We start from the raw sequence: 114173 nt of genomic DNA on the forward strand, positions 1-114173 counted from the left end.
GTCGCCAAACGCTCGAACACAAGTAGAATCAACACCGTGCGCCTTGTCTACAAAATTTAAACCGGACAGTAGTGGGCTTGACCCGAGGATCCACTCGAGTGTGAGGGAAGCTCCGCGCGCGCAATATGCGTCACAACGCAGATGCTCTAAAACACAATCAGCCCTTCGGCTTCAAAAACGCACCGGCGCAGAGCACCAGCCATCCGGCAATCATGCCGAGGCCGCCTGCGGGTGCGGCGAAGGGAAACAGGCTGTGGCCGGAAAAATGCCTGACGACGAGGTCGCCGACGAAAATCGCCGTGCCGAGACCGAGGATTAGGCCCGCCGGAATGGCGGTTCTGATGCGGTCCGTGCCGATATGGAGCGCCACCAGCACCGGCGCGTGCGCAAGCGCCATGGCTGAGGCATTGCCGAGCATATAGGTTTCGCCGGTATGGGTGGCGGCGGCGGCAAGCATGACGCCGGAAGCACCCAAAAGGCCGCCCAACAGAAGAATGAAGGCGCGCAATCTTTCGTGGGTCATGAATTATCCGCTTCCTGGTTCTGCATGTGAAAGGCCAGCCGCTCCACCGGACCCCAGATGATGTCCCGCAACTTCGGATTTTCGATGGTCTCGTCCATCGCGCGGCGGAAGCATAGCAGCCATTCATCCCGTTCGGCAGGGCGGATCGGGGCCGCGAAATGACGCCTGCGCAACATCGGGTGGCCATATTTTTCGACGTAAACCGGCGGTCCGCCGAGATATCCCGTCAGATAATCGTAGAACTTGCTCTCGCTGCCGGAAAGATCGGCGGGATGGACGGCGCGGCAATGCGCCGCCTCGGGCAGGGTGTCCATCAATTCGTAGAAGCGCCGGGTGAGGGCCCGCACAGTCGCATCGCCGCCGATCGCTTCATAAAGGGTAATGGTCTCGCCGCTCACATCCCGCCTCCTTGAACCCTGTGGCCCTTATCGCTTTCCAAAGCGCCAAGAGCAACAGGTAAAGGCGGGATGCGACATTTGCGACAGCGTGCTGGAAAAGTCTTCAGGTCTCGTTTCCGACGGACCGTTGGATAATCTCAACGGCGATTTTTAGTGGTGCTACATGTTCGGTAACAACCGCCCAAACCACGTCGTCCGCGATTTTGTGATATTCATGACGCAGAATATTGCCGATACCGCGAATCTGTTTCCATGGTACATCCGGCGCAAGGCTCAGCAATTCTTCGGGTATGTGACGCGATGCCTCGGAAACGATTTCCAAAGCGCGCTGCACTGCAAGTTTGAGGAGCCAATTTTGCTGGAAATCAGCAAGCGACAGGCCGGCAGTGTGGGTCTCGATGCCGTCAATCGCCTCCAGAATTTCGCCCAGCACCGGTCCGACCTTGCGCTTGATCATCAGAATATTCGCACTGCGGATTGCTCGATGTCAGTTCGAAGCATTGGGTGAAGGCTGTTGCGCGTCGTGACGTCCACCTCCACCGCCAACTCTTCTTCCAGAAGCTGCTTGATGCCGATCAGATTGAGCAACGAGAAACGGCTGCCCGGATCGTAGTCGATGAAGACGTCCAGATCGCTTGAGACCAAGGCTTCATCTCGGGCGGTTGATCCAAAAAGGTAAAGCGAAGTCGCACCCATGCGTTTCACCGCATGGGAATGTCGTTTGAGTTTCCTGATTGCGTCCGCTCTCTTCATGCGTTCAGCTTATATCATCCCGTATGCGCCATCCACTCATCCAAAATTGCGGATGAGATCGAGGCCCTTGCTCAGAAGCGTTTCGGCCTCGTCCTGATTGGCGGCCTCGACATAGCAGCGCATTTCCGGGGCATTGCCGGAGGGGCGGAAATGGATGGTGCTGCCGTCGGTGAGCGCCACGCGCAGGCCGTCAATGTCGCTCAGCGCCCTGACCTTGCCGACTGGCGCAAGGAAGGTTTCGAGGTTGTCCCTTGAAGCGCGCAGATGCGCCATGAGGGCAGCACTCTTTTCCTGCGCGAAATTCTCGAGGCGATCGGCGGCGGCGACTGGCAGCTTGTAGGCGGCAGCGATTTCCGACAGCGGTTTTTTCTGTTCGGCGGACAGGAGCAGCACGGCGAGAATAGGCAGGAAGCTGTCGCGCGTCGGCAGCGGCGAAAGCGGCTTGCCGTTGAGGGTGAAGGCGGAGGCCGTCAGCAGGCCGCCATTGGCCTCGAACCCCATGACGCCGTTCTTTCCTTCGGCGAGCGCCTGCGCCATGCCGGCGATCACGAAAGGCGAGCCGACCCTGGTGCGGATGACCTCGAACGAACCGCTCGCTTCAATGCCGGAATTGGAGGTGACGGGGGTGACGACCACACCGGCATCGAGAAAATTGGCCGTGATAAGCCCGATCAGGTCGCCGCGCAGCGGTACGCCGTTTTCATCGGCGAGCAGGGGCCGGTCGCCGTCACCATCGGCGGAAACGATGGCGTCGAGGCCATGCTCCGGCGACCATGCCTTGAGAAGTTCCAGCGTTTCCGGCGAGACCGCTTCGGTATCGACCGGGATGAAGGTTTCGGAGCGGCCGAGCGGCACGACATCCGCGCCGTAATGGGCAAGGACGTTGACGAAGAGATCGCGCGCGACCGTGCTGTGCTGGTAAACGCCGATCTTCAGGCCCGACAGCGCCTTTTCCGGCAAAAGCGCGATGTTGCGTTCGTAAAAAAGTTCGGCTGCGATTGCGGAATGATCGTCCGCCGTCGCCGCCTCGTCATTCAAGCCTTCCGCCTCGATTTTGGCGGCAAGGGCTGCAATCGCCGTCTCGTCCTGCTTGTCGATTTCTCCGTCGGGGCGGTAGAATTTGATGCCGTTGCGGTCGGCCGGTATATGCGAGCCGGTGATCATCAGTGCTCCGGCTTTCAGGGAAAGACCATAGAGCGCCAGCGCCGGTGTCGGCACCGTGCCACAATCCAGTGGTGTGAGACCCGCCTTTTTCAGCGCGGCGATACAGGTTGCGGAAACATCCGGGCTCGAATCGCGGAAATCGCGGGCCACGAGAATGGGGTCTCCCGCCTTTGCCTGACCCGATGTGAGAAGATGCCTTGCAAATGCCGTAGCGTAGACGGCGGAGGCTTTTCCTTTCAGATCGACAGAGAGGCCGCGAAGGCCGCTCGTTCCAAATTTCAGGCTCATGCCAAACTCCGTTTCGATAAAATCTTTGAGGTTCAAATGGATAATACAAAAATATAACGTCTGAAAGAACCGTATCGATCCATTCAAGTCAATCGTCCCTTTCATGGCGGCCGGGAATAGGCGATGATGAAGGGGATGAGGCGGGTAACTTAAAATTCACCCGTTATATCTAAACTTGCCCGTTAATAGCGGCCTTGGCGACGGTGAAGACCATCTGTTGCCGGCCTTTTTTGTGGTTCGTTCGAGTTGGATTGGCTGATGTACAGGCTTCAAAAGGCGGGACATAAGCAGGCACGTCCGCTGGATGAAAAAGCGGCGCCCGCCGCCAGACCCCACGGTTCCCTGCTGGACGATCTGGTGGACGAGGACGAGGTTTTCGAGCGCACGGTGCTGAAAGAGCATCTTGAGCCGAAGCCGGCGGCCGCCGTTGCCGAACCCGCTCCGGCTGAAAAACCCGCAAAGGCGGCCTTGCCGAGCGCGAGCGGCGGTCTTGCGGCTGCGTTGCCGGGTCTGAAACATATCGACAGGATCGGCGTGGACGACGTGCTCGTGTGGTTGCGCGACGGTATCGTCTGGATCGTGCTTGCGATCATTCTCTGCGTCGCAGCGGCCCTCTCCTATGCCTATATGACGCCGCCGCGTTACACGGCCTATTCGGATATCGTCGTTAATCCCTCCAATCTCAATGTCGTCAATGACGGGGTGTTTTCACCCAACCAGCAGCGCGACACCCAGATTCTCGAGGTGGAGAGCAAGCTGCGCACCATCACCTCGCGCAACGTGCTGGCGCGGGTGGTGGATGAGCTGAAGCTCGATCAGGACCCGGAATTCATAACCCCGCCGCCTCTTGCCCGGCTGAAGGCGATTTTTTCACCGAAGCCGGAAGACGGCGACAACAAGGTCGGCGCGCTTCGCTCGCTCGGGGAGCGGGTTGCAGCGGAACGCGATCCGCGTTCCTTCGTGGTGACGCTTTCGGTGTGGACCAACGATGCGGAAAAATCCGTGACGGTCTCCAGGGCCATGGTGAAGGCGTTCGAAAGCGAGCTGTTCCAGACGACCTCCGACAGCAGCCAGCGCATCGTTGACGATCTCAAGACGCGGCTGGAGGAAATGCGTGGGAACGTGACGGTGGCCGAAAAGCGCGTGGCCGATTTCCGCCGCGAAAACGGCTTGCAGGAAAATAATGGCCAACTGGTCAGCAATCTGGCGTCCGGCGAACTGAATGCGCAGGTTCTTGCCGCGCAGCAGCGCGTCATTCAGGAGGAGTCGCGCCTGAAACAGATGCAGGCCGCTATCGCCCAGAACCGCACCCAGAGCGACGCAATCTTCGACAGCCAGACCATGAACACCATCCGTGCGCAATACAGCACCTTGCAGCAGCAGATCGGGGCGATGACGCTGACCTATGGCGCCCGACATCCGCGTCTGGCGACGGCGGGAGCGGAACGCGACATGCTGGAACGCGGCATAGCGGAAGAGGCACAGCGGATTTTGCAGGCGGCGAGAACCAATGTCGCCGAGGCCCGCTCCTCGCTCGACGCGCTGCGGCTGAAGGCGGTCGCCGAACGCGCCAACGTGTTCACCGACAATGAGGCGCAGGTGCGGCTGCGCGATCTGGATCGCGACGCCCGCTCCGCCGCCGCGATCTACGAGACCTATCTCAACCGCTCGCGCCAGATCGCCGAGCAGCAGGCAATCGATTCCACCAATGTGCGGGTGATTTCGCAGCCGGTTGCGCCGAACTCCAGAAGCTGGCCGCCGGGCAAGCTGACCTTCCTGATCGCCGGCGGTGCGGGCGGTCTCTTCCTCGGTCTCGGCATTGCCGTCGCACTCGGGCTTCTGGGTTATCTGCGCCGGGACGATCACCCGGAAACAGCAGCACGCCACGCCTGAAGACGGTGAGCGTGCCGCAGCTATTCCTCGGACATAAGGCCGTCATAAACCTCGAGCAGGGCGGCGGCGATGGCGGCGCCCAGCGCGTTGCCCGCATCGCGTATGCCGGCCTCGTCGCCGTCGCGTATCGAGACTGCAAGATCGGACGCCTCGTTGGCGACGATTTCCTTTGACCGCTCTATCGCCCAAAGGCCGAAATCGCCGCGGTTGTCGATCGATATGGTTTCCATGGCCGGACCCTTTCCGTGGTGTGGTTTCGCCGTCCCTTAACCCATCGGCCGTAAAACCGGAATAGGGTGGAGGCGAGGAGAGGGTGGTCACTCAACCTTCAGACGTGGATTTGCCTGATTGAGGCGGCGGATTTATAAAAATATTAATGATAGTTCTTCGTAGTGTTTGAAGCCTTACACCTTAAGCATATGCGTGAATATAACGATGAAACGATGCCTATCTTGGACACCGGACAGAATATGACAGGGAGAGATGTCCCGGATGCGGAAAGGCCAGGCGAGTTCTGGCCGATTGTTCCGCTTGCGGCTTTACCCATCGCCGATGCGACCATTGAAGAGACGGCGCAGGATTTCATTCTGCGTGCGCAAAGCGCGCGCGCGGCTGACGCAAGGCCGTTCTATTCGACATCGGCGAACGGCCAGGTCATCGCGTTCTGCCATCAGGACAAGGAATTCGAAGCGCTGCTGCGGCAGGCCGACCAGATTCATGCCGACGGCATGTCGCTGGTGATCTTTTCCCGCCAATTCTGTCTGAGAGGGCTCAGGGAACGCGTTGCGACGACGGATCTCGTTCACGCGGTGGCCCAGCGGGCGGAAGAGACGGGCACAAGGTTCTATTTTCTCGGCGGCTCCGAAGAGGTGAACCGCGCCGCCGTCGAGGAAATGCAGAAGCTCTATCCGCGTCTGGTTTTTGCGGGCCGGCGCAACGGCTATTTCAGAGAGGGCGAAGAGGAGGCGATCCTCGCCGATATCGTCGCATCGCAGACCGATATTCTCTGGGTTGGTTTCGGCATACCGCTGGAGCAACGTTTCGTCTCGCGCAATCTGGACCGGCTTTCCGGCGTCGCAGTGATCAAGACCTGCGGCGGCCTGTTCGATTTTCTCGCCGGCAAGAACAGCAGGGCGCCGCAATGGATGCAGGATATGGGGCTGGAATGGCTCTACAGGGCCATGCTTGAGCCGAAACGCCTCGGGAAGCGCTATCTGCTGACCAATCCTATCGCCATATATTCTCTCCTGAAACACTACTACCGGCTCAAGGCCGGCAAGGTCTGAACCGGCGCGCATCTGCCGTTGGATTTCGCGGGATTGCCGGTTGTATCCGTTCAGGGCCGGAACTGTGCAGGCAAGATATTTTGGCGCATCACAATCATCGGATCGCCGTCTGCACCTCACCGCCACCCTATGAGATCGCCTTAACGTATTGAACGAATGCGTCTGCTGCCGAAATTCGTTGCAACTGCGAACAACGGCGGTACACTGGCCAGATATTATAAATTTATTCGAATCAGAAATATATTGAGGACAGCGATGGTGATTACGTCCATTTCTCTTTTCGTATATGGGATTGGCACCGTTACTTCTCTTGCCATGACCTATATTGAGGGCGCCCGCCGCGACAAGGAATGGGACTTTTACCGGGTGACCGGTATCATCCTTTGTTTCTTCTGGCCGGTTCTCGTGCCGCTTCTCATTCTCGCGGCTGTTTTTTCGTCGTTCGCTTCCCGGAAACGGCATGTGAATACAATTTCTCTGGGCCGGGGGAAAACCCTGAACTGAGACATGCGGACGGAACGATCCTGTTAGACCTTTTTCACTGGCGCCTTGTAGGGCGAGAGCGTGATGCCAAGGCTTGCCATGACGCGGCCGATGGACATCAGCGGCGGATGGGTGGCGGGCAATAACGCCCCGGTTTTCAGAAAAGCGGAAACGGCGCGGACCAGCGACAGGCACAGGCTGACGGCGTTTTTGGCGGCAAGCAGAAGCCCGCCTTTCAGGCCGGGACGGCGGGCGCGGTCGATGCTGTAATTGATGATGCCGGTTCTGAGCGACCGCTCCATGATCCAGCGCGGCGCCATGCGGTTTTCCGGCACATATTCAATGATGAGGGCCTTGGCGTTCCAGGCGAATTTGAAACCCGCCTTGCGGCAGCGGGTGAAGAAATCCATATCGCCGCCGCCGAGGAAATTGAAGCGCACATCGAATTCCGGTTTCGCCAGCGTTTCGAAAACCCGCCTTGAGATCAGGCAATTGCCGGAACCATGGATTTGATCGACTGCCCCCGTCGGCGCCTCGATGGAGCCGAATAGCGGATGCGACAGGACCGCCTTCGGCGCTGGCGCATCGAATTCGCGATTGACCGGCCCGCCGACAATATCGACGCCGAAGGATTTCGCGGCAGAGACCATTTCTGCGAGCCAGACGGGCGAGGCCGCCTCGTCGTCATCGATCATCAGGAACCACTCGGCGGACGGGTAGCTCTGCCGCGCGGTGCGAAACGCCGTATTGATGGCGTAACAGTTACCCTGTGTCGGCTCCACCAGCACCTGGCCCGTCATTCCGCTTTGTGCGAAAAAAGCGCGCGCGACGGCAAGGCCCGCCTGGCCTGCACCGTCATTATCGACCACGACGACGGCGAAGGGAAAATCGACCTTCTGGGCCGCCAGCGATACAAGCGTCTTTTGCAGGCCTTCCGGCCTGCGGAAACTCGGAATGCAGACCACCGCTTCCGGCATGATCTCGGACATGGAAACTCCTAAATTCCTGCAAGCGCTGCGGCGGAAAAAATGACGGCGCGCAGGCTTTGGCGCGGGCGGTGAAGAAATGTATCGGCAAGCGCCGAAAAGGCCTCGCGATAGCGCCGGGCGCGAAATGCCTGCGCCACCGTATAGGCATTCATGTGGTTTTCGGATTTGCGGCGAAGCCGCTTTAATTCCTGTGGAGCGATGGCGGCGACGATGGCGGGGTCGGAAAACACCGCCTCGATTGCTGGTTGGCAATCCCGGAAGGTGAGAAGGCGGTTCATCATCACGCTCGTCCTGTGCACCCGGTAATCCAGCACATGGTGGCCGGGCAGATAGGTGAAACGGCCGGCAGCGGCCAGCCTGCACCAGCCATACCAGTCTTCCGCATAACGCAATGTCTCGTCGAAACCGCCGAAATCCTGAAAGATGCGGGTTCTGACCAGCATGATGCCGCCATTGACGATGAAGTTTCCGCCAAGCAGGGGTTGCAGGATGAATCCATCAGGCTTTTCCCGCCGACGGATGAGATTGCGCCGGCCGATCTTGACGCCATTCTCGTCAATGCGCTCGTAATCGCCGTAGACGGCAACGACATCCGGCCCCGAGACACCGGTGCACAATGCGGCGATGGCGCCCGGTTTCAGGCGGTCGTCGGCATCGAGAAACATCGTCCATTCGCCGCGCGCCTGCGACAGGCCGAAATTGCGGACGGCGGAAACGCCCTGCCGGCCCTGCGGCCGCGCAAGCAGCTTGACACGCGGATCGGAGAAATCCTGCACCTTTCGCGCCGTCGCGTCGGTGGAGCCGTCATCGACGACGAGCACTTCGCAGACGATTTCCCCCTGAGACAATACGCTTTCGATCGCTTCCACGATGTAACGCTCGCCGTTGCGAACGGGAATGACAATCGAAACGGAAACCAAGACTTTTACTCCATCACGGGCGGACCAAGAATTCTCACAGCGAAGTTACTACCGGATTAAGTCCGCTTGCGCCAATTGTGACGTGGTATAGCGTCAGTTAACCTTGCAAATCTTTAATATCCTTTTGGCATGATCGGAATGTTATGTTTTGAGAATTAGAGCACCCAGCGTCTGTTCGGACGCACCAAGGATGCTCTGACATTTTTGATCTGCGCATCTTCCTGTTGGAAATCGATTCCGATTTTCGGGCCGATGCGCTTGGGGGAGGCGGGTGAATGCGGATCGGGCGGCGGAGTTTTATGGGCGGTGCGGCAAGCGCGGGCCTGCTGCATGGCATGGCTGGCCAGAGCTTTGCCGCGTCCAAGAAAGCGCCAGCCAAAATGGCCCCTTTCGGCTCGGCCATCTATCTGCCGGACCTTACAGCCGATAGCCGTCTCGGCGAGGCCGTGGTCAAATATTGCTCGCGCATCACCCCCGTCACGGAAATGAAATGGGAGGTCATGCGGCCTTCGGAAGAGACCTTCGACTTTACCGCCGCCGATGCGCTCGCGAACTTCGCGCGTCAGCACAAACTTTCCATGCACGGCCATCCGCTCATCTGGTACGCGTCCAACGCGCCCTGGCTTTCCAGCATCGGCAATGGTGCGAAGGTCGAGCGGCTGATGGAAAACCACATCGTCAAGACCATGGAACGTTACAAGGATGTGATCCATAGCTGGGATGTGGTCAACGAGCCGATCCCCGACGTGCCCGGCAATGTGCGTTCACGCCGCGATGCCTGGTATTACGGCGCAGGCCCGGACGCGATCAAAAAGGCTTTCGAGATCGCCCATGCCGTCGATCCGAAGGCCCAGCTGGTCCTCAACGAATATGATGTGGAATTTTCGGTCGAGAAATCGCCGGCCAAGCGCGCGGCCTTCCGCAATCTCATTCTCGAACTGCTCGAGAAGGGCGCGCCGATCAACGCCGTCGGCCTGCAGGGTCATCTGCGCGGCGGTTGGCCCATCGCCAAGGACGAGCTTGCCGCCTTTACCAAGGAAATGCGCAGTTACGGTCTTGCCGTTCTGGTGACGGAACTGGACGTGATGGACCAGACATTGCCCGGCCCGGAAGCCGAGCGCGACATGCTGATAAACGGCCAGGTCCGCGATTTTCTCGAAGCGGCCTCAGAAGGCGGCCCGCTTTCCTCCATCACCACCTGGGGCATTTCGGACCAATATACCTGGATCCGCTGGGCCTATCCGCGCCGGGACGGCACCGCGAACCGGCCGCTGCCGCTCGACTGGAGCTTCAAAGAAAAACCCATGATGGCCATCATCAATGAATTCCGGAACCGTGGTGCGTGACTATGAGTGCAGAAATACCGCTTCCTCCCGTACAAAAGGCACTGCAAATCAATCTGCATCCCTTCGACGCGCCGCATGCGGCCCTCACCGTTCCGCATCAGCTGCGGGTCTGGGGCGGGCAGGTGGACCGTATTCTCCTGACGGTGGATACCGGCCAGGTCGGGGCAGGCCGCTACAAGGGCAACGGGTTCGAGGCGGCCAGCACACGCCTCTTCGACATGCTGGACGAAATGCAGGCCAATTATCCGCATCTGCATGTGGATACCGTCGACTATAGCGAGGCTGCGCGCCGCGCCGTGACGGAGACCTTCTTTTCGCGCTCGCCGGTCCCTTATCCGGCCAAGGCCTTCGACGGTGGGCCTTTCCATGTCTATTTCCACGGTCTGAAACGCGCCAATGCCCGCTATGTGCTGCATATGGACAGCGACATGATGTTCGGCGGCGGCAGCCAGAGCTGGTTCGGCGAGGCCATAGCGCTCCAGAAGGCCAATCCGGACGCCCTGTGCATCACGCCCTTTTCCGGGCCGCCGACCGTGCGCGGCGATCTCGATGTTTCCCGCCATGTCGGCATGCCGGGGGTCAGGAATATTCCTGAGCCGCGCAAGCTGCCGTCACGCATTCCCACATGGCGTTTCGCCACCGTTTCCACCCGCCTTTTCCTGATCGACATGGATCGTTTCGCCAAGCGGATCGGTTCGCTCGAACTGCTGAGACCGGACGTCAAACGGCGCATCCGCTCCTATGCCTATAACCAGCAGCCGGTCTCGATGCCCGCCGAAGAGGTGCTGAGCAGCAATATGATGCGCATCGGCTTGCACCGGCTGGATTTTCTCGGCACGGGCAAGGGCATGTATTCGCTGCACCCGCCCTATCGCTCACCCGAGTTTTACGCGGCGCTGGGGTCCATCGTCGAGCGCATCGAAAAGGGTGATATTCCCGAAGGCCAGCTCGGCGATTTCGATATCAACGGATCGATGGTGGACTGGGCGAGCGCGCTTGCGGCCAAGACGCGCTCCAAACGTTACGCGAAAGCGCTACGCCACCTGATTTCGGCGAATGTGCAGCGTTTCACCGGGGCATAGAAGGCTCGGCACTCTCTCACTACCAGTGAAAGCGCCTTAGAAATCGGTGATGAGCTTGCTCCAGCTTTCCGAGCTTAACCCGCCAATATAGATATCGCCGGCCAGCGCCCGGTCTTTCAGAGTTTCATCCCGGGTGGCCATGCAGAAATAGCCGCGATGGTGGAAGGTCATGTGGTTCTGGCGGTAGAGCGCGTTCATGAGAAAGGGCTGTGACATGCCCGTGACATGGGCATAGTTCTCGTTATCGAAATGGTGGAACAGCGCGCCGAGCGCGTCGTTTTCGCGACCGGCATCGCAGACGAGGTTCAGCACATAGGCGGTTCGTTCCGGCTGGCCGAAAAACAGCGCAACGCCGATCGCACGGCCTTCGGCATTCTCGATCGCCAGGCTGCCCAATGCGCCGAGAGTGTCGTTGGTCTTGCTCATTTCTATCAGCCAGTGGAATTCCTCGTGGGACCATTCCGGGCGGACGGAAAATCGCTCGATCATCGCCAGCGCGTTGCGGCGGAACGTTTCGAAATCGACCGGTCTTACCCCGAGGCCGGCAACCTCATGGCCCCTTATGCCTTTTTTCCACGAGCGCAGGACACGGTCCACGAAGCCGAGCGCCATGAGACTGACCGTGGATTTGACCAGTTTCGAACGGCGCGGCATGCGCAGGGCAATCGCGCTGAAGGGCTTCAGCGCCTTGTGCCATTGCAGGCTTTCCATCGGCAGCATAATGCCGCCGATCGCAATCCAGTGATCGGCGCTGACGGGTGAGGCCGTGTCCGAAAACAGCATGTCGTGTTTCGTCGCCCTCATGCCGCGAGACAGGCGTGCGGCTCCGAGCGCGCCGAGTTTTCCCTCCGATGCAAAAGCACAGAGCAACCGTGCGGTAACGGTTTTTCCATTCGCGACGAACCGCATGGGAACGGCGAGGATAACGCTTGTGACGCCGCTTTCCCCCGCATCATAGACAACGCTGCCATATTCCGGGTCAAAGGCGGGACTATCGAAGAACAATGTCTCGACGTAAGAGCGGAAGTCGAAGTTGCGATCTCGTCCGGTCTTCTTGAAAGCGCTGTTGAGCACTCTCTCGACGGCGGGGACATCTTCCCTGCGCATGGGGCGAACACCGGGCGCACTCGGCTGAACCGGGCGTTGTGCCGGCTGATCGTTATTGCTATCGTCCATTTTGGTGTGTATCGGAACGTCCACCGTGGGTTTCCAGCTTTTCCGCGTTTATGTATTAACAGATCAAAGATATATTCTGAGTTGTTAATATACGTTAAACAGCGGTTGGGATCATCTGGTTGGTATATCCGCAGCACAGCGGACGGACACTTCCGTGAAACGCATGCCAGAAACCTTATCGATGTGAAACTTCCAGCAAATAATAGGGAAATCAGTAACTTAAATTTGAGCGACTAAGTTCGCTCCTGATCGGTATTCTACGGGGGTTTTCCATGTCGACTTCGAAAACTCCACTCCGTTTCTTTGCCTCCCGTTTCTTTCCTTTATAGCGGGATTACTATTCATACGTGTATTATAAATAACTAAAAAATAGGGTTTTAGCGGGATATTCACGTTACCGGAATGAAGTGTCGGGCACGCATGGAAAAAGGCAGGGAAGATCCCCTTATGGATGCAGCGCACGAAGAGCAGGCGCGTGGAAATTGGCGAAACGTACTGTTTTATGTGACGTTCTTTTATTTCACGGTTGGCTTCTCGCCCTATATTTCACTCTCCTCGACCTATCACGGATCCGCCATGGCGGCCGGGTCCAACCTGCTCAACCAGCTTACGGCGATCATTCTGCTTTTCAGTTTCGTGGCGTTCATGGCCAAGGAACGTTCGTTCTCCCTCGTCTTCACGCCGCGGCTGCTGATGGCGGCGATCTTCGGCTGGTATATCTATACCTCGCTGGTGGGGGAGGCGCCGATGTTTTCGCTGCGGCGGCTCGTCATGTGCGCCTTCATCTGCGTGTTTGCCGGCGGCTTCCTGCAATTGCCGCGCACGGAGCGGCATTTCACCACCCTGCTTGCCAGCTGCGTGCTGATCGTCCTGTTCCTGTGTTATTTCGGCGTCGTCGCCCTGCCTTCGCGGGCGATCCATCAGGCAAGCGACGCGCTGGAGCCGCTTCTGGCGGGCAACTGGCGCGGGGTCTTCCAGCACAAGAACGAGGCCGCCTCGGTCATGGCGGTGCTGATCATCGTGGCGATTTATCTCTCCAGGCGCTGGTCCTTCATCGGCGGCCTGCTGGTGCTGCTGCTATCGCTGTTCTTTCTGGTCAAATCGGGCGGCAAGACGGTGCTCGGCCTGATGCCGATCGTCATCGCGACCGGCTGGTTCATCGTGCGCTGGCCCCGGTGGCGTTATATGGTCGTGACCCTGCTTCTGCTGGTCTTCGCCGTCGTTACCGTCGGCACCACGGTCGATCCGGTGTTTTCGCAGATGCTGACGAAGATGGGTATCGATGCCAGTTTTACCGGCAGAACCGATATCTGGGCCGTCGCCATCGATTATATCCGTCGAAGCCCGATCGTCGGTTATGGTTATCAGGCGTTTTGGCGCAGCGACACCCTGATGTCGAGCTTTACCGAAAACAATACCTGGGCGACAACCGCACCGGCTTCCCACAGTGGCTATTTCGACCTGTTGCTTGCGGGCGGCGTACCGGGCCTGGTTCTGGTGCTGATATGGATCTATCTGCTGCCGCTTTATTATCTCGGCAAGATGGACGATGCCACGCGCAAGAGCCCACTGACGCGGCTTTATGTCGGCGTCTGGCTCTATGTCCTGCTCTACGGCTATCTGGAAACGCTGTTCCTGCTCAGCACGGGCTTCGTCTGGTTTTTCCTTCTCGTCGCCGTGATGGGCCTGCATTTGCAGGCGAATGCCAGCCTTGTCGACGACGAGGCGGAGCCGGAACCCGCCCGAACCGGTGGCGAGATGGACGGCGTGGCGAAGCGCATTCGGAGGCAAACCGCGCACGCCGTTCGTCCCGGATGATATTTTGAAATGATTTTTCGTCGCAGATGTGTAAAAGAACCGATTGTTGCGCGCGTTTACGGCGGATTTCGCTAAACATGCGTGGCTTAAGTCTTTGTTGTTATGCATGTCCCCCCGCAAAACCGCTCCGCATTTTGCCAGACACGCACTGAAACGGATCGGCAAGGTCAATCGATGGCAGATACAGGCGCCTGTGCGCTCGAGGCGGATGACATCCACAAGAGCTTCGGCACGCATGAAGTTTTGAAGGGCGTTTCGCTGAAAGCTCACAAGGGCGACGTCATATCGATCATCGGCTCGTCCGGTTCCGGCAAGAGTACCTTTCTGCGCTGCATCAACTTTCTCGAAACGCCGGATCGCGGCCGGGTCATCGTCAATGGCGAGGAGATCGCCACCAAGACCGGCAGGGACGGCAAGGCCGTGCCGAAAAGCTGGCGGCAGGTGGAAAAGCTGCGGACCGGGCTTGGCATGGTGTTCCAGAACTTCAATCTCTGGGCCCATCGCACCGTTCTCGAAAACGTCATCGAGGCTCCGGTCCACGTTCTGGGCGTGAAGCGGCAGGAAGCGGTGGAGAAGGCCGAAGCCCTGCTGAACAAGGTCGGCCTTTACGACAAGAAGGACGCCTATCCGGCATTCCTTTCCGGCGGACAGCAGCAGCGCGCCGCGATTGCGCGCGCGCTCTGCGTGGAGCCGGCGGTGATGCTGTTTGACGAACCCACCTCGGCGCTTGATCCGGAGCTGGTGGGCGAGGTGCTGAAGGTAATCCGCGATCTGGCCGAGGAAGGCCGCACCATGCTGCTCGTCACCCACGAAATGCGTTTTGCGCGCGATGTTTCCACCGATGTCCTGTTTCTGCATCAGGGCCGTGTGGAAGAGGCAGGGCCGCCGGCACAGGTATTCGGCAATCCAGCAAGCGCCCGTTGCAGGGAATTTACCGGCGCACTGGCGTGATGACCGTTTCGCTTCGCCGTTTGTTTTAACAGGAGAGACTTGAATGAAATTCTTCGCCACGCTGCTTGCCGGAACGGCATTTGCAGTTTCCGCCTTCACGGCCAGCGCCGATGTCCGCTTCGGCATCATGAACGAATCCTACCCGCCCTTCTTCGCCAAGGACGCCAGCGGCAAGTGGCAGGGCTGGGAAATCGATCTCATGGATGCCGTCTGCGCGGAAATGAAGGAAAAATGCTCGATCGTCGAGCTTTCCTGGGATGGCCTCATCCCGGCGCTGCAGACGAAGAAGTTCGATGTCATCTGGTCGTCCATGTCCAACACGGAAGAGCGCGAGAAGGTCATCGATTTCACCAACAAATATTACAACACGCCGAGCAAGCTGATCGGCGCCAAGGACGGCAAGCCGGGTGCTGCACCGGAAGACGTCAAGGGCAAGACCATCGGCATTCAGGTCGCGACCATCCAGTCCGAATATTACAAGAAATATTTCGCAGCTGTCGCCGACGAAAAGACCTACCAGACGCTGGACGAGGCGTTTCAGGATCTCGCCGCCGGCCGTATCGACTATGTCTTTGGCGACTCCCTGGTTCTCGACGCCTTTGTGAAGAGCGATGCGGGCAAGGATTGCTGCGCCGACATGGGCAATGTGGCGGATGACAAGGAAATCCTCGGCCTTGGCGTTTCCGGCGGTCTGCGCAAGGACGATACCGAACTCAAGAACAAGCTGAACGCTGCTCTCGCCGCCGTGCGCTCCAGCGGGAAGTATGACGAGATCACCAAGAAATACTTCACCTTCGATATCTACGGTAAGTAATTTCTCCTGACCGGTCACGTAAATGGCAAGCCTTGAAACCACGCTGCAACTGCTGTCACCCTATCCTCCGGGATGGGGCGGCACCCTTTTGAAGGGTGCGGCGTCGACGCTTGCCATTTCCGCCGGCGCCTATCTGATCGGCATCGTCATTGGGCTTGCCGGTGCGCTCGGCAAGCTTTCCGGCAATCGGCCGCTTGGCCTTCTGCTCAATCTTTACACCACAGCTATCCGCGCCGTTCCCGAACTGATCCTCATCGTCGGGCTTTATTATGCCGGCACTGATGGCTTGAACCGGATGCTGCAACTGGTTGGCCTGCCGCCGCTGGAGGTCAACGGTTTCGTTGCCGCCGTCGCGGTTCTCGGCTTCGTGCAGGGGGCCTATATGACCGAGGTTCTGCGCGGCGCGATCCTTGCCATTCCGAACGGCCAGATCGAGGCGGCGCGCGCTTTCGGCATGTCGCCGGCCCTGCGTTTCCGCCGTGTCGTCTTGCCCGCACTGCTGCCGAACGCCTTGCCGGGTCTTGCCAATCTCTGGCTTGCTGTGACCAAGGACAGCGCGTTGGTGGCGGTCGTCGGTTATCAGGAGCTGGCGCTGGCGACACGTCTGGCGGGGGCCAGCACCAAGCAATATTTCCTGTTCTTCCTTGCCGCTGCCCTGCTTTACCTCGCCATCACGCTTGTCTCCAACCTCGTCTTTTCGCTGGTGGAACGCCGCGTGCGGCGCGGCCAACCGGCTTTGGCCTGAGGGGGAAACGGCATGGATTTTTCATGGATCGCCAAATATTGGCCGCTGCTTCTGTCCGGCGCATGGCAGACGCTGGCGCTGCTCGTCATCTCCGTCAGCATCGGTTTCGTGCTTGCCATCGGCCTTGCGTTTGCGCAGGTCAGCGGCGGGCGGGTGACGAAAATTCTGGCGCGCGCTTATTGCACCTTCTTCCGCGGCACGCCGCTTTTGATCCAGCTCTGGCTGCTTTATTACGGGGTCGGCTCGTTTCTGCCGATGATCCCCGGCTTACGTCAGAGTTTCATGTGGCCGGTGCTGCGCGAGGGCTTCTTTTTCGCCGCCGTCAGCTTCACGCTGAATTATGCGGCTTATGAGGCCGAGGTTCTGCGCGGCGCGCTGCTAGCCGTACCGAAGGGCGAGCTGGAGGCGGGCCGGGCTTTCGGCATGGGCCGTTTCACCCTCATTCGCCGCATCTGGCTGCCGCGCGCGATCCGCATTGCGCTGCCGACCATTGCCGGCGAGGTGGTGATGCAGCTCAAAGCCACACCGCTTGCCTTTACCGTGACGGTGATGGACCTCTACGCCGTGGCCTACAAGGTGCGGCAGGACACGCTGCTCGTCTATGAGCCGCTGATCGTCGTCACCGTCTTTTATCTCATTCTCACCGCCATCATCGCCCGCTGTTTCGGTCTCATCGAACAGCAGGTGCCGGTCCGGCGGTAAACCGTTCAAGGAGTTTGAACATGGCCACTATCCGTATCCTCGACGGCGGCATGAGCCGCGAATTGCAGCGGCTCGGCGCCGAGCTGAAACAGCCGGAATGGTCGGCGCTGGCGCTCATCAATTCGCCTGACATTGTCCGGCAGGTACATCAGGAATTCATCGAGGCCGGTGCCGACGTCGTCACCACCAATTCCTATGCGCTGGTGCCGTTCCATATCGGCGAGGAGCGTTTCCAGAAGGATGGCGCATCGCTGATCGCCCTTTCCGGCAAGCTGGCGCGCGAGGCGGCGGATACTTCCGGCCGTGACGTGCTGGTGGCCGGTTCTCTGCCGCCGATCTTCGGCTCCTACGAACCGCAGAATTTCGATGTGACGCGGGTGCAGGGCTATCTCAAGGTGCTGGTCGACAATCTCGCGCCTTCCGTCGATGTCTGGCTCGGCGAGACGCTGAGCCTGATCGCCGAGGGCGAGGCTGTGCGTCAGGCGGTTGCCGGAACGGGCAAGCCGTTCTGGATTTCCTTCACGCTCAACGACGATGCGGTTGCGACAAGCGTCGGCGAGCCTGCGCTGCGCTCCGGTGAAACGGTAAAGGCGGCGGCCGAATGGGCGGCGCAATCGGGCGCTGCTGCGCTGCTGTTCAACTGCAGCAAGCCGGAAATCATGAAAGCCGCCGTCGAAACGGCCTCCTCCGTGTTTGCGGAAAAGGGTGTCTCGCTGGAAATCGGCGTTTATGCCAATGCCTTCGAAGGCGAACAGGGCGATGCCGCCGCCAATGAAGGCCTGCATGGCACCCGCACGGACCTCACCGACGATGTCTATTCACGTTTCGCCTGCTCCTGGGCGGATGCGGGCGCGACGATGATCGGCGGCTGCTGCGGCATTGGCGCCGCCCATATCCATACGGTCGCGACAGCGCTGCGCCGGGCCGCCGCCTGAGGCCTTCGCAACGCTTTCAGCGCAACGTCCAGAATGGATGCGGCAGGCTCGATGCCTGCCGCTTTTTTTGCGCGTAGCCCTTGACCTCAACTATGGTTGAGGAATTATCAGGGAGTGGAACATGACTGAAGGACGTTCCATGAGTGAGAATACACTTTCCATCCGGATCATATTTGGCAGCGCCCGCGATCCGCGGTTCTGCGATGTCATCGGCAAATGGTTGCTGGACCGGCTCGGCCTTTTGCCGGGGATCGAATTTGCGGTGGTCGATCCGCGTGAGCTTGATCTGCCGCAAGGCCACACGCCCGACCGCGCCTCGGTGCGGCAACTTCGGGAAAGTCTCGATGCCGCCGACGCGTTCATCGTCGTCACACCGGAATATAACCGCAGTTACCCTGGCGCGCTGAAGGTGCTGATCGATTCCGCCTATGACGAATGGGGCGCCAAGCCGGTGGCTTTCGTGTCCTATGGCGGGATTTCCGGTGGTCTGCGCGCCGTCGAGCAGCTTCGCCCGGTGTTTGCGGAACTGCATGCGGTGACGATCCGTGATGTCGTCAGCTTTGCAAACCCCTGGGACCGTGTCGATGAGGCAGGGCAGTTCGACCCCGGAGCGGCCGCGGAAAGCGCGCTTAAGACGATGATGGGCAAGCTTGGCTGGTGGGCGCATGCGCTGAAGCAGGCGCGTGCCACAACGCCCTATAAAGGGGCGTGAAAATGGCTGACAATTCCACGGCGCTGAAACTCACGCTTCTGTTCGTCGCCACACTTACCATCATGGCCGGAACCACGGTCGCGCCCTCGCTGCCCGCCATCGAGCAAAGCTTCCTGTCGACGCCTGATGTCGAGATCATGAGCCGCATGGTGCTGACACTGCCATCGGTTTTCGTGGCTCTCTGCGCGCCTGTCGCCGGTGTGCTGGCGGACCGTTTCGGCCGCAAGCGGCTGCTGCTCGGCGCGATCCTGCTTTACAGCCTTTCCGGCATATCCGGCCTTTTTGCCGATAGTCTTGCGGGCCTGCTCGTCGGCCGCGCCTTTCTGGGTCTGGCGATCGGCGGCATCATGACGATCGGCACCGCACTGGTGGGCGACTATTTCGAGGGGCCGGCGCGGGAGCGTTATCTCGGCCTGCAACAGGCCTTCACCCAGCTCGGCGGCGTCGTTTTCGTGGTGGCGGGCGGGTTACTGGCGGATGTTCACTGGCGCGCACCCTTCGCGGTCTATGCCGTGGCCCTGCTCATTCTGCCGGCCGCTTTGCTTTTTCTGAGGGAGCCGGCAAGGAACAATAGCGGCGTCAAAAGCCACAACGAACAGACTGTTGCAGCCAACTGGCTGCTGGTGGCCGTGCTGGCGCTGGCGGTGTTTCTCGTCAACGTCCTGTTCTACACCATTCCCTCGCAATTGCCGTTTTTCCTGCGGGAACTCGGGTTGTTTTCCGGCAGCATTGCCGGATACGCCATCGGCATCTTCAATCTGGCCGGCGCGCTGGCGGCGCTCAACTTCGGAAGATTGTGGGCGCGGATCGGCGTGACCGTCATTCTGGCGGCCGGGCTGGTCCTGATGGCAACGGGATTTGCGCTGCTTGCCGTGGCCGAAGGGCTGGCGCCCATGCTTTCGGCGCTTGCCGTGGTGGGGTTTGGCCTCGGCCTCGTAATGCCGTCGATCATGTCCACCACGATCATGCTCGCGCCGCTGCGGTTGCGTGGGCGTATCGCCGGCATCGTCACGGCGTCGATGTTTCTCGGGCATTTCATATCACCGCTGGCAAGCCAGCCATGGATTGCCCGGTTCGGTTTTGCCACGGCCTATCGCGATATCGCCGTGGTGTTCGCCGTCATGGCCGGCCTTGCAACAATGGCGGCCGTCATTCAGCGGTGGGCGGCGTTGCGAAAGCCACGGCCATTTGCCCAGCGCGGATAATATGTAGTCGACAAGCGGGACGGGGTGAACGGGCTATGTCTTGATTGCAAGGGTTGGGGCAAACGCCCTCGCAATTTACCGGCTCATGTTTCGTCCGCCCGCTTTTGCGCGTGAAGAAATTGTAAAGTTTTTAACTATAATGATTTTACAGGGAAATGAATTGAGAACAGCGGCCGAAAATCGACTGTCTTGCGCTCTTTTTCCCTCGAAACGTGGCTCTGCGTTTCCGCTTGCGGGCGGGCCGCTGCGCTGCCGGGAAATGGCCTGTCGTTGTTTGAAGGGCAGGAGTGTTTTTTACCGCATATTGATTGCGGCTGTCGCCAAAGCCGATGATGCGGCTGCCGAAGCCTTGATGACCGAGGTGTCCGACGTGCAATGTCAGTCTTACCGAACACCTCCGGCACGGGGAAGGAGCGGTTTTTCGTTGACGTGAGGTTCCCCGTGTCCTTCCTCCAAAATGCCAGTATCCGTACCAAAATCCTGTCACTGATTCTCCCCCTCTGCATCGTGGGCGCCAGCGCGACCGCCTTCATGTCCAGTCGCTTCAAGGAAGCAGACACGGCATATTCCGATTTTATCGCCAACGACAATGCCGCTCTCGTCGAAATTGCGCGCGCCAACCGCAATTTGTTGTCGGTGGCCTACAGCGCTTATCAGGTCATGGCATATGATGTGAACGGGCCCGAGATAAAGACCGCCAGACAGAACTACACCGATAGCAAGGCGTTGCTTGTGGAGCGCCTCAACAAGGTCAAGACCGTTTTCCCTGAGGAAACCGCCGCCATAGAAGCCTTCATCGCGCAGGCCCAGGCCATAAGCCTGATGACGGACAAGGCCGTCGAGCTTGGCATGGCGAACCAGAATCAGGAATCTGCCGCGCAATTGGTCAAGGCGGACGCTTCTATTCAAACCACTTCGCTCGCCATGGTGGCGCTGCTCGACAAGCTCGCCAAGGGCGTCGCCAAAGAAAGCGACGGTCTGACGGACCAGACCGATTCGACCATTCTGACATCGCTGACGGTTGTCGGGCTTGTCTTTGCAGCCAGCATACTTCTCGCCCTTTTCGTGGCGTCCCGCGGTATCACGGCACCTATTTCCCGTCTGCGGGAGCGTATGGTGTCCCTCGCCGGCGGCGAGACGACGGCGGAGATCGACGGTACGGGCCGCAGGGACGAAGTGGGCCAGATGGCGCAGGCAGTTCAGATTTTCCGCGAAAATGCGATCGAGCGCATCCGGCTCGAACGGGAAACCGAAGCCAATCGCAGCCTGTCGGAAAAAGAACGCATCGAGCGCGAAAAGCAGAAGGCCAGCGAAGCGGCCGACGTCAAATTCGCCGTCGACAATCTTGCTGCCGGTCTTTCAAAACTTTCTGACGGCGACGTTTCCTATCGCATCGACCAGTCGTTCACCGCGACGCTCGACGGCGTTCGCAACGACTTCAACATGTCCGCCGAAAAGCTGCAATCGGCATTGACGCGGGTTGCGCAGAACGCCGGTGGCATCGGCGCTGGCGCAAACGAGATCAAGTCGGCCGCCGACGATCTGGCCAAGCGCACCGAACAGCAGGCCGCAGCCGTGGAGGAAACCGCCGCCGCTCTGGAAGAAATCACCACTACGGTGAAGGATTCCACCAAGCGCGCCCAGGAGGCCGGCCTGATCGTCAGCCGCGCCAAGGCAGGCGCCGAACAATCCGGCGAGGTGGTGCGCCGCGCCGTGGTCGCCATGGAGCAGATCTCCAAATCCGCCAACGAGATCAGCAATATCATCGGCGTGATCGACGAGATCGCCTTCCAGACCAACCTTCTGGCGCTGAATGCCGGCGTGGAAGCCGCGCGTGCGGGCGAGGCCGGCAAGGGTTTTGCCGTCGTCGCACAGGAGGTGCGCGAGCTTGCGCAACGCTCCGCCAGTGCAGCCAAGGAAATCAAGGCGTTGATCAACACCTCGAACGATCAGGTGCAGCAGGGCGTTCAGCTGGTGGGCGACACCGGGAAAGCGCTGGCGACCATCGTGTCGGAAGTGCAGGAAATCAACCGGCACGTCGTCTCCATCGTGGAATCTGCGCAGGAGCAATCCTCCGGCCTCCAGCAGATCAATACGGCGGTCAACCAGATGGACCAGGACACGCAGAAAAACGCGGCCATGGTGGAAGAGACCAATGCCGCAAGCCACAACCTCGCCAAGGAGGTGGCGTCGCTCAACCAGCTGCTCGCGCAGTTCAAGCTGGCCGATGTCGCCTATCAGCAGAAGAGCCAGCCCGCTCCGGTTCGCAATGCCGGCGGCAACGACAAATATGTGGCATCTCCCGTGCGCGCGCTTGGCCGCAAGATTGCTTCCGCATTCTCGGGCAATGCCGCTGTCGATACGTCAAAGGACGACTGGCAGGAGTTCTGATCACCTTTCGATCGGCATCATGCCGATCTACGCCCGGGGATGATGAAAGGCTCGCGAGCCTGATATCCGGGCGGTAACCTGACAACATGCCGCGCAGGATCTGATTGCCTGCGCGGCATGGCTGGAGATGCGGTGGCTTCAGATATGCTGCCGAATGGCAGGATGCGTTGGTCGGCATCTACGCCGTCACCGAAACGCGCGTGATGCCGGCTAAGACCCAGCGTTCATCGAATTCCTGTCCTCCAGGCTAGCGGAAGTTTGAACACGCAGGAGGTTGCCACGGAAGCGCGCGGGATTGCGATCTTGACGGTGCGGGTTCGGGCGGGGGCAGTGACTATCCCGCTACCTTTCGGAGCGATTTCTCGATCTCTCCGCCGCAATAGGCATCACCATAGTCTTCAAAACTCCTACTGTTCAAAGCAGCCAGTGGAGCCGTGGCGCGCACTCGTTCGGAAAGGCCCCAGATCACTGGCGAAGTTTCCTTGACGATGGCCCTAATGGCTGGGAATCGGTCAGCCATCGTCGCCCACAAAATGGCGGTGACGATATCCGCGATACCGGGTTTCTCCGTTCCAAGCATATAACCGGAACCAGCAGTCAGGCCGTTTCTCGCTCCTGTATCCTCGAAAATGCGGACCCACTTTTTTAAACGTGGGACGAACTTCTCCCACTTCTCAGGTGTCCACATCTCGCGGCCGCCGTTGAGCGTCAACTCATCAAGGACGTCGTTGGCGTCGTTTACGACCTTGGCGGTGAGTGCGCGACCCTCGGCGGCGGCCGGCAGGATATCCAGCCGCTCGCCAAGATAGAGGGCGATCGCCGGCATCTGGGAGATCGCAAAATTACGCTCACGGTCAATCAGAACCGGCGGCCCCATGAAAGCAATCGGCTGTTTCCCCACCTCACGACCCATAATATCTTCGATCGCATCGACATCGTGTTCGTCCCAGGAGCATCCACCATGGGCCAAAATTCCCCGGATGAACTGGCCGCGAAATGGAACGGGCCAGTAATAAAGGTCGAAGTTGCTCATGCCGTACTCCTCTTTGTCACCCACGGTCCGATCGTCTACAAGCATCGAAACCGTATCGAACGGTGCATCAATCGCCTCAAAAACTTTTGTCGTTTCGCCACCCGCTTTGAACGCAGGTTCACTTAATGTCGATCGGTCCTAAGCCTCAACGCTGTTGGTGCGATTTTTAGCTCATCTTTCGAGCCCTTACTCCTGACTTTCGAGCCGGTAGCGGGTGCCAGGGTACAATAGCCGTACGGACGTTACCGCATCGCTGGAAGACCAGGTTCGGCGTCGCACCTGAAGGCAAGGTTCATGTCGGCCAATCGCCAACAGCTTGCATTCCCAGGGTTGAGGCGCTGCGGCCTCTATGAACTGTTCGGTGCGGGAGATCGGCGCAACCGTCGTCAGATATGCATTCGGGGTCAGGGAACTGAAGTCCTGCCTGAGATATTCGGGGGCGACTTCCGCATTCACGAAGCGGTCTTCCAACTGGATCGGTACGTCGTCCTCGTGATGGACAATGATCGAATGGAAAATCTTCGACCCCACTTCGATCTCCAGCGCCGCAGCGAGATCGGGACCGCATACCTCGGTTTGCGCCAGTATCAGGTTAGGCAGATGGGAAGAACCTCGTTCCTTGATCTCATCCGCGATGTTACGCACACCCATCATGCCGGCGCTTCGCTTTTTCAGCGCAACAAATGAACCGCGCCCCTGAACACGCACGATGACGCCTTCGGTCGCGAGTTCCCGCAGGGCACGGTTCGCGGTCATCCGGCTTACACCCAGCGTTTCCACCATTTCGTTCTCCGAAGGCACCCTGTGGTGCAAGGGCCATTCACCGCTCGCGATCTTTTCCTTGATTTGTATTTTCACACGCTCGTAGAGCGGCAGAGAAGGATGTTCGCTGGATGCGGAAAGGCCACTTTCGATCACGGACGGCATTGGAACTCCCTAAAAATCAGTCGATTGCCTAAAATATAACCAGAGTCGGCAACCTATGCAAAATATCATCTTTCCCCTTGCTTGTCTTCTAAAACCATGCAAAGTTACATATACAACTTGCGAGGCATCCAATGAAGGGCGGAAGGGTCAATCTTTTGCGAGCGCATTTTTCTCGCGGTGACTGAGGTGAGGATGTTCGCATGCCGACCGGCTCTGAGAAGAAAATCAGGCCTATTATCTCCCATATTGAAGGAGATAGGCTATGAATGAGCATTTTTATGCATCAATCGCGCTTCCGTTGACATATAAGCATGCCTCTTCGTTTCGACCGGCAACGGCCAGATTAGCCAATGTCTCCAGAGCGGACGCCGACAATTTTTGCTCGCGGCAAGTGCCGGAATATTACATGCTTACGGGGCTACCGATCTCTGAAATCGGCGTGGTTTCAGTGAAGTTGTATAGTGAACTTGACGTAAGTTATCCGGGTTGCAGCATTGAGTTGCAGTGCCGACAGGGAATCGGCGCCCGCACCCATATAAATTCTGCTGAATCCCGTCTCTCATATGCAAAGAGGCAATTGTGATTTGCTCGGCTGCCCTGGTCCTATTCGATGTCGACAAATTTTCCGGGAGAACCCGCACCGATACCGCATAAATTTGCGCCGACAAAAATGCCAAACATCAACCAAAAATGGGGAATATAATGTTGAATACAAAGTTGAAATTCGCGCTTGCCACCACCGCCCTGCTCGCGGCATTGCCGATGGGCTCCGCCCATGCCGCCAGCTACTGCGGAGAGGGAAAGACCGTCACTTTCGCCGGCATCGACTGGGAGAGCGGCTCTTTCATTACCGAAGTCATGAAGACCATCCTGTCGAAAGGATATGACTGCAAGGTCGATTCCATTCCCGGCAATTCCGTGACGCTGGAACAGGCGACCGCAAACAACGACGTACAGATTTTTGCGGAGGAATGGATCGGCCGGTCCGACATCTGGAACAAGGCCGCAGCCGCAGGGCAAGTGACCTCTGTCGGCAAGACCTTCGTGGGCGCTTCCGAAGGCTGGTTCGTTCCCGAATATGTGGTCAAGGGTGATGCCGCAAAGGGCATCGCGGCAAAGGCTCCGGACTTGAAAAGTGTCGATCAGCTTTCCGATCCCAAGATAGCCGCGCTGTTTCAGGATCCGGAAGAGCCATCCAAGGGGCGTTTCCTCAACTGCCCGTCGGGCTGGACCTGCGAGGGCGTCAATACCGCCAAGCTTCAGGCCTACAAGCTCGACACGACCTACGTGAACTTCCGTCCCGGCACGGGCACGGCACTGGATGCGGCGATCAGCTCCGCTTATCTCCAGGGGGAGCCGATCCTGTTCTACTATTGGAGCCCGACCGCGATCATGGGTAAATACAAGCTGGTGCAGCTTGCCGAGCCGGCCTACACCGAGGCTTGCTGGAAGGATCTGACGAGCGCCGACGGTAAACGCGACGCCGGATGCGCATTCCCGGCCGTCGAGGTCGCCTACGGCGTCAATAGCGATTTCGCCAAGGCCGCTCCCGACATTATGGAAATCCTCGGCAAAGCTACTTTCCCGCTCGAAGAAGTCAATTCCAGCCTCGCCTCTATGGCTGACGAGAAGATCGATGCGGTTGCCGCAGCCACGAGGTTCCTCAAGACCAAGGCCGACATCTGGGGCGCATGGGTGTCACCGGAGGCCAAAACCCGCATCGAAGCGGCGATCAAGTAGCAATCGCTGGGCCGCGTGCCGGATCGGCGCGCGGCCTTTTTTCCCGTCAGGGCCGGAACCCGTCAAGGGCGGAGGACGGCAACGTGCGAGGGCGTTACCCGATGTTTCCTGAGACTTTTCATTTTTCCATTCGCGGCCCGATCAACGAGTTCGTCCAGACGCTGGTGGTCAATTACGGTTTCGTGTTCAAGGCGATTTCGCAGACCATTCTGCAAGTCATCCTGTTCATGGAGTGGATATTACGCGGCCTGCCGTGGTGGCTGGTTTTGCTCGCATTTCTGGCGCTCGCATGGTTTGCCGCCCGCAAAATCTCGCTGGTCCTGATGGTCGGGGTGATGCTGCTGGTCGTCGGCGCTCTCGGCCTTTGGGACCTGACGATGCAGACACTGGCGCTGATGCTCATCGCCAGCCTGATTTCCGTCATCATCGGTGTCCCGGTGGGTATCTGGCTCGCCAAGAGCCAGATCATGCGGCGCATAACGCTGCCCGTGCTGGACGTCATGCAGACGATGCCGAGTTTCGTCTATCTCATTCCGGCAATCATGCTGTTCGGTCTCGGCAAGGTGCCGGCGGTCCTTGCGACCATCATATACGCCGTACCGCCGTTGATACGCCTTACCGATCTCGGCATCCGGCAGGTCGATAGCGAAGTGGTGGAGGCGGCGACCGCTTTCGGCGGCAGTCCGTCGCAAATCCTGTTCGGGGTCGAGCTTCCGCTTGCCACGCCCACGATAATGGCGGGCCTGAACCAGACGATCATGATGGCGCTTTCCATGGTTGTGGTCGCGTCCATGATCGGTGCTCGCGGGCTGGGGGAGCAGGTTTTGAACGGAATTCAGACACTCGATGTCGGAAAAGGTCTCGAAGCGGGGCTTGGCATCGTCATTCTCGCAATCGTCCTCGACCGTATTACGCAAGGCTTTGGCCAATCCAGCCGGAAGGAACGCGGCGATGACTGATATTGCAATCCGTAACGTTTCCAAAATTTTCGGCGGCAACTGGAAGACCGCGCTTGCCATGACCCGCGACGGTGCCGACAAGGCCGCGATCTTGGCCAAGACCGGCTGCAGCGTCGGCCTCGACAATGTCAGTCTCGACATCGCCGGCAGCCGCATCTTTGTCATAATGGGGCTGTCCGGTTCCGGCAAATCGACCCTCGTTCGCCACATCAATCGTCTGATCGAGCCAACGAGCGGTGAAATTCTAGTCGGCGGCAGCAATGTGCTCGACCTGAAACCCAAGGACCTGCGAAATTTCCGCAATCGCCGCGTCAGCATGGTGTTTCAGAATTTCGGGCTGATGCCGCATCGCACCGTCCTCCAGAATGTCATCTACGGCCAGCGCGTGCGCGGTCTTTCCAGAGCGGAAGCGGACCCCATCGGCATGAAATGGATCGAGACGGTGGGACTTACCGGTTACGAGAACAAGATGCCATATCAACTCTCCGGCGGCATGAAGCAGCGCGTCGGCCTTGCGCGTGCTCTTGCAGCCGATACCGACGTTATCCTGATGGATGAAGCGTTTTCCGCCCTCGATCCGCTGATCCGCGCCGACATGCAGGACCAGCTTCTGCAATTGGAAAAGAACCTTTCGAAAACGATCGTCTTCATCACGCACGATCTTGATGAGGCGCTGCGCATCGGCGCGCAGATCGCGATCCTGAAGGACGGGAAGCTGGTACAGGTCGGAACCCCGGACGATATTCTCAATCGTCCGGCAAGCGACTATGTCGCGCGGTTCGTGCAGCGCCGCGCCGGTGCTGCAAATGCTGCTGGACATGTCCACCATGATTGAGACCGTCGTCATCGATCGGAGCGCTTCGTGGCGGGATATTGCCGCAGTGGCGAAAGGCGCCCGGCTCTGTGTTGCGGATGCCGCCTGGACGCGCATCGCCGCCGCGCGCGATATCGTCGAGGCGCTCGTCTCCAGGGGCGTGCGCGGTTATGGCATCAATACCGGCGTCGGCGCCCTCTGCGACGTTATCGTGGATGGGGATCGGCAGCAGGCCCTGTCGCGTAACATCCTGCTCAGCCACTCCTGCGGTGTCGGAGAACCGCTGGAGCGCGAGAAAACCCGTGCCATCATGGCCGCGCAAATCGTCAATTTCGCCCATGGGTTCTCCGGCATAAGGGTGGAGACCGTCGAAGCATTGGTTGCCCTGTTGAACGCTGATGTGCTGCCCGCGATCCCTTCGCGCGGCTCGGTCGGATACCTGACGCACGCAGCGGCAATCGGACTGATCCTGATCGGTGAAGGCGAGGCGACCCATCATGGCGAAAGGCTCTCAGGTCGGCAAGCGCTCGCTGCTGCCGGTTTGTTGCCGCTTACGCTTGTGGCCAAGGAGGGTTTGAGCCTCGTCAACGGAACGCCTTGCGCCACCGGACTTGCATGTCTGGCGCTGGCGCGCATGGAAAGCCTGCTGGACTGGGCGGATGCGGCAGCTGCAATGACCTACGAAAACCTCGGAGCACAATCCGATCCCTTCGCGGCGTCGCCGCTTGCTCTGCGTATCTCCGTCGGACTTCAACACGTCGGGAACAATCTTCGCCATCTTCTGGCAGGCAGTCCTTTGCTGGCGCGGTCGGCGGGTTCGCGCACGCAGGATCCACTTAGCCTTCGTGCGGTGCCGCAAATTCATGGCGCCGTCCGCGACAGCGTCATGCAGATCGGCGAAGTGGTGAACCGGGAGTTGGCGAGCGTCACGGACAATCCGGTTGTCGCCGGGTCACCCGATGTACCACAGGTGCATTCCCAGGCCCATGCCGTCGGCGCTGCGCTTGGGCTTGCCATGGATGGTCTCGCCGTTGCCGCTGCGGAGTTGGCGAGCATTTCGGAGCGCCGGATCGATCGTCTCGTGAACCCGCTGGTCAGCGGCTTGCCGGCGTTTCTGGCGGAGGGCAGCGGCGTCTGCTCCGGCTTCATGATCATCCAGTATACCGCAGCAGCCCTGGCGGCGGAAAACCGGCGGCTGGCAGCACCAGCAAGCCTCGATGGCGGTATCACCTCCGCGTTGCAGGAAGACATTCTCACCCACGCCACGCCGGCTGCCGACAAGGCGCTTTCAATCATCGCCAATCTGGAAACGATCCTCGCGATCGAGATCATGAGCGCGGCGCAGGCTTATGACATCCAATCGGAAAAAAGCGGAATGGCGCCGGGCACCGGCGCACTTTATCGGCGTGTTCGTTCCGTGGTTCCTTTTTACTCTGATGACCGGCCGCTCAACGCATTGCTGGCCATGGCGGAGCAGTTGCTGCGTACGACGGACGCCGGGGCTCGCACAGCGCCGAATGCATAACGATATTTCTCGGAACCGAAGGCATTTTTGATTTCCGGTGACGGCGCCATGATTATGCCAATCCAGTGTCCTGCCGGAAGGAAATCCTGCGCGATTGCAGGTCGCCTGGAATGAACCGCCGCACCTCGAGACGCCATCATTCTCAGCCCTACATTTTCGGGCCAAGGATCCAGCAAACTGGCATCTGCAAGCTTTCTCGGCATTTCTCTTGCTTCCTTCGATTTGCTTCCAGCGCGTATTCAACATTGAGCGAAGATATGTTTTTGCGTAAAAAAACATATACTAGGCACCCGTGTCCGAATGACTTGGCTTTCGCCCGAGATCGCAGCGGTCATGACTCGCGGCGCTTCGGAATATTGTCGGCGTACTGAATACATTCGTACCGCCAAGGAAGGACCTCCAGCACCTCGGTGAAAAAGATCCGTTTTCGCCGAAGACTGGTGGAGAGGAAGGGTCGCCTCTGTTCGCCTCGCTGGCGCCAACGGTAATAGCTACGGCTTGGCAGCGTCGATTCTGGCTGATTGAATTTTCAAAGACTTGGTAGCCACGAGAAATCGTCACCGTATTGGTGGTAATTAAATTATTTTAAATCAATGGCTTGTGGCGGGCGCGCCATGGCGGATTTCACGATGCCGCCATTTTGGGGGCAGTTCCGCATGATTCTATCGTCAAGTTTGTGCATCAAGCTGCCAACTGGCTAATCAAACCGAACTCACCCTGGCCAGCAGGCGTTCCCATGCAGGTGCGCCGAATTTGAGAAGGCTGGTGTGATCGTGTCCATGACAGAAATGAATCAGAGTGAATTCCGGGCGCTCGGAAGAAGTGCGCCTGACAAGAACTACGAAGCAAAATACCCCCCGCACATCATGGTGCCGGTCTGGATAGGCATGACTGCCGCCTGCGCGCTGTTTTGGGCATTCATCATCCACGCACTTGTCACGCTCTGACAACTCGAGATTGCCGACGCCAGTTGCGGGCCTGCGAAGTCGCGGCCGCTTATCCTGGTGCAACGCCCATTCGAAGGAAACATGAAATGTTGAAACGTCTCTCGCTTATCGCTGTGGGCGTCAGTATCGCCGCTTTGTCCGGCATAACTTTGGTCCTCGCTGCCGAGCCGTCGCTTCCCGGCGGCGCTACATCGCTGCGCGAGCAATATGCCGACTGGACGGTTCTCTGCGGCATCGTTGCCGATGGCGACAAGAAGGCCAAGGCTTGCTCCATGCAGCAGGAACAGGTTCGCCAGGTGAAGAACGGTCCGAGCCAGCGCGTGCTGGCGGTCGAGCTGCAACCGAAGGAAAAGGGGCTTGCCGGTGTGCTGGTGCTGCCGCTGGGCCTGAAGCTCGACAAGGGCGCGGTATTGCAGATCGATGACGGAAAGGGAGCCGGACCGCAGTCGTTCCGCACCTGTCTGTTCACCGGCTGCCTCATCGATGTGGCTGCCGACGACAAGATGGTCGCCTCACTCGGCAAGGGCAAGGCGCTGTCGGTCAAGACAGTGACCGATGAGGGCCAGGACGCCAATTTCTCCGTTTCGCTTAACGGCTTCCAGAGCGCGCTCAACCGCGTCAACGAACTGGCGAAGTAGCCGTTCAACCGATCTTCTGTCCGTCTATTCAGCATTTCGGACAGTTGCGGCTGGGAGGGTTCGGGAGCCCCGCCGGTTCCTGACCCTCCCAGTCCGCCAACTCTTCTCCAGACACACGAAGGGACAACCACCGTCGCCATGCGACGGTCGGGGTTCTCGTGATGACCGAAAACAAAGGAATTTACTCATGCCGTCACAAGGCGCCGAGCAGCGGAGTACGCTGCGCAAATCCATTAAGAAGCTCTGTCTTTCAACAGCTCTCGTATCGGTGCTCTCGGCGCCTTCGGTTGCTCAGCAAATCATTGCTGACGGAACCGATGAAACCGTTGCGCCGGGCACCATCATCAATACCGGCACGGCAGGAGGCGGCAGCGGCTCAGGTCTGGTTGCGAGAAACGACGGGACAATCCTGGCCGACGGGCCGGTCAGCATCACCACAGGCGGATACGGCGCGATCGGCGTTGCAGCTTTCGATCGTGGTCAAATCAATCTGACCGGTGCAACGATCAACACGTCGGGTCCTCTGGCGCCCGGGATCACAGTGAACGGTGTGGGGTCCAAAATTGTTGCGACCGATACCGATATCAGCACAGGCGGCCAGTACTCCCCCGGCGTGGCGGTAATCTATGGCGGTACTTATGTGCAAAATGGCGGAAGCGTCGCGACGACGGGGAACAATTCAAGCGGATACCAGATCGCGGGCGGTAGCACGGCAGGAATCACTGGCGTTGATATCACGACGTCGGGAACCAGCTCGCACGGGTTGGAAGTCTCGGGCAATGGTTCCAGTCTTCGTATGGAAGGAGGCAGCATTTCGACGGCCGGCGTCGGCTCCCATGGCGCATTCGCATCCGGATCTGGCACCCTTGTGGACCTCGTAGATACTTCGGTCACAACGACAGGCGACTATTCGCACGGGATTTTTGCGCAGGGGGGAGGTGTCGTCAATGCAACACGCGTCGATGTTACCACCAGCGGCGGATACTCGCATGGTGCAAGGGCGGACGGCGTCGGTTCCGCGATAAATTTCAATGGTGGATCGATTACGACAACCGGCGAACATTCCACTGGACTGAGTGCGCAGAACGGTGGCGTCGCCAATCTCGATGGCGTCGATATTCACGTCAGCGGCGCAAATTCCGACGGTCTCTGGTCACAGTCCGGTGGCACGATCCGCGCCAGCAACACGAACATCCTCGCGGATGGCAATTCCGTGCACGGCGTCTGGGCAAATGGCGGTGTTGTGCAACTGACCGACACAACGATCACGACAACCGGCACTTACGGCGTCGGAATGTTCCTGAGTGACAATGGTTCTATTACCGGCGAGCGCGTTACAATAGATACTCAGGGAGACACGTCTCACGGAATACACTTAAATTCGGGAGTCGTTAATCTCAGCGATTCCAGGATCACCACACATGGCAACAATGCCTCTGGCGTTCTGGTGTTAACGGACGGTCGCGCCGACCTTATCGACACGTCGATTGGCACGAGCGGCAACAACGCAGCCGGCGTGTGGGCGAGAGACGGCGGCCAAATCACTGTTGACGGCAGCACTATTTCCACAACCGGGAACGACTCTTTTGGCGCGCGCAGCAGCGGTGCCGGCTCCAGTATCTCGATCACGAACAGCACCATACGGACAGAGGGCTTTGGCTCTCTGGCGACACGTGCGGAAAACGGCGGTCATCTCAGCATAAGCGGCAGCAGTATCGCTACGGCCGGAACGTACGGCCACGGTCTCCAGGCCTTTCAGGACAGCAGCGCCCAAATCGAAAACTCGATGATTGAAACGCAGGGAGACACGGCCTACGGGCTTGCAGCCAGCGCGGCGTCGGAGATCAAGGCCAGCAACGTTATCATAACGACCGGCGGCCCACGATCTCATGCAGTCTGGGCTGGCGCTGGGGGGCACGTCGTCGTGGATTCGGCCATCATCAACACGTCCGGGTACGGTTCTGATGGACTATTTACGGCAGGAGGAACGATCGATGCCAACAATGTCGATGTGACCACAAGTGGTTCTCAGGCAGCGGGCGCTTTAGCATATGTTGGCACGATCAATCTGAGCAATTCGCGTGTAACCACCCATGCCAGCCCTGGGCTTGCCGCGTTCCTCTCTGGTACAGTCAATGCCACGAATGTCGAGGTAATCGTTGACGGCGCCGGCAATTCAGGTGTGCAGGCCGGCCATGGTGGGACCATCAATCTTGATAGCGTGAAAATCACCGGGACTAATGGCAATAAGGGGATATCCATCGGCGATGGCGGCGCTGTCATCGGTACGAATGTGGCTGTGGATGTGCAAAGTTCTGGTAACATTGCAGCCATTGGCCTCAACATGTTCGGGGACAATGGCAATCCTCTGATCGATCTGACAAACTCATCGATCATTGTCGGTGGCGAGGGATCTGCCGGTCTTAGTGCGGCCACCGGAGGTCAAGGCACGGTGCGCTTGAAGGATAGTATCCTTGAAGCCAAAGACGGAACCGCCATTCAAATTTATAGCAGCAACTTCGATATCGAACTGGACGGATCGTCGGTTGTTGGCAGGCAGCTCTTCAACGTACCCGAATATGCGGGTACCGACCCGCGCGTGATCAATATCAAAGCCACCAACGGCTCCTACCTCGAGGGCGATGTTCATGTTGGTGCGGGAGATGGTCAGCACGCTGCCATTTCTCTCGATCAGGGCTCGGTGCTCAAGGGTGCAACCGATGGCTTGCATGAACTCAATGTGGCCAACAACAGCATCTGGCAGATCACCGGCGATTCCAATGTGGACACATTGCTGAATGACAATGGCACGGTCGCTTTTGGTCCGGATGGCGCCTTCAAGACATCGACGGTCGGCAGTCTCGACAGCCGCAATGGGTCCTTTCTCTTCAACACCAAACTCAACGAGGGTGGTGCGGCAAGCGAAACGGACAAACTTGTGGTGGCTGGAGATACGGCAGGCGACGGCAAATTCTTCATCGCCAACAAAGGCGGGCAGGGGGCCGTTACCGGAACCGGCGCGACCGACGGTATCAAGTTGACGGACATTGCCGGCAGCAGCGACGCGGAATTCGAGCTCGGTTCTGCCGCTATCGTCGGCATCTATGACTACAAGCTCGTCAAGGCCGACGGCCAGAACTGGTATCTCCAGACCGAAGGCGACGATCCGGTAGATCCGGTGGGTCCTCCCAGCGGCCATATCGTGGATATCGTACCGGGTTACAATATCGCCCTGTCGGCGGCGCAGGAGCACGTGCTCACCTCGCTCGATACCTTCCATGAGCGGGTTGGCGAATTGCGCTCGCAGGAGATGGAGGATGGCTTCCACGCCTGGACCCGCGGCATCGGCAAAACCGGTTCGTATTCGCCAAAGATCAACGGCTACAACGGCGGTGGTTTCGGTCTCGATACCGCTGGCATGCAGATCGGCGGCGACTATTCGTTGGGCGGCGTTCTTATCGCCGGTGACAAGCTGACCTTCGGCGTTTTCGGCGAACTTGCTCATTCCGACTTCGACGTCGATGGTCGCACCGCGCATGGCTCGATCTCGTCCAAGGGTATCGGCGGTTACGCCACCTGGCAGCAGAATGCTCCCAGCGAGCGCAAGCCGGGAACCGGAGCCTATATCGACGTGGTGGCCAAGCATGATTGGCTGGACTTCGGCGTGCGTGCCCGCTCGGTCACCGATTTCGAACTGCGGCACAGCTACAAGGGCAAGGCCAACACCGCCTCGATCGAGACCGGCTATGGCTTTGACCTCGGCAACAATGTGGTGCTGCAGCCACAGGCGCAGCTCACCTGGTCGAAAGTGACGGCTGACAGCTTCACCGACGGCTACGGTATCGCGGTGCATGGCCAGGAGACGGAATCGCTGGTGGGCCGTCTCGGCATGCGGCTGGAAAAGACCTGGTATCTCGACGAGGTGGAAACGGTTGCACCCGCTCCGGTCGAGCCGCGTAGGTCCGCGAAGGGCCGGAACGGCAAGGGCAAGGCAGTTGCCGTCACCCGTCCGGCAACGGGTCAGAAGAAGAAGTTCGTCAAGTCGGTGACCGGTTTCGTCGACGCCAATGTCAGGCACGAGTTCAAGGGCAATAGCGGACTGGTTGCCTCCGGCACGCCGATCGGCGCCGACATGGGCGGCACACGTTTCGACATCGGTGTCGGTGCGGTGGCGAAAGTATCGGAGCATGTCGGCATCTATGGTCGCGCGGCGGTCGAATTCGGCGGGCCTTCCGATGTTGCCGGCAAGGTCACCGCAGGCCTCAGGATCACCTGGTAGCCAACTGAACGCGGACCTTATCCGTTAAGCCCGTCGATCTCCCGGTGCACTCGTCGTGCCGGGAGATCAACCCCGACTGGAGATCAAGCAAGCAACCAGCGGCAGCACGGATTTTCCCGTAAAGTCAGAGGATTCTGTAATATTTTGAAGGCGGATGCCCAGATTTTCTGTCAGGAGTATCGCTGGAACCAAAAGCAGGCACGACAAATACCGATAATGAGACAGGGCGTGTTATGGACAGTTTTGGGCGAATAGATCGAAGAACGATGCGGGCCTACTGGCTCGCAACCGGCTTCGTCGTTCTAATCGCCTTCATGGGTGCGGCCACAATCATCTGGCGTGATTATCGAGGTCGGATCGATGAGGCTGGTCAGCACGCAATGAACCTTGCGCAGGCTCTGGCCGAGCATACGACGCAGATATTTGTGAAACTGGACGCGTTGAGCCGCGCGATCATCGAAGACAGCACGGATCGCATCGTCGATGAGGGGTTGCTTTCCGAGGTTTTGCGTCGGCGAGCTTCCGCTGAACCCGCAGCAATGGGGATCACGCTGATCAACGGCAGCGGGAAAGTAATCGCGAGCGGAATGGCTTCTTTCCCGATCGGGGCAGACCTAAGCCAGAGCGCGGATTTTCAAATTCTCAGCAAGAGCGGCGCTCCCGATTTTTATATCAGTCGACCCTATCAATCGGCGTCGGATCTATCCCGCCATCCGGTCGGTTGGACAATGAGCTATGCCCGGCGCATTCAGAACGCCGACGGTGGTTTCGGCGGTTATGTTCTGATCGTCGTTGATGAGGGATATCTCTACGGCTTTTATAATCAACTGGATGAAGAGGAAGGGCGGGTCGTCGGCATTGTCGGGGAAGACGGAGTAATTCGGGCTTCCAACATACCTGAAGTCATCGGCCGCAATATAAAATCCTATCTCCCAATGACCTTACAGGATGGTCGCGGGATCAGAATTGATCCCTCTGTTCGTACAGGCATTGAGAGGATTTTTGCCTTTGATTCATCATCGGCGGCCCCCCTTCTTGCCTATGTGGGACTGCCGACCGAACCCATCAAAAAAGCCTGGCTGATCGCATCATCCGTTATTCTTCTCGCCTTGCTGGCGCTTCTGGCCGCTCTCACCGCTCTTGGGATTATCCTTGGGAAGTATATGCGCGGCCGGCAATCCCTGTTCCAATCCATGATTGAGGCCGCACACGAAAAACAGGAAAAGGAGTTTCTGGAAACGATCGTGAATACGGGTGAAGTCATGATGGCGGTCAGCGACACCAGCGGACAAATTATCGTTGCAAACAAGGCGTTTCGTCACCTCTTTCCCACAACTGGCGCCGATGCGGCGCGATCGGATTGTTTGTCGCGGGCAATTGCCACGGATCTGGATTCCGTCACGCGAGCCCTTCCGTGGCAAAACATTCGCTCTATCAAACTGGATAATGGCGCGACCCGGCAGCTTTCCTGGTCGATATCTGAAATTCGAACCGGGACTGGCCAGATCAAAAATCTCGTTGCCGTTGGACTGGATATCACTGACCGACGAGCGGCCGAACTTGCCCTTTATCAGTCAAGCAAGCTCGCCAATCTCGGCGAAATGGCGACTGGCATCGCGCACGAAATCAATCAGCCCTTGACGACACTGGCGTTAGGCGTCGATCATCTCCATGCTACTGTCGCCAAAGGTAAGGCCAGCCCTGACAAGATACTTGGAGATCTGGAACTTTTCAGCGACCAGATCGAGAGAACCGCCAACATCGTCAGGCATATGCGCATCTATGGCCGCAAAAGCGACGGCTCTCTTCAAACCGTCGATCCGGCGGACGCCGTCGCCGGTGCGTTGACGATTATGCGTAGCGAGATCGAAGGGCAGGGGATCGGCATCCATGTCGATTGCGGTCCTGAAAGATTTCTCGTGGCCGGCGATCTTCTGCTGATCGAACAGATATTATTGAACTTCCTCCTGAACGCACGGGACGCAATTCTTGGCGAGAGCGACGGTCGAGAGCGTCAATCCATTCGCATCGCTTGCGAGCTACTGGCTGACGAACGAATTGCGATCTGTGTTTCGGATACGGGTCCAGGCATTCCTTCTGCAATTATAGACAGGCTGTTCGAGCCGTTTTTCACGACGAAAGCCGAAGGTAAAGGAACCGGATTGGGGCTGTCCCTGAGTTATGGAATGGCGCGAGACATGGGCGGCCGCATCGAAGCATGTAATCACGTCAACGGAGCCGAGTTCAGACTGATCTTGAAACAGGCTGCAACAGAGGAGCCTGACAATGAACCCTGACAGCCGCGCAAGAACGACAGTTCTGTTAATCGATGACGAGGAACCCATCCTGAATATGCTGGGCTCGATCCTCGTTGACGAGGGATATCATTGCCTGCGCTCGGGAACGGCGGAAGGCGCAATCAAGATCCTCGATCGAACGCCGGAAATAGACGTTATTGTCAGTGACATCCGCATGCCTCGCATGGACGGGATCGAGCTTCTCAGGCACATCCGCGAATGCTACCCGGATCGAACCTGGCTACAGATAATTTTTGCCACCGGTCATGCGACACTGGAAAACTCCATCGAAGCATTGCGTCTCGCCGCATCCGACTTTCTCTACAAGCCCATCCGCCGGCAGCAATTGCTCGATGCCGTAGCCAAGGCTGCCTCCCAGGCGACCGATAGCAAAACCGTGTCAGCCAAATGGCTCGAAGGTAAAGAACGCCTCAATCGATTGGTCGAAGAGACGCGACAACTGAGCGAGATGCTTGCCTCGTCTCCGGACCATCCCCCTATGATCCTCCCGGCGGCGCATCCTGCTAAAGGTAACGGTAAAGAGGATGACGGCCAAAATCTTTCTCGAGAACGGATGATCGAGCTCCTGCGTACGCGGGACATCAAAACACGATATTTCAGCGATCGCCTTTTTATCGATCCCGCATGGCACATGCTGCTTGACCTGATGGAGCAACATTTGCTGGATCAGGAGGTCTCCGTCTCCTCGCTTTATGTGGCATCCGGCGCTTCAGCGTCCACGGCAGCAAGACGGCTGGATGAGTTGGAGGAGGCTGGCCTCATTGAACGGTTCGCCGATCAGACCGATGGCCGGCGTCAGTTGGTGCGCCTGACGGAACGATCCATCAGCCAGCTTAAAAGCTATCTCTCCGGTCTTGAGAAGCATTTGTCCGGTTAGGTTGATCGATCTTGCTTCGACAGACCATGCCGAGAAATATGGCGCACCCGACAGGATTCGAACCTGTGACCTTTGGAATCGGAATCCAACACTCTATCCAGCTGAGCTACGGGTGCAGCGGTCACGCTTGAAACGCGTGCAGCGGTTGGTTCATACCCCAGCTTTCTTTCCGCATCAATGTCTAAAAATCAAAGATTTGCGAAAGGTTGCCTGTTTTCCGGCTGCGGGGAGGGCGTGGCTTGTTGTGGGGTGGCTGCGGCTGTGTTTGCGGTGAAACGGGGCGGGGCGTCGTTTGACGTAGTGTGTTTTTTATCGAAAAGGAAGTTCCCTTATAAGTAGTATATTATCTCCGGATCCGGCAGCTGTTTCGTCTCTGTTGAAGGCATGGGGCCGGATTGCCGCGATGCCTTTCAAACAAGGCACGGGAGACGGTTTCAGACCCTGAAAATCGATGGGTAAATAATCATACTTTTATTGCTCGCCGGATGACGATCGGGAAGCTGAGGTTTGTTCGTCGGGGTTAACTGTCAAATTATTATACAATATTAGTATCATCTACATTTATTTGGGATACAGTTTCGCAATGTTGTCGGTTATGATTCCGGCAGGGTAGAGAACGAATCAGGCGGGGGATCGGATGGCTTTGCAATTGGCACATAGCAGCGGGCCGCGGGTGGAAAAAGCTGAAAGCGGCGGCGGGCAGGCGGGGCACTCCGCAACAGTCGATTATGGATTGTTGACCACGGCGATCGGCTATCATTTGCGACACTCGCAACTTGCCGTGGCAAACGGGTTTTCCGATGTGCTGGCGGAGATGGGATTGCGGCCGGCCGATTTTTCCGTTCTCGTCATCGTCGGTGGCAATCCGGGTCTCAAACAGAGCGATGTCGCCGAAGCGCTTGGCATCCAGCGCGCCAATTTCGTCGCGATCGTCGACAACATGGAAGAGAAGGGGCTGCTTGCCCGCCGCAGGTCGGAAGAAGACAGGCGCGTTCATTTCCTCGACATGACTGAGGAGGGCAGCAGCCTTCTCGACCGCCTTTCCGATGCATGGCGCGACCGTGAGGAAAAGCTGATCGACAGGATCGGCGGTAAAAAAGCCCGTGACCAGCTGCTGGCCCTGCTCGGTCGCCTGCGGGACTGAGGTATCGCCCCAGCCGGTGCGGCATCTCTCCTCCTTGCCTTTTCACGGTAAGCCCGGCTGTTGGCGGGTCGATTTGCGTTGCAATTTGCCTGCGAAACGGCCAAGAGGCTTAAGCGTATCTGTGCCTCCTGGCGCGCGCGATGCCGCAACAGTGACATGTTCTGGAAAGGCCCGAAACGGGAACGCCATGATGATTATCGATTCGAGCCATCCGCTTTATCGCCGTTTATGGGTCAGATTGCTTATCGTCGGCTTTTGCGCCGCGTGGTCCGTCATCGAATTCGTCAATCGCGAGGCCTTCTGGGGAACGGTTGTCGGCGGCGTGGCGGTTTATGCGGCCTATGAGCTGTTGGTGAAGTTCAAACCCGCCAGCGGCGAGAATGCTCCGGGCAAGGAAGCCGAAGGCAAGGATGAGTCAGGCGAGAACGATTCAGGCCAGCCAGGCGAAAGCGCGCCCGCTGATAAAAACGACGCCGGCTGAGGCGCGTTTTCCGAATGTAAGAGGGCTACCTACTTTTACTGGAAATGCTCACGGGTTCGAAGCATCCGGATCGCCTGGTCGATCAGGAGATTTGCCGCCGTCATGCGCAGGGTCGCATTGTGCCGGAATTCCGGTCTCACCCCGTCGGGATGATTGAGCCTTGCGAAGGCGCGGCGCTTTTCCGCAAGCGTTGCGGCTGTGTCTGTCTCATGGATTGCCAGTTCCACTGAAACATCCGCGAGCGAGGTCTTTTCGAGGTGGGCCGGCATAGGTTCCGGTTCGGCTTCCGGCTGGGGCTCGGGAAGTGGAGCGGGGTCCGGTAAAAAGGCGAGATAGGCGTCGAGACCGCCATTTCCCGGTTGCGGTGCATCAAAATGCGTATCGACGACGAAGCCCGAGCTGAAACCGGCAATGCGGTGACCGGCGGGCGGTGGCGGTTCCGCGTTCTCTTCTTCTTTTTCCTGTCTCAGTCTTTCCACGACCGACTGGAAGACGGATTGTCCGAAAAGCATGCGACTGTTCCCTGGCGGCCTCAATAGATCCGGCCTTTATATATAATGAAGGTGGCGTCTGGCTTGCCGTTCTCAAAGGCCCGTCAGCTTGCGGCTTTCATCCAGGACGAGATCATAGAGCAGGCGGGCGCTGGGCGGCAAAACGCGGCCTTTGGTGGTGATGATGCTGTAGGGTTTGACGACAAGCTCGAAATCCGTCGGCAGGATGCGCGTGCGGCCGATATCGGCCCGCTGGCCGGCCACGAACTCGGCCATGTCCTGCGCGATCGGGGCGATTGCGTCGGTGTTGCAGATCAGGGCGAGCGTCAGCACCACGGATGGCGTGTTGATAACGTTGCGCGGCATGGCGACGCCATGGGTGAGGAACACGTCCTCCGTCGTTCTTCTCAAGAGCGCGCCGGGCGGCTGGAAAACCCAGTCGTAACCGGAAAGCTCCTTCAGGCTCACGGGGCCGCTGCCCAGCAGCGGGTGGCCTTCGCGCACCACCAGGCAGGCGCGCTCTATGCCGATTTCATGGATGGAGAACAGGCCGGGGTCGAAATCATCCGGGATGCGGCCGATGATGAAATCGTGACGCGCGGCCAGCAATTCCCGGGCCAGCACGTTGCTGCTTTCCACCTGTACGTTGATCTCGATGCCGGGATAGGTGTCCATCGCCCGCCTTATGGCGGGAACGACGAGGCTGATGGCCGGGGCGGTGACGGCGCCGATATAGACCGATCCGCCGCTGCCGGATTTCATCTGGTTCAGTTCGCGGCTCGCCTCGCGCAGTTCCAGCAATATGGTGCGGGCCCGCCGCGCCAGCGCCTCGCCGAACTTGGTCAGCACCACGCCGCGCGATGCCCTTTGACAGAGCGGGCTTTTGACGATCGCTTCCATTTCCGAGAGCATGCGCGAGGCAGCGGGCTGCGTCATGTTCATGGCGGCGGCGGCCGCGCTGACCTGCCCGTGCTCCTCGATCATGACCAGCATGCGCAGGTGGCTCATCTTCAAGCCGGCGCGCAGCAAAGGGTTGTCCTCGAAGACGAAGAGTGCATCTGCTGTTTGCGTCTGCTCATACACCTTCTGGTTGCTCATGCCCTGCTTCATACCCCTCAATGGTTATTGTATCGATTTAATATATCATAATTGATATATGGAAACTGATTTATTCTATTTGACAGTTATATGGATTCAGAACAATTTGCGGAATGCCGGGGAGGAGCGGCATCCGTTCTATTTCGCAGTTGCGAGATCGGGGCGGGCGCGCTGCAGCTTCTTCCTCTGATGGCATGAATTTTATGGTGCGTCGCAACATGCAGGCACCAAAGAAGGGTTCAAGGGAGAGAGTTAATGAAGTCCATTATTTCGCTGATGGCGGCTTGTGCCATCGGTGCTGCTTCCTTCGCAGCGCCGGCTTTCGCACAGGACAAGGGTTCTGTTGGTATCGCCATGCCGACCAAGTCTTCCGCGCGCTGGATCGATGACGGCAACAACATCGTCAAGCAGCTGCAGGAAGCCGGTTACACGACCGATCTGCAATATGCCGACGACGATATTCCGAATCAGCTTTCCCAGATCGAGAACATGGTCACCAAGGGCGTTAAGGTCCTCGTGATCGCATCGATCGACGGCACGACGCTGTCGGACGTTCTGAAGCAGGCTGGCCAGCAGGGCATCAAGGTCATCGCTTATGACCGCCTTATCCGCAACAGCGGCGACGTCAGCTACTACGCAACCTTCGACAACTTCCAGGTTGGCGTTTTGCAGGCGACTTCTATCACCGACAAGCTTGGCCTGAAGGACGGCAAGGGTCCGTTCAACATCGAGCTGTTCGGCGGTTCTCCTGACGATAACAACGCCTTCTTCTTCTATGACGGCGCAATGTCGGTTCTCCAGCCTTACATCGACAGCGGCAAGCTAGTCGTAAAGTCCGGCCAGACCGGCATGGACAAGGTCGGCACGCTGCGTTGGGATCCGGCAACGGCCCAGGCTCGTATGGACAACCTGCTGTCGGCTTATTACACCGACGCCAAGGTTGACGCCGTTCTGTCGCCTTACGACGGTCTTTCCATCGGCATCATCTCCTCGCTGAAGGGCGTTGGTTATGGTTCGAAGGATCAGCCGCTGCCGATCGTTTCCGGTCAGGACGCTGAAGTTCCGTCGGTCAAGTCGATCATTGCCGGCGAACAGTATTCGACCATCTTCAAGGACACTCGCGAACTCGCGAAGGTCACTGTCGGCATGGTCAACGCCGTTCTGCAGGGCAAGGAGCCTGAAGTGAACGACACCAAGACCTATGAAAATGGCGTCAAGGTTGTTCCTTCCTTCCTGCTGAAGCCGGTTGCCGTGACCAAGGACAACTACAAGCAGGTTCTCGTTGATGGCGGTTATTACACCGCTGACCAGCTGAAATAAGCTTGAAAACACATGCGGGGATGACTTGGCGTCATCCCCGTTTTTCCATAAAAATAAAAACGCCTGAATTAATCGGGCGCTGGATTGCGATATGGCCAATACCATTCTCGAAATGCGGAACATCACCAAGACGTTTCCGGGCGTGAAAGCGCTTGAGAACGTCAACCTCAAGGTAAAGGAAGGTGAGATCCACGCACTCGTCGGCGAGAACGGCGCTGGAAAGTCGACCTTGATGAAGGTCCTTTCCGGTGTTTACCCCGCCGGCACCTATGAGGGCGAAATCCATTATGAAGGCGCCGTGCGGAATTTTCGCGCCATCAATGACAGCGAAGACATTGGTATCATCATCATTCATCAGGAGCTTGCGCTTGTGCCGCTCCTGTCGATTGCGGAAAATATTTTCCTTGGCAACGAGGTCGCTTCGAACGGTGTCATCAGCTGGCAGCAGACCTTCAACCGCACCCGCGAGCTTCTAAAGAAGGTGGGTCTGAAGGAATCGCCGGAGACGCTGATCACCGATATCGGCGTCGGCAAGCAGCAGCTGGTCGAAATCGCCAAGGCGCTGTCGAAAAGCGTGAAGCTCCTCATCCTCGACGAGCCGACCGCCTCGCTCAACGAGAGCGATTCCGAGGCGCTGCTCAACCTGTTGATCGAGTTCCGCAAGCAGGGCATGACGTCGATCATCATCACCCACAAGCTGAACGAAGTGCGCAAGGTGGCCGACCAGATCACCGTGCTGCGCGACGGCATGACGGTGAAGACGCTCGACTGTCATCAGGAAGAAATCAGCGAGGACGTTATCATCCGCAACATGGTGGGACGCGATCTGGAAGATCGTTATCCGCCGCGCGACGTGCCGATCGGCGAGACCATTCTCGAAGTGAAGAACTGGAACGCCTATCACCAGCAGCACCGCGACCGTAAGGTTCTGCACGACATCAACGTGACCGTCCGCAAGGGCGAGGTCGTCGGCATCGCCGGGTTGATGGGGGCAGGACGCACGGAATTCGCCATGAGCGTTTTCGGCAAGTCCTACGGCCACAAGATCACCGGCGAGGTCCTGCTGAACGGCAAGGTCGTGGATGTCGGCACCGTGCGCAAGGCGATCGACGCCGGTCTCGCCTATGTGACCGAAGACCGCAAACATCTCGGTCTCGTGCTCAACGACAACATCCTGCACAACACTACGCTTGCCAATCTGGCCGGTGTGTCGAAAGCCAGCGTCATCGACGACATCAAGGAAATGAAAGTGGCGAGCGACTTCCGCTCCCGCCTTCGCATCCGCTCTTCGGGCATCTTTCAGGAAACGGTCAATCTTTCGGGCGGCAACCAGCAGAAGGTTGTGCTGTCCAAGTGGCTGTTCTCCAATCCTGATGTGCTGATCCTCGACGAGCCGACACGCGGCATTGACGTCGGTGCGAAATACGAAATCTACACCATCATCAACCAGCTCGCTGCCGACGGCAAAGGCGTTCTGATGATCTCATCGGAAATGCCCGAACTGCTCGGCAATTGCGACCGCATCTACGTCATGAACGAAGGCCGCATCGTCGCTGAATTGCCGAAGGGAGAGGCGAGCCAGGAAAGCATCATGCGCGCTATCATGCGCTCAGGGGAGAAGAACTCATGAGTTCGGCAAACACCACAAACGAAGAAAGCAACGTCATCTCGGTCGGGTCGTATATTCGCTCCAATATCCGCGAATACGGCATGCTGATCGCGCTCGTCGCTATCATGGTTTTCTTCCAGTTCTACACCGGCGGCATCCTGTTCCGCCCTGTGAACCTGACCAACCTCATCCTGCAGAACTCGTTCATCGTCATCATGGCGCTTGGCATGCTGCTTGTCATCGTGGCCGGACATATCGACCTTTCTGTCGGTTCCATCGTCGCCTTCGTCGGCGCGATCGCGGCCATATTGACCGTGCAATGGGGCCTGAACCCGTTTCTCGCGGCGCTGATTTGTCTTGTCATCGGCGGCATCATCGGTGCTGCCCAAGGTTACTGGATCGCCTATCACCGCATTCCGTCGTTCATCGTGACGCTGGCGGGCATGCTGGTGTTCCGCGGCCTTACGCTCTTTGTGCTGGGCGGCAAGAACATCGGCCCGTTCCCGACCGATTTCCAGGTCATCAGCACCGGTTTCGTGCCTGATATCGGCGGCATCGAAGGCCTGAACACCACGTCGATGATCCTGACGACGCTGATCCCGATCGCGCTGTTCTATCTCGCATGGCGTCGCCGTGTCGTGAATGTGAAGCACGGCATCGATGTCGAGCCCTTCGGTTTCTTCATCGGCCAGAATCTTCTGATCTCGGCTGCCATCGTGTTCCTCGGCTACCAGCTGTCTACCTATCGCGGCCTGCCGAACGTTCTGATCGTGATGCTGGTTCTCATTGCGCTTTACAGCTTCGTGACGCGCCGCACGACGATCGGCCGCCGCGTTTACGCCATGGGCGGCAATGAAAAGGCGACCAAGCTTTCCGGTATCAACACGGAACGCCTGAGCTTCCTCACCTTCGTCAACATGGGCGTGCTGGCCGGTCTTGCCGGCATGATCATCGCGACCCGCCTCAACTCGGCGACGCCGAAGGCTGGCGTGGGCTTTGAGCTGGACGTGATCGCGGCCTGCTTCATCGGCGGTGCTTCGGCTTCCGGCGGCGTTGGCAAGATCACCGGTGCTGTTATCGGCGCCTTCATCATGGGCGTCATGAACAACGGCATGTCGATCGTCGGCCTCGGCATCGATTTCCAGCAGATGGTCAAGGGCCTCGTGCTGCTCGCCGCCGTGTTCTTCGACGTTTACAACAAGAACAAGGGTTGATCGCCCAACCCATATAGCAAGTCAAAAAAGTGGCCGGTTTCCGGCCACTTTCATAAGGTGCAGGCGCGATGCGCCGAAGAGAGATGAGGCGCGCTGCGCCGGAGGAAGGAAATCCCGTGCTAATTTCACAGATCAAGGACACAAGCGGTAAGATCGTTGTGGCCGTTCGCGAAGAAGGTGGCCAAGCGCACGCCGTCAACAATGCAGCCTCCGTTTATGCGCTCGCCATGGAAGCCGCCAATGGCGGCAAAAGCCTTGCCGATGTCGTGTCCGCCCATGGTCTGGGCGATGATGTCGATCTCGAAAAGGCCTATGCCGAGGGTCGTTTCCTGCCACCGATCACCCATCCGGATCCGGCGCATCTGCATCTGACCGGCACCGGCCTCACCCATCTCGGCTCCGCTGCGACCCGCGACAGCATGCACAAGAAGACCACGGAAGCCGCCGAGGAGAGCCTCACGGATTCCATGAAGATGTTCCGCATGGGTCTGGAAAACGGCAAGCCGAAGGCTGGCGAAAAGGGCGTTCAGCCCGAGTGGTTCTACAAGGGCAACGGCCATGTGGCGGCGGCACCCGGTGCGGCTCTCACCTCTCCGTCCTTCGCGCTTGATGGCGGCGAAGAGCCGGAAATGGCTGGCATCTACGTGATCTCCGACAAGGGCGAACCCGTGCGCATCGGCTTTGCCGTATCGAACGAATTTTCCGATCACGTCACCGAGCGGATCAACTATCTTTATCTCGCCCATTCCAAGCTGCGCCCGGCAAGCTTCGGCCCGGAAATCCGCGTCGGCGTTGCACCGTCGGATATTCGCGGCACCTCGCGCATCCGCCGTGGCGACAAGGTGATTTTCGAAAAGCCGTTTGTTTCGGGTGAGGACAACATGTCCCACACCTTCGCGAACCTCGAATATCACCACTTCAAATACGGCCTGTTCCGCGCACCGGGCGACGTGCATGTGCACATGTTCGGCACCGCGACGCTGTCCTTTGCCGAGGGTATCAAGCCGGAAGCGGGCGACGTGTTCGAGATCGAGGCTGCCGGTTTCGGCCTGCCGCTGAAGAACGTACTTGCCGTGGAAGCGGAAGAAGAGATCGCCGTTCGCCAGATTTGATCTGGCGGGGCTGCACGTTAAACGGTTGAGGGTGGGGACGCTCAGCGTCCCCCTCTCGACGTCATCCTCGGGCTTGTCCCGAGGATCTGCAACCGATTGATTTTACGCGACGTGGATAGATCCTCGGGACAAGCCCGAGGATGACGCTAGATGAGAGCTCTTTCATCCCATTATCCCGTTGTGCATCGGGCAACTTTCAAGCGCTTGCCTCACTTGATCCTTCATAGCTCGCCTTCAGGTGGGAAACATCCGCCAAAGCAATAACGGAGCGACTCTGCCAGTAATCATCTTGTCTTAGGTGCGTGATGCTGCCGGAACGCGCGGGAAAGCTGACATAGCCGACGCTATCGATCGGCATTTTTATCCAAGCCGCGATGACGAAGGTAAGAGCGAAGCCATGGGTGACGATGATCTGGGTGGGGCAAGGACGCGATATAATCGCGTCCACAGAGCAATATACCCTTTCGGCCACCTCACGTCTCGTTTCGCCATCAGCAATTCCACCGCGATGATCCATCCGATCGTGATGGGGGGCGGGTATCTGACGGGCATCGAGCCATTCCTGCGGCATACCACCTGCCGAACCGTAGCTGATTTCCCGCAGGCCATTTATGGTTTCAAAAGGGCGTTTGAGGTGTTCAGCAATGATTGCCGCAGTCTGGGAGGCCCGGAGAAGATCGGAACTGAAGATTTCGACTGAGGCGTTGCCGATCAAGGCCGCAAGTTTACCGGCTGTCGCCTCCGCATCGGCTCTTCCCTTGGGTGTCAGTTCGGTATCATACCAGCCACCGACCTTGTTCTCGACATGATGGACGGACTGAGTGTGCGTGACGACAAAAATGTTCTTCATAGCGCTTTTCCGGGTATTTGGGCTTACTCGAACCCCCACAGCCTGCCTTCGCCCACCTCCACGGAATTGCCGGCCGGGTCGCGGACATAGACGGAATAGCTGTCATTGGGCCAACGGTGATAGTGTTCGATGGCAATACCGAGTTCCTCGAAGCGGGCCTTCCAGCCATCCACTTCCGATTTATTCTCCGCGTAAAAACAGAAATGGCCCTCGCCAACCGTGCCATGACGCGGGATCGGATTGTTGGCATCGGGCGTGCGGGATTGCTTCGGATCGAAGATCAGCAGCATTTGTCGGCCGCATTTGAAGAACACGAACTGACCGGGCAGCTTGCGCACCGCCTCCAGCCCGAAGACATCACGGTAAAATGCCTCGGCGGCGTCGAGATCGTCCACGTAGATCGCGGTTTCCATAATGGCGGCTGGCGGTCGCATGGTTTCCTCCGGTGGTTCCTGCACTGTCCGGGACGAGGACGGACGGCTTTAAGTTTTCGTGCTGTAGGTCAGCACAGTCAGATCGTGTTTGCCGACGCCACGCTCCAGAACGGTCCAGCCGCAGTTCGTATAATAGGTTTCGAGATCGCGTCGGCAGCACAGGTAACTCGTCTCGTGACCGAGTTCGGCGGCCCTTTGCGTCGCGGCCTGCATGAGCGCCCGGGCGACGCCTGAGCGCCGGCTGTTTTCCTCCACCCAGAGTGCGGCGACCCAAGGCAGATATTGCGGGCGCTCCTCCAGATCGCAATGAATGAGGAAGGCGGAGCCGACATAACCGTTGTCATCATGGGCGACGAAGCCGGTTGGCAGGGCATGGGGGTTGGTCATATCCTTCAGATGTTCCGCCACGTCGTTTATCTGGAGGCCGCTATCCTGCCACCATGCGGTCCAGACCCGTTCCGCAATGGCGGGGCCGTGGGACTGGCAGTCCCGATAGTCGGAAATCCTGTACAAAAACCGTCTCCTCGCGGACTTCCTTACCCGCAGGCTGAAGCCGGACCATGTCGTGTAAATCGATGATGCGATTTAAACGGTGGGAGAGCGCTTTCGCAACCCACAAGTTCTTGAAAACGGATCAGGATTTCGTTGCCGTCACATGCAGCCAATCGGTCGGCATCTTGTCGTAACCGCTGCCCTGCCGGGCCTCGATCTCCATGCCTGCCCAGTCGAACTGCCCGTACAAATCCTCAAGCCAGACCTTCGAAGGATAGTTGTAATAGCGGCCGAAGGTGTCGCGGCCTTCCGCTTCTCCGGCCTTGAAGCTGGCATAAAAAACGCCGCCCTGTTTCAGCGCCGTGTGGATGCGGCCGATGATGCCGGGCAGGGAGGGGCGCGGCACATGCAGCAGGCAGGCATTGGCCCAGACACCGTCGTAAGCCTCCACGTCGCAGATATCCTCGAACAGCAATGTCGCGACGGGAATGCCAAGCCGCAGTTCCGCCGCCTTGGCGATTTCGGGTGTGCCGTCCGTGGGGTGGACATTGAAACCTGCGGCGAGCATGAATTCGCTATCCTGTCCGCCGCCGCATCCGAGTTCAAGGACGGTTGCGCCATTGGCCAGGCGTGCCAGGAATTTTTCCAGATGGGGCCGGTCCGGCGCCTGTCCCCTCGACGTATAGGTTCTGGCGTTATCCGTATAAAAACCGATTGTTTCGTCGTCCTTGGCGGCCATGGTCTCTCAGCTTTGCGACTGGCTCTGGCTTTGCGATTGCTGCACGGTCACCGAAACGTTCAGGGTTTCGCCGGCCGGGCCGATCCGCATGCCTGATATTGGCGCGCAATCGCGGTAGCAGAGGCCAAGGGCGATGCGCACGTAACGGTCGTCCGGGCAGATGTTGTTGGCGGCGTCGAAGCCAACCCAGCCCAGCCCCTGCAGATGCACCTCGGCCCAGGCATGGGTGGCTGTCTGTTCCGCCACGTCTTCCATCATCAGATAACCGGAAACATAACGGGCGGGCAGGCCCATCAGCCGGGCAGCGGAAATGAGGATATGGGCATGGTCCTGACAGACGCCCTTGCTGGCTTCCAGCGCCAGTTCGGCCGTGGTTTCGGTGTCGGTCGAACCCGGCACATATTCCACCTTGCTATTGATCTTCTCCATGAGGTCGTGCAGGCGCTCAAGCTCGCTGTCGCCGGTGCTGGCCTTCGCCAGTTCGCGCACGAGCTTTCCCGGTTTGGTGAGCGGGGTCTCGCGCAGGAAAAGCCACAGCGGCGCACTGCCGGTGTGGGGGCCGACCATACCTGCCTTGTCTTCGGTGATGACGAGGCCGCTTGCCACGACCTTGACCTTGCGTTGCGGGCCTTCCGTTTCCACCAGCGCGACCCGGTTGCCGAAATGGTCGTCATAGGTCACTTCGACGGTGGCGCCGTCGACCGATACATCCCAGTCTTCCACCGTCTGGCACGGGCCGGTCTGTGGCGTCAGGCGCAGCCGCTGCAATGCATAGGGCATCGGCTCGTCATAGACATATTCGGTCGTATGGGTGATTTTCAGACGCATAAGCTGTCCCCGTCCACGCGCTTACAGATAAAAGCGGTAGCCTTCCATGATTTCCTGCCCCAGCTGCCCGTTCCGGTTGACGAATCTCTCCAGAAACTCATGCAGACCTTCATCCATGACACGGTCGATCGTCGTCTTGCGCAGACTGTCGCGGATGCTCTGCGCCGTCTCGTGCGCCTTGTGTTTTTCGCCGTAATCCTCGGCTATGTAATTGAGGTTGCTGGTGATCTTTTCGTAACAATAGGCGAGCGAGCGCGGCATGCGGCCGTTGAGAATGAGAAAGTCGGCAATATTGGCCGGCTTGTATTCGGCATCATAGACCCAGCCATAGGAACGGTGCGCCGAGACCGAGCGCAGGATGGACTCCCATTGCGCATTGTCGAGCGAAGATCCCACATGCGCGACGGCGGGCAGCAGCACGTAATATTTTACGTCCAGAATGCGGGCGGTGTTGTCGGCGCGCTCGATGAAGGTGCCGATGCGGGAAAAATTATAGAGATCGTTGCGCAGCATCGAACCGTGAAAAGCGCCGCGCACCAGACCGGCGCGGTGTTTGATGCCATCGATAGTCTGCGGCATGTCCGCCGCCTTTACCCTGCGGTCGAGGCTGTTCTTAAGCTCGATCCAGAATTCGTTGGTGGCTTCCCATGTCTCGCGCGTCAGCGCCGTGCGCACCATGCGGGCATTGTTGCGGCCCGCCTCGATGCAGGAAAGGACGCTGGAAGGGTTCGCCTTGTCCCGCAGAAGATAATCGATCGCATCCGCCGTCGTCACCTTCTCGTGCGTTTCGAGAAAGGCTTCATGCACGCCGGCGCTTTGCAACACGCCGTCCCAGTCCTCATCGCCGCTGCCGCTGCGCGTCAGTGAAACGCGCAGGCCCGCATCGATAAGCCGGGCGATGTTTTCAGCGCGCTCGATATACCGGAACATCCAGTAGAGCCCGTTTGCCGTTCTGCCCAGCATGCTTAGTCCTCCAGTACCCAGGTATCCTTGGTGCCGCCGCCCTGGCTGGAATTGACCACGAGCGAGCCCTGCTTGAGGGCAACACGGGTCAGTCCGCCGGGAATGATCTTCACCTTGTCTGAAACCAGCACGTAAGGACGCAGATCGACATGGCGCGGCGCGATGCCGTTTTTCACCATGATCGGCACGGTGGAAAGCGACAGCGTCGGCTGCGCGATGTAATTGGAGGGGCGGGCTTTCAGCTTTTCTGCAAACAGCGCCCGTTCCCGTTTCGTCGCGGTGGGGCCGACCAGCATGCCGTAACCGCCCGAGCCGTGGACTTCCTTGACGACCAGTTCGGCAAGATTGTCGAGAACGTATTTCAGGCTGTCCGGCTCCGAACAGCGCCATGTCGGCACGTTTTCCAGCAGCGGCTTGCGGCCGGTATAGAACTCGACGATCTCAGGCATGTAGGAATAGATCGCCTTGTCATCGGAAATGCCGGTGCCGGGGGCATTGGCGATGGTGATGTTGCCGGCGCGGTAGACATCCATGATGCCAGGTACGCCAAGCGCCGAATCCGGCCGGAAGGTGAGCGGATCGAGGAATTCGTCGTCGACGCGGCGATACAGAACGTCGATTGCCTCATAACCACGGGTGGTGCGCATCTTGACCTTGCCGTCCATGACGCGCAGGTCGGATCCTTCCACCAGCTCCACGCCCATCATGTCGGCGAGGAAGGAATGCTCGTAATAGGCGGAGTTATAGATGCCGGGGGTCAGCACCGCGACGCGCGGTTTGCCGCTGCAGCCGGGAGGGGCAAGCGAGGCGAGCGACTGGCGCAGCAGATAGGGATAGTCCTCCACCCGTCGCACCTTGTTTTCATGGAAGAGTTCCGGGAACATCTGCATCATCGTTTCACGGTTTTCCAGCATGTAGCTGACACCGGATGGCGTGCGGGCATTGTCTTCCAGAACGTAGAACTGGTCTTCACCGGTGCGGACGATATCCGTGCCGACAATGTGGGTGTAAACGCCGCCGGGCGGGGTGAACCCGATCATTTCCGGCAGGAATGCGACGTTTTTCTCGATGATCTCGCGCGGAATGCGTCCGGCGCGGATGATTTCCTGCTTGTGATAGATGTCGTCGAGGAAAGCGTTGAGAGCGAGAACGCGCTGTTCGATACCCTGGGCCAGTTTGCGCCACTCGCGCCCGGAGATGATGCGCGGAATGATATCGAAGGGGATCAGTTTTTCCGAACTGTCGGCATGGCCATAGACTGCGAATGTAATACCGGTTTTTCGAAAGATGTTTTCCGCGTCTTTTGATTTCTGGATCAGGTGCGCCCTGTCCTGCCGGCTGTACCACTCGTTATAGTTTTCATATGGGTTTCGCGGCGCGTTGTCCGCATTTATCATTTCGTCAAATGCCAACTTCGATGTCCCCTTTTTTGCCATATGAATACAACGACAAATGCAATGCAAGAACTATGCGGACGCCGCCGCGAAGATTTTTCACCATCCTAGAGTTTTAAAAAAGAAGCGTTTTTTCGGTTTCAGCCTATAAATGCGGCATCGGCAAATTGGTTGCTCGGCAAGGTGGCGCGTAATGGGATGGCTGCGCTGTGTGCACGGTGGGCGAATGCACAAAGTTTGTTCATCCGCTTTTTGTTGATTGGTCATGGGATACGCATCAGAAAATCTGAAAGATGTGATCACGAAAACGCCTTTGACCTTTTGCGCGGATGGAGATACCGCCTTGCCCAAACGGCAGCGTTGGGTGCACGCCGACACCAGCCCGGTCGTTCGCCGGTTTGCGTCCAGCCGTAGAAATGTCAATTCGCCGCATGCCTCATGTCCCGGACCGCGTCCGGTTGCAGGGCGCCATGCGGCACAGGGGATGTTCCGATGTCGCTCGACCGTCTGGCTCCGGCCATCTTCGTCTTTCTCTGGTCGACCGGCTGGGTCACCGCCAAATATGCCGTCCATTACACCGGGCCGCTAACCTTCCTCTGTCTGCGTTACGTATTGGCGGGCGCATTATTGTGGGCGATCTGCCGGTTCTCCTCCATTCAGTGGCCGGAGAGGCGCGCCGACGTCTTCCGGGCGATCCTGTCCGGCGTGTTCCTGCACGGTCTTTATCTCGGCATGATCTGGTGGGCGATAGGGCAGGGCGTGCCGGCGGCGATCGGCGGCATCATCGCCGGTTTGCAGCCGTTGATGACGGCGGTGGCCGCCCGCTACGTGATCGGTGAAAAAATCTCGCCCTTGCAGCGCGCCGGCCTGCTCATCGGTTTTGTGGGCATCGCCATCGCCGTTCTGCCCAAGGTCATGGCCACTGGCGCGCTCGGCATCTCCGTGCCGCTTTATGCCGTGGCGGTGAATGTGCTGGGCATGACATCAGTTACTTACGGCACCCTTTACCAGAAGAAATACGTCCATGGCGGAAACATCATGGCGGTCGCCACGCTGCAATATGTCGGCGCTTTCATCGTCACCGTTCCATTCGCGCTTTTGCTGGAGGACGGCCATGTAGACTGGAGCCTCGGGCTTGCCGCCACGCTCGCCTGGTCGGTGGGTGCGATCTCCATCGGCGCTGTGGCATTGCTGCTCTACCTGATCCGGCGCGGGCAGGTATCGCGCGCCGCCTCGCTGATCTATCTCGTGCCGCCGCTGGCTGCCGTGGAAGCCGCCCTGCTTTTCGGGGAAACGCTGACGCCCGCCATGATCGCCGGCACGGTTCTGGCGGTAACGGGGGTTTATCTGGCCAATCGCAAGCCCGCCGTACCGGTTGCGACGGGTTAATTACCACAACCTCATATTAGAGATTTGTTAACCATAAAATTATACCTCTCGTTAATCTAGAGATTTGGCGGGGGTTACATGTCTATTTCACGTCGTGGTGTTCTGTTCGGATTGCCGCTGCTGCTGGCCGGCTGCGCGAGTTCCGGCATCGGACAGCAAAGGCTCAATTACGCGGCGAAGCCGGAGGAGAAATTCCCACTTCCCGCCATGCATCTCGACAAGGTCAAGCCTGAGCTGCGCCGGCAGGAAGTCGCCTACGACACTGCGCATCCGGCTGGAACGGTGGTTGTGGATACGCCGGCCCGGCGTCTTTATTACGTTCTGGGTGACGGGCGGGCGATGCGTTACGGCGTCGGTGTCGGCCGTCAGGGGCTCGCTCTCAAGGGTGACGCCTATATCGGCCGCAAGTCGGAATGGCCTTCCTGGACGCCGACCGCCAACATGATGCGCCGCGATTCGCGCAATCTGAAATTCGCCGGCGGCATGCCGGGCGGTCCGAACAATCCGCTGGGTGCGCGTGCGCTCTACCTCTATCGCGGCGGCAACGACACCATGTTCCGCCTGCATGGCACCAACCAGCCGCAATCCATCGGCCACGCTATGTCGAGCGGCTGCATCCGCATGCTCAACCACGACATCATCGATCTTTATAACCGCATACCGGTCGGTTCGAAGGTGGTTGTGTTGCAGGCGTGACGTGAAGGCGGTTTTTTCCGTCTTTACCACACAAAAAATGCCTGTACCCTTGAGTTGATTTTTTCGGCAAATGGTCAGTTTTATGCTGTAAAATCAACCATGTGTAGAATGCCTCCCTTTTTGTATTTAAGGGAGTTCTGCAATATCGGAAACGTGATTTCCGGTGTTCGAGACGTGTATCCATAAAGGACGAAATGCACTGTATCGAGCGCGGCACCACTTCAACGGGGACACATCAACATGGCAACTTTCAACAATCTTTCTCGCTACCAGCCTTATGCTCTTGCAGCATTGCGCATCATCGCGGCGCTGCTTTTCATCGAACATGGAACGCAGAAGCTGTTCGGCTTTCCGGCATCGCAGATGCAGGGTTCGCTGCCGACCTTGATGCTGGTGGCTGCACTTCTGGAATTCGTCGGCGGCATTCTCCTGCTGATCGGCCTGTTCACGCGACCGGTCGCCTTCATCCTTTCCGGCCAGATGGCTGTCGCCTATTTCATGGCGCATGCGCCAAGCAGCGTTTTCCCGGTCTTGAACAGCGGCGACGCCGCCATTCTGTTCTGCTTCGTTTTCCTCTATCTGGTCTTTGCCGGTCCGGGAGCCTTCTCGGTGGATGAGCGCCGCGTCTGATCCGTCCGACCGTCGGTCACCGATATCTTTTGCTGAAGCCCCGCATGGTCATGACCCATGCGGGGCTTCATGTTCTAAAAGGGGTGGAAACTTCGGCCGCCGCCGAAGCACGGATGCTTGTTTTCGGGGTAGGAACGGTTCATCCTGAACGCTGTTGGAAAGTCGATCCGTGACCTCACAAAATCCCATTGCCCGCGAATTGCTGTTGCTCGCCTTGCTGTCCACGCTGTGGGCGGCATCCTACACTTTCATCAAGATCGGGGTGGAGACCATTCCGCCCCTGACCTTCATCGCATCGAGAACGTTGATCGCCGGTCTGTTGCTGCTGGCGGTTATCCGGCTGCGCGGGCTGCGCTTGCCGAAGGATTTTGCCACCTGGCGGCTTTTCTTCGTTCAGGCTTGCATCAACAGCGTGTTGCCCTTCACGCTGATCGCCTGGGCGGAGCAAAGCATCGATGCCGGTCTTGCCGTCATCCTCAACGCGACGACGCCGATCTTCACCTTTCTGCTCACCGCGCTCGTCATCCGGCACGAACAGGTCAGCGGGCGCAAGCTGTTCGGCACCGTTGCGGGCATGACGGGCGTCTGCCTCATCATCGGTCTGGAGGTGTTCAGCGGTGCGGGAGAGGCGCTGTGGAGCCAGCTTGCCGTGCTGACGGCCGCCTTTTCTTATGCCTGCGCCGCCATTTTCAGCAAGAACTTCAGGGGTCTCGATCCTGTCATGCCTGCCGCCGGCTCGCTGATCTGCGGCGCGGTGCTTCTGTTGCCGGTGAGTTTGATCGTCGATCGACCCTGGACATTGTCGCCGTCTACGGCCTCGCTCACCGCGCTTGTGTGCCTCAGCGTCTTTTCAACCGCGCTCGCTTTCATGATCTATTTCCGGCTGATGCAGACGCTCGGCTCGGTCGGCACCACATCGCAGGCCTATCTGAGGGTCCCGGTCGGCGTCGCCATCGGCATGGTGTTTCTGGGGGAAGTGCCGACGCCCGCCATGTGGGTGGGGCTCGTCTGCGTGATTGCCGGTGTGCTGGCCATGACCTTGCCGTCACGGCGTCGTCCGCTGGCGCAGGGCGGTTGAAAACAAAGAAACCCCGCAAGCCTGAGCTTGCGGGGTTTGAAGAGAGACGCCTTCAGGCGCTATGATTTCCGCTGCGCGATGCCGGGAGAACCGGCTCGCGCAGAGTTATTTAGCGGCTACGGCCGCGATTGCCGTTTCCGTTGCCGGAAGCGCGCTTTTCCTGACCGTTGCCGCCAGAAGGCGCGTGGCGGTTACCGCCGTTGCCACCGGGCTTGCGGGCCGGGCGGCGCTGCTTGCGGGGGCCGGCCGGGCGTCCCGCGTCAGCTTCGGTCTTGACGCGCTTGAAGTCGGACGTGACTTCCAGATCGTTGTCCGCATCACGCGGGGCGTGGTTGCGGGAAGGACGGGGCTCGCCGGTGTGGCGACCGCCTTCGCGTGGCGCACGCTGCGGGCCGCCATTATTGTTACGACCACGGTTGTTGTTGGGACGCGTCGGGCTGGCGAGACCGGCCGGACGTTCGCCGGAGGCAACCGGAATATCGATCTTCATCAGCTTTTCGATGTCGTGCAGCAGGCGGGTTTCGTCCGGAGCGCAAAATGCGATGGCGATGCCGTCGCGACCGGCGCGGGCGGTACGGCCGATGCGGTGAACGTAAGCATCAGGCACTTCCGGCAGGTCGTAGTTGAAGACGTGCGTCACGGCCGGAATGTCGATGCCGCGAGCGGCGACGTCGGTTGCGACGAGGACGTTGATCTCGCCATCCTTGAAGCCCTTCAGTGCCCGCTCACGCTGGCCCTGGCTCTTGTTGCCGTGGATGGACGCGACCTTGAAGCCGATATGTTCGAGATGCTTGTAGAGCTTTTCTGCGCCGTGCTTGGTGCGCAGGAAAACGATGGAGCGGCCGTCCGGATTGTCGTTCAGCGACTTCTTCAGAAGGTCGGTCTTGTCGTTCTTGCCGGCAACGAAATGCACGTACTGCTCGACCTTGTCGGCAGCCTTGCCGGGGGGCGTGACCTCGACCTTGATCGGGTCCGTCAGGAAGTTGCTGGCAAGCTCGGAAATCGCCTTCGGCATCGTCGCCGAAAACAGGAGGGTCTGGCGCTTGGCCGGAACCATTCTGGAGATCTTGCGCAGGTCGTGAATGAAGCCGAGATCGAGCATCTGGTCGGCTTCGTCCAGCACCAGATAGGTCACCTTGGAAAGCGAGATCGCGTTGCGGGCGATCAGGTCCAGCAGACGGCCGGGTGTCGCCACCAGGATGTCAGTGCCTTTTTCGAGCTGAAGCTGCTGCTTGTTGATCGAAGCGCCGCCGACAACCTGGTTGATGCGCATCGGTGTCTTCTTCACGAAGGAGCGCAGGTTTTCGCCGATCTGGTTCACCAGTTCGCGCGTCGGTGCGAGGATGAGCGTGCGGGTGGTGCGGTTTGCCGGGCGGTCGGCTTGCTTCATCAGCATTTCGATGATGGGCAGGCCGAAAGCTGCCGTCTTGCCCGTGCCGGTCTGTGCGAGGCCGATGAGATCGCGGCCTTCAAGCAGCAGCGGAATGGCTTTTGCCTGAATGGGGGTGGGAGTGGTGTAGCCAAGCTGGGTAACGCTGGCCACAATCTTTTCAGAGAGGCCGAGTTCGCTAAAACTGGTCAATAATATTGCCTTTCGGGGCGCCAAAAACCAATCGTCCGGAGCAGTTGCTGCTGTCCGGCGGTTTCGGCGTCAAGAACCCCGCGTGAATTGGGAACTTGTGGGTTGGAATAACTTTCTGCGCATCAGTGCGGCAAACGCCGTCTTCTGTATTCGTTGCGCTTTTCCTTCATGCGGGCCAAGTCATCTTGATCATACGCTGCAGCTCACGCGGCTGCCGAAGGTGAAAGCTTGACCGGCATGTGGGCGTTTTACGGGCTAAAGTCAAGCGATAGTTTTGTAAAGCCGCCGTCCGGCGACGCATGGCAGCCATGCGGAAGAGGCTGAAGGTTGCCCGCGTGGCGCAGGCGAGAGCGAATAATTATGGTTAAAAAAGGGTAACGGCCCGTCTCGTACATAGCAAAGAGAGCTTTTCTCACATAACGTTTTTGCGACTAAGTCCGGAAATATTTGATTCGACAAGGATGGAACTGCACGGTGTGGAGTATCGATTGACCGAAGCCCGCGGGTTGCTGGAAAAAGCTTACGGGGCCATCGCTGCCCTCGATCTGCCCGCGTGCATCAAGGATAGCGAGCTGCGCTATCTCATGGTCAATGCTCCCTATGCCCGGGTCATGGGACGCCCGCCTGCGGCGTTCAAGGGTCACACCAGCTTTGCCCTTTCCGCAAATATTCGCGATGCCGAGCGCGAGGACAGGGAGCGTCGCTCGCTGGTCTTCGCCACGGACGAGATGATCTCATGCCATGGCGCGGCGTCCTCCGGGCCCCACACGCTGCGCTGCGAACGCTTCACCGGCGACGACGGCAATCTGTTCCTGTTCGAAGTGTTCGAGGAAATGCCGTCCGCCGTGGTGGAGGGATTTTCGGGCGCCGGCAGCGCCGACCTGCTGTTCGGCAGCGGCGTGATCGATCTCATCGATGCCGGCATCGTGATTTACGACCGTGAAAACCGGCTGGTTTATTGCAATGCCCGCTTCGTGGAATTCTACAATGCTTTCGACGTCGAGCTGAAGCCCGGCACCCGGCTCGAGACGCTGATGGAGGCGGTCTATTTTTCGAGCGGTTACCGCGACGCGGAGGTGGACGATCCGCATTACGAGGCATGGCTGCAGGAGCAGTTGCGGGATTTTTCCCTGCCCTATCTCGAAAGGGTGGAGCAGTTCGCCGATGGCCGCTGGGTGCGAATGGTCAACAAGCGGCTGGAAAACGGCATGCTGGTCGGGTTTCGCGTTGATGTGACGGAGTTCAAGACCCATGAGAGCCTGCTCAGCAAACAGATCCGCGAGACCTGGCTGCTGCGCGCCGCACTCGAGCAATTGCCCGTGGCGGTGTTTCTGCGCGATGAAGACCGCCGCCTGACCTTTGCCAATACGGCTTATGAACAATTCTTCGGAGGCGACCTCACCCGCTATATCGGGATGACCGAATGCGAGATGTTTCCGGGTGATAGCGAAAGGCTCCGCATTGAAAACGAGCAGCTTCTTGCGACCGGCGAGGCGATAGAGAAAGCTGAGACCCTGCCGCTGCCGGGTGGCGGCTCCGTTCCGGTCATAACGCGGGTCGGCCGGGTGGCGACCCCCGATGACGAATATTATCTGGTCGGCTCCATCACCGATGTCAGCCTGTTGCAGGATCGGGAAAATGCACTGATCGCCGCGCAGGCGCAGGCCGAAGCGCTGCATCGCCAGCTGGAGGCGGTTCTTCACGCCCTGCCGGTGGGCGTGCTGCTGCTCGATGCCGATCTCGTCATCGAATATGTCAATCCGTTCTTCCATGACGTCTGGGGCGAAATCGGCGGCGAAAAGTCGCTTGTCGGCAAAAGCTATCGCGAATTCATGGAGTTGAATTTCGACAGCGGCCTTTACGACTACGGCGATATGTCCTTCGAGGAGCTCTATAACCAGCGGGCGGAGCGGCTTCTCAAGGATGAGGTTTTCACGCCGCGTGAGGTGCGCAGCAAAAGCGGCAAGGTCACCGTCATTTCGAAAACCCGCCTCGACGGCGGTAAAATCCTCAGCACCTATGCCGATGTGACCGACGTGCGCATGCGCGACGCCGAGATCAGCAAGGCGAAGGCCGAACTGGAACGTGTCGGCGAATATATGCAGGGCGCCACGCGCGCCATGGCGCAGGGGCTGGTGCTTGTCGAACAGGGCACGATCATCATGTCCAACGAGGCGATGGCACAGATGTTCGAGGTGCCGCCGCATCTCCTGGAAAAAGGCTGCAACTGGTCGGGTTTCTTTGTCCATTGCGCCGGTCGCGGAGATTTCGGCACTGACGAGGAGGCGGCCGCGACGCTGAGCGCCTGGAGAGAGAATATCGCCGCCAACAGGCCGTTCTCCTGGCTCATCCATGTTGCCGGCAAAAGCTGGCTCAATCTGGAGGCCACCAACAGTTCCGGCAATTACTGGCTCATCATCGTCACCGATGTGACGGACATGAAGATGCGCGAGGAGGAATTGCAGCGGCTGCTTTCACGGGCGGAAGCGGCGGATCGCGCCAAATCGGAATTCCTGGCCAATATGAGCCATGAAATCCGCACGCCGATGAACGGTGTGCTCGGCATGGCGGAGCTTCTGGCCAAGTCCAATCTGGATACGCGCCAGAAAACCTTCACCGATATCATCGTCAAATCCGGCAATGCGCTCCTGACGATCATCAACGACATCCTCGATTTCTCCAAGATCGAGGCCGGGCAGATGAAACTGCGCAGCGTGCCTTTCGATCCGGCCGAAGCGGTCGAGGATGTGGTTTCCCTTCTGTCCTCGGCGGCGCTGGAAAAGGACATAGAGCTGGTCGTCCGGATCGATCCGTCGGTTTTCGGCAAGGTCATGGGCGACGCCGGACGGTTCCGTCAGATCGTCACCAATCTTGTCGGAAACGCTGTCAAGTTCACGGAAATGGGGCATGTGCTGATCGAGCTTTCGGCGCAGTCGGCGGAAACCTCCGAGACCATTCTGTCGCTGCGCGTCGAAGACAGCGGCATCGGCATTCCAGCCGACAAGATCGAGACCATCTTCGACAAGTTCAGCCAGGTCGACGGTTCCGCGACGCGCCGGCACGAGGGGACGGGGCTCGGACTGGCGATCACTGTCGGCCTCGTCGGCCTGTTTGACGGCACGATCAACGTCGTGAGCGAAGTTGGCAAAGGCTCCACCTTTGAGGTCAGCATTCCGTTTCAGGTTACGGAAAAATGGCGCGACGTTCCGCTTATTGCCGGGGCGATCGAAAATATCCGGGTGCTGGTCATCGACGACAACGACGTCAATCGCCGCATATTGACGGAGCAGCTCAAGACATGGGGTATCGACGGTCATGCCGTCGCGGACGGGCCTTCGGGCATCGCCATCTTGCATGAGGCCGTGTTGCTCGGCTTTTCCATCGACGCCGTCATTCTCGACTATCATATGCCTGTTATGAACGGGCTGGATGTGGTCGAGCGGATGAGGGCGGATAGTCGTTTCGACGACATCGCCATTGTTTTCCTGACCTCCATGGATGTCGTCGGCGATGAGACGTTGTTCACCGATCTCAACGTGCAGGCGCATCTGATGAAGCCGGCGCGGGCGCGGCTCCTGCGCTCCACCCTGTTCGATGTGGTGCGGGATGTGCGGATGAAGCGCGCCCGGCAGCATCCGCAGATGCCGGGCGGTGGTGATGTACCGGTCCGGTCGGACAACAGCCTCGCTGAAAAGAAGCGGCGGGTTGCGCCGCCGGCCGTTCCGGATCGGCGTCGGCCCTGTCTTGTCGATGTGCTGGTTGCCGAAGACAACGACGTCAACCAGATCGTCTTTACCCAGATTTTGCAGCAGGCGGGTCTGCGGTTCTTGATCGTCGGCAACGGCAAGAAGGCCGTTCAGGCGTGGGAGGAGCACAATCCCACCGTCATCCTCATGGATGTCTCCATGCCTGTCATGAACGGGCATCAGGCGACGCTGGCAATCCGCGCCGCCGAACAGGCGGCCGCCGACGGCCGGCATGTTCCGATCATCGGCGTCACCGCCCATACGCAGGAGGCGGACCGCGAGCTTTGCCTTGCATCGGGCATGGACGATTATCTGTCGAAGCCGATCAGTCCTGAAATTCTCGAGGACAAGGTCGCGCAATGGCTGGGGGACAACCGGCCACGCCGCGACGTGCCGACTGCTTAAAACCATGCGGGCCGGTTGCGGCTGCGATGTTCAGGGTCGCCTCAGCTCGACGGCTTGGTGCCGCAAAGCATTTCCCGTTTCCCGGCAAAACCCTTGCGGCGCTCCAGGTCAAAACCGGCGGCGATAAGGTTGCGGCGGACGAATCCGGCGGCGGCATAGGTGGCGAATGTGCCTTCTGGAGCCGTTTTGCCGAACAGCGTTTGCATGATCTCCAGCGACCACATGTCCGGATTGCGGGCAGGGGCGAAGCCATCCAGAAACCAGGCGTCGAAGCTTTCATTTCTGCCGGAAATGCCGGCGAGCGCTTCGCCGCACACCACCGTCAGACGCGTCTCGTCATCCAGTTCTATTGCCACATCGCCTTTCGGGTCATCGGGCCAGCGGGCGACCAGCGCCTTGCGCTCAGCGTCCACTTCCGGCCAGCGCGAAAGCGCCCGGTCGATCTCGTCGGCCTTCATCGGGTAGAGTTCGAAGGACATGAAGTGCAGCGTGGAGCGGCCGTTGCGGGCCTCTTTCCATTGACGCCAGGTCTCGCAGAGATTGAGGCCGGTGCCGAAACCGAGTTCGCCGATGCGGAAGACGCCCTCCCGTTCAAGCCAGCGTTGCGGCAGGCCGTTTCCGGACAGGAAGACATGGCCGCATTCCAGCCTGCCATCCGTCTGGCAATAAAAATGATCGTCAAAGGCCAGCGAATAGGGCATATCCCCCTCACGCCAGTCGAGCGCCGTGCGGGTTTCTCCGGTTGCCGAACTGGTATCCGCGATAGTGTCATTGGAATGTTTCATGGCTAAAGCCGATAATCCCGCTTTCGAACATGGTCAATCGTCAAGATCGGGGACATCAAGTTTGCCGGCTTCCGTGCCGCTCCTCATCGTCGGCGGCGGCATCATGGGGCTTTGGGCCGCCGTCAAGGCGGAGCGACTGGGCATAAACGCCCTGCTGGTGGAGGCGGGCCGCCTTGGTGACGGCGCAAGTGGCGGGCTTTTGGGCGCGCTGATGCCGCATATGCCGGACCGCTGGTCGGACAAGAAGCAATTCCAGTTCGATGCCCTTGTCGCGCTGGAAAAAGAGATCGCCGAACTGGAGGCTGAGACCGGGCTTTCCGCCGGCTATCGGCGGTGCGGCCGGATCATTCCGCTGCCGAAACCGCATCTGCGCACTATCGCCGAACGACACGAGCGGGATGCCGGGGAAAACTGGGTTTCGGGCGAACGCCAGTTCCATTGGCATGTCGGCGACAGCCCTTCCGTTCAGGGATGGGTGGATGAGGCGGCGGGGCAGGCGGGCTTCGTGCTCGATACGCTGGCGGCGAGGGTGTCGCCGCGCGCGATGATCGCCCTTCTGGCGGCTTTTCTCCTCAAGGCCCGGCATGTGCAGGTGGCGGAACAGTGCAGTGTGCTTTCACTCGATCCAGATGGCGGGCGGGCGGTGCTGTCGTCGGGTGACGAGGTTCTCTTCGGTCATGTCGTTGTTGCCAACGGACCTGCCTCCTTCCCCCTGATCCGCGATGCGCTCGGTCTCGACGCTGGTGTCGCGCTTGGGCAGGCGGTGAAAGGACAGGCCGCCCTTCTCGACGCGGCGGCCGACCCGGCCATGCCGGTCGTGTTCCTGAACGGCCTCTATATCGTGCCGCATGAGGATGGCACCGTCGCTATCGGCAGTACCAGCGAAGATTGTTTTTCCGATCCTTGCAGCACCGACGAAAAGCTGGAAAACCTGCTCGCCGAGGCCTATCGGGTCGTGCCGTCGCTTGCCCGCGCGCCGGTGCTGGAGCGCTGGGCGGGTCTGCGGCCGAAAGCGGTTGGAAGGGATCCGATGGTGGGGTCTGTTGCGGATCATCCGAAGCTCGTAGCGCTATCGGGCGGCTTCAAGGTCAGCTTCGGCATTGCCCATTTTCTTGCCGATGCGGCGTTGCAGGTCGTGTGCGGTCACACGCCAGTCATCCCCTCTGGGTTTCGCCTTCAAGAACACGTGAGTATTGCGTCTCGGACTTTAGAAAGTTCTGATTAGTTCGGTCCACGTCGTTAATCTGTTACGCAAATCGCTTACTTGCTGGCCTGCAAAGAGCCCCGTTTGGCCGCATTTGCGGCGAGGTGACAGCATGCGATACGCCATTCATTTCACGCCTTCCCCCAATGACCCCCTGACGCTGGCAGCTGCCGCGTGGTTGGGGCGTGATGCCTATTCGGGTCAGGCGGTGGAGCCTCCGGGTATGATCGATCTCGGCATGCAGGAGATTTCCTACCACACGGCCGTGCCGCGCCGGTATGGGTTCCACGGCACGATCAAGGCTCCCTTCCGGCTTGCCGAAGGCCATTCCGAGGCCGCGCTTTTGCGCGACCTGATGTATTTTTCCGGCAAGCAGGAGCCCTTCACCCTGCCGCAACTGGTGGTGGCAAGGCAGGATAATGTTTTCAGCCTCGTTCCCGAGCGTCCCTGCGAAGTGCTGCATTTTTTTGCGGCCCGCGTCGTGCAGGAATTCGACCGTTACCGTGCGCCGCTCTCCGAGGCGGAAATCGACCGAGCGGATCCCGACCGGCTTTCGGCGTCACAACTGACCAATCTGCATCGCTGGGGCAGCCCGCATGTGATGGACGAGTTCCGTTTTCAGATGTCGCTGACCGGCGGTGTCGAACCCGCGAGCAGCCAGAGGATCGAACGCGCGGTGCGCAAGGTTTTCGAGCCGCTTTTGACGCGGACGTTGCCATTTTCCAGCCTTGCGCTCTTTATCGAGGATGAACCGGGTGCGCCTTTCCGCGTGCACTCGCTTCATCCGATGGGCCGCGTTTCCGCCCGCAAGATCGCCTGAGAAACACCGCTCCGGAATCGTACACAAAAAAGCATCGGAATGTCGGCAAAATTCATCTCGACATTCCGGATGCGGATGCTACCGTCCGCGCATCGCATGTCTGAAGCGTGTCGAGTTCTCCCGTCCCGGGATTGCGCGCTTTGGAAGCTTGTTTTGCTTCTGTCTCCCAAAGCCGATTTCCGCCTTGGGAAAAGATGTTCTGGGTGGCTGAATGATTTCCGAAAACTACTCCCGTAATCTGGTGGGCTACGGCCGTAATGCACCCGATCCGAAATGGCCGGGCGGCGCGCGCATCGCCGTGCAATTCGTCATCAATTACGAGGAGGGCGGCGAAAGCTGCATTCTCGACAATGATAAGGCGTCGGAATCGCTCTTGTCGGAAATCGTCGGGGCGCAGCCCTGGCCCGGCCAGCGCAACCTGAACATGGAATCGATCTACGAATATGGTTCACGCGCCGGTTTCTGGCGGCTGTGGCGCATGTTCACCAGTCTCGGCGTCACCACCACCGTTTATGGCGTGACCACCGCCATGGCCCGCAATCCCGAGGCCGTTGCGGCAATGAAGGAAGCGGGCTGGGAAATCGCCAGCCACGGTTATCGCTGGCTGGAATACAAGGATTTTTCCGAAGAGGAAGAGCGCAAGCATATTGCCGAAGCTGTCCGCCTGCATACGGAGCTGACGGGCGAACGCCCCTTGGGCATGTATCAGGGCAAGCCTTCCGACAATACCCTGCGCCTTGTCATGGAGGAGGGCGGTTTCCTTTATTCGTCGGATTCCTATGCCGACGACCTGCCCTATTGGGTGAAGGGCGCAGGCGACGAGCCGTTCCTGATCATTCCCTATACGCTTGACACCAACGATATGCGTTTCGCCACGCCGCAGGGTTTCAATTCCGGCGATCAGTTCTTCACCTATCTGAAGGACGCCTTCGACGTTCTTTATCAGGAAGGGCTTGAAGGCGCGCCGAAGATGATGAGCGTCGGCCTGCATTGCCGCCTCGTCGGCCGCCCCGGCCGCGCCGCCGCCCTTCGCCGTTTCATCGAATATGTGTTGGGTCACGACAAGGTGTGGATCCCGCAGCGGATCGAGATCGCCCGCCACTGGCATGAAAACCACAAGCCGGTGGCTCCGTGATGGTAGAGCGGCAGGAATTTGTCGCCCGTTTCGGCGGCGTGTTCGAACATTCGCCCTTCATAGCCGAGCGTGCCTATGATGCCGGCGGGATCGACGCTGCCTTGACGGCGAAAGCGGTTCACGCGGCGTTGTGCGCCCAGTTCCGCGCCGCCTCCGAGGCGGAAAGGCTTGGCATTCTGCGGGCGCATCCCGATCTTGCCGGCAAGCTGGCGATTGCAGGCGAACTGACCGCCGATAGCCGCAACGAACAGGCGGGGGCAGGGCTCGACCGGCTTTCGCCGGAGGAGCATGCGCGTTTTACCAAGCTGAATTCCGCCTATACGCAGAAATTCGGTTTTCCGTTCATCATTGCGGTCAAGGGGCTGAACAGGCACGATATTCTCTCAGCCTTCGAGACGCGTATCGGCAACGATGCGGCGACGGAATTTACGACCGCGACGGCGCAGGTGGAAAAGATCGTCTGGCTGCGTCTTTCCTCGATGCTGCCGGAGAGCTGATTGGCGATCGGCGGCCGTTCCGCTATAGTCGCGCTGTCTGGAGATTGAAGCCATGAGACCTTCCGAGGTGCTGGAAAAGAACAGGGAAGCGATCCGCGAAGCGACGAAGCGCTTCAATGCGGCAAACCCGCGCGTGTTCGGTTCCGTCGCCCGTGGTGAGGACAGGCCGGACAGTGATCTCGATATTCTGGTGGACGCGCTGCCGGGGACGACTTTGTTCGATCTTGGCGGTTTGCTGGAGGAGTTGACGGACATCATGCGGGGCACAGAGATTCATCTGTTGACGCCCGGCGACTTTCCAGAGCGCGTGCGCTTGAGGGTTTTGCAGGAAGCAAAACCGGTATGAGTGTTGAGCGCCTGCAGGTTTATCTGGAAGAAATCAGGCAGGTAGCCTCCGAGACCGTTGACTTCATTCGGCTGAAAACAAAGCAGGAATTTCTGGCTGATCTCGTTTTGCAGCGCGCGGTGGCAATGAATCTTCTGATTGCCGGCGAGGCGACAGCGCGTGTCATGGAAGAATTCCCCGCTTTCGTGGCGGATTTTCCCGATATTCCGTGGACGAAAATGCGCGGCATGCGAAACCGGATCGCGCATGGTTACATGAACATCAATCTGGAGACGGTTTGGGATACGACTCAGACGGCCATTCCCGACCTTCTGGACAAACTCTCCATGCTTCGAAACTGGCATGCCCAAGGTGAATGACATTTGACTGATTTTCTCGAGATAAGGCCTCTTACCAAAGAGGCATTTGCATCCTTCGGTGACGTGATCGAAATAACGCCCTCTTCCATGCGGCACATCAATGGCGGCCAGACCGAGCGACACCACGCGCTTGCTACCCCGGAAGCGGCGGGCGAGGGCGCGCGTATCATCCTCAATATTTTCCGTGGGCAGCCGCGCTCCTTTCCCCACGCAATCGAAATGATGGAGCGGCATCCGCTCGGTAGCCAGAGCTTTTCGCCGCTTTCCGGAAGGCCTTTCCTGGTCGTCGTCGCCGAGGACGAGGGCGGCAGACCCGGCCGGCCGCAGGCTTTTCTGGCGCGTGGCGATCAGGGCGTGAACTACCGCCGCAACGTCTGGCATTACCCCTTGATGCCGTTGCAGGCGATATCGGATTTTCTGGTTGCCGATCGCGAGGGGCCGGGCAACAATCTGGAAGAGCATTTTTTCGACACGCCCTATATGATCGCGGAGCCTGACCCATGACCGGTTTGACCACCCATGTCCTCGATGCCGCCCATGGCACGCCCGCCGAGGGGCTGACGATAGAGCTTTACCGGCTCTCGAGCGATCGCCGGGAGAAGATCAAGACGGTCAAGACCAATAGCGACGGCCGAGTCGATGGCGGGCCGCTGCTTGTCGGCGACAGCTTCAAGGCCGGGGAATACGAGCTGGTTTTCCATGCCGGCGACTATCTGCGCCGCAAGGGTGTTGCCTTGGCGGAGCCGGCCTTTCTCGACATCATCCCCATTCGTTTCGGCATTGCCGACGAGAGCGGCCATTACCATGTGCCGCTTCTGCTTTCGCCCTATAGCTATTCCACCTATCGAGGAAGCTGACCGCCATGATCTTTGCCGCCATTGCCGATATTCACGGAAACTGTGCCGCGCTTGAGGCCGTGCTTGAGGATATTGCGAGGCTTGGCATCGAGGATATTGTCAATCTCGGCGATTGTTTCAGCGGTCCGCTGGAGGCGGGTTTCACCGGCGATGTGCTTGTTGGTAATTGGATACCCAGTATTCGCGGCAATCACGACCGGGAATTGATCGAGCGTGCGCCGGAAGAGATGGGCAGCTGGGAAAGGCCGGCCTATGCGCAGATGACCGCTGCGCATCTGGACTGGCTGCAAACCCTGCCGTTCAGCATGGTCTTCAAGGACGTCGCCTATTGCTGTCATGGTTCGCCGCGTAACGATCTGGATTATTGGCTGGAGACGCTTTCGCCGGAAGGGGTTTTGAAATTGCGGCCGCTTGCCGAAATCGAGGCCATGGCGGAAGGCATAGATCAGCCGCTGATGTTATGCGGCCATACGCATATCGCCCGCACCGTGCAGCTTTCCGATGGCCGGTTGATCGTCAATCCCGGCAGTGTCGGTTGTCCCGGCTGGAAGGATGACACGCCGTTCGACCATCATGTCGAGGCCGGTCATCCGCTGGCCAGCTACGCTGTGCTGGAAGAGACGCCACGCGGCTGGCAGGTCTATTACCGGCAGATACGGTATGACAATCTTGCCATGTCCGAGATGGCGAGGGTCAACGGCATTCCGTATCTGGCCGATGCGCTGGAGAACGGTTGGCTTCGTAACGAGACTTGAATCATCTAGAGAGTTGTACTATTTATTGTACAACTCTTATCGAGGTTCATCATGCGCACAGTTATGTTTTCAAAAGCACGCGAATCCCTTGCATCGCTTCTGGATGAAGTGTCGCAGGACCGTGTTGCCTTGGAAATCGTCCGGCGCGACAAGCCGTCCGCCGTTCTTATTGATAAAGACGAATACGAGGGCTTGATGGAAACCCTGCATCTCTGCTCGTCGCCGGAGAATTTCGCCAGACTTAGAAAGTCGATGTCCGACGTAGACGCGGACGTTTTCGAAAGCCACGATCTCATCGACTGATTTTTCAAACCCATCGCGCATGAGTGCGAGCTTCTATCAGGAGAAACTCTCATGCAGCAAAAGGGCGAGATAGCTCTCGGCTGGAGCCAACAGGGCTGGGAAGATTATCTTCACTGGCAGCAATATGACCGCAAGACGCTGGAACGCATTAACGAACTCATAAAGGATTGCCGGCGGCATCCGTTTGAAGGCATCGGAAAAGCCGAGCCGCTGCGTTTCCAGTTGAAGGGGCGCTGGTCACGCAGGATTTCGCAAGAACACCGGCTTGTCTATGAGCTTCGCGGGGAAGGGGAAAAAGCTGTCCTCATTATTCATCAATGCCGCTTCCACTACTGATCCTCACCCCTCACTGGTCATCACCACGCAGGCGTAGGACTGCGCCTTCAGTTCCTTGCAGGCGGAAACCGCCGAGGACTGGTCTTCGAAGCCGGTGAAGCGGGCGCGGTAGAGCGTTGCCGAGCCGCTTTGCACCGCTTCGGTGTAGGGGGCGATCCCCGAATAACTTCCCGCAATGTCGGAACGGGCGTTGGCAAGCAGCGAGCGGGCGGCGGCTTCGCTGTCGGTGGCGGCGATCTGCACTTCCCAGCGGCTGCGCTGGTTCGTGGACTGGGCGATCGACGGGTTAGCGGGCGCGGGTTTCGGGATGGCCGAGACCTGGATCATGTCCGCCATCTCGTTGTTGGCCGTGGCGATCTGCATGGCGACCGGATCTTCGCGGCGTTCCGCAAACATCGGCAATGGTACGGCTGCGGGCGGTGCGTCGAAAGTGCGGCTGACATTGGCGCTCGCCACCAGCTGTTCGGTATTGCGGCTTCTCGAAGCCTGCGGCACGGCCTTCTCCAGCAATGCGGCCATCTGCGTGTCGCGGCTGCGCGCGGTCTTGCCGCCCAGCACGACGCCGACGACGCGGCGGCCATTGTGATTGACGGCGCTGACGAGGTTGAAACCCGACGCATTGGTGTAGCCGGTCTTGATGCCGTCCATGCCCTGATAGCGATACATCAGATTGTTGTGGCCACGGATGCGCTTGCCCCGGAAACTGAAGGATTCCATGGCGAAGAGGCCATATTCTTTCGGAAAATCCCGTTGCAGCGCAAGGCCGAGCCGCGCCATGTCGCGCGCCGTCGTCACCTGCGATTTGCTGGGCAGGCCGGAGGCGTTGCGGAAGACCGTCTTCGTCATGCCGAGCTGGCGGGCCTTGCGGGTCATCATCTGCGCGAACCTTGCTTCGGAGCCGCCAAGATGGTCGCCCATGCCTTCCGCCATGTCATTGGCGGATTTGACGATCATGCCATAAACGGCCTCGCGCACCGTGAAGGTCTGGCCCTCACGCACATAAAGCTTCGAGGGAATAACGGCAGCGCCGTTCCTGGACATCTTTATCTTCTGGTCCCAGCGAAGCCGGCCGGCGTGCAGCGCCTCAAAGGTCATGTAAAGCGTCATCATCTTGGTCAGGGAGGCAGGGTGGTTCAGCACATCGGCATTGCGCGCGGCCAAAACCTTGCCGGTATTGGCATCCATGATGAAATGGGCGTAACCGGCCTGAGCAGGCGATGCCTGCAACGAGAGGATCGCGCAAAAGAAGGTGAGCGCGAAGACCCATGCACCCGCCATTCCCCGTTTGATCGTTCCCGACATGGTTCACCCCTTTTTGTTCGATCGCCCTGATTGGCGAAGTTTTACTGACACTTTCCGGCAACAAAACCGCTAAAACTTTAGAGATCGCTTTCATGCTTAATTAAGTATGAATTTCAACCCACCTGCGGTCCCCACAATTTCCTTGAAAAGAAACCAACCATCCGGTATGTTTTGAAGCATGAAAAATGCTCATGAACGCAAGAAGCAACCCGAGATCGTGCGCCGCAGTCTTCTCGATTGCGCGGCGAAACTCGCGGCCGATCAGGGTGTTGCGGCACTTTCCGTGCAGGCGGTGGCGGATGCTGCGGGGGTGACGAAGGGTGGCCTGTTTCACCATTTCGCGTCCAAGCAGGCCTTGCTGGAAGCTGTCATGGCAGACCTTCTGGGGGCGCTGGATGCGGAAATCGACGTGCTCGTCTCACAGGATTGTGAAGCTTACGGGTGCTTCACACGGGCTTATGTGAACGCCGTCTTTGCCGATCGCGACCGAGAATCGGGCAGGCAATGGGCTGCGCTATCGGTGTCGATGGTCGGCGAACCGTCTCTCAGACGCATGTGGACGGGCTGGTTCGAGGGGCGTCTCGACCGTCATAAAGACACGGATGAGGGGGTGGTACTGGAACTGGTGCGGCTTGCCACAGACGGCATCTGGTTTGCCGATCTGATGGTCGATGACGGCAGGGCAGGTGGCGACAGGGCGGCTCTCAAGGCCCGGATGATCGCTCAGACGAAAAAGGAAACGAAACGATGAACGCGGCTGTTTTTACCTATGGGGCGCTTGTCGCGGCCATTGTCTGCGAAGTTATCGCAACTTCCTTCCTGCAACAGTCGCAGCAATTTACCAAGCTGCTGCCGACGGTGCTGATGGCGCTGTTTTATGGCGCGGCCTTTTATCTCCTGTCGTTCACGCTGCGGGCGCTGCCGGTCGGCGTCGCCTATGCGATCTGGAGCGGGCTCGGCATCGTGCTGATTTCCGCCATCGGCTATTTCGTATTCCGCCAGACGCTGGATTTTGCTGCCGTGGTCGGTCTCGGTTTCATCATCACCGGCGTGGTGATCGTCAATGTGTTTTCGAAGACGGTGGGGCATTGAAGAGCTGTTGCTTGTGGAGGATGGCCATCTCCTCCGTTATGCCGGACTAGATCCGGCATCCAGCCACGGCGCGTCTGCGCCGTGAAAGGGTCTTACGCGATCAAAGACTTGATCGCACTGGACCCCGGCTCAAGGCCGGGGTGACGGAGTGCGGATGATGCTACTCCGCCAATTCATTTCGCTGCGAAATGATGCAGCCGATCTTCGAATCAATTCTCCGCAGCTTCCAACATCACGCCAGAATGCTGCGATCCACATCGGTGATCAACCTCTTCCCGCAAAGCGCCATGCTGATATCCATCTCCTTGCGGATGATCTCAAGCGCTGTCGTCACGCCCTGCTTGCCATCCGCGCCGAGGCCATAAAGGAAGGGGCGGCCGATATAGGTGCCCTTGGCGCCGAGCGCGACTGCTTTCAGCACGTCCTGACCGGAGCGGATGCCGCCATCCATATGCACCTCCACCTTGTCGCCGACGGCATCGACGATCTTCGGCAACATGGCGATGGACGAATGCGCGCCGTCGAGCTGGCGGCCGCCGTGGTTGGAGACGATGATGGCGTCTGCGCCGGTATCGAGGGATGCGCGCGCATCTTCCTCGTCAAGGATGCCCTTGAGGATCAGCTTGCCGCCCCAACGTTCTTTGATCCATTCGACATCCTTCCACGACAGGCGCGGATCGAATTGTTCCGCCGTCCAGGAGGACAGCGACGAGAGGTCGGAGACATTTTTGGCGTGGCCGACGATGTTGCCGAAGCTGCGGCGTTGGGTGCGCAACATGTCGAGGCACCATTTCGGCCGCGTCGCCATCTGCCAGATGTGTTTCGGGGTGAATTTCGGCGGGGCGGAAAGGCCGTTGCGCAAATCCTTGTGGCGCTGGCCAAGCACTTGCAGGTCGAGCGTCAGCACCAGCGCCGAGCATCCTGCCGCCTTTGCCCGGTCGATCAGATTATTGACGAAATCCCGGTCCTTCATCACGTAGAGCTGGAACCAGAAGGGTTTCGAGGTGACGGAGGCGACATCCTCGATGGAGCAGATGCTCATGGTGGAGAGCGTGAAAGGCACGCCGAATTCCTCTGCCGCCTTGGCGGCCAGCATTTCGCCGTCGGCGTGCTGCATGCCGGTCAGCCCGGTGGGGGCAAGCGCCACCGGCATCGAAACCTTCTGGCCGATCATTTCGGTGGCGAGCGACCGGTCGGTCATATCCACCAGCACGCGCTGGCGCAGCTTTATCTTGGAAAAATCCTCCTCATTGGCGCGGTAGGTGCCTTCCGTCCAGGCGCCGCTATCGGCGTAGTCGAAAAACATTTTTGGCACACGGCGTCGCGCCTGTTGCTTCAGGTCCGCTATGGTGAGGATTTTGCCCATGGATAAAGCCTTCACATTTGAATGATGGCTTCACATAACATGAATTTGGCGGGTGCAACATCAAAATCGACGGGGTTTCAACCCCAGAAAGCCCGCAGGAACAGCTCGCAGCCCAGCAGCAGCAGGCAGATGAGGAACCAGCGCCGGAACGTCGCCGGGCTGACGATGCTGCGGATTTTCTGCCCGAGCCACATGCCGAGAAGCGCCGGCAGGACAGCGAGTGCGGAAAGCGACAGGTGCTCGACGCGGAAGGCATCCTGAGAGGCGAGGCCGGCGGCGAGCGCAATCGTCGACACGGTGAAGGATAGGCCGAGCGCCTGCACGAGATCGTCACGGTTAAAGCGGAGCGACTGGATATAGGGCACGGCGGGCACCACAAAAATTCCGGTGCCGCCGGTCAGAAGGCCGGTCGCCAGCCCGATGGCCGGGGAGAGCTTCGGTTCCAGCCTCGCGGGAATGGCGAAGGGCTTCGCAAAAAGGCTATAGGCCGCGTAAGCCGCGAGGCACAATCCGAGCGCCGAGGTGGTCCAGACGCCGGTGCCTGATGTCATCAGCCGGATGCCGAGAAGCGTGCCGACGGCAATGGCGATCATCATCGGCCACAGCCGTGTCACGATTGCCCTGAAATCGGGTCCGGCCAGCAATTGCCAGATATTGGTGATGAAAGAGGGCAGGATGAGCAGGCCTGCGGCAACGACCGGCGGCATGAAAAGGCCGAGAACACCCATGGCGACGGTCGGCAGGCCCATGCCGGTGACGCCCTTGACGATGCCGGCGACGATGAATGTCGCGACAATCATGAGTATGGTGGTTGTGTCTAAATCCGGCACGGGCGCACTCCAGAAGTCATTCGCATTTTGGCTGACCGGTGTCAGGCAATCATAGGAAGCGAGTGGGTGCGGCACGGTTTCTTCTCCCCGTCCGGGGAGAAGGTCGCGGCAGCGGGATGAGGGGGCAAGGGCAGAGATAGATCGAGAGCTTGCCCCCTCATCCGGCCCTTCGGGCCACCTTCTCCCCGGCGGGGAGAAGAAAGCAGGCAGCACCTGCTCGTTCCAATATGTTGCTGATATAGACGAGGTGGTGACCGAATGTTTCGGCCTAAACCGAACTATGCAAGCGCGCTCTTCATCGCCTTGCCGGCCACGTAGGTCTCGACGACGGTGCGGTCGTCGCCCATGGTCAGCATCAGGAACAGTTCTTCGGTCAGGCTTTTCACCACTTCCATCTTCAGCGCCATGGCGGGCGTGGAAGAGGCGTTGAGCACCGTTATGTCGGCGTCCGTGCCGGCGTCCAGCGTGCCGATGCGGTCGACCATGGAAAGCGCCTCGGCATTGCCGCGCGTCATCAGATACCAGCTTTCCAGCGGGTTCAGGCGCTCGCCCAGCAATTGCTGGATCTTGTAGGCCTCATCCATGGTGCGCAGCATGGAATAGCTCGATCCGCCGCCAATATCGGTCGCGACAGCGATCCGCACCGGCTTTTCGCGCCGTTGCAGCTTCTTCATCGGGAACAGGCCGGAGCCGATGAAGAGGTTCGAGGTGGGGCAATGCACGGCCACCGCACCGGTTTCCGACAGCACATCCGCCTCGCGGTCCGACAGGTGGATGGCGTGGCCGAGCAGGGTCTTGTTGCCCATCAGGCCGTAGCGCACGTAAATGTCGGTGTAGTCAGTCGCTTCCGGGTAAAGCTCGCACGTATATTTGATCTCGTCCAGATTTTCGGAAAGATGCGTCTGGATGAACAGGTCAGGAAATTCCTGCGCCAGCGCCTGAGCCGCTTCCATCTGCTTCGGGGTGGAAGTGATGGCGAAACGGGGCGTGATGGCGACGTGGTTTCGGCCCTTGCCGTGCCAGTCGGCAATGACGGCGCGGGTCTCATCATAGGAGGTTTCCGGCGTGTCCAGCAGGCCCTGCGGGGCGTTGCGGTCCATCATCACCTTGCCGCCGACCATCAGCATGCCGCGCTTGATAGCCTCTGCAAAAAAGGCGTCGGCGGAGGTCTTGTGCACGGAGCAATAGGCGACGGCCGTAGTGGTGCCGTGGCGCAGAAGCTCATCGTAAAAATGCGTGGCAATACGCTCAGCATGCGCGGTTTCGACGAAGCGGCATTCTTCCGGGAAAGTATAGGTGTTCAGCCATTCCAGAAGGTTGGCGGCATAGGAGCCGATGACCTGCATCTGCGGGAAATGCAGGTGCATGTCGATGAGGCCGGGCACAATGAGATGCGGCCGGTGATCCTTTTCCTCGATCTCTTCCGGTGCCTGCTTGCGAATATCGACATAGTCGCCGATGGCGGCGATCCTGCCGTCTTCGAGAAGCAGGCCGCCATCCTCTATGTAGAGATAGCTTTGCGTATCGTCGATGGAGAGCGGCGCGCGGCGGAAGCTCAACAGGCGGCCACGCAGCAGAACCATGCTCATTCGGTTTTTTCCTTGGCGTCTTTGCCCCCGGCAACGGCGCTTTCATACCATGCGGTCAGCACTTTGCGCTCTTGCGGGGTGATGGCGGTGATGTTGCCGGGAGGCATGGCATGGCTGCGGCCGGCTTGCAAATAGATTTCGCGGGCGTGTGCGGCGATCTGCGCGTCCGTTTCCAGCTTCACCGATTTCGGTGTGAAGGGCACGCCTTCCCATACCGGCTCGGCGGCATGGCACATGGAACAGCGGCCCTGCACCACGTCGCGGGCACTGGCGAAATGGGCATCGCTGACGAATTGCTGCTGCATCGGCGAAAGCGTCGCGGCCTTCTGTTCCTCTTCGCCGGTCAACACCTTCGGCACGGTGGAAAGCCACATGATGACGATGAAGATGAGGGCGGTCAGGAGCCAGGTCCATGTCGGCTTGCCCTTGCGGGCATGGGTGGTGTTGAACCAGTGGCGGATGGTGACGCCCATCAGGAAAACGAGTGCGGCGATGATCCAGTTGAACTGCGTCGCGAAGGCCAGCGGATAGTGATTCGACAGCATGAAGAAGATGACGGGCAGCGTCAGATAGTTGTTGTGCAGCGAGCGCTGCTTGGCGATACGGCCGTATTTGGGGTCCGGCGTGCGCCCGGCGATCAGGTCGGCCACAACGATCTTCTGGTTGGGAATGATGATGAAGAACACATTCGCCGACATGATGGTGGCGGTAAACGCACCCAGATGCAGGAAGGCGGCGCGGCCGGTAAAGACCTGTGTGTAACCCCAGGCCATCGCCACCAGCGCGACGTAGAGCACGATCATCAGGCCCCAGGTGTTGTTGCCAAGCGGCGATTTGCAGAGGAAATCGTAAAACAGCCAGCCGATGGCAAGCGAGGCAAGCGACAGACAGATGGCCTGGAACTGGGTGAGCGCCAGCACCGAATGGTCGATGAGGAAGAGATCGGCGCCGCCGTAATAAACGATGCAGAGCATGGCAAAGCCGGAAAGCCAGGTGGCGTAGCTTTCCCATTTGAACCATGTCAGGTGCTCGGGCATCTGGGCAGGCGCCACCAGATATTTCTGGATGTGATAAAAGCCGCCGCCATGCACCTGCCATTCCTCGCCATAGGCCCCCGGCGGCAGATGCGGCCGTTTGACCAGCCCGAGATCGAGCGCGATGAAATAGAAGGATGAGCCGATCCAGGCGATGGCGGTGATGACGTGGAGCCAGCGGACGGCAAAGGCCATCCATTCCCACGCAATGGCATATTCGTACATGCGGTTCCCCTGATCCTTGTGCGGCGCACCTTGCGAGAAATTTGACCGTTAGGGAAGGGAAAAGCAAACGCTACGCGATGATTGTTCACAATTCGGTTCGCTTGTGTTCACAACATCGGTTGACGTGGATTGCCCGAGGCGATGAGCCCGGTAAAGTTGTAATGGAGGGTCGCTGCCGCTTAGTTTGTGCTTAGCTGGCTAACGCGACTCAGCTATTATCCCTTGGGCAGTCTGTTGATGTGCTAAAATATATGGCTGCGGAGCCTTGGAGCGCCGGCGTCCGAAAGGACGCTACAGAGGACGCTCTGACATTTCTAAGTGGCGCACCGTTCCTGTCGAAAATCGGGATCGATTTTCGGGCCGATGCGTAGGGCTTCGATGACATGTTTTCGCTGGCGGTTCATTCCGAAAGCGGGCGCTGCGAACCCCGGGGGCGGGCAGTTCAGGGGCGGGTGTTGCAGTTTCCGGTGCCGTTGCGTCCGGGTGTGCATTGATGCTTGGATTTTGAATGAAGTGACGCAATGACCTTCCGGCAGCCGCCGTTGTTTTCAACGGAGACCATGCCGATGCGCCTTGTTCTGACGGTCCTTTTTCTGCTGCTGGCGTTAAGCGCCACGGCGCTTGCCCATGAATCCCACAAGGGGTTCAAATATGAGAGCTATTGCTGCAATGGCGACGCCGAAACCGGCGATTGCCAGATGATTCCCACGCGAAGCGTTCGCGTCACGCAGGACGGCTACGAAGTCTCGCTTGCACCCGGCGACCATCGGCTGGTGACGCGACGCCATGTCTTCAACTGGTCGCAGCGTGAGGCAAGACGGTCCGAGGATGGTGAATATCACCTCTGCCTGTTTCCGGATGAGGACACGCCACGCTGTTTTTATGCGCCTGATATGGGATTCTGAGATGTTTGCGGCCGGCTTTCTTCGATCCGCTTGAGTATCCAGTCGCGAAACAGCCTTATCTTGCGAATGTTCCTGCGGTTTTCAGGGTAGACGAGCCAATAATGCTTTCCTTCACTGCTGAGGTGCTCGAAAGGCTGATAGAGGCGGCCGAGTGCAACCTCGTCCGCATAGAGTTCAGGGGTGAGCATGGCCACCCCTTGGCTGGCGATCGCCGCTGCGGCCTCGAAGGCCTGCACATTGAGACGGCTGCGGGGAAAACGGCCTAGTTCCGGATTTTCGATGCCTACTTCCCGGAACCACTGGCTCCACCAGATGTCGCCGGGATCGATGATGCGCAGGCGCAGAAGATCTTCCGGCTTTTGCAACCCGCCAATGCTATCGGCAAGGCTCGGATGCAGCATCGGCGTATAAACGCCCGGCAACAGCCGATGATAGATCAGCCCTTTGCCATCGTCGCTGCTCCAGCGGATGGCGACATCGCAGTCGGATTGGGCGAAATCGATCAATGTGTTCGAAGTGTCGAGCCGCACGGCGATAGAGGGATGTTCAAGCTGGAAAGCACCGAGATGCCGCGAAAGCCAGCGGGATGCGAACGTGGCGGTGGAGTGAATCGTCAAGGTCGCGTCGGAGGTGTCGCGGACATTGTCGACGGCCTCCCGTAAACTGTTGAAGGCTTCCGCAACCTTCGGCGCCAGTTTCTGCCCGGCCTCGGTCAACGCAACCTGCCGCGCTTTTCTGATGAAAAGCGGCTCGCCGATGTTCTCTTCCAGCAGTTTCACCTGATAGCTGACCGCCGTCTGCGTCATGCCCAGTTCCTCGCCAGCCCTGGTGAAGCTCAGATGCCGGGCGGCTGCTTCAAACACGCGCAGGGCGTTCAGGGGGAACTGGCGTGACATTTTCATGGATAAGTTCTCTTTATGCCAACGGCCAAAGGTTTCATTGGTTTTTATTCAGAAAACAAAGCATTTTTAGCCCAGTTCATCAACTGAGCTTCTAACACTTTTTTGAATGGAGACGAACATGCGCACAGCACTCTTGCGCGCGTGGTCCCGCCTGCGCGCGGGTCTGCGGACAGCGGAACGGTTTGCCCTTGAAAGCCTTGCGCCGGACAATCTGGCCGATGAAAGCCTGCCCGACGGGCTCAGGCGTGATCTTGGTCTTGAGGATGGCCGCGTTGATTTTCGTTGCGACGGGTTTCGGCAGCGGAAAATGCTTGCAGCAACTCGGCTGCCACAAGGGCCGCTATGATTGAAGGCCGCTTGTCCCTGACGCCATAACCGCCGATGGGCAAAATGAGTTTTGCAAGGCGGGAAGGGGGCTCTCCCTCCCGCTCCAGCCAATGGGCGAAGGTGGCGCGTTTGGTCTTCGAACCAATCATGCCGACATAAGCGAGATCGTCGCGGGCAAGTGCTTCCCTGGCGATGAGGAAATCAAGGGCGTGATCGTGGGTGACGATGATCGCAGCCCCGTTTGCCGGAATTTTCGCGACGATCGCCTCCGGCATGGGCGTCAGCACGGATGCGACGCCGGCTGAAAGATCGCGCAATTCGTTTTCACGCGTTTCCACGACAGTGACGGTCAAAGGCAGGAGCGACAGGGCCTCAGCCAGCGCCTTGCCGACGTGACCGGCCCCGAAAATGAAGATGGCGGGCTGTTGTTCGGCTTCGCCCTTCAGCCTTGCCTTGAGTGCGGCCGCGAGTTCCACCGTTACCCGCCTGAACCGGAGCAGGGTGCGCCCGCCGCAGCATTGGCCGATTTCGGGCCCAAGCGGAATATCCATGCGGTCTTCGGCGGCACCTGTTCGCAACATGGCGCGAGCATGGTCTATCGCCATATATTCGAACTGCCCGCCGCCGATGGTTTCCCACAGCGCCTCCTGGCTGACCAGCATGAAGGTTCCCGCCTCGCGCGGGGATGAGCCTTTGACGGCTTCGATTTCCACGAGGATCGCGGCGGGGGCAAGGGCGAGAAAATCGGATAGTGAGGTGTCAGGCATTGGTGCTGGCCCCCTCATCCGGCGCTTCGCGCCACCTTCTCCCCGGCGGGGAGAAGAGATTTGTCGCACTCTTGCGAATTTTCCCAAAGGCCGTTGATGTGCGCGAAACGGTGGCTCCGGGTTTGTTCTCCCCGCCGGGGAGAAGGTGGCGCGAAGCGCCGGATGAGGGGGCCTGGCCGCATGGATACGTCCTCACACCTTCTTCAACCGTTCCACTGCCATCAGAACCCGTTCAGGCGTTGCCGGCGCATCGAGGCGTGGGCAGACCTTGTAGTCGGCCACGGAGGCGACGGCCATGGAGAGCGCTTCGAGAACCGAAATCGCCAGCATGAAGGGCGGTTCGCCGACGGCCTTGGAGCGGCCGATGGTAGGTTCGGCATTCTCCGACCATTCCGCCAGCTGGACGTTGAAGATTTTCGGCCGATCGGAGGCGAGCGGGATCTTGTAGGTGGAGGGGGCGTGGGTGCGCAGCCGCCCCTTGCCGTCCCACCACAATTCTTCCGTCGTCAGCCAGCCCATACCCTGTACGAAAGCGCCTTCCACCTGGCCGATATCGATGGCCGGGTTCAGCGACTTGCCGACATCGTGGAGGATATCGGTGCGTTCCATCATATATTCGCCGGTCAGCGTATCGATCGACACTTCCGAACAGGCCGCGCCATAGGCGAAATAATAAAACGGCGTGCCGCGACCGGCGGCGCGATCCCAGTGGATTTTCGGCGTCTTGTAAAAACCGGCGGCGGAAAGCTGCACGCGGGCAAAATAGGCCTTTTTGATGAAATCGTTGAAGGCGATTTCCTCCAGCCCGATCCGCACACGGTTCGGCAGGAAGACGACCTCTTCTTCGGGAACATCCCAGTTCTCGGCAGCGAATTTGACCAGCCGTTCGCGGATCTGGCGGGCGGCGTCATAGGCCGCCATGCCGTTGAGGTCCGTGCCGGAGGAAGCGGCGGTGGCGGATGTGTTCGGCACCTTGCCCGTGGTCGTGGCTGTTATCTTCACCCGGCCGATATCCACCTGGAAGGCATCGGCAACCACCTGCGCCACCTTGGTGTAGAGGCCCTGGCCCATTTCCGTGCCGCCATGGTTCAGATGGATCGAGCCGTCATTATAGATGTGCACCAGCGCGCCCGCCTGATTGAAGGCGGTCATGGTGAAGGAGATGCCGAATTTTACCGGGGTGAGCGCGATACCCTTGCGGATAACAGGGCTGGTTTTGTTAAATTCGACGATCGCCTGCCGGCGCGCACGGTATTCGCTGGAGGCTTCCAGTTCCTCGACGACGCGGGCGATGATGTTGTCCTCGACCTCCTGATGATAGGGGGTCGTGGTGCGGTCCGAGCCGGTCTCGCCGTAGAAATTGAGCTTGCGGATATCGAGCGGGTCCTTGCCCACCGCATAGGCGATTTCCTCGATGAAGCGCTCAGCCCCGAGCATGCCCTGCGGACCGCCGAAACCGCGAAAGGCGGTGTTGGAAACCGTGTGGGTTTTCAGCGGCCGGGATGTCAGATGCACATGCGGATAGAAATAGCTGGAATCGGCGTGAAACAGCGCACGGTCCGTGACCGGGCCGGACAGATCGGAGGAAAAGCCGCAGCGTGCCGCATAGGTGGCGTCGACGGCGTGGATGCGGCCTTCTTCATCGAAGCCAAGTTCGTAATCGACGCGGAAATCGTGGCGCTTGCCGGTGGCCGTCATGTCCTCGTCGCGGTCCGGGCGGATCTTCACGGCCCGGTTCAGCTTCTTGGCGGCAATGGCGCAAATGGCCGCGAACTGGTTGCCCTGCGTTTCCTTGCCGCCGAAGCCGCCACCCATGCGGCGCACCTGCACCGTCACGGCATTGGACGGCACCTTGAGCATATGGCTGACGATATGCTGGATTTCGCTTGGATGCTGGGTGGAACTCCACAGCGTCACCTCGTCATCCTCACCCGGCACGGCCATGGCGATATGGCTTTCGAGATAGAAGTGCTCCTGCCCGCCGATCCGCATCGTGCCGGTCAGGCGGCGGGGCGCCACGTCCATTTCCAGTCTGGCGTCGCCGCGCTTCAATGTCATCGGGTCGATGACGAGCGCGCCGCCATTTTCAATCGCCGTGTCGATATCGGTGAAATGCGGCAGGTCCTTATAGACGATCTTCGCCTTGCGGGCGGCCTTTCTGGCGACATCGCGGGTTTCAGCGAAGACCGCGAAGATCGGCTGGCCGTGGAATTCGACCTTGGTTTCGGCCAGCAGCGGCTCGTCATGACGCCCGCCGGAGGAGACGTCGTTTTCGCCGGGCACGTCCTTGGCCACCATTACCCAGAGCACGCCGGGTGTGGCCTCCACTTCGGAAAGGTCCATCGAGACGATTTCGGCATGCGCCCGGTCGGAAAGGCCAAGCGCGCCGTGAACGAGGCCGGCGGGTTCGGGAATATCGTCGATATATTCGGCGCTACCCGTCACATGTTTATGGGCGGAATCGTGCCGGAGCGAGGCGTGCACCGGGCCGTCGATTTCCGTCTTGGTCTTGTCGAAGCTTGTGGTGTCCATGATTCAAGCTCCTCCTTCGTGAATTGCAGCATATGGCAGCGATAATAGGCCCTCATTCCCGTGCTTGTCACAGGAATCCAGCCAGCCCAAGTCCTTGGGCTGAAGGGAGCCTTTCGCCACGCAGACGCGTGTCGGCTGGATTCCTGTGACAAGCACAGGAATGAGGGAGGTGGGGAGGTTTGCTCTTTCCATGATCAAGCCTCCGCCAGTGCGAAGCGGCTGAGTTCATGCTTTTCGCCCGAAGTCTCAAGGAAGAACCGCGTCAGCAGGTTCTTGGCCGTCAGTTGCCGGTACTCGGCGGTGGCGCGCCAGTCCGTCAGCGGGGTGAAATCATCGTCCAGCGCACCACGCGCCGCGTCGATCGCTTCCTGCGACCAGGGCTTGCCGAGAAGTGCCGCCTCAAGATGTGTTGCCCGTTTCGGTGTGCCCGCCATGCCGCCAAAGGCGATGCGGATGTCTTCGACCGCGCCCTCGGCGTCGAGCGTCAGATTGAAGGCGGCGCAGAGAGCCGAAATATCCTCGTCGCGGCGCTTGGATATCTTGTAGACGGCATAGTGGCTTTCGGGTTTCTGAAACGGGATGAAGAGTTTTTCGACGAATTCGCCGCTCAGCCGGTCCTGTTTGCCATAGTCGATGAAGTAGCTTTCCAGCGGCACGGTGCGGTTGCCGGAGGAGGAGCGCAAGGTGAGCGTCGCGCCAAACGCGATCAGCGCCGGTGGTGTGTCCCCGATGGGCGAACCGTTGGCGATATTGCCGCCGATGGTTCCCATGTTGCGCACCTGCTCGCCGCCGAGGCGGTCGAACAGCCGGGCAAGCGGCGGGAAATGCTGCGCGACGGTCTTGAAGGCCTGGCTATAGGTGACACCGGCGCCCAGCGTTACGCCCTCCTCGCCCACGGTAATGCCCTGCAAGTCGCCGAGATTGTTGATGAATATGACCGGGTTCAGCGCCCGCATCTGTTTGGTCACCCACAGGCCGACATCGGTGCAGCCGGCCACGATGGTCGCCTTGGGTTCTGCAGCGTAGATTTCGGTCAGGGCAGAGAGCGTTGCCGGAATGATGGTGCGGTCCTCGCCGCGCGTCACCACGATCGTCTCGTTGGCGCTGATCGCCCAGAGCCTCGCCATGATATCGGTACGGTCGCGTTGCAGCGGGTCGAACAGCGCGCTCGGGCGGGCGGCTGCGATCTTTTCGGCAGCCCGCACGATCGGCTCATAACCCGTGCACCGACAGAGATTGCCTTGCAGCGCCTTTTCGATGTCGGCGCGGGCGGGGCTTTCGCTGGAAAGCCAGAGACAGTAAAGCGACATGACGAAGCCCGGCGTGCAGAAACCACATTGCGAGCCGTGGAAATCCACCATCGCCTGCTGCACGGGGTGAAGCGTGCCGTCGCGGGCGGCCAGATGCTCAACCGTCACGATATGGGTGCCGTGCAGCGAGCCTAAGAAGCGGATGCAGGCATTGACGCTTTCATAACGCAGCGAGCCATCGACAAGCCGCCCGACCAGCACCGTGCATGCGCCGCAGTCGCCCTCAGCACAACCTTCCTTCGTCCCGGTCAGCCGTCTTTGCAGGCGGAGATAATCGAGAAGCGTGTCTGTCGGTCCGAAACCCTTAAGCGAAACGGTTTCGCTGTTGAGGATGAAGCTGATTGCGTCGTTCATGCACTGCCTTGCTTTTTATCCGGTTGAGCCGGTTCCTAATCTACTATCTATGCACGCCCGCGCGTGTATATCGATTTCCGTTTTGGCAATTCATTGTTTCCAAAATGGAAAGAAACGCCGTTGATTATTGTGCCGTCCAGCCGCCATCCACGGAAATATGCGTGCCGGTGATGTTGCTTGCGGCGTCGCTTGCCAGAAACAGTGCTGCGGCCGCCACATCATCGACGGTGACGAATTGCTTGGTCGCCTGCAATTCCAGCATCACGTCGTTCTTCACCGCCTCTTCGCTGATGCCGCGCACCTTTGCCATTTCCGGTATCTGTTTTTCGACGAGAGGCGTCAGCACATAGCCGGGACAGATGGCGTTGACGGTAACGCCGGTCTGCGCAAGTTCCAGCGCTGCCGTCTTCGTCAGGCCCATGATGCCGTGCTTGGCCGCCACATAGGCCGATTTGAACGGCGAGGCGACGAGACCGTGGGCAGAGGCGATGTTGATGATACGGCCTTTGCCAGCCTTCTTCATCAGCGGTATCGCGGCGCGCATGGTATGGAACGAACTCGTCAGATTGATGGCGATGATCCAGTCCCATTTTTCGGGCGGAAAATCCTCGATCGGGGCGATATGCTGGATGCCGGCATTGTTGACGAGTACATCCACCGAGCCGAGTTTTTCATGGGCGGAATGGATGAGATCGGCGATCTCGTCCGGTTTCGTCATATCCGCCGGGTGGTAAAGCACGCGCCCACCGCTTTCGGCTTCCAACAAAAGGCGGAGTTTTTCGATCTCGTCTTCGTCGCCGAAGCCGTTCAGCACGATATTTGCGCCCTCTCTCGCAAATGTCTGGGCGATGGCAAGGCCGATACCGCTTGTGGAGCCTGTCACGATAACTGTCCGATGCATGCTTTCCCCTTTTTGCATTACTTCGCACATGTTTAACCAACGTATGCCCAAAGGGGGCTGGCTGGCAATCGCGATTTAGAGCGCCATTTCGGGGGAGGCCCGCCGGGGACACGATATGGCACGCCCATCCATTTTTTCGAAGCTAAGCATCCAGATTTTGCGCCAGATTTTGCATTTGCCTGAAGGGCCGCCCGTCCCTATCTCTCAGGCAATCAAACAGAGGTATCGCCTATGGAACTCGGTCTTTACACTTTCGCGGATGTCAATCCCAACTCCACCGATGGCCGTGGACCGGAAGGTGCGCGCCGGCTGCGGGAACTTCTCGAGGAGATCGAGCTTGCTGATCAGGTCGGGCTCGATGTCTTTGGCCTCGGCGAACATCATCGCCCGGATTATGTCGTGTCCTCACCCTCCACCGTGCTTGCGGCGGCGGCGGTGAAGACGAAGAACATTCGCCTGACAAGCGCCGTCTCGGTTCTGAGTTCGGACGATCCTGTTCGGGTCTTCCAGCAATTCTCAACCGTCGATCTCCTGTCGAACGGCCGTGCCGAAATCATGGCCGGGCGCGGCTCCTTCATCGAATCCTATCCGTTGTTCGGTTACGACCTCGAAGACTACGACGTGCTGTTTTCCGAAAAGCTCGATCTGCTTTTGGCGCTGCGTGAAAACGAGATCGTCACCTGGTCCGGCACCAAACATCCGGCCATCAATGGGCGCGGCGTCTATCCGCGTCCGTTGCAGGAGCGTCTGCCGGTGTGGATCGCGGTTGGCGGCACGCCGCAATCGGTGGCGCGGGCTGGCGCGATGGGACTGCCGGTGGCGCTTGCCATCATCGGCGGCGAATATCGCCGTTTCGCGCCGCTGTTCGATCTCTACCATGAGGCCGCACGCCGGGCGGGGCAGGAAAAGACCAAGCTGCGTACCAGCATCAACGTGCACGGCTTCATTGCCGACACCACCGACAAGGCGGCGGACCAATTCTACGGACCGCAGGCGGAGGTGATGAACCGCATCGGCCGCGAGCGCGGCTGGGGTCCGACGAACCGCGCGCATTTCGATGCGGCGCGTGGGCCGGAGGGCAATCTCTTCCTCGGCGAACCGGAGCTGGTGGCGGAAAAGATCATCAAGGCGCACGGCGTTTTCAGGAACGACCGTTTCCTGTTGCAGATGGCCATCGGCCTGATGCCGCATGACCAGATCATGCGCGGCATCGAGCTTTATGGTACGAAAGTCGCCCCAATCGTCAGAAAAGAATTGACGGGGAGTGCCGATCCGGTGAAAGCCACGGCCTGATTATTACCAAGGCGGGTATCTCGATACCCGCCATTCAGAACGACGGACGGAAACATGGTCATCTCCACCGATGAAGAACTGGTTTTGCTGAAGGATATCGGCCGCATTTGCGCCGTGGCCATGCAGACCATGGCGGACGCGCTGGAGCCCGGCATCACCACTGCGGAGCTGGATGCGATCGGTCGCAAGGTGCTGGAGGATAGTGGCGCGCAATCGGCGCCGGAGTTTTGCTACAAGTTTCCGGGTGCGACCTGCATCAGCGTCAACGAGGAAGTGGCGCACGGCATTCCCGGCCCCCGCATCATCAAGGCGGGCGATCTCGTCAATATCGATGTCTCGGCGGTGAAGAACGGTTTCTTCGGCGATACGGGTTCGTCTTTCGCCGTGCCGCCGGTCAAGAAGGACATCGAGCGGCTTTGCCGCGATGGCAGGCGCGCCATGTGGACAGGCTTGCAGCAGGTGAAAACCGGGCGGCCTTTCGCCGATATCGGCAACGCCATCGGTGCTTTTGCGAAAAAGAACCGTTACACGCTGATCACCAATCTGGCGAGCCACGGCATCGGTCGCTCCCTGCATGAGGAGCCGAAGGAGCTGGCGACCTGGCCGGACAAGGGCGAGCGGCGCATCATGCAGGAGGGCGTGGTGTTCACCGTCGAGCCTTTCCTGTCGACGGGTGCCTATTGGGCCGAAGACGGCGATGACGATCCCTGGACGCTCTACAGCGATCCGAGTGCGCCGACCGTTCAGTACGAACATACCGTGGTTGCGACGAAGAACGGGCCGCTGGTGCTGACGCTCGCCGAGTGACAGATAAAGAAGGCTTATAACGCCAATCAAAATAACTGGCTTGTTCCTCATCCACGCGGTTGCGATAAGCCGTGCATGAGTATCGACAAGCCACTTTCCGCCAGACATCTGACCGCGCTCGGTTTTGCCGGCGCCCTGATGATGGCCTCCGCCATGGGCTTCGGCCGTTTTTCCTTTACCCCCATTCTTCCCGGCATGATGGCTGATGTTCCGCTATCGGCGGGGGATGCGGGTATCGTCGCGGCTGGAAATTTCGCCGGTTATCTCGCGGGGGCGGTTCTCGCCGCCTATTCATGGGGCTCGGGACGGGAACGGCTGGTCGCCCTTTGCGGCTTGTTTTCCACGGGCGCGTTGCTGCTTGCCATGGCCGCATTCAACTCCGTTGCGGCCTTCACCCTGATCCGGTTTTTCGCCGGCGTTGCCAGTGCGATGACCATGATCTTCACGTCGCAGATCGTCATCGGCCACGCCATGAAAGCCGGCAAGGACCATATTCAGGCGCTGCATTATGGCGGCGTCGGTGCCGGCATCGCGATTTCCTCGCTTGTGGTCTATCTCATCGGCGTCGTTTTTGATGGCGGCGGTGCCTCCTGGCGGGAGGAGTGGATTGCCGGTGCCGTGTTTTCCTTCGCGACATTCCTTCTTGTCTGGCGGGTGCTGCCCGCGGGGCCTCCCCGGAACGCTTCTTCGGCGGCGGAGCCGCCGCTCAAATGGACGAAGCCGCTTTTTCTGACGACGCTCGCCTATGGGCTGTTCGGTTTTGGTTACGTCATCACCGCCACCTTCATCGTGGCAATCGCGCGCATGGCCGCCGCCGGCGCTTTCGTGGAATTTCTCGCCTGGTTCGTGACGGGATGCGCGGCTGCCGTCTCGCTTTTCCTTTGGAAGCCGGTCATGAGGTCGCAAGGGTTGAAGCGTGCCTTCGTGATCGTTCTTGCCGTGGAAGCCGTCGGCGTATTTGCTTCCGTCATGCTGCCGCCCGTGCCCGGTGTGCTGGCGGGCGGCCTGCTTCTCGGCCTGACCTTCATGGTCATCACCGCCTATGGTCTTCAGCTCGGTCGAGAGTTCGCCGGACCAAGCCCGCGCCGCGCCTTCGCGCTGATGACGGCTGCCTTCGGCACGGGGCAGATTATCGGGCCTCTGGCCGCCGGCTGGATCGCCGAGGTGACGGGAAGCTTTACGGCACCAAGCATTCTCGCCTCCGCCGTTCTCGTCGCCAGCATTCTGCTGATGCTTCCGGTCCTCGCCACGGAGCGGCGGGGCTAAGCCCGCCAGCCGCTTTTGCCGCTCTCAAGGGCGATATTCGAGGTCTTTTGCGGGGTTCGATCCGCCGTCTGCGCCTTACATCTTGTTAAGGTCGTCGCTTCTCCGTTGCTGTGCACAAATTTCTGCCCTAGGTTCGGGACAACTAGTGCTTCGCCAATAATGGCCGATTTCAAACGCGCGTGAGTTCTAAACGTGTTTCATTCCTTCTTTCCCAAGCCGAAATTGTTCTTCACTTCGGCCGTCGTCTGGGCTTTTTTCGCCATTCTTGGATGGTACTTTATCGTTGAAGGGCTAGGCAGGTCCTGGGGTTACGTGATGCCCGAGCAGGAGCCTTACGATCTCAGCTATTTTCTGGTTCCCGCAAATCTGTTCTTTTACGCCTATCTCGCATCCTGCATGGTGTTGTTCGGGGGTATCTGGACCGTTTTGGCCAAGGATCACCCCTGGAAGCTCTGGTCCATATGGGGATCGCTGCTGATCATCGCGGTGACCTATTTCGGCGTTCAGATTTCCGTGGTCATCAATAATTTCCGGCGGCCTTTCGGCGACCTTCTTCAAAATGCCCTTTCAAAACAGCCGGGTATCGAAGTCTGGGATTTCTACAGTCTTCAAATCGTCTTTGCCAAGATCGCCTTTCTCAGCATGGCGGTTTCGATCCTGACGGACTTCTTCACCAGCCACTACATCTTCCGCTGGCGAACCGCGATGAACGACTTCTACATGTCCAAATGGGAAAAGCTGCGCCACATCGAAGGTGCTTCGCAGCGCGTTCAGGAAGACACGATGCGGTTTTCCTCCACGCTTGAGGCTCTGGGCATTACCCTGATCAATTCGGTGATGACGCTGGTTGTGTTTCTGCCGATCCTGTTCGCGCTGTCATCCTATGTCTCCGAATTGCCGATCCTCGGCGAAGTGCCGCACGCGTTGTTCTGGCTGGCGATCGTCTGGTCCGTGTTCGGCACGGTTCTTCTTGCGACCGTCGGCATCAAGCTGCCCGGCCTGAATTTCCGCAACCAGCGTGTGGAAGCAGCCTACCGCAAGGAACTCGTCTATGGCGAGGATCACGCCGACCGCGCCCAACCGCCGACAGTCAAGGAACTCTACTCCAATGTGCGGAAAAACTATTTCCGCATGTACTGGCACTATCTCTATTTCAACGTTGCCCGGTATTTCTATATCCAGGCCGATGCGGTGTTCCTGCTTCTTATGCTCGTTCCCACCATCGTGGCGGGCAAGATCACCTATGGTATCTACCAGCAGATCGCCACGGCCTTCGGTCAAGTCAGCAATTCGTTTCAGTATCTGGTCAATTCCTGGACGACAATCATCGAGCTGCTTTCCATCCACAAACGTCTTGTGGCCTTCGAAGCCGCAATCGACGATCAGCCCCTGCCGGATATCGACCAGCGTTATCTGCAGCGGGAAGCGGAAGCCGGTGAGCTGGCAGCCAACAAGCCTTGACGGAAAACAAAAAGGGCGACCGGTTGGTCGCCCTTTTTGCATGACAGGAGGGGACTTTACCCCTCGGTCTTCTGTTTCCTGCGCGCCTCGATCATCGGCATGGCCTCGGCATAACTGATGCAGGCGACGTCGTCCCTGCGGCAGACTTCGCGCAGCAGCCGCTCATAGGCGTTCCAGTAGGCGCCGCCATTCATCTTCACGAAATGAAAGCCCATCTGCAAAGGGATGCGCTCGCCATTATATTGCTTGTCGAAAGCGGTGCGGAAGGCGGCGTAGGCGCGGTCCTCGAATTCCTGCGCGCGATCAGGTGTTTCGATGCCGATGGAGTGGCGGATGAAGAGATTATAGTCCATGGCGATGATCGGGCGATTGCCGGGGCCTTCCGGAATGAGCGGCAGTCCGAAATGTTGGATACCCTCGCGCTCCACCGGCCATTCCGGCCCCTTGGTGACGCTGGTGGCGTCATAGACAAAACCGTGTTTCTTCTGCGCGGCGGTCAGCGCCGGTCCCTGCGAAAGATAGGGTGCGCGAAAACCGTCGATCTTTTTGACCATGTCGCGCCAGCCTTCGGGTTCCTCGCCCTTCTTGCCGATCATTTGCCAGGCGTTTTCCAGCGTGCTGGTGAAGGTGGTGAATTCGCCGTCCCATTGCTCGGGCGTCCATTGCCCGCCATCGAAATGGCCGCAGGTGTGGTTGCCGATTTCATGGCCTTCGCGATGGGCCGCCCAGATGTTGCGCAGCCGGGCCTCCACTTCCTCCGGCGACTGGCCGAAGCCGACATTGGAGCGGCCGGCCTTCTGGCCGGGGCCCTGATAGGTCTTGGCGCTGGTCTTGCGGTCCATCACCAGGGTGCAGGCCAGAAAATAGGTGAAATGCGCGCCCACTTCCTTCGCCGTCGCGCGGCTTCTTTCCCAGAGCGTATTGTCACCCGCGCCATCGAAGGAGACGATGACGAGCTGCTTCGGCTTCTCCGCATTTTCGGCAAAAGCGGGAAAGGCAAGGCAGAGCGACAGGGAAAAGGTGGTAAATGGGCGAAACATCAGTCATCCGTCATATGAAACACCGTCGCCTTTTGCGGGTGGAATAAGGCGAAGCTTTGAATAAACTGGCTTTTTTACGTCTTTCAGCCTAATTCGTTTTCTGCGTCGCGGTGATAGGGCCGCATTCGTTCCACCGGGGGACCGTGTTCCAATGCTTTTTCTCATACTCTGTCTTGCCTTGTTTTTCCTGACGCATCTTTTGAAGGTGTTTGCACCGCAATTTCGCGCGCGGATGATCGCGAAGATGGGAGAAGGACCGTTCAAGGGCGTCTATTCCCTCGCAAGCCTGGTAACGCTCGTCCTTGTCATCTATGCGTTCGGCGAGGCGCGGCAGGAGACAGGCATGCTCTGGTATCCGCCGGTCTGGATGAGCCACATCGCCGTGACCCTGATGCTGCCCGCGATGATCTGTCTTGTCGCCAGCCTCATACCGGCTGGCCACATCGCCACGAAGACGAAGCATCCGCTCATTCTCTCCGTCAAGATCTGGGCGCTGGCCCATCTTCTGGCGAATGGCGAGACCTCCTCGATCCTTCTCTTCGCGTCGTTCCTCGCCTGGGGCGTGGTGATGCGAATTTCGCTGAAGCGCCGGGAAAGAGCGGGTGAAAAGGTGGTTCGTCCCTTCGTCTCCGGTCGCTACGATCTGGTGGCCATCGTCGGCGGCGTCGTTCTCTGGGGCGCATTTATCCTGAAACTGCACGAATGGTTGATCGGCGTTCAGCCGATCGCCATGTAGGAAATCAACGTTTCCCCCTTACATATCAGGCAAAATAGGCTAGAAGGCCGACCATGACCCGGTTGGCCTGACTTTCGCTGACCCGGGTAAGCGGCTTGGTATGTCTGCGGACGGATGGATCGGCGACGATCTCCACGCGGGTAACGGAGAATTTGATGGCAAACGAAAATGATACCTTTATCCGCGAAGTGAACGAGCAGATCCGTTCCGAGCAGCTTTCCCGCTTTTGGGGCCGCTACGGTATCGTGGTCGTTGCCGCGGCCGTTCTCGTGGTTGTGGGCGCCGCCGGTGCCGGCATCTATGAATACTGGAACACCAGCCGTGCTTCCAATTCCGGCGATCAGTTCCTTGCGGCGCTGAAGCTTGCTTCCGAAAACAAGACGGACGATGCGCTGAAGGCCTTTGCCGATCTCGAAACCTCCGGCCACGGCAATTATCCGGTGCTGGCAAAGTTCCGTTCCGCCACGCTGCTTTCGCAGAAGGGTGATGCGGCCGGCGCCATCGCCGCCTTCACCGCCATCGGCAACGACACGTCCGCGCCGCAGGTCTTCCGCGATACGGCGAAGGTGCGCGCCGCTTGGCTGCTGGTCGATAACGGTACGTATGATCAGGTCGCAGCACTTGCGGAGCCGCTCAGCGCCGAAGGCCAGACCATGCGTGCTTCCGCGCGCGAAGCGCTCGGTCTTGCCGCTTACAAGGCCGGCGATTTCGTCAAGGCTAAACAATGGTTCGAGCAGATCGTCAGCGACGCGCAGGCACCGCGCAACGTGACGAACCGCGCGCAGATCATGCTCGACAATATCACTGCTTCGGGCAAAGCTGTCTAATACAGCTTTCCCACCTCCAAGGATTAACGATCAATGAGCTTCACCGTCGCCATAGTCGGGCGCCCCAATGTCGGCAAGTCCACGCTTTTCAACCGTCTGGTCGGAAAGAAGCTGGCGCTTGTGGACGATACGCCGGGTGTCACCCGTGACCGCCGCCCCGGCGACGCGAAGCTTATCGACCTTCGTTTCACCATCATCGATACCGCCGGTCTGGAGCAATCCGGGCCGGAAACGCTTCAGGGTCGCATGTGGGCGCAGACGGAAGCGGCGATCGACGATGCCGATGTGACGCTTTTTGTCGTCGATGCCAAGGCAGGCTTGACGCCCGCCGACGAGACGCTGGCCGAAATGCTGCGTCGTCGCGGCAAACCGGTGGTGCTGGTGGCCAACAAGTCCGAGGCGCGTGGTTCGGATGCGGGCTTCTACGATGCCTTCACCCTCGGTCTCGGTGAGCCTTGCGCCGTCTCTGCCGAACATGGCCAGGGCATGATCGACCTGCGCGACGCCATCGTCGAGGCGATCGGCGAGGATGTAGCCTTTCCGCCTGAAGTGGACGAGGCGGAAACCGATATCGTTCTTCCGCGTCACGAACCGGGCAGCGAGGAAGAGGAAGAAGAAGAGCCGGTTTATGACGAGACCAAGCCGCTGCGCGTCGCCATTATTGGCCGACCGAATGCGGGCAAGTCCACCCTCATCAACCGTTTCCTCGGCGAAGACCGCCTGCTGACCGGCCCGGAAGCCGGTATTACCCGCGACAGCATTTCCGTCGAATGGGACTGGCGCGGCCGCACCATCAAGATGTTCGACACGGCCGGCATGCGCCGCAAGGCCAGGGTGATAGAAAAGCTCGAAAAGCTTTCCGTTGCGGATTCGCTGCGTTCCATCCGTTTTGCCGAAACGGTGGTGATCGTGTTCGACAGCACCATTCCGTTCGAAAAGCAGGACCTGCAGCTGGTCGACCTCGTCATTCGCGAAGGCCGCGCCGCCGTGCTCGCCTTCAACAAATGGGATCTGGTCGAAGACCCGCAGGCATTTCTTGCCGATCTGCGCGAGAAGACCGAGCGGCTTCTGCCGCAGGCCCGTGGCATCCGCGCCGTGCCGATGTCCGGCCAGACGGGTTATGGCCTCGACCGGCTGATGCAGAGCATCATCGACACCGACAAGATCTGGAACCGTCGCATCTCGACGGCCAAGCTCAACCGCTGGCTGGAGTCGCAGACGACGCAGCATCCGCCACCGGCCGTCTCCGGCCGTCGCCTGAAGCTGAAATACATGACGCAGGTCAAGGCCCGCCCGCCGGCCTTCATGATTTCCTGCACCAGGCCGGAATCGATTCCCGAAAGCTATACGCGCTACCTCGTAAACGGCCTGCGCAAGGATTTCGACATGCCGGGCGTGCCGATCCGTGTGCATTATCGCGGCTCCGACAATCCGTTTGAAAGCAAGGCGAAGAAGAAGCGGTGATTGGCGATCGCTTTTGAGACATGGCGCTGCGGCGTGTTTCTTCTCCCCGTGGGGGAGAAGGTGGCCCGAAGGGTCGGATGAGGGGGCAACCTTCCGTATATCTCCGACCTCGCCCCCTCATCCCGCTGCCGCGACCTTCTCCCCGACGGGGAGACGAAACGAGTGGTGGCCGCTCGTCCAACACCCTGTTTTTGAAGAGTAAAAACCCATGTTGATCAAGCAGACCGACTATCACCGGATTTACCGCGTCATCAACAGTCTGCTCGTCAACGACAATGCCGACCCTGCCACGGCGTGCATGTATTTCAGCACCTTCGGCGCCTTCATCCTCCAGCAGCACTACAAGATCAAGGCGGTGCCGAAGGGTGGGCTCGCCGCTTATAATCTCGGTGGAACGGTCATGCTTTTTGCCGACCATCGCGACGATGGTTACGTTACCGGCGCTGGCGACAATTTCCATTGCTGGGTCGAGGCGGACGGATGGGCGATCGATTTCATGGCGCCCGCGTTTTCGCAAAGCGCGCAGGGATTGGCTGTGCCGCCGAAGATGTTTCAGCGTCCGCTGTCGGCGATGGCCGCGTCGATCAACGATCTTAATCAATCCGGCGATTTCTTCTACCGCTCCGAGCCCGAAGCCACCGCAAGGCGTTTTGCCGATTGGCACAAACAAGCAATGATCGGCGATCTCGCAAGCGTTGCCGCGAACTGGTTTCGAAAGTCACCGAAACAGATGTCGACGTCGCTTTCGGTTACGGAGCGGGACGGCAAAATCCGCACGGTGCCGCTTTCCGGCCAATCGCTCGTTGGGGCTTGGTGAAGGCAAGTCACGTCGCACGACGTTTTGGCAGCAAAAGGCCTTTTGATTAATAAGGGCAATCGTTGTTACAAAGACTGATGTCAACAGCGACGGGATTGACGTGTTCACATGGCCGATGACACCATTTCAATAAGCTACACGCCCGATCCGAAACACGCCTCCGACTATGTGCTTGGCTATCAACATCAGGCCTATGAAAATTACCGCATGATTTTCGACACGTCCTGGGCCCGCTACTTTGCCTCGGCAAGGACCAATCTGGCGTTGTTCTCGGCACTGGCTGCCGCCGTCATCTATTCCATAAGCCTGCCATGGTTCCCGGGCGTCTGGCAGGTTGTCGGTTATTGGGTTTTTGCACCCGCACCGTTCGTGGCTCTCGTCGTCTGGTACATTCTTTGGCACGGCGCGAGAAAAGCGGCGAAATCATATTACGAGATTTGGGCGCGGTGGAACATCGCCCATGAGCGAATGTATTCGTCTCACTACCAGATAGAGATCGGGCCTGAGGGCTACAGGCAGATTTCACGACTGGACACCGTGCAGCTAAGCTGGGCACGTTATCATCTCGCGGTCACGCCGGCGGACAATCTGGTGCTGGTTTTTCAGGGAACGGTGGCTGTCATACCCAACAGCGCCCTGCCAATCGCGCCAAAGGACGTTGTCGAGAAGATCAATCATTGGTGCACAGCCCAGCAAAAAGAGCTTCTTCCTCTGTCCTGAACGGCATCTCAAGGGGTTTGGTGCGGTATCATCCGGAAATTAGGACGGCCAGCGTGTACTCGCGGCAACCGCCTGACGTCAATCAGCAGCCCGACCCCGTTCTAAAGATAACGGCGGTCGCGTCCAGATCGTCTTGTGACACTCCCGCTGTGTTTCGTCCACCGTTCTCCGATAAAATATCGGGGATCAATGCGCCGCCCCGTCAGGCAAGCTGCGAACGGGACAGGAGCGGCAGGGATTTTCCGGCGGCATGAATGACATTGTCGAGGAATTGCCGCGACGCCTTCTCCCAGCTGTAGCTTTTGGAAAGCGCAAGCGCCTCCTGCGGCGAACAATGGAGGGCTGCAAGGCAGGCATCGCGAAGATTGTCGTTCAGTGCGCCCGCCGCAGGATTGCCGCCGAGAATGTCAATCGGCCCGGTGACGGGGAAGGCCGCCACCGGCACACCGCTTGCCAGCGCTTCCAGAATGGTGTTGCCGAATGTATCGGTCTTCGAGGGAAAAACGAAAACATCGGCCTGCGCATAGGCATCGGCCAGTTCCTCGCCGGTCTTGATGCCGGTAAACAGCACGTTCGGGTATTTTTCCTGCAATTCATGGCGGGCAGGTCCGTCGCCGATCACCACTTTCGATCCGGGCAGATCGAGATCGAGGAATTCCGGCAGGTTCTTTTCCACCGCCACGCGTCCAACCGTCATGAAGATCGGTCTTGGCAGATCGAAAGGCAGCGTCGTTTTCGGGCGGGGATGGAACAGTTCGGCATCGATGCCGCGGCTCCAGCGCTTCAGGTTTTTAACGCCACGGGCTTCAAGCTCGGTCTCGAGGCTCGGGGTCGCCACCATGCAGGCATTGCCGCCATTGTGAAACCAGCGCACGAAAGCGTAGAGCCAGCTTTCCGGGATCGGGAAACGCGCCGCAACATATTCGGGAAAGCGGGTGTGATAGCTGGTGGAAAAACGCATCCTGTTCTTCACGCACCAGCGACGCGCCATGAAGCCCAGCGGCCCTTCGGTGGCGATGTGTACGAAGGAAGGCTGGCTTTTTTCGATCTCCGCCGCGACACGGCGATAGCCGGCGACCGACAGGCGGATTTCCGGATAGGTCGGGCAGGGGATGCTGTAAAAACTCTGCGGCGTCACCATGTGCACATCCACACCCAGCCGCGCGAGTTCGGTGTTGGTGTTTTCTATCGAGCGAACCACGCCGTTGACCTGCGGGTGCCAGGCATCTGTGACAATCGTGATTCTCGTCATGAAACACCGATCCTGCTGATCTGCGCACGGGCGATTCCCCACCGCCGAGCTTCCGCCCGTATATGCGGCGCGCGTGTTACAGGATCATGTCAGGGTGGATGACGGTCAAGACCGTCCTTCCCGGAGCAGCTATCCCACAAGCGGAAGAAGCTCGGGGCTGATCAGCGCGCCGTGATGGCCGATGACGGTTGCCGCCGCCCGTGCGGCGAAGATGGCCGCCTCCTGTGGTGCAGTACCCGTCACATAACGGGCGAGGAACGCGCCGTTGAAGCTGTCGCCAGCACTTGTCGTGTCCACCACATCCACGGCCTCTACTGCCGGTGCGTGGCTGCGGTGACCGCCGAAATCGAGTGTCGCACCCTTCGCGCCGTCTTTGACGACGATATTGGCGACGCCGAGCGAACGGTAGCGATCGATGGTGGCCTCGACGGATGCGTCGCCGAAATGGCTGGCTTCGTCATCGAAGCTGGGCATGACCAGCGTTGCGGCGCGCGCGCCGTTGGTAATCGTCTCCAGCATCGTGTCCCTGTCGGACCAGAGGCGTGAGCGGATGTTCGGGTCGAAGACCACGGGCTTGCCAGCCGCTTTGGCGCGGCGAAGTTCCGCCAGAAACGTATCTACATCATGCGGCGAGGCGAGAATGGCAAGCGTGATGCCGGAGAAATAGATGACGTCGGCGCTTTCCACGGTTCTGCGCAGGTAATCCGCATCGGCCGCGAGCTGCCTTGCGGCGGCGGCATTGCGCCAATAGCTGAAGGTGCGCTCGCCATCCTTGAGGTTGATGAGGTAAAGGCCGGGCGTGCCGCCCTTGATACGGCGGATTTTTTCGGTGCCTATGCCGGCATCGGCAATGAAGGTCAGCATGTCCTGGGAAAGGGGATCGTCCCCAAGTGCTGTGAAATAATCGACGGACCAGTCTTCTGGCAGGCAGGCACGCGCATACCAGGCCGTATTGAAGGTATCGCCCGCAAAACCCTTGCGCAGCAGCCCGTTTCCGGCCTGCGACAGTTCCACCATGCACTCGCCAATCGACAGAAACCGTCCGCCCACGCCGTCATCCTCCCGTTGTTTTCAGCCATGCGGCTTACGACGAGTGCACGCCGCTGACAAGTGCGGTTTTGGCCTGACACGTTTGCGAAGTTCCGGTTTACGCGGACGCTTCAGCTTTATACTCTCGGATCAGCTGCCATCAGGAGATCGCCCGTGCCGCCAACCCATGTCCCGGTCCACAAACCCCAAGCGCAATCGGACTGGTGGAAGGGAGCGGTGATCTATCAGGTCTATCCGCGCTCCTTTCAGGACACCACTGGCGACGGTTACGGCGATCTTGCCGGGGTGACGAAGCGGCTGCCCTATATCGCCTCGCTCGGCGTCGACGGCATCTGGCTCTCGCCTTTCTTCACCTCGCCCATGGCCGACATGGGCTATGACGTTTCCGATTATTGCAATGTCGATCCGATGTTCGGCACGCTTGCCGATTTCGATGCGCTGATGGCCGAGGCGCATCGGCTGGGGCTGAAGGTCATCATCGATCAGGTGATCTCGCACACCTCCGACAAGCATCCCTGGTTCGTGGACAGCCGCGCGAGCCGCATCAACAGCAAGGCCGACTGGTATGTCTGGGCCAATCCCAAGCCGGACGGCACGGCGCCCACCAACTGGCTTTCCGTGTTCGGCGGGCCGGCATGGGAATGGGACGGCGTGCGCAAGCAATATTACATGCACAGCTTTCTCACCTCGCAGCCGGACCTCAATTTCCACAATCCGGAGGTTCAGGATGCGTTGCTGGAAACCGTGCGGTTCTGGCTTGATCGCGGAGTGGACGGTTTTCGCCTCGATACCGTCAATCACTATTTCCACGACAAGCTGTTGCGCGACAACCCGCCGCTTTTCGACGACGAAAGCTTTGGTCTCGATGCATCCGACGTCAATCCTTACGGTATGCAGGACCATCTCTACGACAAGACGCGGCCGGAAAACGTGGCCTTCCTCCAGCGTTTCCGCGCGCTTCTTAACGAGTATGAGGGGCGTGCCACGGTGGGCGAAGTGGGAGACGGCGCGCGGTCGCTGAAGACGGTCGCGGCCTATACGTCCGGCAACGACAAGCTCAACATGTGCTACACCTTCGATCTTCTGGGGCCGGAATTCACCGCGAAACATCTACGCAACTCGGTCGAGACTTTCGGCAAGGTGGTTACGGATGGCTGGGTATGCTGGGCTTTTTCCAATCACGACGTGGTGCGTCACCTCAGCCGTTTTTCCGAAGGCGTCGAGGAGCAGACGCGGGTTGCGAAGCTCGCCATCTGCGTTCTGGCCAGCCTGCGCGGCTCGATATGTCTCTATCAGGGGGAGGAACTGGGGCTAACCGAGGCCGAACTCGCTTTCGAGGATCTGCGCGATCCCTACGGCATCCGCTTCTGGCCGGCCTTCAAGGGCCGTGACGGGTGCCGAACGCCGATGGTGTGGGAGACAGGCAAGCCGAATGCGGGGTTCTCAAGCGCTGAAAAGCCCTGGCTGCCGGTGCCTTATGTCCACGGCCTGCTGGCGGCGGACGGGCAGGAGCGCAAACCGGACTCGATGCTGAACCACTACCGCGCAGTTTTGTCCTTCCGCAAAAGCCACGGCGCGCTGCGCGACGGCGATATGGATTTCATCAAGACCAATCTCGATGTGCTGGCCTTCACGCGCCACAAGGGCGACGAGAAACTGCTGTTCGTTTTTAACCTGACCCGCGACGCGGTTGAATTCCCCGTGCCGAAAGGCATGCGCGTCACGGAAATCCTGCCGATGCCCGGCTTCGAGCCGCTGTTCGATGCAGGTATCGTGAAGCTTGAAAGGCTGGATGTGTTTTGCGGGGTCGTCGCGTGAGCGGGCAATTTGTCATCAACCTACCTTGCTCAGCGAGGTAGGTTGATTTGGTTGATGCTCACGTTTCTGTTTTTGGAAGGTCGCTTTTTAAAAGAGCATCGATATTTTCATTTGCGCGATCGCTCGCTTTCCCCATCTCAGTCAACATATCGATGAGGTGCTGATAAAGTCCGGTGTCAGCCCCGGAACGATCCCGGAGCATCGTGGCAACGGCTTTCAGGCCATCGATGTTTATCTCGCTGCCTGGCTTGTCTAACTCCTGAATGCCTTTCGCAAGGTCGAACATCTCCCATACAGCTAACACCGTTTTTTGATCACCAGGGAGTGGCACGCGTCCAAAGTCGTCAACGACCGTATATCCGCCCCCGGCTTGCAGAAGGTTGTAACCCGTCATCTGCCTGAACATCGTAAGTTCAGTTTTGGAATAGGGCGCCTGATCTCCCGGCGGAAAGAAATCTCCGTTTTGCTCTTCTATCAGCGCGCGCATGGTGTCTTCTTCTCTACTCAGCACGTCTTCGCCCATAATAAAGGAATAGGTCCCATCTTCATTCAGAACGACGTTGTCCTGAACGGTGGGGTTCTTCAGCAAATTCTGAAAAATGACATTGTCGCGACTGTCGTAGTCAGCCAGCTTGGCGTAATCAGGTTTTGTCGCTGCCACGCCACTTGGAGAGGCTGCGTTTCTGGTCGAGGTCGTATAGGCCGAATAATTGCTTCCGGGAATCTGCATTGGGGTCCCTCAAATATAGGCCAGCGATCAAATGCGTGGGGCCTCAAATAAACACGGCCATAAATAGAATATTAAACTTGTCCGAATCTATCTTTACGTTGTGTTTTGTGAGGACTTGGTCAGGTTCTGCTACGTTGTACTTACCGGCCGCGAGCCTAATAAGAAGAGAGGCGGAGAGCAGAACATAAGGGTTTCTGCTTCTTGTGAATCCTGCTTGCCTCATTCCTGCGACAAGCGCAGGAATGAGGGACTAGATAATTGTTATCTCGGCCCATCAGAGACGCTGATCAAGCGTGTTTCGCTGCTTCCGATCGATAGATTTCCCGTCAATCAGATCAACATAAACCGATCCACATCCACCATGCCCATGTCGGAAATCTTCAGGTGCGGGATGACGGGCAGGGGCAGGAAAGCCACCTGCAGGAAGGGTTCCTCGAGCGTCGTGCCGAGCGCATAGGCGGCCTTGCGCAGGGCGTGCAGCGTATCGCGCACCGTCTCATAGGGTTCGAGGCTCATCAGCCCGGCAACGGGGAGCGGGATTTCGCCGGTCACCTTGCCGTCTTCGACCACTACGAAACCACCCTTGATTTCGCCGAGCCGGTTGGCTGCCAGCGCCATGTCGTCCTCGTTCACGCCGACGACGCAGATATTGTGGCTGTCATGGCCGACGGTGGAGGCGATGGCGCCTTTTTTCAGCCCGAAGCCCTGTACGAAACCGTTGGCGTGGTTGCCGTTCTTGCCGTGGCGTTCGATGACGGCGACCTTGATGATGTCGTTTGCAAGATCGACGGTCGTCTGGTTGCCGTCCGTCGGCAGAACGTAGCGGCGATGTTCGGTGATGATCTTGCCGGGAAGCACGCCCATGACAGGGGTCTCACCTTCCGCGACCGGCACGCCGAAATGGGCGGCGAGCACCGGTCTTGCCTTGACGCTGTCGAGGCCGACGGGCGCGACCGGCTTGCGGGTGGCAAACAAGGCGTCATCGACGATCCGTCCGCCGGAAAGCACCATGCCCGCCTTGCAGTTCTGCAAGCTGTCGATCACCACCAGATCGGCGCGCCAGCCCGGCGCGATAAGGCCGCGATCACGCAGGCCAAAGGCCTTTGCGGCGGAAATCGAGGCGGCGCGGTAGATGGCGAGCGGCTCCACGCCGCTGGCGATTGCCGTGCGGATCATGTAGTCGAGGTGGCCCTGTTCGGCGATATCGAGCGGATTGCGGTCATCTGTGCAGAGTGCGAGATAGGGCGAAAGGCGTTCGGTGATAACAGGCATCAGGGCGTGCAGGTCTTTCGAAACCGAGCCTTCACGCACCAGAATATGCATGCCCTTGCGGATTTTTTCCAGCGCCTCGGCGGCACTCGTGCATTCGTGCTCGGTGCGGATGCCGGCCGAGAGATAACCGTTCAGCGCCGTTCCCGAGAGAAGCGGCGCGTGTCCGTCGATGTGCTGTCCCTGAAAGGCTTCCAGCTTTGCCATGCATACCGGATCCTTGTGGACGACACCCGGAAAATTCATGAATTCGGCAAGCCCGATGACCTTCGGGTGATCGCGGAACGGCAGCAGTTTTTCGATCGGCAGATCGGCGCCCGAGGTTTCCAGATGCGTCGCGGGCACGCAGGAGGAGAGCTGCACGCGGATATCCATGATGGTTTCCATGGAGCTGTCGAGGAAGAACCGAAGCCCTTCCACGCCGAGAACATTGGCGATCTCGTGCGGGTCGCAGATGGCGGTGGTCACGCCATAGGGCAGAACGCAGCGGTCGAATTCGTGCGGTGTGACGAGCGACGATTCAATGTGGAGGTGGGTATCGATGAAACCCGGAACGACGATCTTTCCGGAAATATCGATTTCCCGGCGGCCCTCGTAGCTTTCGCCTGTTCCGACGATAGTATCGCCGCAGATGGCGATATCCGAGGCGACAAGTTCCCCGGTCACAAGGTCGAAGAATCGTCCGCCCTTGAGGACCATATCCGCCGGTTCGCGGCCCGTACCCTGATCGATGCGCGTTTCAAGTTTCGAATTCATGCGGCTTTTCTTCGGCTCCTGGTTTACGTCGTCTGCGAGAATTTTCAGTATTTACATTCTCAGGTTGTTTCTTGGTTTGTTTGAATTGATTCTTTGTGTTTTAAATATATCCAGAGTAAAAAATTTTCATATTCGTGTTATCTTATTTTTCAATTTCTACATTTGAACTCTACATTTGAACAATGTCTGGAATACGTAAGTTAATCTTTGCAGGGAGGCCGGTTTCAGCGTCGGCGTTTTTTGCGAATTGCGGGTCGAGATTATCATCCCCGGGAAGGAAAATAAAAGCGTCTAATGCTCAAACGAATTTCCACCCAGCAATTGACGATTGGCATGTTTATCGAAGCGGTCGAAGGCGCGTTTTCGAACAATGAATTTTTGCGGCGGCACCGCTTTCTTCTGCGGCATGAGGCGCTGATGCGTCAATTGAAATTGAGCGGCGCTGAAAGCATCATCATCAACACCGCCAAGGGAAATGATATCGACGGCAGGCCGCGTTCCGCCGGGACCGCCTCGCGGCAACCGGACAATTCTTCCGAGACCATGGCCGTCGTCACCCATGCCGTGCGCTCGGCTGCCGATGCTATCGCCGGGACCTTTGCCGTTGCCGAAGCCGGCGGCTGCGTATCGCTGAAAGGCATGGCGGAGGCGGCCGGAAAGATTTCAGATGCCGTCCAGTTGAACCCGGCGATTTTCATCGGCGTCACCCGGTTGAAATCGAAGGACGAGACGACCTTCGTGCATTCGGTGTCCGTCAGCGGGTTGATGATCCATTTTGGCAATCATCTCGGGCTGGACAGGGGAACGGTCGATCTGCTCGGCATAAGCGGGCTGCTGCACGATATCGGCAAGGTGGAAATTCCCTCGTCGATCCTCAACAAAACGGAAGGACTGGACGCCAACGAGCGGGAAATCATCAATCTTCACCCCGCATTCGGCCGGGATATATTATCGCGCAACGAGCAGATGCCCGCCATGGTTCTCGATGTCTGCTTCAATCATCACGAGCGGATGGATGGCGGCGGTTATCCGAGTGGGCGTGTCGGAAACGAGATCAGCCTTTACGCGCGGATTGCGGCGATCTGCGACGTCTATGATGCCGTAACCTCGGTGCGGCCCTACAAGAAGCCATGGACGGCGAATGATGCGCTGACCTGGATGTTGCGCCGGGAAGGCCATTTCGACATGCAGCTTTTGAAGAAATTCGCTCTGTGCATTTCCGCCTCGCTGCCGCGCGGCTAGATGGCAGCCGACCGCGAAGTCGCGCGGTTTGAGGCCTGCCCGGCGACGCCGAAGTGACGCCGCCGATGCAGAATGCTTACGCCGCCTTGGTTTTTGCCTTGCGGGTCAGATGCACCACGACATTCTCGATCATCCGCATGCCGGCGTCCTGGCCGAGCGTCATGATCGATTCCGGGTGGAACTGAACGGCGGCCACCGGTTCCTTGGCGTGTTCGATGCCCATGATCGTGCCGTCTTCGCTTTCTGCGGTGATGATGAAATCACGCGGAAGCGTGGCGGGATCGGCGAAGATCGAGTGGTAACGGCCGACGGTTACTTCCTTGCCGAGACCGGAGAAGACCAGGCCCGGCTCCAGCACGCGGATGCGCGAGGGCTTGCCGTGCATCGGCACCGCAAGCTGGCGAAGCTCGCCACCATAGGCTTCCGCCAGTGCCTGAAGACCGAGGCAGACGCCGAAGATCGGCAGATCGCGGGCGCGGGCGGCCTTGATCGTCGCCTTGCAGTCGAAATCCGTCGGGTTGCCTGGGCCGGGCGAAAGCACGACGAGATCCGGCTGGAAACGATCGAACACATCAGCTGCGACCGGCGATCTGACGGTGGAAACCGTGGCGCCCGTCTGGCGGAAATAATTCGCCAGCGTATGCACGAAACTGTCTTCGTGATCGACCAGCAGGATCTTGACGCCGGTGCCCACCTTGGCCGCATCGCGCTTGGTGGCGGCGGAGTTGGTGCCTTTCGCGTCACGAATGGCGGCGATCATGGCGGATGCCTTCAGTTCGGTTTCGGCTTCCTCTTCCTGCGGGTTGGAATCGTTGAGCAGCGTCGCACCCGCGCGCACCTCGGCGATGCCGTCCTTGATGCGGATGGTGCGCAGCGTCAGGCCGGTATTCATGTCGCCATTGAAGCCCACCATGCCGATCGCGCCGCCATACCAGGCGCGCGGGCTCTTTTCGTGGCCTTCGATGAAGCGCATGGCCCACAGCTTTGGCGCACCTGTCACCGTTACCGCCCATGCGTGGCTGAGGAAGCCGTCGAAGGCGTCCATATCGTCGCGAAGACGGCCCTCGATGTGATCGACCGTGTGGATGAGGCGCGAATACATCTCGATCTGGCGGCGGCCGATGACCTTCACCGAGCCCGGCTCGCAGACGCGGCTCTTGTCGTTGCGGTCCACATCCGAACACATGGTCAGCTCGGACTCATCCTTTTTCGAGTTGAGCAGTTTCAGGATCTGCTCGCTATCGGCAATCGGATCGTCACCGCGCTTGATGGTGCCTGATATCGGGCAGGTCTCGATGCGGCGGCCGGAGACGCGCACGAACATTTCCGGCGATGCGCCGACCAGATATTCCTGATGGCCGAGATTGATGAAGAAGGAATAGGGCGACGGATTGATCGCCTTCAGGCGGCGGGAAATCGCCGACGGATTGCTTTCGCAGCGTTCCATGAACTTCTGGCCGGGAACGACCTCGAACAGATCGCCGCGCCGGAAGCTTTCCTTGGCCTTCACCACCAGCTCGGAATATTCGCCGGGACGGTGATCGCCCTTCGGCGGGATCGTATCGGTGGTCTTGAAGGGATCGGGCGTAATGTCGGAGGCCTTACCGTCCGTCGTCACGCTGTCCTTCTCGAAATCGTAGCGGTCGATCCAGGCCTTGGCGGAATAGTGGTCAACGACAAGGATTTCGTCCGGCAGGTACAGCACCATGTCGCGCTGGTCTTCCGGCCGGGAAAGCGACAGCTTGATCGCGTCGAACTGGAAGGCGAGATCGTAACCGAAGGCGCCGAACAGGCCGATGGCCGAATCCGCATTCGAATAGAACAGGTCGACGATAGCGCGCAGCGCCGTGAAGACGGTCGGGATTTTCGAGCGTTCTTCTTCGGTGAAGACGCGGTCCGGCTCGTTGACCGTTAGGTCGAGACGGCGGACGGAGGATGCGCCGAGCGTAAGATCGGGCGTCGCCTTCAGCTTTTCGGTGATGAAGTCGAGCAGCACTTCGCCGCGGCCATTATAGGCTTCGATCCACATCTGGCGGCCGAAGCAGGAAATGCCGAGCGGCGGGTCGATGATGGCCGTATCCCAGCGCGTGTAACGGCCCGGATATTCATAGTTGGACGAGAAAACCGCACCGCGATGGGCATCGAGCTTTTCGATGTAATTGTCGATGGCGCTGGCATAATCGGCGGCGCGACGCTTTCGGCTGACCTTGATGCCGCCTTTCGTCTCGTAGGTTTCCGCTCCGTCATCCTGAATGATCGTTACCATTTCTTTCGTACTTCCCGTTGTTCAGGCCCGATGACAGGCGGCAGAATAACAAAAAAGCCGCCTGAAAATTCGGGCGGCTTGGACTTTGTCTGAAGACATGACTGGTCAAGGCCGCGTGAAGCTACCCCACCACCAGTTAGCAATGTTCTTAGACACGATGTTCATGGCAAAATTGTTAGCCTGCACAATTCGCCTTGGCAAGGGGATTCCGGCGACGGAATGAACCTTACCGGCGCGAGTTGCGTTCCTGCCCTGCCGAAACAGTCAGGAGTGCCCCGCAAAATGCTTCATCGCCTGTGTCTTCTGATGATGAGCCTCGCATTCATTTCCGCCTCCGAACCGCCGCGTCAGGTGCCGGTGCCACAGCCAAAACCGGACGAGCGACAAACGCCCGCCGACACGGAAAAGCCCGATGGCAAAGGCGCGCAAACGCCGGACGAGACACCGAAGCCGATCCCCAAGCCGCAATCGCCGCAAGAAGACAAATCCGAAGGGAAGCCTGTTCCGGACGGGCAGGGTTCCGAGGACAAGAAGAAAGACGACAAGGAAAAAAAGGACGATGAGACCGGGGCACCGGCTGGCGAGACGGCCAAGCCGGAGAAGAAACAGCCGGAGCCGGTGAGGCCGGAAGACCCGGCAGCGCTTCAGGCGTGTCTTGGCGCATTGAAGGACATCGGTGCGGAGTTCAAACAGCTCGAACCGATCCGCGACGAGGAGCAGGGGTGCGGCATCGAGGCTCCCATCGAGCTTTCCGTGGTGCTGCCGGGCATCAAGCTTGAACCATCAGGCACCATGCGCTGCGAGACGGCCCTTGCGCTTTCCCGCTGGACAAAGGAGATGATGCTGCCGGCGGCGGCCCTCGCCTTGCCGGAGAGAAAGGTGACGGCAATTGCCAGTGCCTCGACCTATATCTGCCGCAACCGCAACAGCGCCGAAAACGGCAAGATCTCCGAACATGCCAGAGGCAATGCCGTGGATATTTCCACCATCGCCTTCGACAAGGGCGAGCCGCTGGTGATGAAGCCGCGCGGCGAGGACGGAACAGCGGAAGGTGCCTTCCAGCGAACGATTACGGCTGCCGCCTGCCTGTTCTTCCGCACCGTTCTCTCACCCGGCAGCGACGCCACCCATCAGGATCACCTGCATCTCGACGTGCTGGAGCGAAAGGGCGGTTATCTCTACTGCCGCTGATAAAAAAGGGCGACCCGAAGGCCGCCCCGACTGGAGATGATGTTCCGACCCGGCTTAGAATTTCTGGGTCAGAGAGATTTTAAAGCTGCGGCCTGCTTCCGTATAGAAGTCGACCGGCTGGTTGACGGTGCTGACGGCGTTGGGGTTAACGTCGCGAACACCGACGGCATTCCAGTATTGCTTGTCGAACAGGTTATAGACGCCGGCCTGAATGCGCAGGCCCTTGGTCTGTTCCGGTTCCCACCAGCCGGTCAGGTTGAAGATGCCGTAGCCGGGTGCGTCGTAGGTCGTGGCCACCTTGTCGTCACGCATATGCGAGGAGAAGATGCCGGTAAATTCCGTACCCCATGTCTCCTGGGCGTAACCGACGCCGAGGACGGATTTGAACGGCGCCACCGTGCGGATGAATTCGTTGCTGTCCGTGTCCTTGCCATAGGCATAAGCGAGTGACGCGTGGGCGAAGAAGCCGTTTGCGAGTTCCTTGCGAACCTTGGCTTCCACACCGGAGATCTCGACGTTGGCGCGGTTGCGATAGGTGAAGAGCGATCCGTTGCCCCTGCCGCCGAAGCCGGGGAAGAGCGTCGTCGAGGTCGTATATTGCTCGATGAAGTTCTTGTACTTGTTGTGGAACAGCGTCAGGCTTCCCGTGAGATCGCCGGAGGCGTAGTTCGCGCCGATTTCGAAGCCGTTGCTGGTTTCGGGATTGAGGGCGGAGTTGCCGACCACGGCATAACCGGAGCTGATATTCGAGAAGTTCAGGTATAGTTCGTTGATCGTCGGCGCGCGGTAAGCCATCGACCATTGAGCGAAGAGCTGCAACTCCGGTGTCACGTCGTATGTAGCGAGCAGTTTCGGCGAGAAGCGCGAGCCGCTATTACCGCTCGGCAGGCCGAAAGTGTTGTAACCGCCGTTGCTGGATACCGAGCCGTCCGGATCGTAATCGTAGGAATCGAAGCGCAGGCCGGGGGTCAGGCGGAAACCGTTCCCAAACGCGATTTCGTCATCGAGATAGAGGCCGAGGCTCTTGCCGCTCACGTCAGGCATGTCCGATTGCGACGATGAGGTCACTCCTCCCGTATTGGCGTAAAGCTCCTGGCTGAAGTCGGTTGTCATGGCGTTGCCGCCGAAGCGGACCGTATGCTGCACGCCGCCAAGTTCGAAGCCGGACTCGAGGCCGCCGACGATGCCGAAAGCGCTGTTGCGCATGCTGTCTTCGCGAATATAGAGCGAATTGTTGGTCAGCCGGTCGCCAGCGCCGGATTCCTTGGTAAGGCGCGTCCAGTAGAGCGACAGATTGGCAGCATCGATCAGGCCGTCGGTTGAAGGCGCTTCATATTCGTAGTCAAGCGATACGCGTTCGCGTTCCGTATCCTCATAGCCCCTGTAATCGCCGATCCGGTAGGTCGATCCCGAAACGCTGACGCCCTGCAGGGTCCGCATATCGCTGCGGTCTCTGAGCGAAAAACGCTCCGCCGTCAGGCCGATGCGATGGCCACCCTCCAGATCCTGACGGATCTTGAACATCAGGTTGCTCTCGTAGGTGTCGGCCGGGTTGGGCTTGGTGCGGCGCGTGCCGTAGATATCGGCCGTTCCCTTGTTGTCCGCCTCGTTGCCGCGCTTGTAAGACCCCTGGAACAGGACCGAAGTGTTTTCGATCTTTTTGGCGACCGCGAGCGATCCACCAACGCTTCTGTCCTCGCTGTCATAGGTGGTTTTCGCAACCCCGCCCCAGTCCCTGCCTTCGCCGATCAGATCTTCCGGCTCGAGCGTCCGCAAAACGAGCGCGCCGCCGAGAGCGCCGGAGCCGATGCGGCTGGAATCTGCGCCGCGTACCACGTCAACCGTGGAGAGCGACGAAAAATCGAAGGTCGAATTCGTATCGCTCAGGGTCGTCGTGGCCTGGCCCTGGCGGGCGAAATTGTTGAAGTAGGGAACAGGGATATTGTCGATCAGGGTTACGACGCGTGCGCCACCGAGGCCGCGAATGAACAGGCCGCCGGGTCTGCCGGGTTTGGCATCCACATAATCGACGCCCGGCTCGGTGGAGTTTCCGAGGTCCTTGATACTGCCGATATCCTTCTTGCGGATGTCTTCCGCCGTTGTCTGGCTTGCAAGCGGCGTGTCGGCGACGGCGTTCGCGCTTTTCACGCGCTTGCCCTTGACCACGATCTTCTCGAGCGTGGTGGTGCCGTTCGTCTGCGACGCCGCGTCCTGCGAGTGGGCAGGCCCGGCAAAGGGCAGAAGAGACATGGCAGTGCACAAAAGCAGCGCGGAATGCGTGCGCGAGATGGACATTGAATACCCCCGGTAAACGCGCGGAGAAACCACGGCGCGCAAAAACGCGCCGCGCTTGCTGTCGCGGCTGAAACTGTTTTGATGTGTTACGGACGAGCCGATCAGTGAGCACTAAAAAACATGATGATAACTGTCAACATATTATATATGACTTTTATCATCATGTTTTAAAGCGTAAAAGTACGTGGCAAAAATGTGACGCTCTGTCAGGCTGGACCAAAGTAATGGATAGGGCCAAAAACGCCCCGGTTCGGCCAAAGTCCCGACATTGCCGCTTGCTAGGATATTCGCAGCCAGTTTACATGGCGAAAGAAAGCATACCCTGACAATAGACAGAAAATTAAACGGATACGGAAATGAAGTCTCTTGAACTGCTCGTAGAGCGGATCATTCTCTCCAGCCGCTGGCTGCTCGTCGTCTTTTATCTCGGGCTCGTCGCGGCACTGGCGGTCTATGCGTTTTCCTTCGCGCTCAAGTTCCTGAAGGTCGCGAAAAACGTTTTCAACTACGATGAATCAGACATGATCCTCGCCATGCTCGGGCTGATCGATGCGGCGCTGGTCGCCAGCCTCATCGTCATGGTGATGATCTCCGGCTACGAGAATTTCGTCAGCCGCTTCGACGAGGCGGATGACGAGGTTTCGTTCCTGGGCAAGCTCGACTCGGGCAGCCTGAAAATCAAGGTTGCATCGTCGATCGTGGCGATTTCATCGATCCACCTGCTGCAGATATTTCTCAACGCCAGTCAGTATACGGATAGCCAGCTGATGTGGTTCACCATCATTCACCTGGCTTTTGTCGTTTCGGCGGTCATGCTCGGTTTTCTGGAAAAATTGATGGCGAAGCCGAAGGACAAGTCTGAAAAACAGGTGCTTTAACCAAGGTAGTTCACCCGATATGAAGCTCGTAACCGTGTTTGCCCATGCCGTTTGTATTTCGCTCCGGGCTCAAGCACGCCGGCCCGGCGGCGGCACCTGAATGTCGACGACGGAGCGCCAGGACAGGCTTTGCCGGAACCTTTCGGTTGCCACCGACAGGCAGCAATGGCTGGCGGCGCTACAAGACGTGATGCAGGCGTTCGGTTATTCCCATGTGACATTGCTGAAGTTGCCGGGCGGCCGCTCCAGCTATGCCCAGCCGACGATTGTGGAAAGCAGCCTGCCGATCTGGGTCGTGAACGCGATGACCAGGGATGGTGCGCTCGGCGACTGTCCCGTTATCAAGCGCGGCGCCTCATCGATGATGCCGCAATATTGGTCGCTCGACGACGCGGAGCTTGCCTGTGAGACGCTGGCGGATGCAGGAGCCTCGCTGAGCAGCATAGGTATTACCTCCGGTCTCATGGTGCCGGTAAACGGCATGAACGGAAACCGGCATCTGATGAATTTCGCCGGCGATCGCGATGCCTTGCCGCAATCGTCGCTGAACGAACTGGGCATGATCGCGCTGCATGCCCTGGAGGCCTATGACCGCCTTTCTTACGCCGGCTCCAAGGGCCCGTCGCCTCTGACGAAACGGGAACTCGACGTGGTGCGCTGGACCGCGCAGGGAAAGACGTCGGTGGAGATCGCCGAGCTTCTGTCCATCTCGGAACATACCGTCAATGCCTACATGAACAACGCCATGCGCAAGCTCGATTGCGTCAACCGCGCGCAACTGGTGGCCAAGACCATTCGCCTGCGCCTGATAGACTGAACCGGCCGCAGGGCCGGCGCCATTACCGGTCGAGAACGGAACGGAGTTCGACGAGGTTCGAGCGAACCCGCAAAACGTAAAATCCCATGGTGGCGAGGTGCGAGGGCATGATCCAGCCGCTTTCCTCACCGTTGGAGATGATCGCCGGCTGGATGCGCAGCGCCGCGCGGGTCTGCCCCAGGGTGTCGTTCCAGAGATTGGTCAAGTTGCGTTCGCGAATGACCTGCGCGAAATCCGATCCGGCTGCGGAAAGCACGCCGTAATAGCCATAGAGCTGGCCATAGGCGAACCAGAAACGGTCGTCGGCGCGGGTGTCGAACCAGCCGCCATTATAGTTCTCCGAACGCTCGCGCAGAATTGCCGAGGTCGAGCCGATATCGCCGGCGATGCGGTCGATGAACTGGATCAGGTTGTCGGCGCGGGTGTCGAAAACGGCCTTGCAGGCGGTCAGTTCGCCGTTAAAGGCCTGGAAACTGCGGATGGCGGCGCGGTAATAGCTGGGTGTCGGCGTCTTGGGGCCGAAGGGGTCGAGGCCGAAGTACCAGGAATATTCGCTGAATTGCATGTTCCCGCGCGCTTCCTGAAGATTGTTGTTGATACCCGAGGTTCCACGAACGCGGCCGAGCGTATCCACCAGTTCCACCGAGGTACGGCGCACCGCCTGGTTCACGCCGCGCTGGAAGGACGCCTTGTTGTCCAGAAACGGCGTGCTGTCCCAGTCCATGCCGAAGAGGCCGAGACGGTAGAGCAGCATGGAGGAAATCCATGCGTTCTGATTGACGTTGAAATCGGTGAGGTCGGCGGCGGCATCGACGATGGCCGAGCGCTGGCAAACCGGCGCGGATGTGTTTGCGGCGGCCCCGGTTGCGCCGGCGGCCGCAGTCGTGGTCGCGGTCGGCAATTCCTGTCCGGGCGGCACGGTGCGTTCGGCAAGCTTGTAACGGGAAATGTAATCCGCGTCGAAATTCGTCCAGACCTGCGTCTGCCAGACGAAATATCCGTAGAAGGCGACGAGAAAGATGAGCACCAGAGCGATCGGACCCTTGATGATCCAGTTGCGGCCGCGATACCAGCCGTGGGCGGCCATGAAAGGCCACAGGAGCCATGCGACGACAAGACTGGCGGCCTTGCCGATGGCGTTGAAGGCTGCCTGAATCAAAGCGGTTATCCGGTCGATCATGTCGTCATAGTCTCCTCTGCCCGTGGGGCTGGACGCCGGAACAAACCCGTGGTCTGGCCGGGTGCCTTACGGCGCTTCGTAAAAAACCGCGGTCATTCACTGTCTCCAGATATGTCCCGCTCAATCGGGATACAACATGATTGCGAAACTTTTCTCAACCTGCGGTCCGCACCGGCTGTTCCGGCGTCCCGGACTGTGCATGGAACAGGCACTGACGCAGAACCGCCGGGACAGACGATTACAGGCCGAGTTTGGCGATTTCGGCGTCCAGCCGCTCGCGCGCCTTTTTCGGCAGCTTGCCGTTCTTTACGGCATCCAGATTGGCCGGCGCCGCATCACCCACGACGACGAGCGCGACCATGCCCATGCCGAGATGCGGCGGGCATTTGACGACGTAGGCGCCTTCCTTCTCGACCGTAACCTTCAGCGTCTCGTTCATCTTGCCCTTGAAATCGGCGGCGCCCTCGGGGAGCATTTCCTTGACGGCTGCCGCATCGTGACCCTTGTCGACGGGCACGAAGGAAATGACGTCGCCGACGGCCGCCCTGACGGTTGCCGGTTCGAAGACCATCATCTGGCCGTCACTGCCCTTGTTGAGCATCTTCACTTCGATTTCGGCGGACAGGGCGGGAAAGGCAAAGAGGCTGGCTGCGATGGCGAGGCCGGCGATTGTGGCGGTTTTGTCGTGCATATCTTTTGCTCCTGCGAGAAAGCACATCCACGCGAATGTGCCTGCATGGTCTTAGCGCAGGAGCAGGCAAGCTATCCTTGCGAAAAATCAAATGCGGCAACCGGACGCAGCCGGGCAATTGTCTCGTCAGTCGCCCTTGACCATTTCGACCCAGTGGCGGCGGCAGAAGGAAACGTATTTTTCATTGCCGCCGACGTCGATCTGCGCGCCCTCCTTCACGACATTGCCTTCATTGTCGAAACGGGCGACCATCGTCGCCTTGCGGCCGCAATGGCAGATGGTGCGGATTTCGCGAAGCTCGTCGGCGATGGCGAGCAGTTCTTTGGAGGCCGGGAAGAGCTTGCCCTGAAAATCCGTGCGCAGGCCATAGGCCATGACCGGAATATTCAGGCGGTCGGCAATGTCGGCAAGCTGCCAGACGTGGTGCTCGGACAGGAAGTTGGCTTCATCGATGAAAACACAGGCGACGGGCGCTTCGGCATGCAAGGCCGATACTTCGGCGAAAACATCGGTGCTTTCGTCGAAGGTCCGCGCGTCGGAAGACAGGCCGATGCGTGAGGCGACCCGGCCAAAGCCCGCCCGATTATCGAAGGCGGCCGTGAAGATCAGCGTGCGCATGCCGCGCTCCTGATAATTATAGGATGCCTGCAGCAACATGGTCGACTTGCCGGCGTTCATCGCCGCATAATTGAAATAGAGTTTTGCCATCATCCACTCCCGGAGCGCCTTCGCGTCCTTCGGACGCTTCGCAAGGATGCGCCCGCCTTATTTGATCGGCGCATCGGTCTTGCAAAACCGCTTCCGGTTCCTGCGCCGATGCTGCGGCCTTTGCGTCTTTTGACGGTGAAGGAGAGAGTTGAAAAGTGCTGCGACGGGAAAAACACAGATTTCCGCATCCTGTCACGGTCCATACCGCGCGGTAAAAGCCGGATATTTTCATCATTGTGTCGCAAACGGCGGGCCAAAGCACGCAAACGCACGCGAGTTGATTGTGTCCGGCAGATATTGATAATGGCAAGGGAACGAAAAAAGGGAGCAAGCGATGTTTGCAAATAGAAGTCGCTGTCTGGTTTTGGCCGCAGCAATCTCCGTCATGACGTTCAATGCGGCCAGCGCCGCCGAGCCGGCAAGTTGCGGCAAGGTGCGTT

Annotated in this window: 105 protein-coding genes and 1 tRNA gene (1 of these 106 running past the window's edge); 63 read left to right on the top strand and 43 right to left on the bottom strand. The window is 59.1% G+C overall.

The window, feature by feature from the left end; translation table 11 throughout:
- Positions 1-157: 157 nt before the first annotated feature.
- The 5 genes from QSK43_RS20935 to uppO all read right to left on the bottom strand — a co-directional run bounded on the left by QSK43_RS20935 (position 158) and on the right by uppO (position 3126).
- Positions 158-523 (bottom strand): DUF423 domain-containing protein, encoded by a 366-nt coding sequence (locus QSK43_RS20935; protein ID WP_332305100.1) that lies wholly within the window; start codon positions 521-523, stop codon positions 158-160.
- Complete coding sequence (locus QSK43_RS20940; protein WP_332305101.1) at positions 520-921, bottom strand: group II truncated hemoglobin; 402 nt, start codon at positions 919-921, stop codon at positions 520-522. Before QSK43_RS20940 ends, QSK43_RS20935 begins: the two co-directional genes overlap by 4 nt.
- A gap of 103 nt (positions 922-1024) precedes the next feature.
- A complete protein-coding gene (locus tag QSK43_RS20945; protein WP_332305102.1) occupies positions 1025-1378 on the bottom strand; it encodes a HepT-like ribonuclease domain-containing protein in 354 nt (117 codons plus the stop codon).
- The gene (locus tag QSK43_RS20950; RefSeq protein ID WP_332305103.1) at positions 1378-1674 is read right to left on the bottom strand and encodes a nucleotidyltransferase family protein; all 297 of its coding nucleotides are present in this window, start codon (positions 1672-1674) and stop codon (positions 1378-1380) included. The genes QSK43_RS20945 and QSK43_RS20950 overlap by 1 nt, the downstream gene beginning before the upstream one ends.
- Before the next feature lie 36 nt (positions 1675-1710).
- Entirely contained in the window at positions 1711-3126 is a 1416-nt protein-coding gene (gene uppO / locus QSK43_RS20955; RefSeq protein ID WP_332305104.1) for a polysaccharide biosynthesis phosphomannomutase UppO, read from the bottom strand.
- A 258-nt stretch (positions 3127-3384) separates the two neighbouring features.
- On the opposite strand from uppO, the gene uppM reads away from it, so the two are divergent.
- Complete coding sequence (uppM, locus tag QSK43_RS20960) at positions 3385-5019, top strand: polysaccharide biosynthesis protein UppM (protein ID WP_332305105.1); 1635 nt, start codon at positions 3385-3387, stop codon at positions 5017-5019.
- A 20-nt stretch (positions 5020-5039) separates the two neighbouring features.
- On the opposite strand, the gene QSK43_RS20965 is transcribed toward uppM, so the two are convergent.
- Entirely contained in the window at positions 5040-5249 is a 210-nt protein-coding gene (locus tag QSK43_RS20965) for a hypothetical protein (RefSeq protein WP_332305106.1), read from the bottom strand.
- Between the two features lie 240 nt (positions 5250-5489).
- Here QSK43_RS20965 and uppL point away from each other — a divergent pair, with 240 nt between their 5' ends.
- Positions 5490-6305 (top strand): polysaccharide biosynthesis UDP-hexose transferase UppL, encoded by an 816-nt coding sequence (gene uppL / locus QSK43_RS20970; protein WP_332305107.1) that lies wholly within the window; start codon positions 5490-5492, stop codon positions 6303-6305.
- Positions 6306-6560: 255 nt separating this feature from the next.
- Positions 6561-6809: a hypothetical protein gene (locus QSK43_RS20975; protein WP_045023578.1), complete on the top strand. Its 249-nt coding sequence runs from the start codon at positions 6561-6563 to the stop codon at positions 6807-6809.
- 23 nt (positions 6810-6832) lie between these two features.
- Here the strand turns inward: QSK43_RS20975 and uppJ are convergent, their stop codons facing one another.
- Both uppJ and uppH read right to left on the bottom strand, forming a co-directional pair.
- Positions 6833-7777: a polysaccharide biosynthesis UDP-hexose transferase UppJ gene (uppJ, locus tag QSK43_RS20980; protein WP_332305108.1), complete on the bottom strand. Its 945-nt coding sequence runs from the start codon at positions 7775-7777 to the stop codon at positions 6833-6835.
- 8 nt (positions 7778-7785) lie between these two features.
- Positions 7786-8697, bottom strand: a complete 912-nt coding sequence (uppH, locus tag QSK43_RS20985) for a polysaccharide biosynthesis endo-1,4-beta-xylanase UppH (protein WP_332305109.1) — start codon at positions 8695-8697, stop codon at positions 7786-7788.
- Between the two features lie 275 nt (positions 8698-8972).
- On the opposite strand from uppH, the gene uppI reads away from it, so the two are divergent.
- Complete coding sequence (uppI, locus tag QSK43_RS20990; protein WP_045023583.1) at positions 8973-10043, top strand: polysaccharide biosynthesis UDP-hexose transferase UppI; 1071 nt, start codon at positions 8973-8975, stop codon at positions 10041-10043.
- A gap of 2 nt (positions 10044-10045) precedes the next feature.
- Positions 10046-11125 carry a polysaccharide biosynthesis glycosyltransferase UppG gene (gene uppG, locus QSK43_RS20995; RefSeq protein WP_332305110.1) on the top strand — a complete coding sequence of 360 codons (1080 nt, stop codon included), beginning with the start codon at positions 10046-10048 and terminating at the stop codon, positions 11123-11125.
- A 36-nt stretch (positions 11126-11161) separates the two neighbouring features.
- Here the strand turns inward: uppG and QSK43_RS21000 are convergent, their stop codons facing one another.
- Positions 11162-12232, bottom strand: a complete 1071-nt coding sequence (locus tag QSK43_RS21000) for a GNAT family N-acetyltransferase (protein ID WP_332305211.1) — start codon at positions 12230-12232, stop codon at positions 11162-11164.
- 516 nt (positions 12233-12748) lie between these two features.
- Between QSK43_RS21000 and uppW the strand changes: the two genes are divergently transcribed.
- The 9 genes from uppW to QSK43_RS21045 all read left to right on the top strand — a co-directional run bounded on the left by uppW (position 12749) and on the right by QSK43_RS21045 (position 22574).
- On the top strand, positions 12749-14119 hold the full coding sequence (gene uppW, locus QSK43_RS21005; protein ID WP_332305111.1) for a Wzy-type polysaccharide biosynthesis protein UppW: 1371 nt from the start codon (positions 12749-12751) through the stop codon (positions 14117-14119).
- A 174-nt stretch (positions 14120-14293) separates the two neighbouring features.
- Positions 14294-15070, top strand: coding sequence for an ABC transporter ATP-binding protein (locus tag QSK43_RS21010; protein WP_332305112.1), 777 nt, complete (start codon positions 14294-14296; stop codon positions 15068-15070).
- A 43-nt stretch (positions 15071-15113) separates the two neighbouring features.
- The gene (locus tag QSK43_RS21015; protein ID WP_045023590.1) at positions 15114-15884 is read left to right on the top strand and encodes a transporter substrate-binding domain-containing protein; all 771 of its coding nucleotides are present in this window, start codon (positions 15114-15116) and stop codon (positions 15882-15884) included.
- Positions 15885-15906: 22 nt separating this feature from the next.
- Entirely contained in the window at positions 15907-16629 is a 723-nt protein-coding gene (locus QSK43_RS21020) for an ABC transporter permease (RefSeq protein ID WP_332305113.1), read from the top strand.
- A gap of 12 nt (positions 16630-16641) precedes the next feature.
- Positions 16642-17331: an ABC transporter permease gene (locus QSK43_RS21025; RefSeq protein WP_332305114.1), complete on the top strand. Its 690-nt coding sequence runs from the start codon at positions 16642-16644 to the stop codon at positions 17329-17331.
- A gap of 20 nt (positions 17332-17351) precedes the next feature.
- Entirely contained in the window at positions 17352-18266 is a 915-nt protein-coding gene (locus tag QSK43_RS21030) for a homocysteine S-methyltransferase family protein (RefSeq protein ID WP_332305115.1), read from the top strand.
- Positions 18267-18405: 139 nt separating this feature from the next.
- Positions 18406-18978: an NADPH-dependent FMN reductase gene (locus QSK43_RS21035; protein WP_332305116.1), complete on the top strand. Its 573-nt coding sequence runs from the start codon at positions 18406-18408 to the stop codon at positions 18976-18978.
- Between the two features lie 2 nt (positions 18979-18980).
- The gene (locus QSK43_RS21040) at positions 18981-20183 is read left to right on the top strand and encodes an MFS transporter (RefSeq protein WP_332305117.1); all 1203 of its coding nucleotides are present in this window, start codon (positions 18981-18983) and stop codon (positions 20181-20183) included.
- A gap of 441 nt (positions 20184-20624) precedes the next feature.
- On the top strand, positions 20625-22574 hold the full coding sequence (locus QSK43_RS21045) for a methyl-accepting chemotaxis protein (RefSeq protein ID WP_332305118.1): 1950 nt from the start codon (positions 20625-20627) through the stop codon (positions 22572-22574).
- A 334-nt stretch (positions 22575-22908) separates the two neighbouring features.
- Here QSK43_RS21045 and gst read toward each other — a convergent pair whose 3' ends face one another.
- Together gst and hutC are read right to left on the bottom strand one after the other, a co-directional pair.
- On the bottom strand, positions 22909-23607 hold the full coding sequence (gene gst, locus QSK43_RS21050; protein WP_332305119.1) for a glutathione S-transferase: 699 nt from the start codon (positions 23605-23607) through the stop codon (positions 22909-22911).
- Positions 23608-23793: 186 nt separating this feature from the next.
- Positions 23794-24534, bottom strand: coding sequence for a histidine utilization repressor (gene hutC, locus QSK43_RS21055; protein ID WP_332305120.1), 741 nt, complete (start codon positions 24532-24534; stop codon positions 23794-23796).
- Positions 24535-25236: 702 nt separating this feature from the next.
- Between hutC and QSK43_RS21060 the strand changes: the two genes are divergently transcribed.
- The 9 genes from QSK43_RS21060 (at position 25237) to QSK43_RS21100 (ending at position 38631) form a co-directional block, all read left to right on the top strand.
- A complete protein-coding gene (locus tag QSK43_RS21060) occupies positions 25237-26274 on the top strand; it encodes an ABC transporter substrate-binding protein (protein ID WP_434785085.1) in 1038 nt (345 codons plus the stop codon).
- 101 nt (positions 26275-26375) lie between these two features.
- Positions 26376-27233, top strand: coding sequence for an ABC transporter permease (locus QSK43_RS21065; protein ID WP_332305121.1), 858 nt, complete (start codon positions 26376-26378; stop codon positions 27231-27233).
- On the top strand, positions 27226-28068 hold the full coding sequence (locus tag QSK43_RS21070) for a quaternary amine ABC transporter ATP-binding protein (RefSeq protein WP_332305122.1): 843 nt from the start codon (positions 27226-27228) through the stop codon (positions 28066-28068). The genes QSK43_RS21065 and QSK43_RS21070 overlap by 8 nt, the downstream gene beginning before the upstream one ends.
- Complete coding sequence (locus tag QSK43_RS21075) at positions 28061-29572, top strand: HAL/PAL/TAL family ammonia-lyase (protein ID WP_332305213.1); 1512 nt, start codon at positions 28061-28063, stop codon at positions 29570-29572. Before QSK43_RS21070 ends, QSK43_RS21075 begins: the two co-directional genes overlap by 8 nt.
- A gap of 779 nt (positions 29573-30351) precedes the next feature.
- Entirely contained in the window at positions 30352-30519 is a 168-nt protein-coding gene (locus QSK43_RS21080) for a hypothetical protein (protein WP_332305123.1), read from the top strand.
- An 86-nt stretch (positions 30520-30605) separates the two neighbouring features.
- Positions 30606-31157 (top strand): invasion associated locus B family protein, encoded by a 552-nt coding sequence (locus tag QSK43_RS21085; RefSeq protein ID WP_332305124.1) that lies wholly within the window; start codon positions 30606-30608, stop codon positions 31155-31157.
- Between the two features lie 187 nt (positions 31158-31344).
- Entirely contained in the window at positions 31345-35436 is a 4092-nt protein-coding gene (locus QSK43_RS21090; RefSeq protein WP_332305125.1) for an autotransporter outer membrane beta-barrel domain-containing protein, read from the top strand.
- 266 nt (positions 35437-35702) lie between these two features.
- Positions 35703-37733 carry an ATP-binding protein gene (locus tag QSK43_RS21095; protein WP_332305126.1) on the top strand — a complete coding sequence of 677 codons (2031 nt, stop codon included), beginning with the start codon at positions 35703-35705 and terminating at the stop codon, positions 37731-37733.
- Positions 37723-38631, top strand: coding sequence for a response regulator (locus QSK43_RS21100; RefSeq protein ID WP_332305127.1), 909 nt, complete (start codon positions 37723-37725; stop codon positions 38629-38631). The genes QSK43_RS21095 and QSK43_RS21100 overlap by 11 nt, the downstream gene beginning before the upstream one ends.
- A 39-nt stretch (positions 38632-38670) precedes the next feature.
- On the opposite strand, the gene QSK43_RS21105 is transcribed toward QSK43_RS21100, so the two are convergent.
- Positions 38671-38747 (bottom strand) — tRNA-Arg (locus QSK43_RS21105).
- A 521-nt stretch (positions 38748-39268) separates the two neighbouring features.
- Here QSK43_RS21105 and QSK43_RS21110 point away from each other — a divergent pair.
- Entirely contained in the window at positions 39269-39775 is a 507-nt protein-coding gene (locus QSK43_RS21110) for a MarR family winged helix-turn-helix transcriptional regulator (RefSeq protein ID WP_332305128.1), read from the top strand.
- Between the two features lie 187 nt (positions 39776-39962).
- A complete protein-coding gene (locus QSK43_RS21115) occupies positions 39963-40256 on the top strand; it encodes a hypothetical protein (RefSeq protein ID WP_332305129.1) in 294 nt (97 codons plus the stop codon).
- Between the two features lie 35 nt (positions 40257-40291).
- On the opposite strand, the gene QSK43_RS21120 is transcribed toward QSK43_RS21115, so the two are convergent.
- The gene (locus QSK43_RS21120) at positions 40292-40768 is read right to left on the bottom strand and encodes a hypothetical protein (protein ID WP_332305130.1); all 477 of its coding nucleotides are present in this window, start codon (positions 40766-40768) and stop codon (positions 40292-40294) included.
- Between the two features lie 72 nt (positions 40769-40840).
- Entirely contained in the window at positions 40841-41845 is a 1005-nt protein-coding gene (locus tag QSK43_RS21125) for a LysR family transcriptional regulator (protein ID WP_045024375.1), read from the bottom strand.
- A gap of 255 nt (positions 41846-42100) precedes the next feature.
- Here QSK43_RS21125 and chvE point away from each other — a divergent pair, with 255 nt between their 5' ends.
- The 4 genes from chvE (at position 42101) to araD1 (ending at position 47100) form a co-directional block, all read left to right on the top strand.
- Positions 42101-43165, top strand: a complete 1065-nt coding sequence (chvE, locus tag QSK43_RS21130; RefSeq protein WP_332305131.1) for a sugar ABC transporter substrate-binding protein ChvE — start codon at positions 42101-42103, stop codon at positions 43163-43165.
- A 91-nt stretch (positions 43166-43256) separates the two neighbouring features.
- A complete protein-coding gene (gguA, locus tag QSK43_RS21135) occupies positions 43257-44795 on the top strand; it encodes a sugar ABC transporter ATP-binding protein GguA (protein WP_045024315.1) in 1539 nt (512 codons plus the stop codon).
- Positions 44792-45988, top strand: a complete 1197-nt coding sequence (gguB, locus tag QSK43_RS21140) for a sugar ABC transporter permease GguB (RefSeq protein ID WP_045024317.1) — start codon at positions 44792-44794, stop codon at positions 45986-45988. The genes gguA and gguB overlap by 4 nt, the downstream gene beginning before the upstream one ends.
- Before the next feature lie 116 nt (positions 45989-46104).
- Positions 46105-47100, top strand: a complete 996-nt coding sequence (gene araD1, locus QSK43_RS21145) for a 2-keto-3-deoxy-L-arabinonate dehydratase AraD1 (protein ID WP_332305132.1) — start codon at positions 46105-46107, stop codon at positions 47098-47100.
- 196 nt (positions 47101-47296) lie between these two features.
- Here the strand turns inward: araD1 and QSK43_RS21150 are convergent, their stop codons facing one another.
- The 7 genes from QSK43_RS21150 to QSK43_RS21180 all read right to left on the bottom strand — a co-directional run bounded on the left by QSK43_RS21150 (position 47297) and on the right by QSK43_RS21180 (position 52818).
- Positions 47297-47950: a histidine phosphatase family protein gene (locus QSK43_RS21150; protein WP_332305133.1), complete on the bottom strand. Its 654-nt coding sequence runs from the start codon at positions 47948-47950 to the stop codon at positions 47297-47299.
- A gap of 23 nt (positions 47951-47973) precedes the next feature.
- Positions 47974-48384, bottom strand: coding sequence for a VOC family protein (locus tag QSK43_RS21155; protein ID WP_332305134.1), 411 nt, complete (start codon positions 48382-48384; stop codon positions 47974-47976).
- Between the two features lie 48 nt (positions 48385-48432).
- Positions 48433-48897, bottom strand: a complete 465-nt coding sequence (locus tag QSK43_RS21160; RefSeq protein ID WP_332305135.1) for a GNAT family N-acetyltransferase — start codon at positions 48895-48897, stop codon at positions 48433-48435.
- A gap of 121 nt (positions 48898-49018) precedes the next feature.
- Positions 49019-49615, bottom strand: a complete 597-nt coding sequence (locus tag QSK43_RS21165; protein ID WP_332305136.1) for a class I SAM-dependent methyltransferase — start codon at positions 49613-49615, stop codon at positions 49019-49021.
- Positions 49616-49621: 6 nt separating this feature from the next.
- Complete coding sequence (locus tag QSK43_RS21170; RefSeq protein WP_332305137.1) at positions 49622-50443, bottom strand: transglutaminase family protein; 822 nt, start codon at positions 50441-50443, stop codon at positions 49622-49624.
- A gap of 21 nt (positions 50444-50464) precedes the next feature.
- A complete protein-coding gene (locus QSK43_RS21175) occupies positions 50465-51406 on the bottom strand; it encodes an alpha-E domain-containing protein (RefSeq protein WP_045024332.1) in 942 nt (313 codons plus the stop codon).
- 2 nt (positions 51407-51408) lie between these two features.
- Positions 51409-52818, bottom strand: a complete 1410-nt coding sequence (locus QSK43_RS21180) for a circularly permuted type 2 ATP-grasp protein (protein ID WP_045024335.1) — start codon at positions 52816-52818, stop codon at positions 51409-51411.
- Between the two features lie 474 nt (positions 52819-53292).
- Here QSK43_RS21180 and QSK43_RS21185 point away from each other — a divergent pair, with 474 nt between their 5' ends.
- The 4 genes from QSK43_RS21185 (at position 53293) to QSK43_RS21200 (ending at position 56593) form a co-directional block, all read left to right on the top strand.
- Positions 53293-54189: a DMT family transporter gene (locus tag QSK43_RS21185; protein WP_332305138.1), complete on the top strand. Its 897-nt coding sequence runs from the start codon at positions 53293-53295 to the stop codon at positions 54187-54189.
- Positions 54190-54267: 78 nt separating this feature from the next.
- Positions 54268-54885 carry a L,D-transpeptidase gene (locus tag QSK43_RS21190; RefSeq protein WP_332305139.1) on the top strand — a complete coding sequence of 206 codons (618 nt, stop codon included), beginning with the start codon at positions 54268-54270 and terminating at the stop codon, positions 54883-54885.
- A gap of 240 nt (positions 54886-55125) precedes the next feature.
- The gene (locus tag QSK43_RS21195; RefSeq protein ID WP_332305140.1) at positions 55126-55515 is read left to right on the top strand and encodes a DoxX family protein; all 390 of its coding nucleotides are present in this window, start codon (positions 55126-55128) and stop codon (positions 55513-55515) included.
- 169 nt (positions 55516-55684) lie between these two features.
- Positions 55685-56593 (top strand): DMT family transporter, encoded by a 909-nt coding sequence (locus tag QSK43_RS21200; protein ID WP_332305141.1) that lies wholly within the window; start codon positions 55685-55687, stop codon positions 56591-56593.
- Between the two features lie 109 nt (positions 56594-56702).
- Here QSK43_RS21200 and QSK43_RS21205 read toward each other — a convergent pair whose 3' ends face one another.
- Complete coding sequence (locus QSK43_RS21205) at positions 56703-58175, bottom strand: DEAD/DEAH box helicase (RefSeq protein ID WP_045024345.1); 1473 nt, start codon at positions 58173-58175, stop codon at positions 56703-56705.
- Positions 58176-58636: 461 nt separating this feature from the next.
- Here QSK43_RS21205 and QSK43_RS21210 point away from each other — a divergent pair, with 461 nt between their 5' ends.
- Entirely contained in the window at positions 58637-62326 is a 3690-nt protein-coding gene (locus QSK43_RS21210) for a response regulator (protein ID WP_332305142.1), read from the top strand.
- 41 nt (positions 62327-62367) lie between these two features.
- Here the strand turns inward: QSK43_RS21210 and mnmD are convergent, their stop codons facing one another.
- A complete protein-coding gene (gene mnmD, locus QSK43_RS21215; RefSeq protein WP_332305143.1) occupies positions 62368-63111 on the bottom strand; it encodes a tRNA (5-methylaminomethyl-2-thiouridine)(34)-methyltransferase MnmD in 744 nt (247 codons plus the stop codon).
- Here mnmD and QSK43_RS21220 point away from each other — a divergent pair.
- The 11 genes from QSK43_RS21220 to QSK43_RS21270 all read left to right on the top strand — a co-directional run bounded on the left by QSK43_RS21220 (position 63110) and on the right by QSK43_RS21270 (position 69723).
- Positions 63110-64336, top strand: coding sequence for an NAD(P)/FAD-dependent oxidoreductase (locus tag QSK43_RS21220; RefSeq protein ID WP_332305144.1), 1227 nt, complete (start codon positions 63110-63112; stop codon positions 64334-64336). The two genes, mnmD and QSK43_RS21220, sit on opposite strands and share 2 nt — an antisense overlap.
- Before the next feature lie 91 nt (positions 64337-64427).
- On the top strand, positions 64428-65135 hold the full coding sequence (locus QSK43_RS21225) for a DUF1045 domain-containing protein (protein WP_332305145.1): 708 nt from the start codon (positions 64428-64430) through the stop codon (positions 65133-65135).
- A gap of 211 nt (positions 65136-65346) precedes the next feature.
- Complete coding sequence (puuE, locus tag QSK43_RS21230) at positions 65347-66270, top strand: allantoinase PuuE (RefSeq protein ID WP_332305146.1); 924 nt, start codon at positions 65347-65349, stop codon at positions 66268-66270.
- Entirely contained in the window at positions 66270-66767 is a 498-nt protein-coding gene (gene uraD, locus QSK43_RS21235; protein WP_332305147.1) for a 2-oxo-4-hydroxy-4-carboxy-5-ureidoimidazoline decarboxylase, read from the top strand. The genes puuE and uraD overlap by 1 nt, the downstream gene beginning before the upstream one ends.
- A gap of 52 nt (positions 66768-66819) precedes the next feature.
- Positions 66820-67113 carry a nucleotidyltransferase family protein gene (locus QSK43_RS21240; protein ID WP_332305148.1) on the top strand — a complete coding sequence of 98 codons (294 nt, stop codon included), beginning with the start codon at positions 66820-66822 and terminating at the stop codon, positions 67111-67113.
- Positions 67110-67472 (top strand): HepT-like ribonuclease domain-containing protein, encoded by a 363-nt coding sequence (locus QSK43_RS21245; RefSeq protein ID WP_332305149.1) that lies wholly within the window; start codon positions 67110-67112, stop codon positions 67470-67472. The genes QSK43_RS21240 and QSK43_RS21245 overlap by 4 nt, the downstream gene beginning before the upstream one ends.
- Positions 67473-67475: 3 nt before the next feature.
- The gene (locus QSK43_RS21250) at positions 67476-67976 is read left to right on the top strand and encodes an ureidoglycolate lyase (RefSeq protein WP_332305150.1); all 501 of its coding nucleotides are present in this window, start codon (positions 67476-67478) and stop codon (positions 67974-67976) included.
- Positions 67973-68329 carry a hydroxyisourate hydrolase gene (gene uraH / locus QSK43_RS21255; protein WP_332305151.1) on the top strand — a complete coding sequence of 119 codons (357 nt, stop codon included), beginning with the start codon at positions 67973-67975 and terminating at the stop codon, positions 68327-68329. The genes QSK43_RS21250 and uraH overlap by 4 nt, the downstream gene beginning before the upstream one ends.
- 5 nt (positions 68330-68334) lie before the next feature.
- On the top strand, positions 68335-69084 hold the full coding sequence (locus tag QSK43_RS21260) for a metallophosphoesterase family protein (protein ID WP_332305152.1): 750 nt from the start codon (positions 68335-68337) through the stop codon (positions 69082-69084).
- 51 nt (positions 69085-69135) lie between these two features.
- A complete protein-coding gene (locus QSK43_RS21265; RefSeq protein ID WP_332305153.1) occupies positions 69136-69387 on the top strand; it encodes a type II toxin-antitoxin system Phd/YefM family antitoxin in 252 nt (83 codons plus the stop codon).
- A 51-nt stretch (positions 69388-69438) separates the two neighbouring features.
- Positions 69439-69723, top strand: coding sequence for a Txe/YoeB family addiction module toxin (locus tag QSK43_RS21270; RefSeq protein ID WP_332305154.1), 285 nt, complete (start codon positions 69439-69441; stop codon positions 69721-69723).
- A 3-nt stretch (positions 69724-69726) separates the two neighbouring features.
- Here QSK43_RS21270 and QSK43_RS21275 read toward each other — a convergent pair whose 3' ends face one another.
- Positions 69727-71001 carry a D-alanyl-D-alanine carboxypeptidase gene (locus QSK43_RS21275; RefSeq protein ID WP_332305214.1) on the bottom strand — a complete coding sequence of 425 codons (1275 nt, stop codon included), beginning with the start codon at positions 70999-71001 and terminating at the stop codon, positions 69727-69729.
- A 202-nt stretch (positions 71002-71203) separates the two neighbouring features.
- Here QSK43_RS21275 and QSK43_RS21280 point away from each other — a divergent pair, with 202 nt between their 5' ends.
- The gene (locus QSK43_RS21280) at positions 71204-71776 is read left to right on the top strand and encodes a TetR/AcrR family transcriptional regulator (protein ID WP_332305155.1); all 573 of its coding nucleotides are present in this window, start codon (positions 71204-71206) and stop codon (positions 71774-71776) included.
- Positions 71773-72117, top strand: a complete 345-nt coding sequence (locus QSK43_RS21285; protein WP_332305156.1) for a DMT family transporter — start codon at positions 71773-71775, stop codon at positions 72115-72117. Before QSK43_RS21280 ends, QSK43_RS21285 begins: the two co-directional genes overlap by 4 nt.
- A gap of 232 nt (positions 72118-72349) precedes the next feature.
- On the opposite strand, the gene QSK43_RS21290 is transcribed toward QSK43_RS21285, so the two are convergent.
- From QSK43_RS21290 to puuD, 4 genes are all read right to left on the bottom strand, one after another.
- Positions 72350-73483, bottom strand: a complete 1134-nt coding sequence (locus QSK43_RS21290) for an alpha-hydroxy acid oxidase (protein ID WP_332305157.1) — start codon at positions 73481-73483, stop codon at positions 72350-72352.
- Between the two features lie 77 nt (positions 73484-73560).
- A complete protein-coding gene (locus QSK43_RS21295; RefSeq protein WP_332305215.1) occupies positions 73561-74283 on the bottom strand; it encodes a sulfite exporter TauE/SafE family protein in 723 nt (240 codons plus the stop codon).
- Between the two features lie 308 nt (positions 74284-74591).
- A complete protein-coding gene (gene guaD, locus QSK43_RS21300; RefSeq protein WP_332305158.1) occupies positions 74592-75902 on the bottom strand; it encodes a guanine deaminase in 1311 nt (436 codons plus the stop codon).
- On the bottom strand, positions 75899-77161 hold the full coding sequence (puuD, locus tag QSK43_RS21305; RefSeq protein ID WP_332305159.1) for a urate hydroxylase PuuD: 1263 nt from the start codon (positions 77159-77161) through the stop codon (positions 75899-75901). Before puuD ends, guaD begins: the two co-directional genes overlap by 4 nt.
- A 566-nt stretch (positions 77162-77727) precedes the next feature.
- Between puuD and QSK43_RS21310 the strand changes: the two genes are divergently transcribed.
- Positions 77728-78066: a hypothetical protein gene (locus QSK43_RS21310; protein ID WP_045019206.1), complete on the top strand. Its 339-nt coding sequence runs from the start codon at positions 77728-77730 to the stop codon at positions 78064-78066.
- Here the strand turns inward: QSK43_RS21310 and QSK43_RS21315 are convergent.
- The 5 genes from QSK43_RS21315 to QSK43_RS21335 form a co-directional block, all read right to left on the bottom strand.
- Positions 78042-78968, bottom strand: coding sequence for a LysR substrate-binding domain-containing protein (locus tag QSK43_RS21315; protein ID WP_332305160.1), 927 nt, complete (start codon positions 78966-78968; stop codon positions 78042-78044). The two genes, QSK43_RS21310 and QSK43_RS21315, sit on opposite strands and share 25 nt — an antisense overlap.
- Positions 78969-79207: 239 nt before the next feature.
- Complete coding sequence (gene xdhC, locus QSK43_RS21320) at positions 79208-80062, bottom strand: xanthine dehydrogenase accessory protein XdhC (protein ID WP_332305161.1); 855 nt, start codon at positions 80060-80062, stop codon at positions 79208-79210.
- A 192-nt stretch (positions 80063-80254) separates the two neighbouring features.
- On the bottom strand, positions 80255-82594 hold the full coding sequence (gene xdhB, locus QSK43_RS21325; protein WP_332305162.1) for a xanthine dehydrogenase molybdopterin binding subunit: 2340 nt from the start codon (positions 82592-82594) through the stop codon (positions 80255-80257).
- Positions 82595-82788: 194 nt separating this feature from the next.
- Complete coding sequence (gene xdhA, locus QSK43_RS21330) at positions 82789-84258, bottom strand: xanthine dehydrogenase small subunit (protein ID WP_332305163.1); 1470 nt, start codon at positions 84256-84258, stop codon at positions 82789-82791.
- A 124-nt stretch (positions 84259-84382) separates the two neighbouring features.
- A complete protein-coding gene (locus tag QSK43_RS21335) occupies positions 84383-85159 on the bottom strand; it encodes a 3-hydroxybutyrate dehydrogenase (RefSeq protein WP_332305164.1) in 777 nt (258 codons plus the stop codon).
- Positions 85160-85390: 231 nt separating this feature from the next.
- On the opposite strand from QSK43_RS21335, the gene QSK43_RS21340 reads away from it, so the two are divergent.
- The 4 genes from QSK43_RS21340 to sbmA all read left to right on the top strand — a co-directional run bounded on the left by QSK43_RS21340 (position 85391) and on the right by sbmA (position 89986).
- Positions 85391-86452 (top strand): LLM class flavin-dependent oxidoreductase, encoded by a 1062-nt coding sequence (locus QSK43_RS21340; protein WP_045019167.1) that lies wholly within the window; start codon positions 85391-85393, stop codon positions 86450-86452.
- A 54-nt stretch (positions 86453-86506) separates the two neighbouring features.
- Positions 86507-87259: a type I methionyl aminopeptidase gene (gene map, locus QSK43_RS21345; RefSeq protein ID WP_045019165.1), complete on the top strand. Its 753-nt coding sequence runs from the start codon at positions 86507-86509 to the stop codon at positions 87257-87259.
- Positions 87260-87334: 75 nt separating this feature from the next.
- The gene (locus QSK43_RS21350) at positions 87335-88525 is read left to right on the top strand and encodes an MFS transporter (protein WP_332305165.1); all 1191 of its coding nucleotides are present in this window, start codon (positions 87335-87337) and stop codon (positions 88523-88525) included.
- A 192-nt stretch (positions 88526-88717) separates the two neighbouring features.
- Entirely contained in the window at positions 88718-89986 is a 1269-nt protein-coding gene (gene sbmA, locus QSK43_RS21355; RefSeq protein ID WP_332305166.1) for a peptide antibiotic transporter SbmA, read from the top strand.
- Positions 89987-90042: 56 nt separating this feature from the next.
- Here the strand turns inward: sbmA and QSK43_RS21360 are convergent, their stop codons facing one another.
- On the bottom strand, positions 90043-91026 hold the full coding sequence (locus tag QSK43_RS21360; RefSeq protein WP_332305167.1) for a polysaccharide deacetylase family protein: 984 nt from the start codon (positions 91024-91026) through the stop codon (positions 90043-90045).
- 151 nt (positions 91027-91177) lie between these two features.
- Here QSK43_RS21360 and QSK43_RS21365 point away from each other — a divergent pair, with 151 nt between their 5' ends.
- From QSK43_RS21365 to QSK43_RS21385, 5 genes are all read left to right on the top strand, one after another.
- Positions 91178-91762 (top strand): NnrU family protein, encoded by a 585-nt coding sequence (locus QSK43_RS21365; protein WP_332305168.1) that lies wholly within the window; start codon positions 91178-91180, stop codon positions 91760-91762.
- Between the two features lie 155 nt (positions 91763-91917).
- Positions 91918-92589 carry a tetratricopeptide repeat protein gene (locus QSK43_RS21370; RefSeq protein ID WP_045019156.1) on the top strand — a complete coding sequence of 224 codons (672 nt, stop codon included), beginning with the start codon at positions 91918-91920 and terminating at the stop codon, positions 92587-92589.
- 33 nt (positions 92590-92622) lie between these two features.
- A complete protein-coding gene (der, locus tag QSK43_RS21375) occupies positions 92623-94053 on the top strand; it encodes a ribosome biogenesis GTPase Der (protein ID WP_045019154.1) in 1431 nt (476 codons plus the stop codon).
- Between the two features lie 208 nt (positions 94054-94261).
- Entirely contained in the window at positions 94262-94870 is a 609-nt protein-coding gene (locus QSK43_RS21380; protein ID WP_332305169.1) for a DUF2026 family protein, read from the top strand.
- Positions 94871-94978: 108 nt separating this feature from the next.
- Complete coding sequence (locus QSK43_RS21385) at positions 94979-95590, top strand: hypothetical protein (RefSeq protein WP_332305170.1); 612 nt, start codon at positions 94979-94981, stop codon at positions 95588-95590.
- A gap of 202 nt (positions 95591-95792) precedes the next feature.
- On the opposite strand, the gene QSK43_RS21390 is transcribed toward QSK43_RS21385, so the two are convergent.
- Together QSK43_RS21390 and QSK43_RS21395 are read right to left on the bottom strand one after the other, a co-directional pair.
- Positions 95793-96842 carry a bifunctional monoglucosyl/glucuronosyl diacylglycerol synthase gene (locus QSK43_RS21390; RefSeq protein ID WP_332305171.1) on the bottom strand — a complete coding sequence of 350 codons (1050 nt, stop codon included), beginning with the start codon at positions 96840-96842 and terminating at the stop codon, positions 95793-95795.
- 129 nt (positions 96843-96971) lie between these two features.
- On the bottom strand, positions 96972-97892 hold the full coding sequence (locus tag QSK43_RS21395) for a sugar kinase (RefSeq protein ID WP_332305172.1): 921 nt from the start codon (positions 97890-97892) through the stop codon (positions 96972-96974).
- A 153-nt stretch (positions 97893-98045) separates the two neighbouring features.
- On the opposite strand from QSK43_RS21395, the gene bglA reads away from it, so the two are divergent.
- A complete protein-coding gene (gene bglA / locus QSK43_RS21400) occupies positions 98046-99710 on the top strand; it encodes a beta-galactosidase BglA (RefSeq protein ID WP_332305173.1) in 1665 nt (554 codons plus the stop codon).
- A 58-nt stretch (positions 99711-99768) separates the two neighbouring features.
- On the opposite strand, the gene QSK43_RS21405 is transcribed toward bglA, so the two are convergent.
- Both QSK43_RS21405 and ade read right to left on the bottom strand, forming a co-directional pair.
- Positions 99769-100440 carry a hypothetical protein gene (locus QSK43_RS21405; RefSeq protein ID WP_332305174.1) on the bottom strand — a complete coding sequence of 224 codons (672 nt, stop codon included), beginning with the start codon at positions 100438-100440 and terminating at the stop codon, positions 99769-99771.
- Positions 100441-100770: 330 nt separating this feature from the next.
- A complete protein-coding gene (ade, locus tag QSK43_RS21410) occupies positions 100771-102465 on the bottom strand; it encodes an adenine deaminase (RefSeq protein ID WP_332305175.1) in 1695 nt (564 codons plus the stop codon).
- A 294-nt stretch (positions 102466-102759) separates the two neighbouring features.
- Between ade and QSK43_RS21415 the strand changes: the two genes are divergently transcribed.
- The gene (locus QSK43_RS21415; RefSeq protein ID WP_332305176.1) at positions 102760-103707 is read left to right on the top strand and encodes an HD-GYP domain-containing protein; all 948 of its coding nucleotides are present in this window, start codon (positions 102760-102762) and stop codon (positions 103705-103707) included.
- Between the two features lie 76 nt (positions 103708-103783).
- On the opposite strand, the gene QSK43_RS21420 is transcribed toward QSK43_RS21415, so the two are convergent.
- Positions 103784-105973, bottom strand: coding sequence for an anthranilate synthase (locus QSK43_RS21420; protein WP_332305177.1), 2190 nt, complete (start codon positions 105971-105973; stop codon positions 103784-103786).
- Between the two features lie 282 nt (positions 105974-106255).
- Here QSK43_RS21420 and QSK43_RS21425 point away from each other — a divergent pair, with 282 nt between their 5' ends.
- A complete protein-coding gene (locus QSK43_RS21425) occupies positions 106256-107164 on the top strand; it encodes an extensin-like domain-containing protein (protein ID WP_332305178.1) in 909 nt (302 codons plus the stop codon).
- A 54-nt stretch (positions 107165-107218) separates the two neighbouring features.
- Here QSK43_RS21425 and QSK43_RS21430 read toward each other — a convergent pair whose 3' ends face one another.
- Positions 107219-109459: a TonB-dependent hemoglobin/transferrin/lactoferrin family receptor gene (locus QSK43_RS21430; RefSeq protein WP_332305179.1), complete on the bottom strand. Its 2241-nt coding sequence runs from the start codon at positions 109457-109459 to the stop codon at positions 107219-107221.
- Positions 109460-109815: 356 nt separating this feature from the next.
- On the opposite strand from QSK43_RS21430, the gene QSK43_RS21435 reads away from it, so the two are divergent.
- Complete coding sequence (locus QSK43_RS21435; RefSeq protein WP_332305180.1) at positions 109816-110337, top strand: TIGR00645 family protein; 522 nt, start codon at positions 109816-109818, stop codon at positions 110335-110337.
- Between the two features lie 100 nt (positions 110338-110437).
- Positions 110438-111154 (top strand): helix-turn-helix transcriptional regulator, encoded by a 717-nt coding sequence (locus QSK43_RS21440; RefSeq protein WP_332305181.1) that lies wholly within the window; start codon positions 110438-110440, stop codon positions 111152-111154.
- A 22-nt stretch (positions 111155-111176) separates the two neighbouring features.
- Here the strand turns inward: QSK43_RS21440 and QSK43_RS21445 are convergent, their stop codons facing one another.
- The 3 genes from QSK43_RS21445 to QSK43_RS21455 form a co-directional block, all read right to left on the bottom strand.
- Entirely contained in the window at positions 111177-112334 is a 1158-nt protein-coding gene (locus QSK43_RS21445) for a DUF2333 family protein (protein WP_332305182.1), read from the bottom strand.
- Positions 112335-112572: 238 nt separating this feature from the next.
- A complete protein-coding gene (locus QSK43_RS21450) occupies positions 112573-113025 on the bottom strand; it encodes a pseudoazurin (RefSeq protein WP_045019125.1) in 453 nt (150 codons plus the stop codon).
- Between the two features lie 126 nt (positions 113026-113151).
- The gene (locus tag QSK43_RS21455) at positions 113152-113733 is read right to left on the bottom strand and encodes a thymidine kinase (protein WP_332305183.1); all 582 of its coding nucleotides are present in this window, start codon (positions 113731-113733) and stop codon (positions 113152-113154) included.
- 334 nt (positions 113734-114067) lie between these two features.
- Here QSK43_RS21455 and QSK43_RS21460 point away from each other — a divergent pair, with 334 nt between their 5' ends.
- Positions 114068-114173: the beginning of a choline ABC transporter substrate-binding protein gene (locus tag QSK43_RS21460; RefSeq protein WP_045019123.1), read on the top strand. It continues 845 nt past the right edge of the window; 106 of the gene's 951 nt are visible here — the first part of the coding sequence; the start codon lies at positions 114068-114070; its stop codon lies off the right edge, out of view.

Origin of the sequence: Rhizobium sp. GR12, from assembly GCF_036596185.1 — a bacterium.
Taxonomy (GTDB): domain Bacteria; phylum Pseudomonadota; class Alphaproteobacteria; order Rhizobiales; family Rhizobiaceae; genus Agrobacterium; species Agrobacterium nepotum.

Bases quoted from the DNA above. Each gene is read 5' to 3' on its own strand.
- QSK43_RS21445 (WP_332305182.1), bottom strand. From the start codon at position 112,334: ATGATCGACCGGATAACCGCTTTGATTCAGGCAGCCTTCAACGCCATC.
- QSK43_RS21125 (WP_045024375.1), bottom strand. From the start codon at position 41,845: ATGAGCAACCAGAAGGTGTATGAGCAGACGCAAACAGCAGATGCACTC.
- QSK43_RS21370 (WP_045019156.1), top strand. From the start codon at position 91,918: ATGGCAAACGAAAATGATACCTTTATCCGCGAAGTGAACGAGCAGATC.
- hutC (WP_332305120.1), bottom strand. From the start codon at position 24,534: ATGCCGTCCGTGATCGAAAGTGGCCTTTCCGCATCCAGCGAACATCCT.
- QSK43_RS21025 (WP_332305114.1), top strand. From the start codon at position 16,642: ATGGATTTTTCATGGATCGCCAAATATTGGCCGCTGCTTCTGTCCGGC.
- uppM (WP_332305105.1), top strand. From the start codon at position 3,385: ATGTACAGGCTTCAAAAGGCGGGACATAAGCAGGCACGTCCGCTGGAT.
- xdhB (WP_332305162.1), bottom strand. From the start codon at position 82,594: ATGGACACCACAAGCTTCGACAAGACCAAGACGGAAATCGACGGCCCG.
- QSK43_RS21275 (WP_332305214.1), bottom strand. From the start codon at position 71,001: ATGGCGGGTGCATGGGTCTTCGCGCTCACCTTCTTTTGCGCGATCCTC.
- QSK43_RS21415 (WP_332305176.1), top strand. From the start codon at position 102,760: ATGCTCAAACGAATTTCCACCCAGCAATTGACGATTGGCATGTTTATC.
- QSK43_RS21070 (WP_332305122.1), top strand. From the start codon at position 27,226: ATGACTGATATTGCAATCCGTAACGTTTCCAAAATTTTCGGCGGCAAC.
- QSK43_RS21360 (WP_332305167.1), bottom strand. From the start codon at position 91,026: ATGTTTCGCCCATTTACCACCTTTTCCCTGTCGCTCTGCCTTGCCTTT.
- QSK43_RS21380 (WP_332305169.1), top strand. From the start codon at position 94,262: ATGTTGATCAAGCAGACCGACTATCACCGGATTTACCGCGTCATCAAC.
- QSK43_RS21240 (WP_332305148.1), top strand. From the start codon at position 66,820: ATGAGACCTTCCGAGGTGCTGGAAAAGAACAGGGAAGCGATCCGCGAA.
- QSK43_RS21350 (WP_332305165.1), top strand. From the start codon at position 87,335: ATGAGTATCGACAAGCCACTTTCCGCCAGACATCTGACCGCGCTCGGT.
- QSK43_RS21040 (WP_332305117.1), top strand. From the start codon at position 18,981: ATGGCTGACAATTCCACGGCGCTGAAACTCACGCTTCTGTTCGTCGCC.
- uppO (WP_332305104.1), bottom strand. From the start codon at position 3,126: ATGAGCCTGAAATTTGGAACGAGCGGCCTTCGCGGCCTCTCTGTCGAT.
- QSK43_RS21290 (WP_332305157.1), bottom strand. From the start codon at position 73,483: ATGGGCAAAATCCTCACCATAGCGGACCTGAAGCAACAGGCGCGACGC.
- uppW (WP_332305111.1), top strand. From the start codon at position 12,749: ATGGATGCAGCGCACGAAGAGCAGGCGCGTGGAAATTGGCGAAACGTA.
- QSK43_RS21435 (WP_332305180.1), top strand. From the start codon at position 109,816: ATGAAGTCTCTTGAACTGCTCGTAGAGCGGATCATTCTCTCCAGCCGC.
- QSK43_RS21155 (WP_332305134.1), bottom strand. From the start codon at position 48,384: ATGCGACCGCCAGCCGCCATTATGGAAACCGCGATCTACGTGGACGAT.
- QSK43_RS21225 (WP_332305145.1), top strand. From the start codon at position 64,428: ATGCGATACGCCATTCATTTCACGCCTTCCCCCAATGACCCCCTGACG.
- QSK43_RS21110 (WP_332305128.1), top strand. From the start codon at position 39,269: ATGGCTTTGCAATTGGCACATAGCAGCGGGCCGCGGGTGGAAAAAGCT.
- QSK43_RS21185 (WP_332305138.1), top strand. From the start codon at position 53,293: ATGTCGCTCGACCGTCTGGCTCCGGCCATCTTCGTCTTTCTCTGGTCG.
- QSK43_RS21010 (WP_332305112.1), top strand. From the start codon at position 14,294: ATGGCAGATACAGGCGCCTGTGCGCTCGAGGCGGATGACATCCACAAG.
- QSK43_RS21100 (WP_332305127.1), top strand. From the start codon at position 37,723: ATGAACCCTGACAGCCGCGCAAGAACGACAGTTCTGTTAATCGATGAC.
- QSK43_RS21195 (WP_332305140.1), top strand. From the start codon at position 55,126: ATGGCAACTTTCAACAATCTTTCTCGCTACCAGCCTTATGCTCTTGCA.
- QSK43_RS21210 (WP_332305142.1), top strand. From the start codon at position 58,637: ATGGAACTGCACGGTGTGGAGTATCGATTGACCGAAGCCCGCGGGTTG.
- QSK43_RS21095 (WP_332305126.1), top strand. From the start codon at position 35,703: ATGCGGGCCTACTGGCTCGCAACCGGCTTCGTCGTTCTAATCGCCTTC.
- QSK43_RS21030 (WP_332305115.1), top strand. From the start codon at position 17,352: ATGGCCACTATCCGTATCCTCGACGGCGGCATGAGCCGCGAATTGCAG.
- gguA (WP_045024315.1), top strand. From the start codon at position 43,257: ATGGCCAATACCATTCTCGAAATGCGGAACATCACCAAGACGTTTCCG.
- QSK43_RS21385 (WP_332305170.1), top strand. From the start codon at position 94,979: ATGGCCGATGACACCATTTCAATAAGCTACACGCCCGATCCGAAACAC.
- uppJ (WP_332305108.1), bottom strand. From the start codon at position 7,777: ATGTCCGAGATCATGCCGGAAGCGGTGGTCTGCATTCCGAGTTTCCGC.
- QSK43_RS21285 (WP_332305156.1), top strand. From the start codon at position 71,773: ATGAACGCGGCTGTTTTTACCTATGGGGCGCTTGTCGCGGCCATTGTC.
- mnmD (WP_332305143.1), bottom strand. From the start codon at position 63,111: ATGAAACATTCCAATGACACTATCGCGGATACCAGTTCGGCAACCGGA.
- xdhC (WP_332305161.1), bottom strand. From the start codon at position 80,062: ATGCCTGACACCTCACTATCCGATTTTCTCGCCCTTGCCCCCGCCGCG.
- gst (WP_332305119.1), bottom strand. From the start codon at position 23,607: ATGAGCAACTTCGACCTTTATTACTGGCCCGTTCCATTTCGCGGCCAG.
- QSK43_RS21260 (WP_332305152.1), top strand. From the start codon at position 68,335: ATGATCTTTGCCGCCATTGCCGATATTCACGGAAACTGTGCCGCGCTT.
- QSK43_RS21270 (WP_332305154.1), top strand. From the start codon at position 69,439: ATGCAGCAAAAGGGCGAGATAGCTCTCGGCTGGAGCCAACAGGGCTGG.
- QSK43_RS21035 (WP_332305116.1), top strand. From the start codon at position 18,406: ATGAGTGAGAATACACTTTCCATCCGGATCATATTTGGCAGCGCCCGC.
- QSK43_RS21430 (WP_332305179.1), bottom strand. From the start codon at position 109,459: ATGTCCATCTCGCGCACGCATTCCGCGCTGCTTTTGTGCACTGCCATG.
- QSK43_RS20950 (WP_332305103.1), bottom strand. From the start codon at position 1,674: ATGAAGAGAGCGGACGCAATCAGGAAACTCAAACGACATTCCCATGCG.
- uppG (WP_332305110.1), top strand. From the start codon at position 10,046: ATGAGTGCAGAAATACCGCTTCCTCCCGTACAAAAGGCACTGCAAATC.
- chvE (WP_332305131.1), top strand. From the start codon at position 42,101: ATGAAGTCCATTATTTCGCTGATGGCGGCTTGTGCCATCGGTGCTGCT.
- QSK43_RS21090 (WP_332305125.1), top strand. From the start codon at position 31,345: ATGCCGTCACAAGGCGCCGAGCAGCGGAGTACGCTGCGCAAATCCATT.
- QSK43_RS21175 (WP_045024332.1), bottom strand. From the start codon at position 51,406: ATGCTGGGCAGAACGGCAAACGGGCTCTACTGGATGTTCCGGTATATC.
- QSK43_RS20965 (WP_332305106.1), bottom strand. From the start codon at position 5,249: ATGGAAACCATATCGATCGACAACCGCGGCGATTTCGGCCTTTGGGCG.
- QSK43_RS21020 (WP_332305113.1), top strand. From the start codon at position 15,907: ATGGCAAGCCTTGAAACCACGCTGCAACTGCTGTCACCCTATCCTCCG.
- QSK43_RS21015 (WP_045023590.1), top strand. From the start codon at position 15,114: ATGAAATTCTTCGCCACGCTGCTTGCCGGAACGGCATTTGCAGTTTCC.
- gguB (WP_045024317.1), top strand. From the start codon at position 44,792: ATGAGTTCGGCAAACACCACAAACGAAGAAAGCAACGTCATCTCGGTC.
- QSK43_RS21000 (WP_332305211.1), bottom strand. From the start codon at position 12,232: ATGCGCAGGGAAGATGTCCCCGCCGTCGAGAGAGTGCTCAACAGCGCT.
- QSK43_RS21340 (WP_045019167.1), top strand. From the start codon at position 85,391: ATGGAACTCGGTCTTTACACTTTCGCGGATGTCAATCCCAACTCCACC.
- map (WP_045019165.1), top strand. From the start codon at position 86,507: ATGGTCATCTCCACCGATGAAGAACTGGTTTTGCTGAAGGATATCGGC.
- QSK43_RS21335 (WP_332305164.1), bottom strand. From the start codon at position 85,159: ATGCATCGGACAGTTATCGTGACAGGCTCCACAAGCGGTATCGGCCTT.
- QSK43_RS21390 (WP_332305171.1), bottom strand. From the start codon at position 96,842: ATGACGAGAATCACGATTGTCACAGATGCCTGGCACCCGCAGGTCAAC.
- QSK43_RS21420 (WP_332305177.1), bottom strand. From the start codon at position 105,973: ATGGTAACGATCATTCAGGATGACGGAGCGGAAACCTACGAGACGAAA.
- QSK43_RS21425 (WP_332305178.1), top strand. From the start codon at position 106,256: ATGCTTCATCGCCTGTGTCTTCTGATGATGAGCCTCGCATTCATTTCC.
- QSK43_RS21170 (WP_332305137.1), bottom strand. From the start codon at position 50,443: ATGCGTCTGAAAATCACCCATACGACCGAATATGTCTATGACGAGCCG.
- QSK43_RS21190 (WP_332305139.1), top strand. From the start codon at position 54,268: ATGTCTATTTCACGTCGTGGTGTTCTGTTCGGATTGCCGCTGCTGCTG.
- xdhA (WP_332305163.1), bottom strand. From the start codon at position 84,258: ATGAACGACGCAATCAGCTTCATCCTCAACAGCGAAACCGTTTCGCTT.
- puuD (WP_332305159.1), bottom strand. From the start codon at position 77,161: ATGTACGAATATGCCATTGCGTGGGAATGGATGGCCTTTGCCGTCCGC.
- QSK43_RS20975 (WP_045023578.1), top strand. From the start codon at position 6,561: ATGGTGATTACGTCCATTTCTCTTTTCGTATATGGGATTGGCACCGTT.
- QSK43_RS21265 (WP_332305153.1), top strand. From the start codon at position 69,136: ATGCGCACAGTTATGTTTTCAAAAGCACGCGAATCCCTTGCATCGCTT.
- QSK43_RS20945 (WP_332305102.1), bottom strand. From the start codon at position 1,378: ATGATCAAGCGCAAGGTCGGACCGGTGCTGGGCGAAATTCTGGAGGCG.
- QSK43_RS21080 (WP_332305123.1), top strand. From the start codon at position 30,352: ATGACAGAAATGAATCAGAGTGAATTCCGGGCGCTCGGAAGAAGTGCG.
- QSK43_RS20935 (WP_332305100.1), bottom strand. From the start codon at position 523: ATGACCCACGAAAGATTGCGCGCCTTCATTCTTCTGTTGGGCGGCCTT.
- QSK43_RS21440 (WP_332305181.1), top strand. From the start codon at position 110,438: ATGTCGACGACGGAGCGCCAGGACAGGCTTTGCCGGAACCTTTCGGTT.
- QSK43_RS21450 (WP_045019125.1), bottom strand. From the start codon at position 113,025: ATGCACGACAAAACCGCCACAATCGCCGGCCTCGCCATCGCAGCCAGC.
- QSK43_RS21075 (WP_332305213.1), top strand. From the start codon at position 28,061: ATGATTGAGACCGTCGTCATCGATCGGAGCGCTTCGTGGCGGGATATT.
- guaD (WP_332305158.1), bottom strand. From the start codon at position 75,902: ATGAGCATGGTTCTGCTGCGTGGCCGCCTGTTGAGCTTCCGCCGCGCG.
- QSK43_RS21315 (WP_332305160.1), bottom strand. From the start codon at position 78,968: ATGAAAATGTCACGCCAGTTCCCCCTGAACGCCCTGCGCGTGTTTGAA.
- QSK43_RS21405 (WP_332305174.1), bottom strand. From the start codon at position 100,440: ATGCAGATTCCCGGAAGCAATTATTCGGCCTATACGACCTCGACCAGA.
- QSK43_RS21295 (WP_332305215.1), bottom strand. From the start codon at position 74,283: ATGATTGTCGCGACATTCATCGTCGCCGGCATCGTCAAGGGCGTCACC.
- QSK43_RS21065 (WP_332305121.1), top strand. From the start codon at position 26,376: ATGTTTCCTGAGACTTTTCATTTTTCCATTCGCGGCCCGATCAACGAG.
- uppL (WP_332305107.1), top strand. From the start codon at position 5,490: ATGACAGGGAGAGATGTCCCGGATGCGGAAAGGCCAGGCGAGTTCTGG.
- QSK43_RS21060 (WP_434785085.1), top strand. From the start codon at position 25,237: ATGTTGAATACAAAGTTGAAATTCGCGCTTGCCACCACCGCCCTGCTC.
- puuE (WP_332305146.1), top strand. From the start codon at position 65,347: ATGATTTCCGAAAACTACTCCCGTAATCTGGTGGGCTACGGCCGTAAT.
- der (WP_045019154.1), top strand. From the start codon at position 92,623: ATGAGCTTCACCGTCGCCATAGTCGGGCGCCCCAATGTCGGCAAGTCC.
- ade (WP_332305175.1), bottom strand. From the start codon at position 102,465: ATGAATTCGAAACTTGAAACGCGCATCGATCAGGGTACGGGCCGCGAA.
- QSK43_RS21310 (WP_045019206.1), top strand. From the start codon at position 77,728: ATGCGCCTTGTTCTGACGGTCCTTTTTCTGCTGCTGGCGTTAAGCGCC.
- uppI (WP_045023583.1), top strand. From the start codon at position 8,973: ATGCGGATCGGGCGGCGGAGTTTTATGGGCGGTGCGGCAAGCGCGGGC.
- QSK43_RS21220 (WP_332305144.1), top strand. From the start codon at position 63,110: ATGGCTAAAGCCGATAATCCCGCTTTCGAACATGGTCAATCGTCAAGA.
- QSK43_RS21120 (WP_332305130.1), bottom strand. From the start codon at position 40,768: ATGCTTTTCGGACAATCCGTCTTCCAGTCGGTCGTGGAAAGACTGAGA.
- QSK43_RS21085 (WP_332305124.1), top strand. From the start codon at position 30,606: ATGTTGAAACGTCTCTCGCTTATCGCTGTGGGCGTCAGTATCGCCGCT.
- QSK43_RS21115 (WP_332305129.1), top strand. From the start codon at position 39,963: ATGATGATTATCGATTCGAGCCATCCGCTTTATCGCCGTTTATGGGTC.
- uraH (WP_332305151.1), top strand. From the start codon at position 67,973: ATGACCGGTTTGACCACCCATGTCCTCGATGCCGCCCATGGCACGCCC.
- QSK43_RS21280 (WP_332305155.1), top strand. From the start codon at position 71,204: ATGAAAAATGCTCATGAACGCAAGAAGCAACCCGAGATCGTGCGCCGC.
- QSK43_RS21245 (WP_332305149.1), top strand. From the start codon at position 67,110: ATGAGTGTTGAGCGCCTGCAGGTTTATCTGGAAGAAATCAGGCAGGTA.
- QSK43_RS21150 (WP_332305133.1), bottom strand. From the start codon at position 47,950: ATGAAGAACATTTTTGTCGTCACGCACACTCAGTCCGTCCATCATGTC.
- uraD (WP_332305147.1), top strand. From the start codon at position 66,270: ATGGTAGAGCGGCAGGAATTTGTCGCCCGTTTCGGCGGCGTGTTCGAA.
- QSK43_RS21455 (WP_332305183.1), bottom strand. From the start codon at position 113,733: ATGGCAAAACTCTATTTCAATTATGCGGCGATGAACGCCGGCAAGTCG.
- QSK43_RS21365 (WP_332305168.1), top strand. From the start codon at position 91,178: ATGCTTTTTCTCATACTCTGTCTTGCCTTGTTTTTCCTGACGCATCTT.
- QSK43_RS21165 (WP_332305136.1), bottom strand. From the start codon at position 49,615: ATGGCCGCCAAGGACGACGAAACAATCGGTTTTTATACGGATAACGCC.